Origin of the sequence: Pseudomonas sp. USTB-Z, assembly GCF_019691255.1 — a bacterium.
Classification (GTDB): Bacteria; Pseudomonadota; Gammaproteobacteria; order Pseudomonadales; family Pseudomonadaceae; genus Aquipseudomonas; species Aquipseudomonas alloputida.
The window spans coordinates 226,534-340,557 of the sequence record NZ_JAECZP010000002.1 but is presented as its reverse complement, the minus strand read 5'-3'; the positions used below and the strand labels follow the sequence as shown (position 1 = coordinate 340,557).

The following is a 114,024-nucleotide window of genomic DNA, read 5'->3' as shown; positions in this document are numbered from 1 at the left end:
GCTTGATGCCATAACGGCCGCCGAACGTCGCCATGCGCTCGCGCGCACGACCGGACATTTCCTCGACCAGTTTGTCGGTCCAGGCCACGGGTGCGGCGGCATAGGCGACGAAGCTGGCGCTGGGTTCGTAGGCCTGCAGCAAATGCAGCTGCGCCTTGCAGCGTTGTGCCAGTGCCTGTGCCGATTGCAGGATGTGGTCGTTGAGCTTGTCGATCACCGGGTCGTGCTCGACCAGGTCCACGGCGACCAGTATGCGCGCTGGCAGCTGCGTTTCAGCCTGGGCTACCAGGTGCAGCGGGATCGGGCAGCGGCGTAGCAATTGCCAGTCCAATGGCGTGAGCAGGGCACGGCTCAAGGCGGTTTCGTGCTGGATGTCCTTGATCACCATCCCGACCCGGTGCAGTTGGGCCAGCCGGATCAAGTCCTTGAGCGGGTCTTGGTCGTCCAGTGTCTCGGCGTAGGCGGTAATGCCCAGCTCGCCCAGCGCCTTCACCTGCTCAGCGAGCCAAGCCTTGCGATGCTCGGCGTCCTGCTTGCGGGCGTTTTTGCGTAGCACCTGGTCCAGGGTTGCCAGGCGCGAGGGCAATTGACTGAGCGCCACCAGGTGCAAGGTAGCACCTGTCGCACTGCTCAGCGCTTGAGCACGCGTCAGGGCAGGCGAAGGGTGCAGGTCTGGATGGCAGATCAGCAGCAGTCTTGAGTAAGTATTCATGATGGCCTCCACCGCGGTGGCAGCCTCGATGAAGGCCCACCGGTTCAGGCCAAGCGTGACGCAGTGGGGCTCGATGACCTTGATATTTATCAAGATTGGCTGAATGCGGTGTGCTCATGACCGGGTCGCAGAGCTCGGCATGTTTCTCGCTGCGCATCAACACTGTTCGCTGTTGTACAGCTAATCAGCAGTGATGTCGTCCTGCAGGCATTAAAGCTGCTTCGAGTAATCTCTATGTCATTGTAAATAAAGAAAATATTTATTGGCATGGAATGTGTTGATAGAGCATTGAGAGGCGCCGAAACAGGGTGCCGAGCCTATCGATCAGGAGCTCCCATGCCACGTGAAATTCGTTTGAACGCCTTCGAGATGAACTGTGTCGGCCATCAGTCGCCCGGACTCTGGAGGCACCCCAAGGATCGCGCCTGGCAATACAAGGATCTGGAGTACTGGACGGATCTGGCCAAGTTGCTTGAGCGCGGTAAGTTTGACGGCATCTTCATCGCCGACGTGATCGGCATCTACGACGTGCTGGGCGGCAATGGCGATGCGGCCATCCGCCAGGCGACCCAGGTTCCGGTCAATGATCCGCTGGCGCTGATCACCCCAATGGCGCTGGTTACCGAACACCTCGGTTTTGGCCTCACCGCCTCGCTGACGTTCGAGCACCCGTATCCTTTCGCCCGGCGCCTGTCGACCCTGGATCACCTGACCAAGGGGCGCATCGGCTGGAACATCGTTACCTCGTACCTCGACAGCGGCGCGCGCAACCTCGGGCAGAAGGCGCTGAGCGACCACGATGCGCGCTACGACTACGCCGACGAATACCTTGAAGTGCTCTACAAGCTGTTCGAGGGGAGCTGGGAAGAGGGCGCTGTGCTGCGTGATCGCGAGCGCGGCATTTTCAGCGATCCCAGCAAGGTTCATGAGATCCGCCACCAGGGCAAGCACTTCCAGGTGCCCGGCATCCACCTCTGCGAGCCTTCGCCGCAGCGCACGCCGGTGCTCTATCAGGCGGGGGCGTCGAGCCGTGGCAAGGACTTCGCAGCCGGACACGCCGAGTGCGTGTTCGTCGCCGCACCGTCCAAGGTGATCCTGAAGAAAATCGTGGCCGACATCCGCCGTCGCGCTGCCGAGGCCGGGCGTGATCCACGCAAGGTGCTGATTTTCAACCTGCAGACAGTGATCGTCGACGAGACCGACGCCAAGGCTCAGGCCAAGTGGCAGGAGCTCACGTCATATACCAGCTACGAAGGTGCGCTGGCGCTGATCTCGGGATGGACGGGTATCGACTTCGGCCAGTACCGGCCCGACCAGGTGCTCAAGCATATCCATACCAATGCCATTCAGTCGGCAGTGGAAACCTTTTCCACCGCCGACCCCAATAAGCAATGGACGGTGCAGGAACTGGCCGATTGGGTTGGTATTGGCGGCTTCGGCCCGCTGATCGTCGGCAGTGCGCAGACCGTCGCCGACGAGCTGCAGGCCTGGGTCGAGGAAACAGACGTGGACGGCTTCAACCTGGCTTACGTCCTGGCCCACGAAACCTTCCGCGATGTGGTCGAGCTGTTGGTGCCCGAGTTGCAGAAACGCGGTGTGTACAAGACCGAATATCGTTCCGGAACCCTGCGCGAGAAGCTGTTCGGGGATGGCCCGCGACTGCCCGCCAACCATCCTGGCGCCGGCTATCGCGACCTCAGCCAGCAGCGCGAAAACGTCGGTGTCAACCTGGCCGAGCCGGCCTGAATCGGCAGAGGAGTCATCGCATGAGCATTCATGAACGCTATCTGCCGTTGCCCGACGTAGTGGCCGACAGCGCCCTGACGGCGCTGCAGCGTTGGGCCAGAGAACGGCCGACACAAATCGCCCTGCGTCATCGCCGTCTTGGTGTGTGGAAGGCCTGGCGCTGGATCGATGTGCAGCACGAGGTCGAGCGGGTTGCCAACGGCTTGCGCCAGCAGGGGTTCGGCCCCGGGCAGCGCCTGGCATTGAGTGGCGCCTTCGAGCCGAGCCTGCTGATTCTGGCGTTGGCTGCCCACCCGCTTGGCGGCCAGAGTCTGGTGATTGGCCGCGGCAGCCGTGGCGATGAGCTGCAACGGCAACTGCGCCAGGCGCGTCCGACGTTCGCCTTCGTCCAACGCCGTGAAGACGTGTCGCACTGGTTGGGCAGCGGCCTTGCCGAGCTGTGGCCACTGCGTTTGTTTTCCGCCCAGGCCAATGTCGTGAGCAACGGCTTGTGGCAGGTGCAGCCGCTGTCGACGTTGTTTGTCGGCGAGGCGCCGGTGGCGCAGCGTCAGGGTTGGGCGCAGGGCGCCGAAGATGACGTGCTGTGGGTCGATGAGGGCACCGAATGGCGTGAGGGACTGGGGCATTTGCTGAGCCGTTGGTTGCACCATGGCGAAAGTCTAGCCTTCCCGGAAACGAGCGAGTCTGCTGGTCGCGACCGTCGCGAAATCGCCCCGACCGGGTTGTTGTTGTCCGCTGCGGGGGTCGAGGCGCTGGCGGGCGAAATCGATGCCCGCCTGGCGCCACCAGACAGTTGGCGACGGCGTCTGTGTGACTGGACGCTGGAGAATCCACACCAGGGCTTGCGTCGCTGGCTGAAGCAGCGGGTGCGGCGTCTGCTCGGCTTCCATCGCTTGCGCCGGATCGAGGTGCCAAGTGCGTCTGCCAGCGTGGCGCTACAAGGCCCGGCACGCTTGTCATGGCTGCACGAATATCTGGAGCGCGCGGCATGAGTGCATTGCTGGAGGTGCGCAACGTGTCGCTGTCGTTCAAGGGCGTGAAGGCGATTTCCGACTTGTCCTTCAGCGTCAGGCGCGGCGAGATCTGCGCCCTGATCGGGCCGAATGGCGCCGGCAAGAGCTCGCTGCTGAACATCCTCAATGGCGTCTACCGGGCCGATGCCGGCCAGCTGTTCTTCGCCACCGAGCCGTTGCGCCGGCCGCACCCGCTGCAGGCGGCGCGGCTGGGGATCGGCCGTACCTTCCAGAACAATGCGCTGTTCAAGAAGATGAGTGTGCTGGACAACCTGCTTACCGGTCTGTCGCGTTTCCAGCGCAGTTTCTTTCTCGAACAGGCACTGGGCCTGCCACGTGCCCGGCGCGAGGCCCGGGCTTTCGCCGAGCGCGCCGAGCAGGTGCTGGAGTTCCTCGAGCTGCAGCCCTGGCGCGACGTTGCCGTGGGCAGCCTGGCCTATGGCCTGCAGAAACGCGTGGAGCTGGGGCGTGCGCTGATCGCGCAGCCGACCCTGCTGCTGCTCGACGAGCCGATGGCGGGGATGAACGCCGAAGAGAAACAGGACATGAGCCGCTTCATCGCCGATATCAACCGTGATCTCGGCACCACGGTGATTCTCATCGAACACGACATTCAGGTGGTCATGGGGCTGTCCAGCCACGTGGTGGTACTGGACTACGGGCGCAAGGTCGGCGATGGCACACCGGCCGAAGTGCAGGCCAATCCCGATGTGATCGCCGCCTACCTGGGAGCGCCATACGGATGAACTTCTTCCTGGAAACCTTGATCGGCGGCTTGCTCGCCGGCACCCTGTATTCGCTGGTGGCCATCGGCTTCGTGCTGATCTACAAGGCCAGCGGCGTGTTCAACTTCGCCCAGGGCGCGATGCTGCTGTTTGCTGCGCTGACCTTCGTCAGCCTGCACGAGCAGGGCCTGCCGTTCGCCCTGGCGTTGGCCCTGACCGTACTGGTGATGATCGTCGGCGCGCTGCTGATCGAGCGCCTGGTGCTGCGGCCCCTGGTCAATCGCTCGCAGATCACCCTGTTCATGGCCACCCTTGGCCTGTCGTTCATCATCGAGGGCCTGGCCCAGGGCTTGATGGGCGCCCAGGTACGCGCGCTGGATCTGGGCATCGAGGACGTCCCGCTGTTCGTCGGCGAACTGATGATCAGCCAGTTCGACCTGGTTGCCTCCGGCGTTTCCGCCTTGTTGGTGGCGGTGCTGGCGCTGCTGTTCAACAAGACCCGCATCGGTGTGGCCTTGCGTGCGGTGGCCGACGATACCCGCGCGGCGCTGTCGCTGGGCATCAACCTCAACCGCATCTGGCAGATCGTCTGGGCCGTGGCCGGAATGGTCGGGCTGGTGGCCGGGCTGCTCTGGGGGGCGCGTCAGGGCGTGCAGTTCTCGCTCTCGCTGGTCGTGCTCAAGGCGCTGCCGGTGCTGATCATCGGCGGCTTCACCTCGATTGGCGGAGCCATCGTCGGCGGGCTGATCGTCGGTGCCGCCGAGAACCTCGCCGAAGCCTACATAGGCCCGCTGATCGGCGGAGGCATCACGCCCTGGTTCGCTTATTTCCTTGCCCTGATCTTCCTATACATCCGTCCGGCCGGCCTGTTCGGCGACCGGACCACCGAACGGGTATGACGCAATGACCGCTACCGTTTCACGCTTGGGCGCCGGCTTCGACGAGGCGCCGCTGACCCTGGTGCGCCGTCGCTGGCCAGTGGGCCTGCCGTTGTTGCTGCTGGTGGCCTTCGTCGGCTTGCCCTGGCTGGGCAACGACTACTGGCTCAACGCGATCCTGATTCCCTTCCTGGTGCTGTCGCTGGCCGGGCTGGGGCTGAACTTGCTCACCGGCTACACCGGGCAGACCTCGGTCGGTGCCGCCGGCTTCATGGCGGTGGGCGCCTTCGCCACCTACGGCCTGCTGCTGCGTGTGCCTGGGCTCCCGTTGCCGCTGGCGCTGATCGGCGGCGGGCTGATTGCCGGCCTGGTCGGCTTGCTGTTCGGCATACCCAGTTCGCGGATCAAGGGTTTCTACCTGATGGTCACCACGCTGGCTGCGCAGTTCTTCCTCGAATGGGTGTTCGCCAAGTTTCCCTGGTTCTACAACCATGCCTCGTCCGGCACCATCAGCGCACCGCGCCTGGAGTTGTTCGGTCACAGCCTGGCCTCGCCGGTAGGTCGCTACCTGCTGACCCTGAGCTGCGTGGTGCTGCTGACCTGGGTCGCGGTCAACCTGGTGCGTAGCCAGGTCGGGCGCAACTGGATGGCGATCCGCGACATGGACACCGCCGCCTCGGTGATCGGCATTCCGGTGGAGCGCTACAAACGCCTGGCCTTCGCCGTCAGCTCTTTCTACCTGGGCATCGCCGGGGCGCTCTGGGCCTTCGCCTACCTGGGCACGTCCAGTGCCGGCAGCTTCGATATCAACCGCTCGTTCCAGATCCTCTTCATCATCATCATCGGTGGCATGGGCAGCATCGCCGGCAATTTCATCGGCGCGGCTTTCATCAGCCTCACACCGATTCTGCTCAGCCATGCCGGGCAGTGGCTGTTCGGCGGCAACGTCGATGCCGGGCAATTGCAGAACCTGCAGAAGATCCTCTTCGGCAGCCTGATCATCTGGTTCCTGATCAAGGAGCCGGAAGGCCTGGTACGCCTGCTCGGCGACCTGCGCGAACGCATCAGGGTCTGGCCGCTGCGATTCTGAGCACGACCGCCTCTTTCCATGAACCTTGACCCGACCGCGGGAAAGGAGGTTTTCACCCCAGCACAAGAAGTTCACACCATGCGCAAACCCTTGCATCGTCACCTGCTCGTCAGCCTCTTTGTGCTCGGCGCCCAGGCCCTGTCTCCGGTCGTCACCCAGGCCGCCGACAACCAGCAGTTCATTCCCATGGCCACCTACCGGGTCGGCGCCTATGCCTCCAGCGGGATTCCCTGGTGGGCCGGAGAGATCGACTACTTCCGTTACATCAACGAGGTGGAAGGCGGCATCAACGGCGTCAAGCTGGTCTGGCAGGAGTGCGAGACCGAGTGGAACGTCGACCGTATCGTCGAGTGCTACGAGCGCTACAAAGATGGCAAGGATGGCGCGCCGACGGCGTTCTTCTTCACCCACAGCACTCCGGGCTCCTATGCGCTGATGGAGAAGGGCGCGGCCGACCGCATCCCGCTGATCGATGGTGCCGGCGGGCGCACCGAGTCTACCGACGGCAGCGTGTTCCCCTATGCCTTTCCACTGCTGCTGAACTACTACGGGCAGGCCTCGGTGGGCATCAACTACATCGCCGAGCGCGAGGGCGGCTTCGACAAGCTCAAGGGCAAGAAGATCGTCACCGTCTACCACGACTCGGCGTATGGCCGGGAAACCCAAGCGCCGATGAAGCTGCTGGCGGAAACATACGGCTTCGAGAACATCCAGATCCCGGTGGCCGATCCGGGCAATGAGCAGTCGGCGCAGTGGCGCCAGGTGCGGCAGATCAAGCCAGATTGGGTGTTCCTGCGTACCTGGGGCGTGTCCACTCCGGTTGGCATAAAGACGGCCGCACGCTTCGGCATCCCGGTCGAGCGCATCATCGGCGACGTCTGGGCCGGCTCCGAGGCCGACGTGCTCCCTGCAGGCACGGCGGCCAAGGGCTACCAGGCCCTGGCGCCGTTCCCCGGTGGCGACGGTTTCGAGATTCACCAGCGCCTGCGCCAGCACATCCTCGATGCCGGCAAGAGCGACCTGAAGGATAAGCGCTACTTCGGCAAGGTGTACTACAACATCGGCCTGATCAATGCCGCGATTGCCGTCGAGGCGCTGCGCACCGCCCAGGGCAAGTTTGGCAACCGCCCGCTCAATGGTGAGGAAGCGCGCTGGGGCTTCGAGCACCTGAATATCGACGCCGCGCGCCTCAAGGCCAGTGGCTTCGAAGGGCTGCTGCCACCGCTGCAGCTGTCCTGCTCTGATCACGAGGGCGGTGGTGCGGCCCGCGTTCAGCAGTGGGACGGTGAGAAATGGGTGCTGGTGACCGACTGGATCCAGGCCGACCGCACCACCTTGCGTCCGCTGATCGAGGCCAAGTCCGCCGCCTATGCCCAGGAGAAGGGCATCACCCCGCGTAATTGCGCCAACGAGCAATAAACCCCCATGTCCTGCGCCCGGCCACCGTCGCGTGGGTCGGGCGCCTGAGGAGAAAGACCATGCATGCAACGCTGAAACGCAGTGTCGCCGCCTTTGGCCTGGCGCTCGCGAGCTACGCCGCGATGCCGTCGGCGGCCCAGGCGGCCAATGAACAATTCTTCCCGCTAGCCACCTACCGAGTCGGTGCCTATGCCTCCAGCGGCATTCCGGTGTGGGCCGGGATGATCGACTACCTGCGCTACATCAACGACGTCGAAGGCGGCATCAATGGCGTCAAGCTGGTCTGGCAGGAGTGTGAGACCGAGTGGACGGCGGAGAAGGGCATCGAGTGCTACGAGCGCTTCAAGAACGGCCTCAATGGCGCTCCGGTAGCGGTCTACCAGCCCAATGGTGCGCCGGCTGCCTATGCCCTGGCGGACAAGGCCGAGGCCGACCGGATCCCGCTGATCACCCTCGGCTATGGTCGAACCGAGGCCACCGATGGCCGCGTCTTTCCCTACAACTTCCCGGTGATGCTGACCTTCTACAGCGAGGCTTCTGCATTCATCAACTACGTGGCCGAGCGCGAGGGTGGGCTGGACAAGCTCAAGGGCAAGAAGATCGCCACCGTCTACCACGACTCCGCCTATGGCCGGGAAACCCAGGGGCCGCTGAAGCTGCTGGCGGAGAAGTACGGCTTCGAGAACATCCAGATTCCCGTCGCCGACCCGGGTAACGAGCAGGCCTCGCAGTGGCGCCAGGTGCGCCAGCTCAAGCCGGACTGGGTATTCCTGCGCACCTGGGGCGTGTCCACCCCGGTGGCGATCAAGACTGCGGCGCGCTTCGGCTTTCCGGTCGATCGCATCGTTGGCGACATCTGGGCCAGCTCCAATGAAGACGTGCTGCCGGCCGGCGAGGCGGGCAAGGGATATCTGGCCCTGACGCCCTATCCGGGCGGTGCCGACTTCGACATCCACCAGCGCATCAAGGCACACATCCTCGACAAGGGCAAGAGCGACCTCAAGGATCCGAAGAGCTTCGGCAGCGTCTACTACAACTCCGGCCTGGTGAATGCCGCCATCGCCGTCGAGGCGATCCGCGCCGCGCAGAAGCACTTCGGAGCGCGGCCGCTCAATGGCGAGGAAGGTCGCTGGGGCTTGGAACACCTCGATCTCGACGATGCGCGGCTCAAGGCGATCGGTTTCCTGGGGCTGATGCAGCCGCTGAAGCTGTCGTGCAGCGACCACGAGGGGGGCGGTGCCGTCAAGGTGCAGCAGTGGGATGGCCAGCAGTGGAAGCTGATCACCGATTGGGTGCAGGCCGATCATGTCACCCTGCGCCCCCTGATTGACGCCAAGGCTGCCGAGTACGCGAAAGAGAAAGGCGTGACCCCCCGTGCGTGTGACGCGCCGTGAGCGCTCGCTTTTCACCTGTGGCAGGAGCTTTAGCCGCGACCGGCACGGGCAACGCATTTCAAGGCTTTGGGGCGGCAGGCGCCGCCCGCTGAACGACGACCAGAGGGCAACAATCCATGACCAGTGCGACTCTTCCAGCCGCCGTCAGCAGTGAGCTGCTGGCAGTGGAGGACATCGAAGTGATCTACGACGGCGCAATCCTCGCCGTGGCCGGTGTATCCCTGCGGGTCGGGCAGGGCGATATCGTCGCCTTGCTAGGCGCCAACGGTGCTGGCAAGAGCACCACACTCAAGGCTATTTCCGGCCTGGTGCAGGCCGACCGGGCGCAGGTCAGCCGTGGCCATATCCGCTTCCAGGGGCAGGACACCGCCGGTGTCGCGGCCAACCTGCTGGCACGCCAGGGTATCGTCCATGTGCTGGAAGGACGGCATGTGTTCGCCCACCTGACCATCGAGGAAAACCTGCGCAGTGGCGGCTTCCTGCGTAACCCGACGCGGCGCCAACTGGAGCAGGATCTGGAGCGCATCTATGCCTGGTTCCCGCGCTTGAAGACCAAGCGCAAGACTCAGGCTGGGCTGACTTCCGGCGGTGAGCAGCAGATGCTCGCCATCGGCCGCGCGCTGATGACCAAACCGCGCCTGGTGCTGCTCGACGAACCCTCGATGGGCTTGGCGCCGATCCTCGTCGAGGAGATCTTCGCCATCGTCGCCCAGCTCAATGCGCAGGAGGGCGTGAGCTTTCTGGTGGCCGAGCAGAACATCAACGTTGCCCTGCGCCATGCTAGCCATGCCTACATCCTGGAGAACGGCCGGGTGGTGGGTGAGGGCAGTGCTGCCGAGCTGGCCGCGCGGGAAGATATTCAGCATTTCTACCTGGGCGGCAAGGCTGACTGAGCGGTGGCGAGGGCTGTGGAACGCTGTGGTCATACCGCCTTTTACTGAGTAGGTGATGTTCCATTCAACGCGGCCCAGGCCGCGTTTTTTTGTCCTGACGAAAGCGCTGTGGCGCCGGCAACAGCAGTTGTGCAGATTGCTCCGCAGACGGTGCATCATATTGTTGAGTAGATTGTTCAAGTGATTGAATAACAATGATTTTTTCTGTTGGCATGGTTGTTGGAATAACTGGATTTACAGCGCCTGGAAAGGCGCCTACCTCGTCATTCCAAGGATCACTGCCATGCGCTCTACCGCTTGCTACAGAACAGCTCTTTCTCTGGCCATCCTGCTGGCCGGCCCCGCGTTTGCCGACAGCGATGATGAAGGCTTCATCGACGGCACGCAGATCCATGTGCTCAACCGCAACTTCTTCTTCAGCCAGGACTATCGCAACGGCGACTTCACCCTCAACCCCAACAAGGGTGAGCGGCAGAGCCTGCATCGTGAATGGGGCCACGGCATCATCGCCAATCTGCAATCCGGTTTCACCCGTGGCACTGTCGGCTTCGGCGTGGATGTGCAGGGGCTGGTCGGGCTCAAGCTCGATGGCGGCAATGGGGCAGTCGGCAATGGTGTCGGCGTGCCCGGCATCGTGTCGCGCTCGGGGAGCAACTTCGATGGCGAGCCCAAGGACAGCTACGGCAAGGTTGGTGCCGCGCTCAAGGTGCGCGCCTTCGACACCGAACTGCGCTATGGCGACGTGAGCCCGACCAGCCCGGTGCTGCACGCCAGCGACATTCGCCTGCTGCCGCAGACACTGCGCGGCTTCATCTTCAACAACAACTCGCTGGATGGCCTGAGCCTGCAGGGCGGCAAGCTGGAGTCGAGCAGTGACCGCAACGCCAGCAACCACCGTGGTGATCTCGGCACCGTCTATGCCGGGCGTATCAAGGGCGCCAACGATGTGGTGTACCTGGGTGGCGATTACCAGTTCAACGACCAGCTCACCTTGCGCCTGCACAGCAGCCGCCTCGACGACGTATGGAACCAGTCGTTCTTCAGCGTCGACCATGTGCAGCCGCTGGGTAGCGAGCTGAGCCTGAAGACCGGCCTCAATTATTACCGCACCCGTGACAGCGGCCAGGCGCTGGCCGGCCAGATCGACAACGACTCATGGAGCGTGCATGCCGGTCTGGCTGCCGGCGCTCATGGCTTCAAGCTGTCCTACACACGCATCGATGGCGACACGCCGTTCGACTACGTGTGGAACACCTATGACCTGCAACTGGATGCCGCCTCGCAGGTTTCCGACTTCAACAACCCCAATGAGCGAGCCTGGGAAGCCCGTTACGACTATGACTTCGCCACGCTTGGCGTGCCTGGGCTGAGCCTAACGGCCCGCTACGTGCGCGGTACCGACATCGACGGAACTCGCGCGGGTGGCGCTTACAGCTACTTCAATGGTACCGAGGACGGCCGCCACTGGGAGCGCAACCTGTGGCTGAAGTACGTGCTGCAGAGTGGGCCGGCCAAGGACCTCTCGTTCAACTTGATGCAGGCCACCCACCGCGTCGGTGGCGATCACGTCGCCGAGTCCAACGTCGACGAACTGCGCCTGATCGTCCAGTACCCGCTGGATATCAGCCTCTGAGAACCTGCTCACGATCTCGCGAGATAACGCCATGCAACACCGATGGCGGCCCCGCAAAAACAGGCGAGTCGCGGTCGGAGTCGCGCTCGACTTCACCCGCTGTAAATGAGCAGTCCGACCACGCTGGCGCTCCAGCTTTTTTTTAACGCAGGAGGGCCGACGCGCAGCAGGTCGTGAACAGGTGCTGAGGCAAGTGTCCGCCCGGCAACAGCCAATCCACAGTTTGCCGCCACAGGTGCTTTTCCAATTATCTGGATTGCGCATCAAGTCATTGAATATGAAAGATTTTCCAGGTTGGTACGGGCTGTGCAGTAGCCCTGGAGAATCCATCACGCTTGGAGCAACACATGACTCAGTCACAACCCGCCGATCTGCGCGAGCAGGTCAGCTCGACGCCTCGGCGCCCGGCACAGATCATCCGTAGCGACGCCGAAGCCATCGAGGTGGCGCAGCGCTTGGCCGAGGATTTTGCCCGTGAGGCAGCCTGGCGTGATCGCGAGCGGCGCCTGCCCTGGGAGGAACTGGATCGCTTCTCCGAAAGCGGTCTGTGGGCAATCAGCGTGCCCAAGGCGCACGGCGGCGCCGGGGTATCTTATGTCACCCTCAGCGAGGTGATCGCGACTATCTCCGCCGCCGACTCATCGCTCGGCCAGTTGCCGCAGAACCACTTTGGTGTGCTCAGCAACCTCGGCCTGACCGGCAGCGAGGCGCAGAAGCGCCGCTACTACGCCAAGGTGCTGCAAGGCTACCGTTTCGGTAACGCCTTTTCCGAAGCGCGCAGCCAGTACGTCACCACCTTCCAGACGCAGATCCGCTTCGACGGCGACAGCGCCGTGCTCGATGGCGAGAAGGCCTACTGCACGGGGGCGCTGTTCGCCCACATCGTCCCGGTCGCGGGTGTCGACGAGGAGGGCCGCCCGCACATCGCCTTCGTGCCACGCGATGCAGCTGGCCTGACGGTGATCGACAGTTGGGATGGCTTCGGCCAGCGCATCACAGCCAGCGGCCAGGTGCGTATCGAAGGCGTGCGAGTGCCAGCGAGCGAGGTGATACCGGCCTGGAAGGCCTACGACCAGCCAACCGCTGATGGCCCGATCTCGCAGATTATCCAGGCCGCCGTGGACACCGGCATCGCCCGTGGCGCCTTTGCCGAAACCCTGCGCGTGGCGCGTCAGGCACGCCCGTGGGTCGACAGCGGCTTGCAGCACGGCTGGCAGGATCCACTTGGCCAGGCGCTAATCGGCGAGCTGGCCTGGCGCCTGCAGGCGGCCGAGGCGATCTTGCAGCGCGCTGCCGAGGCGGTCGATCGCGCCGTCGCCGAGCCTGGCGAAGAGCACGTTGCTGAAGCCTCAGTGGTGGTCGGCCAGGCCAAGGTGCTGTCTACCGAGATTTCCCTTGAGGCGTCCAGTCGCCTGCTGGAGCTGGGCGGCACGCGCAGCGTCTCGGCCAGCCAGGGGCTGGACCGCTTCTGGCGCAATGCGCGCACCCACACGCTGCATGACCCGGTGCGCTGGAAGTACCACCTGGTCGGCAATCAACTGCTCAACGGCGTCAAGCCGCAACGTCATTCCTGGAACTGAGGTCACGCCATGTCCAACACCCATTCCCAAGGCCGGGGTGACCTGGCCCACGCCCGTCATGTCGAGGCAGCTCTGCTTGACTACCTGCGCGGGCAGAGTGCTCGCCATGAAGCGCTGGTCATCGCTGCAGTCGGCGAGTTGCGCATCCGTATCGACGCCGCCGACGCGTTGCTGGCACGCGCCGACGCCTCGCAGTCGGCCGCCATCGCTTTTCGTTTGGGCGCCGCCGAGGCCGCGCGCCTGGCCGCGCAGACGCATTTCGAACTGGTGGGCAGTAGTCTGCCGCGTCCGCAGCCGGGCAGCGCCGAACCGGCACTGCCCACTCAACGGCGACTGCTCGGCGACCACTACCTCAACGGCGCCGCCTTGGCAGATCAGCAAAGGGTGCAAGCATGAGTCGAATCCTGACGTTGCTCACCGCCCTGGTGCTGGCATTGGCGGGCGGCCTGACACAAGCCGAGGAGGAGGGCGAGGCCGTGCCGTCGCTGGCCGGCAAGCGCATTGCCGTGAGCATGACTGGCACCAGTCATTACTTCGACATCAAGGCGTTCCAGGCGCAGGTCAATGAGATCAAGCGCCTGGGCGGCACGCCGATCACCCTCGACGCCGGGCGCAACGACCGCAATCTGGTCACACAACTGAACACGGTGGTCACGCAAAAGCCCGATGCGGTGATTCAGACCCTCGGCACCCTGAGCGTGATCGACCCCTGGCTCAAGCGCATCCAGGCCGCAGGCATCCCGCTGTTCACCATTGATGTGCCATCGCAGTACAGCCTCAACAACACCACCTCGGACAACGTCGCGGCCGGCCGCGCGTTGGCCGAACAGCTGGTGCGCGACACCGGCGGCAAGGGCCGCATCCTGGTGTTCAACGGCTTCTACGGGGTGCCGGTCTGTGCGATCCGCTACGACGAGTTGAAGAAGGTACTGGCCGATCATCCGCAATTGCAGATCGTCCAGCCGGAGCTGCGTGACGTGATTCCCAACACCGTGCAGGACGCCCGCAGCCAGATCGCCGCGCTCCTGAACAAGTACCCCAAGGGCGATATCGCCGCCATCTGGTCGGCCTGGGACATCCCTCAGCTCGGCGCCAGCCAGGCGCTGATCGACGCCGGGCGCAGTGAGATCCGCACCTATGGTGTGGACGGCACGCCGGAGGTACTGGAGCTGATCGCCCATGACAACTCGCCCATCGGCGCGGTGGTTGCGCAGCAGCCCGACCTGATCGGCCGCACCGCCGTGCGCAACGTTGCCCGCTATCTGGCCGGCCAGCGTGATCTGCCGAAGGAAACCCATGTCGCCGCGCTATTGACGACCCGCGACAACCTGGCTCAGGTCAAGCACCTGCGAGGTGACCAATGAGTGACAACGACTGCTCCGGCATTTCCCGGCGCTGCCTGCTCGGCGCGTCTTCGGCGATGCTCGCTCTCGGGCTCGCCGCACCATTGACCCGCACCATGGCGGCTGGAGCCGACAGCGGTGCCGAGGCCAGTGCCACAGTGCCTTCGCTGAAGGGCAAGCGCATCGCCATCAGCACCGTGGGCACCAGCATCTACTTCGACAGCCGGGCCTTCAAGGCGCAGGTCGAGGAGGTACAGCGCCTGGGCGGCACGCCGATCACCCTGGATGCCGGGCGCAACGACAAGGCCATGGTGACCCAGTTGCAGAATCTGGTGACGCAGAAGCCCGATGCAGTGATTCACACCCTCGGCACGCTGAGCATCATCGAGCCCTGGTTCAAGCGCATCAGCGCCGCCGGCATCCCGCTGTTCACCATCGAGGTGCCGTCGCAGTACGCGGTCAATACGATTTCCGCAGACAACTGGAGCACGGGTTTGCTGCTGGCCAAGCAGTTGGTGGCCGATCTGCGCGGCAAGGGCAGGGTGCTGCTGTTCAATGGCTTCTATGGCGTGCCGAGCTGCGGCATTCGCTATGACCAGTTGAAGCTGGTGAGCAAGTTCTACCCGCAGATCGAGTTCATCCAGCCGGAGTTGCGCGACGTGATTCCCAACACCGTGCAGGATGCCCGCAGTCAGGTTGCCGCCTTGCTCAACAAGTACCCCAAGGGTGAGCTCGACGCGATCTGGGCGGCCTGGGATCTGCCGCAGCTCGGTGCCAGCCAGGCGCTGATCGAAGCCGGGCGCAATGAAGTGCGCACCTATGGCGTCGACGGTACGCCCGAGGTGCTGGAACTGCTGCGCCAGCCCGGCAGCCCGGTGGCTGCAGTGGTGGCGCAGCAGCCTGCGTTGATTGGCCGGACGGCGGTGCATAACGTCGCCCGCTACCTGGCCGGCGAGCACGATCTGCCGCCCGAAACCTTCGTCGAGACCCTGCTGACCACGGCGGGCAACGTCGATGACGTCAAACGCATCCGAGGCGACGCATGAGTACGCCGGTGCTGGAGTTGCGTGGCATCGTCAAGACCTTCGGTGCCACCCGGGCGCTCGACGGCGCCAGCCTGCGGGTGGCGGCGGGCAGCGTGCACGGTTTGGTGGGCGAGAACGGCGCCGGCAAGTCTACGCTGATCAAGGTGCTGGCCGGCATCCACCGCCCGGACGCCGGCAGCCTGCTGCTCGACGGCCAGCCGCACGGGCATTTCAGCCCGCGCCAGGTGGAGCGCCTGGGCATTGGCTTCATCCACCAGGAACGCTTGTTGCCGGCCCGTTTCACCGTGGGTGAAGCCTTGTTCTTCGGCCATGAACGGCGACTCGGGCCCTTGCTCGATCGCCGCTCTCAGCAGCGCGAGGCCGCGCGTCTGCTGGACGACTACTTCGGCCTGCGACTGCCGGCGAATGCGCTGATCGGTGAACTGAGCAGCGCCGAGCAACAGATGGTGCAGATCGTCCGCGCGCTGCTGATCAAACCGCGTGTGCTGGTGTTCGACGAACCCAGCGTGGCCCTGGTGCAGCGTGAGGTGGAGCGTTTGCTGCGGATCGTCCAGCGCCTGCGTGACGATGGCCTGGCGATCGTCTACATCTCCCATTACCTGCAGGAAATCGAGGCCCTGTGCGACCGCGTGACGGTACTGCGCAACGGTCGCGATGTCGCTGAAGTCTCCCCGCGCAACACGTCGCTGGAGCAGATCACCCGCCTGATGGTCAACCGCGAAGTCGGCGAGCTGTACCCCAAGGTAGCGGTGCCTGCCGGTGCGCTGTTGCTCGACGTGCGCGGGCTGGGGCGGGCACGGGCCTACCAGGGCATCGACCTGCAGGTGCGCCGTGGCGAGATCGTCGGCCTCACCGGGCTGGTGGGCTCGGGCGCCAAGGAGTTGCTACGCAGCCTGTTCGGCCTGGCGCCACCGGACAGCGGCGAGGTGCGCCTGGACGGGCGACCGTTGTCCTTGCGCAGCCCGCGCGAGGCTGTCGCCCAGGGCGTCGCGCTGATGCCCGAGGAGCGCCGTCGGCAAGGCGTGGCGCTCGACCTGAGCGTGCAGGAGAACACCACCCTGGCGGCACTGTCGCGCTTCGTCCGCCTGGGGCTGCTGTCGCCGGCGCGCGAGCGGCATACCACCCTGGAGCTGATCGAGCGCCTGAGGATCAAGGCCCCTGGCGCGCATGCCAAGGTGCGTCAGCTCAGCGGCGGCAATCAGCAGAAGGTGGCGCTGGCCAAGTGGTTCGCGCGGTGTTCCAGCCTGTACCTGCTGGACGAGCCCAGCGTTGGCATCGATGTTGGCGCCAAGGTGGAGATCTATCGGCTGATCGGTGAACTGGTGAAGGAGGGCGCCGGGGTGTTGATCCTCTCGTCCGACCTGCCGGAGTTGATCGGCCTCTGCGACCGCATTCATGTCATGCACCGCGGCGCCATCGCCGCACGTTTCGCCGCTGGCGAGGCGAACAGTGACCGCCTGCTGGCGGTGGCTACCGGCGCGCAACGCGCGCAGAACGAGGAACGACCTTTCTATGCCTATGCCATTGCTATCTGATGCCTTCCACCCGCGATTCGCGCAGTGGCTGCTGCGCCGTGGCGCGCTGCTGGCCTTCGCCGCGATCCTGTTGGCCTTCGCCCTCAGTGCGCCGAACTTCCTCACCCCGAGCAACCTGGTCAATGTGCTGGCCCAGTCGGCGATCCTCGGCAGCCTTGCCTTCGGCCTGACCACGGTGATCATCGGCGGCGGCTCGAACGTGGTGTCCGGTGGGCTTGATCTGTCGCTGGCGGCCAACCTCGGGTTGTCCGCTGCGGTCTATGCCAGCCTGAACAACGCCGGTTTCGGCGATGTTGTCAGCATCGCCGCGACGCTTGGCACTGGCCTGGCCATCGGTACGCTGAATGCGCTGGTGGTGGTCGGTTTCCGTTTGCCGCCACTGCTGGCAACCCTGGCCACGATGAACCTGGTGGCCGGGCTGGAACTGGTGCTGACCGAAAACACCGTGCTGCCCAGCACTTCGCCGTTGCTGGAAGGGCTGGCCTTCGGTAGTTGGCTCGGCGTGCCAGCCCTGGCCTGGGTGCTGCTGGCGGTCGGTGGCGTGCTGATCGTGTTGATGCAGTACACGCCATTCGGCCTGCGTCTGTACGCCATCGGCGAATACCCGGAGGCGGCTAATGCCGCTGGCCTGTCGGTGCGTGGCTACGTGTTCGCCAGCTACCTGATCAGCGGTCTGTGCGGCAGCCTGGCCGCGTTTTGTTCAGCGGCCTGGTTCAGCGGCAGCACCACCGGCTCCGGCGAGATGCTGCTGTCGGTGGTGGCCATCGCTTTTCTTGGGGTGATCTTCTCCCAGCGTCTGCAGCCGAGCATCGGCGGCACGCTGCTGGCAACGATGCTGGTCGGGGTGCTGATCAACGGCTTCCAGCTTCTGAATATTTCCAGCTTCTGGGTCGACGGCGTGCAGGGTGTCCTGATCCTGCTGGTGGTGGCCCTGTCCGGTTTGCGTAACAAGGAGGCCTGAGATGTCCGATTCGTTATCCGCCCCGCAGCCTGCCGGTCTGACCTGGCTCTCTGGCCAGGCGTTGCTGCGCCTGGTCATGCCGACGCTGTTCGCCGCCGTTCTACTGTTCTTCGCGTTGAAGGCACCCGGCTTTCTCACTGTCGGCAACCTGTCCAGCCTGTTATTGAACAATTTTGTGTTGCTGGCCATTGTCGCCATCGGCATGACCTACGCCATCGCCGCGGGTGGCATCGACCTGTCAGTCGGCACTGCGCTGGACTTCTCGGCGCTGACCTTCGTCCTGCTGCTCAATGCCGGCTTCGGGCTCTATGTCGCGATTCCCGGTGGGCTGCTGGCTGGCAGCCTGGCCGGGTTGTTCAATGCCGGGCTGATCGCCGGGCTGCGTATTTCCCCTTTTCTGGCCACCCTTGGCACGCTGTTCATTGGCAGCAGCGTGCAAAAGCTGCTTTCCGATGGCGGACAACCGATCTACCTGGAGGCGCAGGTGCGCAGCGGCTTGGCCAGTGAGCGCTTGCTCGGCGTGCCGCTACCCTTGCTGCTGGTGGCACTGTTGGCGCTTGTGTATGGCGTGGTATTGGCGCGTGGCCGCTTAGGCCGGGAGATCATCGTCCTTGGCAGCCAGCCACTGGTGGCGCGTTATTCGGGCCTGGCGCAGCGACGTATCGCTGCCCTGGTGTTCATCGCCAGTGCCTTTGCCAGCGCGCTGGCGGGCATCCTGCTGCCGGCCACGGTGAACGCCTACGCGCCGATGTCCGGCAATGCCTTCCTGATGAATGCCATCGGTGCGGTCTTCATCGGTGCCACGCTGAGCCTGCACAACCGGGTCAACGTACCCGGTACACTGCTCGGTGTGCTATTTCTCAACGTCACGGCCAACGGTCTGCTGCTGATCGGCTGGAATTTCTTCTGGCAGCAGGTGGCCACCGGCGTTCTGATTCTCTCGGTTCTGCTGTTCAGTTTTGCCAGTCGGCGGCTCGGCGCTGGCTAGTTCTGGCGTTTCGGGCGAAACGCCAGTGCCGTGACGAGGCCTGGGGGTGTGCCCCAGGCCATGCTTTCAGGACTGCTTGGCACCGCCACCGATCTGCCAGACATAGGGCGGTTCGCTGCCATTGACGTGCCAGTCGCCGATGATGCGTTCCTTGTAGATCACCGGGTTGTGCGAGGCGGCAGTACGGGCGTTGCGCCAGTGGCGATCGAGCTGTTTGGTGGTGCTGGTACCGGAGGCGCCGAGGGTGTTGAACAGGTCGCTGGTGGCACGCAGCACCCATTCGATGGCCGCCACCTGGGCCTGGGCCGATTCCAGTTCGGCGGCGATGTTGGCCTTGCGCTCGGCGTTCTCGTCATTGCCGAAACGCGCCAGGTAGGCTTGCTGCGCGGCCTCGCTGGCGCGCAGGGTACCTGCCTCGGCGGCGTAGATCAGGCCGGAGGCCTTGCCGATAACCTGCAATACCTGTGGATCCTCGCTTACCGCTGCGCCATTGCCATGGCTGAACACGCGCGTGCGCTTGCTGGTTTCCTGGCTGAAGTCACGCACGGCGGCGCGGCCGGAACCGACGATGACGGCGAGCAGCACCAGTTGGTAGAAGGCCGTCTGGTATTTGAAGCGGGTGGCGAAGTCGATGATGTTCTCTTCCTCGACCACCGCGTTCTCGAACACCGAGGTGCCGCTGCCGGTGGTGCGCTGGCCAAAACCATCCCAGTCGTCGCTCTGGGTGATCCCGGGTTGGTGGGTACGGATCGCTGCGATCACGTCGCCACCGGTGTCGTCTCGGCGGGCGAACAGGTCGATCCAGTCGGAGAAGAGGCTGCCGGTGCTGTAGTACTTGGTGCCATTGACCACCCACTGATCACCCTGGCGCGACACCCGGGTGCTGACGTCGCCGATCTTCACTGCGCCCACCTCCGTCCAGGCGCAGCCCACCAGATCGCCGTCGACGAAGCGTTTGAACCAGACGTCCTGTGGGGTGCTGGCATGGGCGTTGAGGCGGTCCTCGACAAAAGCAAAATGCCCGCGCAGTGCCTGCGGCACATTGGAGTCGGCTTCGGCCAGTTCGATCAGCAGCTGGAACAACTGTGGCAGGGAAGCGCCGGCACCGCCCTGTTCGACGGGTACACGCACGGCGCCGAAGCCGGCGTCCTTGAGCCACTGGATGGGCTCATGGGGCAGGGTGCGGTTGCGCTCGCGTGCCACGCTGGATTCGGCGATGCGGGTAAAGATGGGGCGGAAGCGGGCGGCAAGGGATTCGTAGTGGGTACCGGTAGACAGGTGGGGCAGTGGGGCTTGGGCGGTCATCGCAGTTCTCCTCGATTGATGCGATTGCTGACGGTGACGCTCTCGCAAACTTCGTGCCTTGCAGTGAATGCCTTTTAAATCAACGGGTTGTGATCATTCTGGTGGGGCGGGCTGTTCGCTCGCCGACAGCTTGCTGAATGACTGTTGGTGGGCGGTCAATTGCGTTTTCCGGGGCAACTGTTGGCCGAGGGTCAGTGGTTCAACAGCTTGTTGGCCAAAAGACAGTTCAGGCTGCTAGCGCTAGCGTTCAACTACTTGAATTTAAAGGTTTATATGGATTGGCACGGTTGCTGCTGAAGCTCCCTCAGGTAATGCCCGCTGGGCAAGGAGGGATGAGCATGAACGCACGTGTTATCAGGGTCGTGGTGGTGTCCGGCAGCCTGCGGGCCCCGTCACGCACCCATGGTCTGCTGCAGGCCCTGGTGGAGCGGCTGCCGGCCGTGTTGCCGAAGCTGGAGGTGCACTGGGTGCGCATCGCCGAACTGTCCGCCAGCCTGGCCGGTTCGCTGGAGCGCGATAGCGCCTCGGCTGACCTGCAACCGCATTTGCAGGCGATCGAGCAAGCCGACCTGCTACTGGTCGGCAGCCCGGTGTATCGCGCGTCCTACACCGGTTTATTCAAGCACCTGTTCGACCTGGTCGATTACCAGTCGCTCAAGGGCGTGCCCGTGGTGCTTGCCGCCACCGGTGGTAGCGAGCGACATGCCTTGATGATCGATCACCAGTTGCGCCCGCTATTCGCTTTCTTCCAGGCCCACACCCTGCCGTACGGCCTGTACGCCAGTGTCGAGTCTTTCGACGATCAGCGCCTGGCTGACCCTGCGCAGTTCGAACGGATCGAGCGGGTACTCGATACCGTCGTCGCCTTCTTTCATATCCCGGTCGCCCGCGCGGCCTGACTTTCCGAGTTACAGGAGACATCGCCATGAGCCAACCGATCAAATTCGCCTACTGGGTTCCTAACGTCAGCGGTGGCCTCGTTGTCAGCAAGATCGAACAACGCACTAGCTGGGACATCGATTACAACCGCAAGCTGGCGCAGATTGCCGAGCGTTCCGGGTTCGAGTACGCGCTTTCGCAGATCCGCTTCACCGCCGGCTATGGCGCTGACAACCAGCACGAGTCGGTAACCATCAGCCACGCGCTGCTGGCCGCCACCGAAAAACTCAAGGTGATCGCCGCGATCCTGCCCGGACCCTGGACGCCGGTATTGGCAGCCAAGCAATTGGCAAGCATCGACCAGTTCACCGCGGGCCGCATCGCCATCAACGTGGTGTCCGGCTGGTTCAAGGGCGAGTTCCGCGCCATCGGCGAGCCATGGCTGGACCATGACGAGCGCTATCGCCGATCCGAGGAGTTCATTCGTGCCCTGAAGGGCATCTGGACCCAGGACAATTTCAGCTTCCACGGCGATTTCTACCGTTTCAACGACTACACCCTCAAGCCCAAGCCGCTGCAGCACCCGCACCCGGAAATCTTCCAGGGCGGGAGCTCGCGGGCCGCGCGCGACATGGCCTCGAGGGTCTCCGACTGGTACTTCACCAATGGCAACAGTGTCGAGGGCATCAAGACCCAGGTCGACGATATCCGCACCAAGGCAGCGGCCAACGGGCATTCGGTGAAGGTCGGGGTAAACGCTTTCATCATCGCCCGCGACACCGAGGAAGAGGCCCGCGCGGTGCTGGCAGAGATCATCGCCAAGGCCGACCCGGAGGCGGTCAACGGCTTTGGCAGTGAAGTCAAGAACGCCGGTGCGGCCAGCCCGGAAGGCGAGGGCAACTGGGCCAAGTCGACCTTCGAAGACCTGGTGCAGTACAACGACGGCTTCAAGACCAACCTGATCGGTACGCCACGGCAGATCGCCGAACGCATCGTCGCGCTCAAGGCGGTCGGCGTCGACCTGATCCTCTCCGGCTTCCTGCACTTCCAGGAAGAGGTCGAGTACTTCGGCAAGCATGTGTTGCCGCTGGTGCGCGAACTGGAGCAGGAGCAGCATGCCTCCCTCGCTGTGGCCTGAGGTGCGCGGCCATGCACGAGGCGCTCGCGAACAACCTGCCGGCCAGCTTGCTGGCCCGCGCACATCAACGTGGGGCGGACGTTGCGTTGCGCCACAAGCGTCTAGGCCTGTGGCAGGCGCGCAGCTGGGCGCAACTGCTGGCCGAGGTGCAGGGGCTGGCCACCGGGCTGCGCGAGGCCGGCTTCGCGGCCGGCGACAGTCTGCTGATCGTCAGCCGGCCGCGCCCTGAGGCGCTGCTGGCAAGCCTGGCGGCGCAGTGGCTGGGCGGCGTCGCGGCACTGCTCGACCCGCTGATGCCCGACGCGGAGCAACTGACGCTGTTGCGTGAACTGCAGGCCGGTTTCGTCTTTGCCGAAGGTCAGGAGGAGGTCGAGCGGGTGCTGGCGAGCGGTCATGTGCCAGCATTGCTGTTCTACGCCGATGGCCGTGGCCTGGCGGATTCCGGGTTGCCGAATTACGCTCGCCTGGCCGCGCAGCTGCCCAATCCTGCCTTGGCGGTGCAGGCGCAGAGCGAGCGCCCAGCGTTCAGCTTTCACCGGCTGGATGCCGATGGCCAACTTCAGCAGCACGGGCTCAGCCATGCCGAGGTGCTGGGCGAGGGGCGTCGGCTGGTCGAACAGGAGCGCCTGACGGCGGCCGAGGAAGCCTTGGCCTCCCGCAACTTCGCCACCAGCGGCCAGGCCCGCTACCTGCTGGCGCCTTGGCTGCTGGCAGGCTTTCGGATGAATTTTCCGGAGAGCCTGGCGACCCGCGACACCGACCGCCGTGAACTCGGCCCGACCCTGGTACTCGGCACCCACGACAGCTACGGCCGCCTGTATGCACTGGCGCAGCAGCGTCTACCGCTGCCGGGCAGCCTGCTGCGGCGCGGGCTGGACTGGGCGCTTGACGCGCGCGGTGGGTTGCTGCGCAACGGCCTTGGCCAGGTGTTGCTGCGTCGGCCGCTGCGCGATGTGCTGGGCCTGAGCCGCACCCGGGTGCCGCTGCTGGTCGGTGAGGCCCTGCCGGGCGAGGTGCAGGCGTTCTTCGCCGCCCTTGGGGTGGCGCCGCGTATCTGGCGGGAGGCGCCCCGCTGGCAGGCCGTGCGCAGCCCTCGTTCATCCCTCGCTGCTCGGTCGCAAAGCCGGGTTCAGCCCGTCTGAGGAGTGTTCATGTCGAATTCCCCGTTGCTGGAACTGGAGGGCATCAGCCTGTCGTTCAAGGGTGTAAAGGCCATCAGCGACATCGGCTTCAGCGTCGCCGAAGGCGAGATCTGTGCGCTGATCGGGCCCAATGGCGCGGGCAAGAGCTCGCTGCTGAACATCATCAATGGCGTCTACCGGGCGCAGCAGGGGCGTATTCGTTTTGCCGGGCAGCAGCGTCGGGTGATGCACCCACATGCAGCGGCACGCGACGGCATCGCTCGCACCTTCCAGAACATCGCGCTGTTCAAGGGCATGAGCGTGCTCGACAACGTGCTCACCGGGCGCAACCTCAAGCGCCGCAGTTCCTGGCTGGAGCAGGCGTTGCGCATCGACCGCGCGCCGGGCGAGGACGATCGCCAACGCGCCGCCGCCGAGCGGGTCATCGAGTTTCTGCGCATCCAGCCGTGGCGTGACGAAATCGTTGGCACCTTGCCCTATGGCCTGCAGAAGCGGGTCGAGCTGGCCCGTGCGCTGGCCGCCGAGCCGCGCCTGCTGCTGCTCGACGAGCCGATGGCCGGGATGAATGCCGAGGAGAAGCGCGAAATGAGCCGCTTCATCGTCGAGATCAACCGTGAGTTCGGCATGACGGTGGTGCTGATCGAGCACGACATCGGCGTGGTCATGGGCATTTCCCACCATGTGGTGGTGCTCGATTACGGCCGCAAGATCGGCGACGGCTCCCCCGAGCAGGTTCGCCGCAACCCCGACGTGATCGCGGCCTATCTGGGTGTCCGCCCGGCGGCAGCTTCGGGGCTGTTCCCACACAGGAGCGCGACATGGCATTCTTTTTCGAAGTGCTGATCGGTGGCCTGCTGGCCGGGGTGATGTACTCCCTGGTGGCCATCGGTTTCGTACTGATCTACAAAGCCAGCGGTGTGTTCAACTTCGCCCAGGGGGCGATGGTACTGTTCGCCGCGCTGACCTTCGTCAGCCTGCTGGAGCGCGGCGTGCCGTTCTGGCTGTCCTTTCTCGTCACCCTGGCGACGATGATCGCCCTGGCGCTGCTGATCGAACGGGCGGTACTGCGGCCATTGGTGGGGCGTTCGCCGATTACCCTGTTCATGGCCACGCTCGGCCTGGCCTACATCATCGAGGGCGCCGCCCAGGCCCTGTGGGGCGCTCAGGTTCACGGCCTGGAGCTGGCCATCAGCGACGCGCCGCTGGAGCTGGGTGGCCTGCTGCTGTCGCAGTTCGACCTGTTCGCCGCCGCAACGGCGGCGGCCCTGGTGGTGCTACTGTCCTTGCTGTTCAACCGCACACGCATCGGCCTGGCGCTGCGTGCGGTGGCTGACGATCCCCGCGCGGCGATGAGCGTCGGTATCCGCCTGCCGAGGGTGTGGGCGGTGGTCTGGGCGGTGGCCGGGTTCGTCGGGCTGGTCGCCGGGCTGCTCTGGGGCGCGCGCCTGGGGGTGCAGTTCTCGCTCTCGCTGGTGGTGCTCAAGGCCCTGCCGGTGCTGATCATCGGCGGCTTCACCTCGATCAGCGGGGCGATCGTCGGCGGCCTGATCATCGGCGCTTCGGAGAAGCTCGCCGAGGTGTACCTCGGGCCGCTCATCGGCGGCGGCATCGAAAACTGGTTTCCCTATGTGCTGGCCCTGCTGTTCCTGCTGGTGCGTCCGGCTGGGCTGTTCGGCGAGCGCGCCATCGAGCGAGTCTGAGGAGCGTCGATCATGCTGTATCGAGAAGCGGGCCAGTTCAGCGTGCGTTACGCCGACGACCGACGATTCTTCCGCCTGCGCCAGGATCGGCTGGGCCTGGCGGCCTTGGTCCTGTTCGCCTTCATCGGCGTGCCACTGCTGGGCAACGATTACTGGTTCAGTGCCATCCTGATCCCATTTCTACTGCTGTCGCTGGCCGGCCTAGGGCTGAACCTGCTGACCGGTTATGCCGGGCAACTGTCCCTGGGTTCGGCGGCGTTCATGGCAGTAGGTGCCTTCGCAGCCTATAATTTCGAGCTGCGCGTGGCGTGGCTGCCGCTGCTGGCCAGCCTGCTGCTCGGCGGCCTGGTGGCGGCGCTGGTGGCCGTGGTGTTCGGCCTGCCAAGCCTGCGCATCAAAGGCTTCTATCTGCTGGTGTCGACACTGGCGGCGCAGTTCTTCGTGCCATGGGCGCTGACCCGCTTCAGTTGGTTCAGCAACGACAGTGCCTCGGGGGTGATCAGCGCGCCGCCGCTGCTGATGGCCGGGTATGACTTTTCGTCGCCGGCCGGGCGCTACATGCTGACCCTGGCGGTGGTCAGCGCGCTGTTCTGGCTGGGCGCCAACCTGGTGCGCAGCGAGCTGGGGCGCAACTGGATGGCGGTGCGCGACATGGACACCGCCGCCGCAGTGATCGGCATCCCCCTGTTGAAGACCAAACTGCTGGCTTTTGCCATCAGCGGCTTCTACCTCGGCGTGGCCGGTTCGCTCTGGGCCTTCACCTACCTGGGCACGGTGGAGCCACACGGCTTCGACCTGAACCGCTCGTTCCAGATCCTGTTCATCATCATTATCGGCGGCCTGGGCAGCATCCTCGGGAACTTCCTCGGCGCCGCCTTCATCGTGCTGTTCCCGGTGCTGCTGTCGAACCTGGCCGGGTTGCTGCCGACCGGGCTGATTGATGCCGGACAGATAGAGAACCTACAGAAGATGGCCTTCGGCACGCTGATCATCATCTTCCTGATCAAGGAACCGGAGGGCCTGGCGCGCCTCTGGCAACGCTTTCGCGAGCGCACTCGGCGTTGGCCGTTGCGCCACTGAGCGAACCTTCGCACCGGGCTTCGCCCGCCTTATGTCACTGCCCACTGATTTGTAAAGGATAACCACGATGTCGACCCGATCCGTCCTCGGCCGCCTGGCGCTGGCCGTGAGCCTGGCGGCCGGTGCACTCAACGTGCACGCGGCCAACGAACAGTATTTCCCCCTGCAGAGCTACCGCGTTGGCCCCTATGCCGCAGGTGGCACCGGTTTCTTCGGTGGTTTTATCGATTACCTCAAGTACGTCAACGCCCAAGGCGGCGTGAATGGTGTCAAGCTGACCTGGAGCGAGTGCGAGACTGAATACGTCGTGGAGAAGGGGGTGGAGTGCTACGAGCGCCTCAAGGGTGGGCTCAACGGCGCACCGGCTGCCGCCACCAATCCGCTGTCGGTGGGTATCGCGTATGCCACCCTGGAACGCTCCACGGCCGACAAGCTGCCGCTGATCACCATCAACCATGGGCGTACCGACTCCACCGATGGCAGCGTGTTCCCTTACGTCTTCCCGCTGCAGCTCAATCCCTATTCCGAGGTATCGGCCATCGTCAACTGGATCGCACAGCAGGCAGGCGGCGAGCAGGGCCTCAAGGGCAAGAAGATCGTCACGCTCTTTCACGGTTCGCCCTATGGCAAGGAAACCAACGAGGTGCTGCAGGCCCTGGCGGACAAGTACGGGTTCGAGTTGACCCTGCTGGAGGTGCCGCACCCCGGCAACGAGCAACAATCGCAGTGGCTGAACATCCGCCGCCTGAAGCCGGACTGGGTCATCCTGCGCGGCTGGGGCGTGATGAACCCGGTGGCGCTGAAGACTGCGCAGAAGGTCGGTTTCCCTGCCGACCGTATCATCGGCAATATCTGGAGCAACTCCGAGGAAGACGCGGCGCCTGCCGGTGCCGCGGCCAAGGGCTTCATCGCCATCACCACGCATCCGTCCGGTACCGACTTCCCGGTGCTGCAGGGCATCGAACAGGCGGTGGTGGACAAGGGCCAAGGCGACCTGGCCGATCCGAAGCGCTTCGGCACCGTGTACTACAACCTCGGCGTGGTCAACGGCATCCTCAACGTCGAGGCATTGCGTCTGGCTCAGGAGAAGTTCGGCAGGCAACCGCTGAGTGGCGAGCAGGTGCGTTGGGGCTTCGAACACCTGAACCTGGACGATACCCGCCTGCAGGCACTCGGTGCCAAGGGGCTGGTGCAGCCGCTGAAACTGTCCTGCTCCGACCATGAAGGCGGTGGTGCGGTGCGCTTCCAGCAGTGGGACGGGCAGAAGTGGAAACTGATCAGCGACTGGGTACAGGCCGACCGCGCGTTTTTGCGGCCGATCATCGAGGCCTCGTCGCATCAATATGCCAAAGAGAAGGGTATCACCCCGCGTGATTGCAGCCAGGAAGGCTGATCGCGCGGGCAGGGCCGGTGGCGTCCCCCCGGCCTGTCTTCAGCCCTGCGCAGTTCGGGCGCCGCCGCGCACCAGGCCCACACCGGCTCAAAGGTTGGGGGCTGCTTCCAGTCTGTTGCGATTGCCGCCATTTGGCGCGGCCATGCGCTTCTGTCCTTCGCAACCCTCCTCGCGCAGTTGGCAAGGGGGGGCAATCGTTCGTGGCGGCCTCTCAGATTGATAGTTGTATCGCCCGCTCAGGGCGCATCTGGGGCTCTGGCCGGCGCCGATTGACCACCAGTTCGCCGATGGCAATCAGTCGGGCGCGGGTGATGTTGCGGCTCAGACCCAGCAGACTGGCCGTGTGCACCTGGTTGCAGTGGCAGAAACGATAGGCACTGCGTAGCAGGGTGTCCTCGACCTTCTCGTGCAGGCTGCCGGCCTGCTCCTCGAACAGGCGCTGAAAGGCGCGCAGCAACTGCTCTTCGGCGCTTTCGGCGGTGCTCACCGGCGACTTGTCCTGGCGCTCGATGCGCAGGTGCGACAGGCGCAGGTCGTCGTCCTGCACCAGGCCATTGCGGCACACCAGCAGGGTGTGGTGGATGACGTTTTCCAGCTCGCGGATGTTGCCGGGCCAGTCGTAGCTCACCAGCTTGCGTTCGGCCTCGGGGGACAGGCGCACTTCGCCGTAACCCAGGCGGTTGCAGTAGGTCTTGATGAAGTGTCGGGTCAGCGGCAGGATGTCGCCCGGGCGTTCTCGCAGCGGGTAGAGTTGCAGGCTGACCACGTTGAGGCGGTAGTACAGGTCTTCGCGGAAGTTGCCGGCAGCGATGGCCTTGTCCAGTTGCACGTTGGTGGCGGCGACCACGCGCACGTCGATGGGGATGCTCTTGCGCGAGCCCAGGCGCACCACTTCACGCTCTTGCAGCACGCGCAACAGCTTGACCTGGATGGCCATGGGCAGGTCGCCGATTTCGTCGAGGAACAGTGTGCCGCCGTTGCCCTCCTCGAACCAGCCGGCCTTGGCCGCCAGGGCGCCGGTGAAGGCGCCTTTCTCGTGGCCGAACAGCTCGGCTTCCACCAGCGACTCCGAAAAGGCGCCACAGTTCACCGCGACGAAGGGGCCGTTGCGCCGTCCGCTGAGGTTGTGTATGTGGCGTGCGACCAGCTCCTTGCCCGTGCCGGTCTCGCCGATGATCAGGACGCTGGCCTCGCTGGGGGCGACCTGTTGCAGGTGGGCGAGCAGCGCCTGCGATCTAGCGTCTTCGAAGACCTGTGCGGTCGCCCGGATCGAGGTGGCCAGTGACGGCGAAGGGGGGAGGGTCAGCAACTGCATGGCGATTCCTATGAGTAGAAAGATGGGGTGGGTCGCGTCTGGCTCAGTGCCCACTCACCCAGCTCGTGGAGTTTGTAGTCCAGCGGGTCGTGCAGGCTCTGGGTACGCAGGTTGCGCCAGTAGCGATCGAGGCGCAGCGAGGCGTGGGTCGCGCGTGCGCCAGTGACCTCGAACAGGCGGTTGCAGATGTCCAGGCCAGTGCGTGCCGCCGCCACCTTGGCCGTGGCGATGGCCAGCGCCAGTTGCGCACGCTCTTCGGCGCCGAGCGCGTGCTCCTTGTGCCAGGCCGCGTCGAGTTGCGTAGCGGCGCGCTCCACCAGCAGGCGCACGCCTTCCAGACCGACCCAGAACTCGCCGTAGTGGCGCAGGATGTAAGGGTCTTCGCTGACATGTCGGGCTTTGGAGCGGAACCACGGGCGGCCTTCCTTCAACGTGTAATGGCGGGCCTCTTCCAGAGCGCCTTCGGTGATACCAAGGAATACGTTGGCGAAATGCAACTGGGCGATCAGCGGGCGCAGGCTGGCGAAGGGGGTGCTCAGCGGGCCGGGGTCGAGAAGCATCTCGTTCTCTTCGACGCGCACGCGCTCAAAAGTAGCGCTGCCGCTGTCGGTCTGGCGCTGGCCCATGTTGTTCCAGTCATCATGCAGTGTGATACCGGTGCGGCCGCTGGGGATGGCAGCGATCAGCAGCTTGCCGCCAGCACTTTCATCGACTGCCGAGGCAATCAGCATTTCCGAGTCGCTGGCGCCTGAGCAGAAACTCTTCTTGCCGGAAAACTCGTACCAACCGTCGAAGCGAGTGAGTACGGTGCGGCTGTCCAGGGGGTTGAGCGCATTGCCCCAGAACCAGTTCTTGCGCGCGGTCTGCTCGAACCAGGGTTGCCACTGATCGCGGCGGGAGAACAGGCGTACGGTAGCCAGCATAAGGTGCTGAAAGCCGAAGACGTGGGCGATGGAACTGTCGACCCGGGCGAATTCGCGCACCACCTCCAGGGTTTCGCTCCAGCTGGCGCCGAGGCCGCCGAACTGGGTGGGTATGCTCAGCGCCAACAAGCCGCTCTGGCGGATAGCGTCGCGCTGGGCCTTGGGTGTGCCGCCGGCCTCGTCGCGCTCGACGGCGGTTTCGGCGAACGCCGTCGCTAGGCGACGTGCAGTCTGCAAGGGGCTGAGCACGGCAGGTCGTAGAGGGGTTGTCACTCGGCATTCCTCGCTGGCGGGTGGGGAGGGCGGATTGGGGGGCGTTTCATAGCGGCTCCTCAGGCAATTTGCTCAGCACATGCGCTTGGCGGTGGAAGAGGGCTGCGGTGCGTTCTGCGGCTAGCGGGATGCGGGCCTGCAGAGGCTGGAAGAAACTGAACAGCGGGTGCAGCTGCAACAGCACTTGGGATTGGCCGGAGGTAGGCAATGACGTTGGCATCAGAAACTTCAACCCTCCAGCACGGTTACCCCGATTCATCGCGGGTCTGATGAAAGTATAAAAGTGGATTTATATCTCTAAAAATAATAAAAAATAATATTTATATTCCCGCATGGAATACTTAGTCATTGCAAATGCAATGGCAGCACAAGGCTGCCAAAGCTTTCGTTCACGAAGACCGCAGGCGTGTTCTTCGCTGTTTCCCACACAACAGCAGCCATGCAACGTTGCTGCCTCCTCAACACCATGCTGTCATGGCAAAAACCCGTCTCGCCCTTGAGTACGCGGGGTTTGGCCGATTGGCATGGAGTCTGCTTCGTTGCCCTGGAATCCACTGAACTCCAGGGGGCGACGTGATCGCTGATAAATATCCACTGATTGCCAACGACCCTTTGGAAACCCCTGCGCGGATCAGCGCAGACTCCCTTGGCTCTGCATCGATTCCTGCTGTCGCGCTGGAATTTCGCGCGGTCACCAAACGCTACGAGGGGAGCCGGTCAGGCTCCAGCAACGCGGTTGAGCAAGTGAACCTCGCGGTGCGGCGTGGCGAAGTGCTTTGCTTGATGGGTACATCCGGCAGCGGCAAGTCGACTTTGCTGCGCCACGTCAACCGGTTGATAGAACCGAGCAGCGGCGAGGTGCTCATCGACGGTGAGGCCCTGAGCGACTTGACGCAGCCTGCGCTGCGCCAACTGCGGTCGCAGCGCATCGGCATGGTGTTCCAGCATTTCGGTTTGCTGCCGCATCGAAGCGTGCTCGACAACGTGGCCTTGCCCCTGGAATTGCGCGGTGAGCCGGAGCGTACACGACGCGCAGCGGCACAACGGCAGTTGCAGGCGGTGGGGCTGAAAGCGTGGGGCGAGTGTTTTCCCCACGAGTTGTCTGGTGGCATGCAGCAACGTGTCGGGCTTGCGCGGGCAACCACCCACCGCTGGGTCATCTGGCTGTTGCCTATGGCCGGCTTTGCGGCGGGGCTGGTTTATCACCTGATCGGCAAGCCGGTGAACGCGGCAATAACCTACTGATCAACGAGATTCACGGCCCGACGAAAACTGTTCCGCTGCGCAGGGTACCTCTGGTGCTTGCGGGTACGGTGACACCCCATTTCTGGAACTCTCGTGCTGTTTCAAGCCATCGATTTTGTCATCTTACGATTCCTCTCCAAGCTCCATTGAGCTGCATAAATCAAAGGTTTCAGGGCGCGTCGGGATTTCTCGCAAAAAGCACTGATGGCACGTTGACTCTCCCCTTAGGGGGAGACTTTAGACTCCCGGCCCTCGATAGATCTGGCCTGAAAACAGCTTTTTTGGCCCGATGACTTTATTCATTCAATGCGGCTTTTGTAGGGAAACAATCAATGAATAATCCGTTGGAACTGGACAGCGTTATCAGCAGTACACAGGAGATTCTTGCGCAGTTGCTGGTGTTGGACAGGGGCGACGTGACAGAGCACAGCAGTATCGTTGACGACCTCAGCGCCGACTCGCTGGACATCGTCGACCTGAGCTTCCAGCTGGGCCGTCAGTACGGTTGCACCTTGCCGAAAACCAGCGTGCTGGATCACGCGGTAGCGGTGTTTGGCGACGCCACCCGGTTTATCGAAAAAGGCCGAATCACGCAGGACGGCGTGGCCTTGCTGGAGCAGAGCCTCAGCGCTTATGCGCCGGGCCAGTTGCACGTGGGCATGCAGCCGGGCGATGTCTTCTCGGCCACCACCGTGCGGAACTGGGCGCAGCAATGCCATAACGTGTTCAACCACCTCCCCGAAACCTGCCCTGAGTGTGGCGCGGCTCATGCCCAACTCAATGAACGCCAACAAGTGGTGTGTGGCGGTTGCAGTGCTCGCCTGACCCCTCTGGACGGTGACTCGATCTCGCGTCTGTTGGTTGAGCAGTACGCGGCCGCCCAGTTGAAGGCTTCGGCGTAGGGGGTGCCTTGATGCAGGCCCGAGAGGTTCTGGTCACCGGCTATGGACTGGTGGCTCCCACGGCACTGGATGCGGCCTCGCTGTTCACGACGATCAGCGAAAACCGTTCCTGCATTGGCCAGCACCCGGCGTTTGTCGAACTGGGGTTTGCGAACCCGGCGGCCGGATTTATCGATGAGCAACAATGGCAGGTCATCGCGGCGGCCTTTCCGGGCGACCTGCAGACCACCTCCCGCCAGGAATGGCTGGCGCATTACGTGGCCCGTCAGGCGCTGGCCCATGCCGGGTTGGCCGACGGCGCATTTGCCCGAGTCGCCAGCGGTATTTTCGTCGGGGCCAACAAACATTGCGTGAGCGGTGATTTGCGGGACGCCAGCCGTTACATGGACGATCAGGGGCGGGTCGATCTCGACCAGTTCCTGGATAACCACACCCTCAGCGGTGGGGCGTTTGCCCGGCGGGTTGATCAGCAAACCCGCCATCTCGCCGAATGGCTGGGTGTCCGTGACCATATCTCCACACATTCCGATGCCTGTGCCGCCGGCACCATGGCCATCGGCAGCGCCTATCGAGCGATCGCCCGTGGCGAGATCGACCTGGCGTTGTGTGGCGCGGTGGAGTTGATGGCCCATGAATTGTCCTACTACAGCTTTGATGGGCTGGGCGCACTCTGCCAGCGCGTGGACTTTTCCCCACAAGAACAGAGCCGGCCGTTCATGCCGGACCGCTGCGGCTTTGTGCTGAGTGAAGGGGCGGCGCTGTTGGTGCTGGAATCCCGCGAGCATGCCGAGCGTCGTCAGGCCTCTTCGCTGGGCCGGGTGCTGGGTTACGCGAATCTGTGCGAGGCAGAGAAAATCACCTCCAGCAGCCGCGACGGCAGCAAGTATGCCGCCTGCATGACGGCCGCCCTGGCCGATGCCGAACTGACCAGTGCGGCTGTGGACCATGTGAATGTTCACGGTACGTCGACACAAGCCAATGACCGTTGCGAGGCCCTGGGCCTGGCGCAGGTCTTCGGCGAAACCCTGGAGCAGATGACGTTCACCGCCAACAAATCTGCCGTAGGGCATTCGTTGGCCGGCAGCGGTGCCATTGAGGCGGTGCTGTCGTTGATGAGCATTCAGTTGGGCGTGGCCTTGCCGACCCTCAATTTTCAGCCGGAAAAATCCGAATTTCCGGCGTTGAAATTCCTTTGTGAACCGTTGCAGCAACCGATCAATGTCGTGCTTTCCAACTCCTTCGGGTTTGGTGGCGTGAACAGTTCGTTGGTGCTGGGCAGGGCATGACATGACCAGATCCAATTCAACCGCTGTTTATATCACTGCTGCGTCGGTACTCAACGCCGCCGGTACTGAGTGTGCGCCTCGTGACAGTCAACCTCAGGCCGCGCAACCGCTGGATTTCGACCCGGCACGTCTGGCCCATTGTGTTGCAGCGCCCGCCTTGCCGGCGGGTGTGTACGACCGCAAACTGTCCCGCAGCCTCGAGCCTCAGGGCGCGCGCCTGCTGTATTGCGCCGGCCGTCTCGCCGAGACCTTGCGTGGGCTGGAACTGCCCGACGAGCGGATCGCATTGACTGCTGCCATTCCGGAAGTGGATGGCCCCAGCTCGTGCTGGGATGCAGTGCAGGCCATTGGTGCACAACCGGCCGATCTGTTGGCGCAATTCTTTGCCCACACACCGCCGCTGCATGCGCTGATGATGCTCAACAGCAGCGTCATGGCCCACGCGGCTGAGGCCTTGCGTTGCAAGGGGCCCATGGGCGGTTTCTGCTCCCAGGGCAATGCGGGGCTGGATGCTTTGATGGAGGCCGCTGCCCATCTGAGCGAAGGCCGTGCCGATGCTGCCGTGGTCGTCAGCAGCAGTCCGAACATCACCCCGGCGTTGTACCTGCGTGACGCTACTCACCCACCTGTAAACCCCGGCCCGTGGGTTTTCGGCGAAGGTGCTGCGGCACTGTTGCTGACGACCAACCCAGGCAGCGGTGCTCAATCTGCGTTGCGTATTGCCGGGTTTGCCCGTGGTTACAGCGCGCAACCCGAGCGTGGACTGGCGGTTGGTCGCGACGTCATCGAGCGTGCTTTGAGCAACGAAAAACTGTGCCTCAGCGATGTCGGGCAAGTCGTCGCCGATGCACAGGATCCGCAGATTGCCGCGTTGTTTAGCCTATCGGGGCACACCCTCGAACACTCCAAGGCATTGCTAGGTGACTTGGGCGCCAGCGCCTTGCTCAGCGAAATTGCTGTGACCTGGGCACTGGATTGCAGCCGTTACACGCTGTTGATTGAACATAGCCGAGGCGGGCATTGGGGCGCGGTGCTGCTGGCCAGAACGTCGTCGGACACAGAGACAATGGAGAGTTACCCATGAGCCCCACACGGATCGTGATCACGGGTATGGGCGCCGTTACCGGCTTCGGTTTCGAGTGGCAGTCCATGTGGCAAAGCATGTTGGCCGGCGAGCATTGCATTCGGCCATGGCAACCGGAAGGCGTCGAGGCGGGTGCGTTCCCCGTGCGTTACGCAGCGCCCGTGGATATGGGCTTGATGCCGGCACACTTGAAAAACCATCCGGCCTGGGGATTGTCGCTGGAAAAACGCACCCGCTTTGGTTGGGTCGCGGCCACCCAAGCCATTGCCGATAGTGGTCTGAGCCCCGAACAGTTGCGTGGCGCGGCGGTATTGTCAGCGTCCGGCGCACCTGCTCATCGTTTGCAGGACATGCTGCTCAGCCTGGCGGATAACCCGGCGCAGGCGCCGTCCTGGGCTCAATTGATGGCGCGACAGGCGCAGGTCGATCCTGACAGTTCACTGTGTCAGAGCAACGACCGCCTTGCGCGGGTGATTGCCGATGGCATCGGCAGTGAAGGCCCGGTGATCAATATCAGCAGCGCCTGCGCGGGAGCGTCCCAGGCCATCGGCAATGCATTCCAGATGATCCGTCGCGGCGAGGTCGAGCTGGCCATTGCAGGGGGCGCCGATTCGGTGCTGAGCCTGGACACCATGACCGCGCTGTATCTGCTCGGCGCCGCCAGCAGCGAACAGCGTTGGGGCACCGAACTGTGTCGGCCGTTCGACCGCCATCGCAGTGGCTTGATTGCGGGTGAAGGCGGTGGTTTTGTCGTGCTCGAAACCCTCGAACGGGCGCTCGCCCGAGGGGCAACGCCGTACGCCGAAGTGCTGGGTTTCGGCAGCAGCCTGGATGCCTACAAAATCACCGCCCCCGACCCGCAGGGCCGTGGCGCGGTGCTGGCGATGCAGGCGGCCCTGACGGATGCCGGGCTGGCGCCGCAACAGGTCGACCTGATCAATGCCCACGGTACCTCGACACCCCTCAACGATGCCGCCGAAACCCTGGCGATCAAGACCCTGTTCGCCGAGCGCGAACATTATCGGCGGTTGCTGGTGACGGCCAACAAATCCCAGTTCGGCCACCTGATTGCGGCCGCCGGAGCACCGGAGTTCATGCTCACGGCCCTGGCCTGCCGGGATGATCGGGTCACGCCGACCCTGAACCTGCAGGATGCCGACGAACAATGCGACCTCGACTACTGCGCCCTTCAAGCGGTCAAGCGCAAGGTCGACGTTGCCCTGAGCAACTCCTTCGGTTTCGGCGGCCTCAACACTTCACTGGCGCTGGGCAAGTACCGGGAGGCGCCGCGATGAAACAGGCGGTCGCGATTGCCGGTGCGGGTTGCGTGTTGCCCAGCGGTTGGGGTGTCGAGCCTTTCTGGGCGGCCGCAACCGAAGGGCGCAGTGCAATTACGGCGCTGAACGCCCGACGGTTCAGCAGCGAACGCGTGGTGGCGTTCGGGCAAATTCAGGATCAGGACCACCAACGCAGCCGACAAGACCTTGCACAAAACCTTCAGCGTTACTGCACGCCGGCAGTGATCTGGGGTGTCAGCGCGGTACGTCAGGCGTTGGAAGAAGCCGGTCTGGCCGATGAGCCGCCGGATGTCCGTTTCGGTTTGTATTGCTGTCAGGGCGGCTACACCCATCCGTCTCTGGAATCCTATGCCGAGTTGTTGCTCGGCTGTCGGCAGGACGGCGTCGCCGACATGGCGGCGTTCGCCAAACGGATCCTGCAAGACCGTGCCCAGGACCCTTTTCTGGTGCTCAAAGGCTTGAGCAACTGCTTGCTGGGTGTCACCAGCCTGGCGCTGAAACTGGTGGGTGAGTGCAACGCCTATATGCAAGGTGTCGCCGGCAACCTGGCAGCCTTGCGTGAGGCTACGGCCGCTTTGCAGGCTGGCCGCATTGACGCGGCAATCGTTGTCGGTGCGGGCAGCGAGCTGGATGCCCTGGCGCTGTCCGGGTTGGTCCAGGCGGGTGTCATCAGTGCCAATGGCTCTAACACGCTGCTGCCGTTTGACCTTCGGGGCACCGGCGGCATTGCCGGGGAGGGCGCGGCAGCATTGGTGCTGCGCCGGCGCGAAGACCTGCCGGCCGGTCCTCAGGCGTGCCTCGCCGACATGACGGCCCATGCCTCCCTCGGTCGCTTGAGCCTGCCCGACAGCCCAACCGATGTGTTGGTGTGCAGCGGCACCGGCGATGCGCACAAAGACCGCGTGTTGTGCCAGACGCTGGCCCTTGCGCGCGCCTCGCACATCACCAGCGGGTTGGCGATCAACGGCATTCTCAGCGCGGCGCCGAGCCTGGTGGATCTGATGCTGGCGCGTTGCGCATTGCAGGCCCAAAGCGTGCCGCCGATTGCCGGTTTGCAGCAACCAGTGGCGAACCTGCCGTTCATTCAGGGCGCGCCCCACGCCGCGAGCCTTGCGCATTGCCTGGTGCTGAATCGCGACGACAACGGATTCAGCGCCGCCTATCAAGTGCTCTACAGCGCAAAGGCCACTCAGGACTGCCGCTGACTACCGCCTCTTTTTTACTTTCAAGGGATATGACTGTCATGGATTATCGCGATTTCGTTCGGCCCAAATTCGTCGGCCTGCTCCAGGCACTGGGCCTTGAGTGTCAATTTGAGCGCGCCCTCGGTAGCCAGTTGTTCTACCGCAACCCCAAGGGCGACATGGTCGCGGTCACCGACTTTCTCGGCGGTTACGGTGCGGCACTGTTCGGCCACAACGACCCACAGTTTGTCGATCAGCTATGTGCGCTGCTGCGCAGCGACGTGCCGTTCAACGCACAAATGTCGATCCGCGGTGCGGCCGGGCAATTGGGGCGAGCGCTCAGCGACGCCTTCAATCGCGAACTGAAGAACACCGAACGTTATGTTTCGACTTTCTCCAACAGTGGCGCGGAGGCGGTGGAAATCGCCGTCAAGCACGCGGAGTTCCGTCGCCAGAAGAGCCTGCAAAAGCAGTTCGACGACATCGATTTCACCCTGGCCAGCCTGACCGCCAGCGAACACGCTTACCGCGAACTGGAGGTGGCCGACCTCGACCTGCCTGCAGGTGTCCTGCCGACCACCCTGAACAGCGTGACCTTGCGTCAGGTGGTTGAAGCCGTTCGCCAACACAACCTGGCGCAGTTGCACATCGAACCGGTATTCGTCGCCCTGCGCGGCAGCTTCCACGGCAAATTGGTCAATACCGTGCAACTGACCTATGGCCGTCAGTACCGCGCGCCGTTTGCCCGTTTTGGGCTGAACGTCGAGTTCATCGACCCACAGCAGCCCCATCAGTTGCAGGCATTGCCGGCCCGGCACACGCACCATTGGTTGAGCCTGCAATGGGACGGCGAACACCTGCACGTGCTGCAATTGCCGTTCAGTGCGATTACCGCCGTGTTGATGGAACCGATTCAGGGCGAAGGCGGTATCAACGAGTTCGCGGCCGATTTCTATCTGGGGCTGCGCAAGCTGTGTAACGAGCAACAATGCCCGCTGGTGGTCGATGAAGTGCAGTCGGGTTTTGGTCGCGCCGGGACGTTTCTTGCCAGCAGCCAGTTCAACCTGCAAGGCGACTACTACTGCCTGTCCAAGGCACTCGGCGGCGGCTTGATGAAAATCGCCGCGACGGTGATCCGCAGCAGCCACTACGAAGGCGAGTTCAGCTATATCCACAGCTCGACCTTCGCCGAGGACGATCCGTCCTGCCATATCGCGCTGTCGGCATTGCGCCGGTTGTTCGCCAATGACGACGCGATGCTCAAAGACATACGCACCAAGGGCGCCTACCTCAAAGCCTCGCTCAATGAACTGAAGATGGCCTATCCGGATGTGATCGCCGATGTGCGCGGGCGTGGCTTGCTGGTGGGTCTGGAATTGCACGACTTGAGTGTCAGCAGTTCGCTGGTACAGGCGTCGGCCCAGTACAACGATGCCTTGGGTTACTTGATTGCCGGTTACCTGTTGCAATTCGAAGCGTTGCGGGTAGCACCTTCGGGCAGCAACTCCAACGTGATTCGCCTGGAGCCGCCAGCCTGTATCACCCTGGGCGAAATCGACGGGCTGATCGCTGCCCTGCAACGGGTCTGCGACATGCTGCGCCGTGGCGATGCGTTGCCGTTGGCGGCGGGTATCTGCGCGGACTCGATGCCCGCCGTGCCAGTCCGTCAGGACGATTTTCGGGTGGCTGAGCCCGTTGAAAACACCGCTGCCAAGGTCGAAGTCGTCGCTCGGGTAGCGTTCATCAACCACCTGATCGATGCCGATATCCTCGGTGACGTCGATCCCTCGCTGGCAGCCCTGAGCCCGGAACAAAAACGCACGTTCATCAATCGCACCAAGCCTGAACGCCGCGCTGTGCCAGTCGGCCCGGTGATCATTCGGTCGCGCCTCGGCATGGCGGTGGAGTTCACGTTATACCCGCTGTGCATGGATTCGGATGCCATGGCCGAGTACATCCGCAGCGGTGACCTGGACAGCATTCGCGAAGAAGTCGGCAGGCGTGTCACCGATGCCCGCGCCGATGGCTGCAGCATCGCCGGCCTCGGGATGTACACCTCGATCGTCACCAACAATTGTCAGGCGCTGAAGATTGCCGACATGGCGCTGACGTCCGGCAACGCCCTGACCATCGGCATGGGGCTCGAAGCCATCGAGCAAGGCTGTGTACAGCAAGGTCTGGCACTGCGCGAGCAAACCGCTGCCGTTGTCGGTGCCGCCGGTAACGTTGCGTCGACCTATGCCTCGGTGCTGTCCGCCACCGTCGATCACCTGATCCTGATTGGCAGCGGTCGTGACGGCTCGGTTCGGCGCCTGGAGAAAACCGCGCAACAGATCTACGCCGACGCGGCCCGTTCGATCCTCAAAGGCACGGCCGAACACGACCGGTTGGCGCAGCGACTGCTGAACCTTGATGGTTTTCGTGGCGTGTTGCACTCACATGGCCAAAAAGCCGACCTCGGTTTGCACATCGCCCGTCTGGTGGATGAGCGCCTTGGCGCGAACGCCTTCATCACGGTCACCAACGATCTCGACGCCATCAAGGGCGCACGGATTGTCCTGTGCGCTGCCAATGCGCCTCAGCCGTTCCTCGGTGCCGAACATTTTGCCGAGCGCAGCGTGATTTGCGATATCGCCGTGCCGCTGAACGTCCATCAAGACCTGCCGAGCCAACGCGAAGACGTGCTCTACATGCACGGCGGCATCGTCCAGACGCCGTTCGACGACGGCCTGGCGCCCAACGTGCGGGCCTATCTGAAAAAAGGTCAGCTGTATGCGTGCATGGCCGAGTCGGTGTTGATGGGCTTGTCTGGCATGAGCCAGCACGGCTCCTACGGCGATATCAGCCGTGAGCAAGTGCAGCAGGTCCGCGCACTGGCCGCGACACACGGCTTCACCCTCGCGCAATTCAAAACTCAAAACTCACTGTAAGGAGCGGTCATGACTCAGAAAATAGCTGTTGTGACCGGCGGCAGTCGCGGCATTGGCAAGGCCATCGTGCTGGCCCTGGCCGGCGCGGGTTATCAGGTTGCCTTCAGTTATGTCCGTGACGAAGCGTCAGCCGCTGCCTTGCAGACGCAGGTCGAAGGGCTCGGCCGGGAGTGCCTGGCCGTGCAGTGTGATGTCAAGGAAGCGCCGAGCATTCAGGCGTTTTTTGAACGGGTCGAGCAACGTTTCGAGCGTATCGACTTGTTGGTCAACAACGCCGGTATTACCCGTGACGGTTTGCTCGCCACGCAATCGTTGAGCGACATCACCGAGGTCATCCAGACCAACCTGGTCGGCACGTTGTTGTGCTGTCAGCAGGTGCTGCCCTGCATGATGCGCCAACGCAGCGGGTGCATCGTCAACCTCAGTTCGGTGGCCGCGCAAAAGCCCGGCAAGGGCCAGAGCAACTACGCCGCCGCCAAAGGCGGTGTAGAAGCATTGACACGCGCACTGGCGGTTGAGTTGGCGCCGCGCAACATCCGGGTCAACGCGGTGGCACCCGGCATCGTCAGCACCGACATGAGCCAAGCCCTGGTCGGCGCCCATGAGCAGGAAATCCAGTCGCGGCTGCTGATCAAACGGTTCGCCCGGCCTGAAGAAATTGCCGACGCGGTGCTGTATCTGGCCGAGCGCGGCCTGTACGTCACGGGCGAAGTTTTGTCCGTCAACGGCGGATTGAAAATGCCATGAGCCAGGTACGCACGATTGTGATTACCGGCGCGGCCAATGGTATTGGCCGCGCCGTCGCGGAAAGTTTTGCAGCCCAGGCCGAGCACCTTTTGATCTTGCTTGATCGGGATCTGGCAACCTTGCAGAGCTGGGTCACCGAGGGCGAATTTGCCGCCCGCATCGAAACCCATCAAGCGAACATCGCCGATCTCGCCAGCCTGCAACTTCTGTTCAAGGGCCTGGCCGACCGGGTCGGCTTTGTCGATGTGCTGGTCAACAGCGCCGGGGTCTGCGACGAGAACGAACCCGAAGACCTCGACAACTGGCACAAGGTCATTTCGATCAACCTCAACGGCACCTTTTACGTCACCTCGTTGTGCCTGCCACTGATGGCGGAGGGTGGGCGGATCGTCAACATGTCGTCGATCCTCGGCCGAGCGGGCAAGGTCCGCAACACCGCTTACTGCGCCTCCAAGCACGGCATCATCGGCATGACCAAAGCCTTGGCGCTGGACCTGGCGCCACGGCGAATCACCGTCAATGCCATCCTGCCCGCCTGGATCGACACACCGATGTTGCAAGGCGAATTGGCGGCTCAAGCGCGCATCGCCGGGATCAGCCACGAGCAAATCCTGCGCAATGCCAAGAAGAAGTTGCCGCTGCGGCGCTTCATTCAGGGCGACGAAGTGGCGGCCATGGTTCGTTATCTGGCGAGCCCGCAGGCGAGTGGTGTCACGGCGCAAAGCCTGATGATCGACGGCGGTGCCGGGTTGGGAATGTAGCCATGGCTCGACTGGGATTGAACCGCGGCCTTTTGGCCGCGCTGGTCAGCCTCGGCCCGCCAGCGGCGATCGCCGAGTGGTTGCCGGAGCATCATGAAGCGGAGATCGGCGTTGCCACGGCCGTGCGTCTGCACGGTGACGACCAGATCACGCAAAAGGCCGTGTACCTCAAGTTCAGTCTGGAGGATGCCTGGGACAGCGGCTACTACAAGGCCAAGGGCCGAGCCCGTTACGACTTCCGTTATGACGGCAACAACCCATACAGCGCGCAAGCCCGGGACGATTACCGGGCCACTGCCGATTGGCGGCACCTTTACTGGGGGCTCTACGTCGGTGACGGCGAGCTGACGGTGGGCTGGCAGCAGGTGGTGTGGGGGCGAGCAGATGAATTACGGGTGCTCGATCAGATCAACCCGCTGGATTATCGCGAGGGTGTGATCGGTCTGTTGGAAGACAGCCGCATCGCCGTGCCGATGATTCGCCTGGTGCAGCCGGTCGCCGAGTGGGAGCTGGAAGCGCTGGTGATCACTGATTTCGTGAAGAACCAGGCGCCGGCCGTCGGCAGCGAGTTCGATGCACCGATCTTTGCCACACCTGATCCGCAGATGTTTGTGGTCGATTCGCGGCCCGGGTATGACGGTCACAGTGGCTTCGGTTACGGCGCCAGTGCCAACGGCCGGGTCGGCACGGTGGATGTCAGCTTCGTTGCCCTCAACGCCCGCCAACAGGACCCGGTTTACGCCGTCGAAGGCCAGACCGAAGAGGGCCTGATTCGCCTCGAACGGCAATTCCCGCGCTATTCCATGGGCGGCGCCGGTGTGGCCATCGATGCCGGCCACAGCATCGTGGTACGCAGTGAAGTCGCCTACTTCGACAATTGGCGCGTCACCAATCCTTACCGCGCTTACGGCAGCGACCAGACGGCGATGACCAAGTCGCTGCTGGGCGTCGATTACCTCTTGCGGGACTGGCTGATCTCGACGCAGTGGCAACATCAGCGGCTGCTCGACTGGCAGCCCGGCATGGTCCAGGACAAACGCGACGACCTGTTCACCGTGTCTGCCGAAGGCTCGCAGTTCCAGGATCGCCTCAAGACCCGTCTGGTTTTCGGCATGTCGCCGCCAGCGCAGGACGACAGTTTCGTTCAGGGGATCTTCACCTACAAACCGGTGGACTGGCTCAAGTTGGGGCTCGAAGTCGATGTGTTCTTCGGCAAGCCCGACCGCCAGTTCGGTGCGTACGCCAACCGCGACCAGGTGCGCTTGTCCGCCGGTTATCTGTTCTGACCACACCGGTGCGGTGTGCGAACCACTCAAACAATGAAAAGGAAATCGCCATGTTGCCCATCTTCAAGACCCTGACTGTAAGCGCACTGCTGCTGAGCGCCGCTGCCGCCATGGCAGCTGAAACACGCACGGCCGACGACATCATTCGCCAGGCCCGGGACCGCGACGACGGCAAGAGCTTCATGTCCCAGGTGTCCCTGATCCTGATCGACAAGCAAGGTAACAGCCGCATCCGCGAGTTCAGCTACCTGCAAAAGGATTACCCGGACAGCGACAAATTCACCATGTATTTCTCCGCGCCGAGTGATGTGCGTGACGTCGCCTTCCACATCGAAAACCCGCGCGAAGCCCTGGGCCTCGAAGACAGCCAATGGATGTATTTGCCGGTCAGCCGACAGACCCGAAGGATTTCCACCACCGACAAACGCGGGGCGTTCATGGGTAGCGACTACTCCTATGCCGACCTCGACAAGATTCGCGCCGAAGACTATCGCCAAACGCTGGTTGGCGAAGAGCAGTTGCAGGGCCGCGATTGCTACGTGATCGAGCGTGAGCCGGCGACGCCTGCCGTGCTGGCCAAGACCGGCTACAACAAGCTCAAGGTCTGGGTTGACAAGAAGAACTCACTGGTGCTGCGCCAGGACTTCTTCGATGTAAAAGGTGTGATGTTCAAGCAGATGCGCACCCTGAAGACTGAAACCATCGACCAGATCGACAGCATTACCTTCAGCGAAACCGAGGACTTCATCGCCGGTACGCGCTCTCAGCTGCGCTTCAACCAGTTGCAGTACAACGTCGCGCTGGACGACCGCCTGTTCACGCAGACCGCGATCAAGCGCGGGCTGAAAGCCGGCGACTTGCCGGAATACGCCGTGTCTGCCCGCTAAGCGCCGCTCCCGATTCATCTGGAACCCTCATTCATGGAAAGATACCTGAACTTCGTCGAGCGCTATGCGCGGGCAATTGTGTTCGTGCTGGTGGCGATCACCGCCTACTTCACCTACACCCTCGGCGCGCTGATGTCGGACACCAATCCGTATCTGCTCAAGGACACTCACCCGGCGCGCAAGACGATCATTGATTTGCAGCGCGAGTTCACCGGCACGTATGACTCGGTCATGGTGGCGCTGAACAACCCCGAGAGTGTCTTCAACACCACGTCGCTGAACGCCCAGTTCGAGCTGTCCCAGGCCATACGCCAGTTGATGCTGGCGAACGATGAGGACCGTGTCGAACTGCAGCGCATCGTCGGCCTCCACAGTGGCGACCCTGATGCCCAGGGTTTGCTGGTGCAGATCCTCGCCGAGGGTTTTTCGCAGAGCGATTACGCTGCCGCCAAAGCGCTGCGCGACCATGGGGTTGCCCGGCACTGGGACAGCCATGACCTGCAGTTTTTGAGCTTTCTTGCCGAGCGGCTCAACCCGATCCAGGAAATGGCCTCGATGGCTGACCTGGAAAACATCAGCCTGAGTGCCGATGGCGAGTTGTGGATCCACAAGACCCTGCATGCCCTGGATATGGACCCGATCAAGGTCGAAGCGCAGATCATGGGCAACGAGCAGATGGTCGGTGGCGTCGTCTCGGCGGACAAGAAAGTCGCCATGGTCGTCGCCGAACTGGGCACCAAACAGGACGACGCTCAGGCCCAGTTGCGTGCCTATCACCAGGTCCGCGAGATCATCGCGAAGTACCAGGCCGCCCACCCGGAGTTCACCGATGAGGTGTTCATCGCCGGCATGCCGATCTTCATTGCGGCCCAGCAGGAAATCATCGATCACGACCTGGCGATGCTGTTCCCGATCGTGTTCCTGTTGGTGACCTCTCTGCTGGTTTTCTTCTTTCGCAAACCACTTGGCGTGGTGCTGCCGCTGTTCAATATCCTGTTCTGCACCATCTGGACCCTTGGCCTGATGGCGCTGCTGCGTGTGCCGATGGACTTGCTCACCAGTGTCTTGCCGGTGTTCCTGTTCACCATCTGTTGTGCCGACGCGATCCACGTCATGGCCGAGTATTACGAACAGCTCAATTCGGGTAAGTCTTTCCGCGAAGCCAACCGGGAAACCCAGCGCCTGATGGTCACGCCCGTAGTTTTGACAACGGTCACGACGATTGCCACGTTCCTGATCTCCACCACCAACAACATTGTCAGCATCCGCAACTTTGGCGTGTTCATGTCCATCGGCCTGACGGCGGCGCTGATCATCTCGTTGCTACTGATTCCGGCGTGGATTTCGATCTGGGGCAAAGATGCCGTCCCGCGCAAAGTGCAACTGAAAGCGTCGCTGATCTCCCACTATCTGGTGGTGTTCTGTGCCTGGCTGATTCGCTGGCGCAAGCCGGTATTGCTGGTGACCCTGCCGTTGTTGGCGATGATGACGGTGTTCACGTTCAAGGTGGATATCGAAGACTCGGGCATTGCCTACTTCAAGAAGGACAGCCCGGTGCGGATATCCGACGCGTTCATCAACCGGGCTGGAGTCGCCGGTACATCGCCGGGCTGGATCGCTTTCGACACCAAGACTCCGCGTGGCGCGCTGACCACTGAAACCGTGCAGTTCCTCGAACGTCTGGACCAGTTCATCAAGGCCCAGCCGAATGTGAGTTACACCTATTCGGTGGCGACCTACATCAAGCGCATGAACCTTGTGCTTAACGACATGAACCCTGCTTTCCTGCGGGTGCCGCAGGCGGTGGAGCAGGTGACGGTGGTCGATGATGACGGCAAACCAGAGACCTTCGATGTCGATGGCAACTCGCTCATCGAACAACACATCATGATGTTCGAGAACGGTGGCGGCACTGACTTGCAGAACGTGCTCAATGCCGATTACTCGAAGGCTGTGACGCTGTTCACCATGACCTCCTCTGTGGCGGGCGATTACCAGGCGATGCTCGATAAACTGGACGCCTGGCTGGCCATCAACAAACCGGCGAACCTGCAGGTCACCCATGCCGGTACGCCGTACATATGGACCGGGGTGTTGCAGGAAATCACCCAGGGTCAGGTGCTGAGCTTCTCGCTGGCGTTGCTGGCCGTGACCTTGATGATGATGTTCTGGCTCAAGTCAGTACGCCTGGGCATCCTCGGCATGCTGACGTTGCTGACCACGTCGGTGACGGTGTACGGCAGCATGTACCTGTTGGATATCGAGTTGAACATCGGTACCACACTGGTGACGTTCCTGGTGGTGGGCGTTGTGGATTACGCCGTTCACCTGCTGTCACGGATCAAGATGCTGGTGCAGAAGGGCATCGAGATCGACGAGGCCATCCTGGCGGCCATGCAGGGCGTCGGGCGCTCGACGGTGGTCAACGTCGTGATCTTCTCGATGGGCTTTGTCGCGCTGCTGTTCTCCGCCTACAAACCCGTCATTGACCTGGGTGTATTGGTGATACTGGCGCTGTCATCCAGCGGCTTCATGACCATTTTGTTGGTCACGCTGATTTCGCCGTGGTTCTTTGCCTCGATTGTGCCGCAGCCAGCCGTGCAAGAGGGCGAGCAGCCGGGGGGTGGGGCTGTGCCAGGCTAAATCGCCGGGGCGCCTGCGTGCTGAAAACGGCACGGGGCGCCATGGCCGTTCAGGGGCGGCGGAGCGGATTCAGCGGGCCTTTTCCAGGTGTTCGAACTGGCATTGCATCTGAGCATCTTTGAGGCTCAGCTCAAACTCAACCAAGCCGTCATGCACTTGCTGCAAGGCCTGGATCTGCCCCATCAATTCCTGCTTTTTGTTATCGATGGCCTGCATGGCCAGATCCCAGGGCAGCTCCTGGCCGCGATGATCCTGCAGAATGGCCTGCATTTCCTTGAGCTTGAAGCCGAGTTGCTGAGCGCATTTGATGAAGGTCAGCAGCTCTACGCTTTGCTGGCTGTAGATGCGGTACTTGCCTTCGCGTTGCGGGGGTGGCAACAGGCCGATTTCTTCGTAATGGCGGATGCTTTTGACGGTGGTGCCCGACAGCTGGGCAGCTTTGCCGATGTACATGAAAATCCCTTTTTATGACGCATCAGAAGCGAAAAGATGTCGCGTGCTCGTGCAGGCGCGCGACATCTTTGCACAAGCGTCAGGGTGTGGGAAGCCAAGTTGGACAAGGTGTCACAGCACGGAGGCCCGGCTGGGCGGCGCAGGGGCACGGCCCGCCCGGGGCCGATCAGCGGCTGGCGACTGCCTGGACTTGTTTGAGCCAGGCCTCGCGCTGCTCCGGCTTAGAGCCCAATACCGGACCGAAGGTCAGGGTTTTCTGGGGTTTTATGCCGCAGAACTCCAGGGTGGTCTTGCGCATTTGGTGCAGGCCCGGCATGCGATACACCCACCGGTAGTACCACGGCGGCGTGTCCATGGTCACCAAAAGGTGAGCCGTGCGGCCCTTGAGCAGCTTATCCGGGAAGGGCGAGCCCTTGCGGTACTTGAAGGCAAAACCGGGCAGAAACACGCGGTCGAAGAACCCCTTGAGCAACGCCGGAATGCCGCCCCACCAGATCGGGTACACCAATGTCAGGTGTTCGGCCCAGATAATGTCGTTCTGTGCGTTGATCAAATCGGGCTCAAGCAACTGGATCTGGTTATAGCCATCGTGCAAGACCGGGTCGAAATCCAGGGTGTCCAGGCGCAGCAGGCGCACCTCATGGCCTGCTTGCGTGGCAGCCTCGACATAACGTTCGGACACAGCGCCGCAAAAGCTGTCGTTCGAAGGGTGGCCGAGGATTACGAGCATGCGTTTGCGCTTCATGACAAACTCCAGGTAATGAAGTGCCAAGGGTAAAGTCTGCCCCTTACGGTAGAGTCAAGCCTTGCCGGTTAGCGGTAGAGACAAACAGTCCAGCAGCGCTCGGCTGGAGCCCGGCAAACCGTTGAATGAGGGGGCGCAGAAACGCAATGTGCGTTGAGCCCGCACTCGCACTTGCAAGCGCCAACCGGCTTGAAGGGCTTTCGCCTCCAGATAGACGGCGAGGGCACTGTTGGCGTTGAGGGCGACATAAGCGTGGCTGAGGGTGTCGTTGAACGTCAGGGGGGCGAGCCCTGTCAAGGCACGATCGACCGGCATCACCAACACTGACGGGTCGCGATCGCGCTGGGGGCATGCCGACCTACAGCCAAAGCGTCTATGGAGCCTTACCGGCGCGAGATGAGCCGGCCGCATAGGTTTCGTTGAGGGTGTGCTTTTAGAGGTCTCGTACCTCATACCGGTCGTGCAGACCGTTTTTATTCGCTCTTCACGGATTGCCGGGAAAGTCATTCAAGGCCAGATTTGAGACCAGAATGGGATAGACCCCAGTTCGGTTTTTCGATGGAGCGGGATCGTAGATGAGATGAGCATTTGGCTTCTGGCAGGTTCAGGAGGTCACCATGGCTCTTTCGGAAATGGCGATGGGCATACTCGAACCGCTGTCTATACAGAGGGTCGAGTGCGTGCGGCTGTTGCTGGATCAGGTGGGCACGGCTCAATGGCATTCATAGCGTGAAAGCGCCCGCCAGGCGTTTGCGCACAAACTTCTACGTTGTCACCGCTCGATCTTGCCGCGTGAACAGTGTTTTCAAAGTTATAGCCGGCACCTGTCAAAACTCGCAGTGTGAATCGTGCTTGCCAGCGAGAAAGCGATGTCAGCCCGGCGCAGCCCATTTGCCAGCGTGGCATGACTGAACATGTCGTGACTCTGATTGGAGAGCACGCTCATGCATGAGCTCCAGTGACCTTGATCACGGGTACACGCAAAGGCATCGGCAAGTTCTTGGTCGAGCATTATGTCGCCGAGGCGACGGCCAATACGATCTTTTCGCATATACGTCGGGACAATGGACGGCTAGATAACCTGATCAACAATGCCGGTATCGCCAGTATGAACCACACGATGTTGACACCGCTGGCAACCGTGGAACAGATTCTCGATACCAACGTGGTCGGCAGCTTTCAATTCGCGGTTATCGCGGTTGCCATAAGCATGACGGCGGCCGCTTTTTTTTAAAGGAGACGTTTTGATACCTATGGATAGACCAATAAGACTGGTGGTATTGGGCGCGTCGGGGCGTATGGGTCAGAGACTGGTGCGAAGCTTGCTTCATGCCCAGGGTGCGTGCCTGCATGCTGCGGTGGTACGGCCTGGTTCCAGCTTGGTTGGCAAGGACTGCGCTGAAGTGGTGGGGAGCGGCCCGACTGGGGTGCATTTCACTGACGATATGTTGCGATCGCTCGACGGGGCTGATGGCGTGCTTGATTTCACCCAGCCCGAAGTCACGTTGCAATGCTTGCAGTACACCTCGGCCCGAGGGTTGGTTCACATTATTGGTACGACTGGTTTCAACCCCGAGCAGGAAGCGGCGATTGCTGGCAGCCAAGGGGCGCGCATTGTCAAGTCTGGCAACATGAGCGTAGGGGTACAGTTGCTCAGTGCCCTCGCTGAAATTGCCGGTCGAGTGCTACCTGCGGAGGATTGGGATGCTGAGGTGCTGGAAATGCATCACCGTCATAAGGTAGATGCACCGTCCGGCACGGCGTTGATGATGGGGGAAGCGGTCGCCAAGGGCCGGCAGGTGGACCTAGGCAGCCAGGCGGTGCGCGTGCGGGATGGGCTGACCGGCCCGCGTGAAGTGGGCACCATTGGTTTCGCCACCCTTCGGGGGGGCTCAGTGGTGGGGGATCACTCACTCATCTTTGCGGGCGAAGGAGAAGTGTTTACCCTCAGCCACCAGGCACTAGATCGGCAGGTATTCACCCGAGGGGCGCTGCGGGCGGCACGCTGGGCTTGGCATCAGCCTGCCGGGGTATATTCCATGCAGGCGGTGCTTGGCTTGGCAGTGAGTTGAGCGTGCGTGCGATGCGGGCTAGTGGTGCTCTAGTCGCATGGATTGGTCCAGCGCTTGCAAGAGTGTCTGGTCGATCTCGTCCAGATCCTTGCAGATGAACCGCACACCCGATGCCTGCATCTGCTGTTTCTGGTACAGGGTTGCGGGTTTGCCGATAAAGCCACAACCGAGCGTTTTGCTCACTTGGTCGACCCGGTTCAGGTCATCGATGAACACCAGCTCGCCGGCACCGGTAGCTGTTTGACGGTGGATTTCAGCCATGCCCGGGCGTGCGTGGCCCATGTCGATGTAAGGCAGGTCGGCATCGAAGTACTCACTTACCGGCGCCAGGTAGCGGTCGAAGATCGCTGCCTTGGTGCTTCCCCCATATGCGGTGATACGAGCGCCTGTTTCTTTGAGCCGGGCGAGCAAGGCAACGGCTCCCGGTGCCAGCTGTACAGGGTGACGTGCGGCGTACTGGGCTTGTTCTGCGAGGAGGGCATCTATGGTTTCCATGGCTGTCCAGGGCAGGTTGCAGGCCAGCGCCATGATGTGCCCCCCGGCCATATGCGGCGAGCCTAGTATCTGGCGTTCTAGATCGGCCGTGCGAAAGAACAGCCGAAAGCACCTGCCGATTGTTGCCCGCCGTCAATGTCGGTAGGCGGTGCCCAGCGTGTTGCCTTGGCGGAACTCATCACTGCCCGGGTCGGTAGGCACAGCCTCCATGATCAGATGGCTCAATGCCCAAAACAGCTTGACGTTGGCGTTGCTTTCAAAACCTTGCAGGTCGTTCTGCTCGGCCCGGGCGGCGGCTTCTTGCAATTTGCGTAGCTGTAAAGTCACACCTTCATGGAACAACAGTGTCCAGCCATGTCGCAGCATCAGATCGCGACCTCACCGTCGATATCTTCGTCCAGATTTACAGCGTGGCCCGCATTGGCGAGCATGGTTTGCGCCAGGTTTTCCGGCAGTGTGGTGAGGTTGCGCCCGCTTCGGATATCAGCCTCCAGCAAACCCAGGAACGCACCGATGGCAGGGTCCTCATGGATGGCTTCTACGCGGCTGACCACGACTTCCCCGGCGCGTACGTCGAATGCGATCTTGCCACCCGTGTCGAGGCCTAAAAGCTGGCGAACGGACTTGGGCACTGTGACCTGCCCCTTCGAGGTCAACGTGGCGATTTCGTGGATGGCAGGCATGAGCGTTCTCCCGGACGTATTGATTGAGTGGTAAGGAATAATCCTTACGTGGTCAGGCTTGGTTTTCTGCTGATCAAGCATAGGCGGGGAGGATGCTCAGTAGCGCCGCAGGATGAGTTACATCCCTTCCAGGGACACGATGCGGAAACGGTCGCTACGCGACGGTGTTTGCAGTTCCTTACCTTGCAGGCGGCTGATTAATGCCCAGAGAGTGACGTCGACTTGAATGATGTGCTGCATTGGTTAATTCCTTCGTTGCTGAATGGAGGCTAGCTTTAGCCTGAAACGACTTATGGAATCTTGATACCCAACGCATTCAGCGATGGCGTATCCATCCGGCCATTCACGGTCAGCCCACTGTCCATCTGAAAGGCCATTAACGCACCACGTGTCGCCTTGCCCATCACACCATCAATGGCGCCTTGGTAATACTGGCGCACCATCAGCGCGGTCTGCACACGGGAGACCAAGTTGCTTTTCTGCTCGTTGGTCGCGCGGCCCTTTGAAGTGCTCGAGCTTGTACCGCTGGTAGTGCCAGACGACTGGTAGAGGCTGTTGCTGCTTGAGGTCGGCGCACTGTAGCTTCGGGTACTGGTAGCGGGTGGGCTGTAGTAGCGAGGTGCGCTATAGCCACCCGATCCGCTGTAGTGAGAGCTGTGCGAACTGTGGGATCGGTGCGAACTGTGCGAGCGATGTGCCGCATAAATGTTGACGGTGTCTGGCGCATTGAGCGTATCGGCAAATACCGGGGGCTGTAACTTGTCGTTGGGTTGCCAATTTGCATCGGCGAGCGACAGATGGCCCGCCTGTGCCAGGGTGGTACCTGCCATTGGCAGCAAGCTGATCCCACTGATCAGGACTTTCCAGCGGTCGAGCAATTTCACTGTGCACTCCTTGCGTAGGCGCTAAAGGCCTCGGTCGATAATTGTTTTATGCCGCGGCTCTGCCAGCGGTTGGTGTGGGATTTGAAGAAGCCGGAGCAATCTTTGACGGCAGCGCATTGCTGGCAGGTTTCGATGAACAGGTTTTTCCAGTCCGAGATGCTCTGGCGGGCGAAATGCGAGAGGTGGGCCGGGATCAGGCACAGGGGCAAGTTGTAGATCGAAACCGGCACTCCGCGGTTGAACAGGAAATTCACCGTCTGGCTCAACGTCTCTTGGTAGTCCAGCGGATCAATCCACAGTTCTTCGTAGTTTTTCCTAGCCAGGCCGGTGCTTTCGATACCCATCAGCGCAACATGCCGCACGAAGGGCAGGTTCCTGAACACGTAGTGGGCGAGCTCTGACAAGCGTGGCGTGGTCAGGCGATTGAGCACCACGCGTATCTCGATGATCTGGTTGGCGCGCGCCAGGTTGTAAAGACCTTGCAGGGTTTCGCTGAACGCTCCTGGAGCCTGCACCACATGGTCATGGTCTTCGGCATTGTCGGCATACAGCGGGATGCCCCAGCTCAACTTAGGGTGGCCGATGGCAGAGAGCGCTGCGATCCAGTTCGGGTCTTGGAACAGACGCCCGTTGCTGAGCACATGAATGGATTTCTGCGGCAAAACGGCTTTGCACTTGGCCAGGATTTCGAGCAGGCCGTCGCGATAAAGCGTGGGTTCTCCGCCGCTGACTCCCAGATTTTCCTCGCCCGGGTCCATCAGGTCGATCAGCCGTAGGTTTTCCTCGATGTGCCAACGATCATCGATATCTTTGGGTGGCTGTGAGCACATCAGACAGAGGCTGTTGCAACGATCAGTCATGAACAGTAGGTTGCTGTCTGAGCCTCGTCGATAGAGCACTCGCACCATCGCGTTGCCTGGGGTGATGGCAATGACATCGCCGGGCTGCACGACGTCCGCATCTTTAGGAGTGTGCAGATGTGGCCGCGTGCTGTCGAAGTCGCCGATCAATGGTTCTGGGATCAGGAATCCACCCACTGGTAATGAGAGCAGATTCGGGCTCCGTAGCCGTTCTTCGTTTGGCAGCCAAAGCAGCAGGTCACCGAACTCAGCGCTTCCGGCACAAACAGCCAGGCCTTGTTCGATGAACTCATCCAGAGTGATGACCTTGAGCAGTTTCGGCTCATTCAGGTGATGGATTTCGAAGTGGGTATCTTTGCGCAGCATCGCCATCAGCCCCTGTAACCCGGAAACCGGACATCGTTGTAAGAGCGCCTGCTTAACCAAGACAGCAGTACCCTCTGCACGTTGTCGTCGCCATCGCAAAGCAGACCGAAAACGTGCTTCAGCAGCCCCATGTTCTTCTTGCAGAAACTGCTGAACACTCTGTGTCCGATAGGGTCAGCTTGGCGGGCATAGTGTTCGATGGGGTCAGCACCACAGTACGGGACAAGTGCGCAGTCGGAGCAGCCCGGCAGCGCCTCTGCTACACCGCTGGCGAGCAACGCATCCATAACGGGCGACGCGAGCAATTCAGACAAAGGTTGCTGCACGGTGCCGAGCCTCAAGCCGTCTTCACCCATTTCCAGCAACATTCGGGCTTCGTCCGAGGGATAGACATAACCGTCATAGTTGTAAACCAGTGCCGCAATGCCTGCGCCAGCAGGTGAGCGAAGGTCAACATAGCCGGAGGAGAAGGGTGTCAGGATATTCTTCAGCAACAGGCTCGTATAACTCTCTGAGAGGTATACGCCCTGTTGGTTGATATGCAGCAAATAGGCCAGTGCCTTTTTGTAGAAGGCCAGGTATCGCTCAATAGGGTAATCAAGTCGATGGGCACTCTTGGTGGCAAACCCATAAGGGCTCAGAGGCCGAAGTGAGATGCTGGAGAAGCCCTGGCTTACATACTCATTGATGATCGCTTCAGGTTGTTCGAGGCTTCTTGAAGTCAGCGTGGTCAGCGCGGAAACTGCATCATGGCCAAGGCGCTCACGGACCCACTGGATGCCTTTCACAGTGCGTTCGTAGGAGTCTCGTGACGGGGTAGGGCGGTTGGCATTGTGCAAGGGCGCCGGCCCATCGAGCGAGGTCGAAAACTGGATGCGATTTTGTTCTGCGAAGTCGAGTATTTCCTCCGTCAGGTGGTGCAGCGTGGTGGTTATGACGAACTGGATATCCCGTTGTTCGACCACGTTCCGGTCAACGACCCATTCGACAATCTGGCGGACGCGCTCGAAGGCTAGAAGCGGCTCGCCACCCTGAAACTCCACAGTTAGGGCGGGAGCGTTCGATTCGAAAAGGCGATCGACCGCCGCCTGTGCATTCGCTTCCGACAGGTCGTGGCCGGCTCCTCCCAGGGGGGCACGCGACACCTGGCAGTACTGGCAGGTGTGGTTGCAACGCAATGTCACTACGAACAAGTGCAGTGCTGGGCCCTGTAAGAGGAAGTCCTTGCGGCTGCGATACTGTGCGGCCATTTCCGGGAACGGGTCGTGGCGGCCTGGTTCGTAGATGAAGTGGCGGGCCAGCAGGTCCTTGTAAAAAGGCGTACCTGTTTGAACGCCGAAGTAACTGAGGGCCCGTAATTGCGCGTCGCTCACGTGCATGTACTCACCGGTATCGGAGGTGATCAGGATGTCAGGGTCACGTCCCGTGTTCATGCGCATGAATCGAAAGGGCAGCAAGTGGTAGTGCTTGGCGTCTGTCGCAATCAGTGTCACTGCGAAACCCCACATCCAGCCAGCGCGGCTTGGGCCAGGATTTCACGCAACCCTACTGTTTCGCGGTTGATATGGTCGCGTAAGGCGAAGTCGTTCAGATGCTGGAGGATCAGCGTTTGAGCCTGCTCCGGGGAAAGCGTTAGCCTTGCTTCAGCGGGGTGGGCCGTGAGGCTTATCTGATTGGTTTCAATACCGACCTGGATCGCGACAGTGTCGGCCAGGGAATAAGCGGCGCGTCGCACCACGCTGAGCGGGTAGGCTGCGCTGTCGAGTTTCAACGTGACTGGCCATGTCATCGGAACCGCTCCTTCAAATCCGCTGGAAACGTGTGGATTTTGCAGGTTGCCGAGGCATTATGCCATCACGATTTTTTACATTTGCACATATCTTATGCAGCGTGATACCGGAGAATCAGTCAAATGTTCACCGGCTGGATGTTCATCGTTTAGCTGAAAGTCAAGGGCCGGTACCGCCACTCGCAGAAGAGTCCGGTCGGAGCTGCATCCATCAGTAGCCCGCCCGACGACGCCTAAAGACTCTCAGGGTCCCCAAAGAACATCTGTATCCGCGACCGCAGCCACCGCTCCGCCGGGTCATTGTCCTGTGCCCCGCGCCAGGCCATGTGCAGTTCGAAACTGCGCACGGGTATCGGCAGATCCTCGGCCCGCAAGCCGCCGGCGGCCGTCAGTGCATCCGCCGTGTAGTCCGGTACCGTCGCCACGATATCGGTGCCTGCCAGCAAGCTCCCCAGCCCGTTGAACTGCGGTACCGCCAGCACCACGTGGCGCTTGCGGCCGATTTCTTCCAGGGCTTCGTCGATGAACCCGGACAAGTCCCCGGCAAACGACACCAGCGCATGGGGCCGGGCGCAGAAGTCATCCAGGGTGATGCTGCCGGGTACGCTGTCGGCGCGCAGCAGTTTCGGCATGCTGCGGCGCAACACCTTGCGCTTGGCGTTGGCCGGCAGTTCGCTGGTGTAGCTGACCCCCACCGAAATCTCGCCCGAGGCCAGCAGGGTTGGCATCAGCAAGTAGTTGACCCGTCGCACCACCAGCACGATACCGGGCGCCTCGGCGCGAATGCGCTTGAGCAGTTGCGGCAGCAAGGCGAACTCGGCGTCGTCCGACAGGCCGATGCGGAACACCGCATTGCTGGTGGCCGGGTCGAATTCGGCGGCGCGGCTGACTGCCGTGGAAATCGAATCCAGTGCCGGTGACAGCAGGGCGAAGATCTCGTGGGCCCGTGCCGACGGCTCCATGCTGCGCCCTGTGCGCACGAACAACGGGTCATCGAACAGGTTGCGCAGGCGCGACAGCGCCGCGCTGATGGCCGGTTGGCCGAGAAACAGTTTTTCTGCGGCACGGGTCACGCTGCGCTCGTGCATCAGCGTTTCGAACACGATCAGCAGGTTGAGGTCTACACGACGCAGGTCGTTTCGATTCATCGGTGCGCTTCGCCTAATGTGGGGCAGAGGTGAATCTTAAGGCCAAAGGCTGTTACCCTGCACGGGTTTAGGGGGACCAATCGCAGGGAAAGTCAGGTGCCCAATCGATGACAAGCATGTCGACTATTAATGCCCACTGATGGTCTAACGGGCAAAGCCCGGATAGAGTCAGTGGTAATTAGAGGTTCACAAAGGCGAGGTATGCGATGTCCCGCATGATCCGTTTCCACAAGTTCGGTGCTGCCGACGTGCTCCGTTGCGAAGAGCAGGCCGAACCGTCACCCGCTGCCGACGAGGTGCAGATCCGCGTCGAAGCGGTTGGCGTCAGCTGGTATGACGTGCTTTGGCGCCAGAATCTGGCACCGTCCCAGGCGCGTCTGCCAGCGGGGATCGGTCACGAAATGGCCGGGGTGGTGACTGCGGTCGGTGAAGGGGTCGATGACATTGCCGTCGGTGATCGGGTCGCCAGCTTCCCGGCCACCAGTGCCAACGACCACCCGGTGTACGGCGATGTCATCGTACTGCCCCGTACAGCCATCACGCGCTACCCGAATGTGCTCACCCCGATCGAGGCCAGCGTGCACTACACCCCGCTGCTGATCGCCTACTTCGCCTACGTCGACCTGGCACGGGCCAAGGCCGGGCAGACAGCACTGGTCACCGATGCCAGCCATTGCGCCGGGCCTGCCTTCGTGCAGCTGGGCAGGGCCCTGGGGCTGAAAGTGTTCGCCGCTACCAAGGAAGCGGCGCAGCGTGACTACCTGCTGGGCTTGGGCGCAGACAAAGTGATCGTCACCGAAGAGCAAGACCTGCTGCTGCAGATTGGCAAGTACACCGATGGCCGTGGTGTGGACATGGTGCTCGACGGCATGGGCGGCCCGCAGATGTCGCTGTTGGGTGATGTGCTGGCGCCGCGTGGCAGCCTGGTGCTGTACGGTCTGCAAGGCGGCAACCAGACGCCGTTCCCGGCCTGCGCGGCATTCCAGAAGAACATTCAGTTCTATGTGCACTGCATCGGTAATTTCACCGGCAAGCCAGAGCTTGGCATCAGCCAGGACCAGGTGGCACTGCAGCGTGCCTTGCGCGATATCAACCAGTTCACCGCCGATCAGCTGCTGACTCCGCAGATCATCAAGGTGTACCCGTTCGAGCAGGTGGTCGAGGCGCATCGCTACATGGACCAATGCCCGTGCGGCGGGCGCGTCGTGCTGGACATGGCGCAACACTGACGGTGGATGACGCAAGCAGAAAACCCGGGCAATGTCCCGGGTTTTTTATGCGCGGGGTAAAGTGTTTCAACACTTAAAGTAGGACTGTTCCTACAATAAACCCAGATATGGACTACATATAAGTCTGTAGCTTTCGGGCTGTCAGAAATATCCCGCCAAATAATCAGTCTTGAACGCTTTTGCCTTGCGAGTCACTGTGAACTGACACGGATGCTGAATGGTTTTTTTACCCTGAACTGTATCTTCAATTCATGCTGCCTCCCTCTCGATAATGGCCCAATGATAGTTTGTGCAAGGAACGTGGGATGAGCATGGCTATGCCTGATATAGAGCAGCATGTGACAGCGACAGGCCATCGCAGGGGTGGTTTCTTCTCGATGGCTTGGCGACAGTGAAGGGTTACGTCATTACTTTCATTTTGTTGTAAGAAATTTCTTCTAGGTAAGTTCGGCGCATGTTCACGTTCAAATGTTGGGTACCGCATGCGCTGGCTGCATGAAGTTGATGAGGTGATTGCGTGACTGCTATTCACGACCAGGCGATGCATTATATCTACCAGCAAGTACTCGAGCGCTTGTTGAACCACATGTCCCAGGCCCAGCGCGCTTCCTTGCAGTTGCTGATACAACGCCTGTTGGTCGCTGCAGGCGGGCCCGAGTACATCGGTACTTTCAGCTTGCAGGTATTGCAAGGGAGCGACCGCCATAGCGGCCGGCTGCTGGCCATGTTGCGTGCCGCGCAACTGAGCATTGCCCTGCGTTCGCCGGTAACCTTCCAGCTGCGGGTATTGGTAGTCAGCCTGCCGGTTGCCGATAGCGCCACGCTGGAAGCTCACGAGCGCAGTTTTAGCGCGTTGTTCATGCAGGATGACCCGCGGGTGCAATTGCAGATGATCGAGGGGCGCGCAGTGGTGCCGTTCAGTCGTCGGCTCTCGGTAATGCCTGAGCGCTGGCTGCTGGCGAGGGACGCGATGTTGATGTTCGGCCACATGATCGATGCCAGGCCTGAAGCCCTGCTGGGCTGCCGCCTGCACCTGGAGCTGGCCGGGGCCGTGGGTCAGGCGCTGCAGGCAGCGGTGCCTCCCGATGCGTTGGTCACCGCCATGCCCGGGCTGCAGCGGCGCCGATACCTGGCGTGGGCCCGGCGTAGCCTGCGCCTGGCCGGCGTGCGTGGCTCGCATGCAGTGCACCAGTGCCTGGCGGCGCTGGCCCAAGGGCTGAGCCGATTGCACGGTGCTGTTGGGGGCGCACCGGGTGGTCAGCACGAGCCGGTTCCAGGCGCCGTACCGGAGCGCGCGCCGGTGCGGCTGATTGCTATTGATGACCTGTTGCCGCACTTGCTTGAAGAGCCGCAGCTTGACGCGATGCTGGGTTGTCACTTCGAGACGGCTGCGGATGCTTTGCCGCTGTCCGAATTCGTTGACTCGCTAGCCACGGCCCAGCTGCATGAACTGCGCGCCCGCAGTCTGGAGCCGCTGGCCGGGCGCCCAGCGCTGAGGCTGGCAGGGCAGGCGGGCGGCAGCAAGCAGCGTGACGCCGCGTCGTTGCTATTGGGCAAAGCCTACGGCATCAATCAGGCCCAACTGGTGTGCCTGCTGTTCAGCCCGTTTGCCAGGCAGGGGAAAAACCTCGAGCGGTTCTTGCAGTGTCGGCACGCCGACATGGTGGTGGCGTTGCCGTACCTGCACAGGGCCTTGCAAGGCAAACCCTGCCCCGATGCAGTCAAAGCCTGGCTGGTGAATACCAGTGGCTTGCCGTTGGGGCAACTGCGGCAAATTTATGATGGGCAGTTGCCGCTGGCGGGATGGCGCCTGCTTAACAACCTGGCCCGCCGCGATGTACACCTGAGGCTGCTGCCGCAGCTGGCGTTGGGGCGGCGGCGTGGTGTTGCGGGGCTGCCTTGATGGGGCGAGCGGCCCCAGGCGAGTTCGCGTATCGCAAGGTGTATCGCTACCTGGAAGCGTTGATCGAACAAGCTGCAGGCGTTGGCACATGCCGGTTGCCGTCATTGCGTGAGCTGTCCCGGCGGCTGCGGGTGTCGTTGGCCACGGTACAAAGTGCCTACAGCCTGCTGGAAGAGGAGGGCCGTGTACACTGCCTGCCGAGGTCGGGCTATTACGTACAGAGCGGTGGCAAAGATCAGGCCGTGGCCGTGGCCCGGCAGCCTCCCTTGCCGACGCAGCCACTGTTGGAGCGCATGCTGCTTGGTCACGAACGGCGTTTAGCCCGTCAGCGTGATCGCAGCGTTGCGTCCTGGGAAGCGCTGGGTAGCGCCCGTTTGCGCAATGCTGTGGCTGAGCGATACACCCGCTGCTCCAACCAGTACTGGCATGCCGATGATGTCCAGCTAGCTCCCGATGTGCTGGCGGTGCTGGAGACGCTGCTTGCGGCGCTGGCCCTGCAAGGTGGTACCGCATTGGTGCATTCGCCTTGTTGCTGGCAAGTGTTGCGCGCCCTGGCGCGTGCCGGCATGCGCGTGCTGGAAACACCACTGGATGCCCGTGGCAACCCCGAGCTGCACGCGTTGGCCAAGCTGCTGGGTAGCGAGCCGGTAAGCCTGCTGGTCATGCCGTCTTGCCTGGGCATGCCACAAGGTCGGCTGGTTTCACCGTATTACCAGCAGCAGCTTGGTCTTTTGCTTGGCCAGCACCCTGTATGGCTGCTGGAAAACGACCTGGACAGCGAGCTCTGTTACGACGGGCCGCCGAGCACACGCCTGCGTGACTGGATCGACCCGCGCTGGCTTCTGGTGATGGGCACGTTCGAGGCCGCAGTGGGGGCAGAGGCGCCGTATGCCTATTTACTGAGCCGTGACACCGTGTTGGCCAAGGCATTCGCTGAACGGGCGTTTCGGCTTGCGCCGCTACGTTTGCAGGCGCTTGCTCACATGCTCGGCAAGGGGGAAATCGAAACGCAGCTGGTACAGCAACGCACAGACTTGCAAAGGCGTACGCAATACCTGGCGCATGTACTGCAGTCGCAATTCGGTCAACGGGTGGTCTTCGACATGCCGCAAGGTGGGCAAATGCTGTGGGTGAGCTTTTGCCAGCCGCTGGCGTGGGACGGTATTGCCGCAGCGTTGGCAGGCTCTGCATTGCACGCACTACCGGGCGAGCAGTTCGGCCTGCCGGGGCATTACCCTCAACACCTTGCGCTGATCTGGCTGGGGGGGCGCCCGGATGAACTGCAACTGGCGGTAAGGCGACTGGCGCAGGCGCTTGAGGTGCGCTGCGGGCGAAACACCCGCTTCTCAAGTTGAAATCAAGACGCTTGCAGGCGCCGCCAAGTGCTGCGAGAGGGCCGACAAGTGAAATGACGGCCTGAAGATCTCAAGGCTCACTCGCAGCACAAAAGCCACCTGCAGGGGGCGTAAATTGAGTACGCCTCAGGGTTGCTCTTGCCCTTGACGCAAACGGGTACTGACCAGCGCCGCACATACCAGCAACGCTGCAATGATCCACAACCCGTTGCGGGTGCTGCCGGTGGTCTGCTCGATCAGGCCCATCACCGACGGCCCGACGAAGCCGCCAAACAGACCGCAAGTGGTGACGAAGGCCAGGCCCGCCGCCAACGCGCTGCCGCTCAGTCGGCTGGAGGGGAAGACGAAGATGATCGACTGCACCACGAACAGCATCAGCGCGGTCAGGGAAAACCCGATCAGGCCGATGAACGAGTTGGCCAGCGATGCCAGCAGCAATCCGGCCGCCATGGTCAGCAGGCCAAAGAACAGCAGGGTGCGGCAGCGGCGCGGCGAGGTGGCCAGGCGTGGGAAGGTCGCTGCACCCATGGCTGCTGCAATCCACGGCACCGCTGTCAACAGGCCGACCTGGAAGGGCGAAAGCGCAGCGTAGGTGCCGATAATGCCCGGCAGGAAGAAAATCACCGTGTAGATGGTGATCTGGTGCACGAAGTAGACCACGATCGCCAGCCAGATCTGCCGGTCGCGGAACATCTGCCCCAGCTTGCTCTGCTGCGGTGCGGCCGCCTGCTCTGCGGCCAGGCGGCGCTCGATGTCCTGGGCGTCGGCAGCCGTCAGCCAAGGTGCCGAGGCTGGACCGTCCGGCAGCTTCTTCCACACCACATAGGCCAGGGCTACGGCGGGCAGGCCTTCGAGCACGAACAGCCATTGCCAGCCATGCCAGCCCAGTACACCGTCCAGCTCCAGCAGGGCACCGCCCAGCGGGCCGCTAAGGATGTTGGCCAGGCACACACCCAGCAGGAAGTACCCCGTGGCACGGGCGCGTTGTTCGCGGTCGAACCAGTAGGTCAGGTACAGCATTACCCCGGGGAACAGGCCAGCTTCGGCGACCCCCAGCAGCAGGCGCATGATGTAGAACGAGGTTTCACCCTGAACGAAGGCCATGCCTGCCGAGAGCAAACCCCAGGTAATCATGATACGGGTGATCCAGAAGCGCGCGCCCACCCGGTGCATGATCAGGTTGCTGGGCACTTCGGCCAAGGCATAGGTGAGGAAGAACAAGCCCGCGCCCAGGCCATAGGCGGCTGCCGAAAGGCCCAGGTCGATGCCCATGCTGGCTTTCGCCAGGGCGATGTTGGTGCGGTCAAGAAAGCTCATCACGTAGACGACGATGAGCAGTGGCATCAATTTGCGTAGCAGCAGGCCGTTCAAGCGCTGCTCATGGGGGGTGGCTGGGGCGCAAGCCGCTGCGCGGGTGAGGGTTGTCATTGTTTTTTTCCCCGTGAAAAGTGCTGGTGGTGTGCCGCGCAGCAGCGGCACACTCAGGTCTGTGGGTCAGGAACGGTTGATGTCGAGCCACACTGCGCCGTTGGGGTACTGATAACGTTCCAGGGTCTCAGCGTGCATCTCGATGCTGTAGCCAGGGCGTTGTGGCGGCATGTAGCGCCCGCGATGGATCACCACCGGGTCGATGAAGTGCTCGTGCAGGTGGTCGACATACTCCAGCACCCGGTTGTGCAGCGAGGCAGACACCGCGATGTAGTCGAAAAGCGCGATGTTCTGCACATACTCGCACAGCCCGACGCCACCGCCGTGCGGGCAGACCGGCACGTCGTACTTGGCGGCCATCAGCAGTACGATCAGGACCTCGTTAAGGCCGCCCAGGCGGGCTGCGTCCAGCTGGCAGAAGTCCAGTGCACCGGCCTGGAACATCTGCTTGAACATCACCCGGTTGTGGCAGTGCTCACCGGTGGCGACACCGATTGGCGCAATGCGCTGGCGAATGGTGGCGTGGCCGAGAATGTCATCGGGGCTGGTCGGTTCTTCGATCCAAAGCGGTTCGAAGGCGGCCAGGCGGCGCATGTTGGCCACCGACTCTTCGACGCCCCACACTTGGTTGGCATCCATCATCAGGGTGCGTTCCCAGCCTATTTCGTCGCGCAGGATGCTGGCGCGGCGGATGTCTTCTTCCAGGTCGGCCCCGATCTTCTGTTTGATGTGGGTCCAGCCGTCTGCCACGGCCTCGCGGGCCAGTTTGCGCATTTTCTCTTCGCTGTAGCCCAGCCAGCCCGGGGCAGTGGTGTACCCGGGGTAGCCTTCACGCAGCATGTGTGCCTCGCGCTGGGCTTTGCCCGGCGCCTGGCGGCGCAGCAGGGCGATGGCCTCTTCGGGGGTGAGCACGTCGGTGACGTAGCTGAAGTCCAGGCAGCGCACCAGCTGCTCTGGCGTCATGTCGGCCAGCAGTTTCCACACGGGCTTGCCCTCGTGCTTGGCCCACAGGTCCCACACCGCGTTGATGATGGCGGCGGTGGCCAGGTGGATCACGCCCTTTTCCGGGCCCAGCCAGCGCAACTGGCTGTCGCTGACGGTAAAGCGATGCCAGAAAGCGCCCATGTCGGCGCTGATTTCTTCGAGCGTAAGGCCGACGATCAAGGGGGCCAGCGACTGCACCGCTGCCGCGCATATCTCGTTGCCACGGCCAATGGTGAATGTCAGGCCGTGGCCTTCGAGGGCTGCAGCGTCGGTGTGCAGCACCACGTAGGCCGCCGAATAGTCGGGGGCACTGTTCATGGCGTCGGAGCCATCCAGCGACAGCGAAGTGGGGAAACGGATATCGCGAACGCTCAGGTGGGTAATGCGTATGCTCATGGTCGACTCTTGTTCTGTTCAGGCACAGGGAGAGCTGACTGTAGGTTGTCGAGCGATACAGGCATAATCGCCAAATCTTAATCAGTGATACCGGATTCGATATGTCTCGCTTGCCACCTGACAAGGCCCAGGCGCCTGCCGGCCTCGGTGCCTTGAAGATTTCCAGCCGTCAGATCACGTTGCTCAATGCCCTGGGCGAATTCGGCAACCTGCGCCGCGCCGCCGCCGCGATGCACACCACGCAACCGGCCGCCAGCCTGTTGCTACAGCAGCTTGAGGAGCGCCTGGGGGTACGTTTGTTCGAGCGCCTGCCCCGGGGGATGCAAGCGACGCTGTATGGCGAGGTGATGATTCGCTATGCGCAAAACGCATTGCATGAGTTCGATCATGCCCAGGCGCAAATCGCCGAACTGGCGCGCGGGGCGTTGGGCCTGGTGCGGGTGGGCAGCGTCATGGGCCCGGTACCGGGCGTGCTGACCAAGGCGGTGCTGGCCTACAAGCGCGACCAGCCCAAGGTGCGTATCTCGCTGGAAGTGGGCACCAGCGACACCTTGCTGCCGGCCTTGCTACGCGGTGATTTCGATATGGTAGTGGGGCGCCTGCCGGATCAGAGCGACAGCCAGGAACTGAATATCGAGCTGTTCGACGGCGGTGAGCAGATGCGCGTAATTGCTCGCGCAGGTCATCCCTTGGCGACAGCCACAGGGCTGCAGCTTGCCGACCTGGTGAGCTTGACGTGGATCTTGCACCCCATCGGCAGCCCGATGCGCCGTCGCGTCGAAAGCGCATTGCAGGCCGGTGGCATGGTGCAGTCGCTGGATATCGTCGAAACCGCTTCGATCCTGGCGACCACTGCCATGCTCGAAGCGTCCGAAATGATTGCGGTGGTGCCCAATGACGTGGCCCAGCATTATGCCCGCTATGGCATGGTCGCCATCCTGCCGGTGGAGTTGCCACTGGCGATGGCCAACCTCGGCGTGCTGACCCTGCGCTCGCGGCCCAACTCGGTTGCCCTTGATACCTTGCTGCGCTACCTGCGGGCACAATAACTTTCACCTGCATGAGGCCCTGCGTCTATGCCGCCGGACATGACCCATTCCAGCTTTTGCAACTGGATCCGCTACAAGCACCTGGTGTTGATCGACACGCTGGCGCGCACGCGCAACATGCACGCCACTGCCACGCGCATGAACCTCAGCCAGCCGGCGCTCAGCAAAATGCTGCGTGACCTTGAGGAGCAGTTCGGCTTTGCCCTGTTCGAGCGCCTGCCTCGCAGCATGCCCCCCACCGAGCTGGGTGAATACGTGGTGCGGTACGCCCAGGGTGCCCTGGCCGAGTCGCAACAGTTCGTCGACCAGGTCAACCGCCTGCGCAACGGCGGGCACGGTTTCATCCGCGTTGGCGGGATCTTTGCCGCGACCGCATTGGTATTGCCGCAGGCCATCGCCGCCATCAAGGCGCGAAGCCCGTTACTGTCGATTGAAGTGGTGGAGCATTCCAGCGATCACCTGCTGACCATGCTCGAGCAGAACAAGCTGGACATCATGATTGGCCGCTTCACCGAGGAACGCTTCGGTCAGCTGTTCGACTTCCAGCCGCTGGAGCCTGAACCCTTCAGCCTGGTGGTGAACAGCGAGCACCCGCTCAACCGGCTCGACAACACACCGCTTGAGGCGCTAGGCGATTGGCCGTGGGTGCTGTACCCGGTGGGTACGCCGATCCGCAACCGCCTGGAGCAGGCGTTCCGAGTGGCCGGAATCGCCACGCCTGCCGACTGCGTGGAGACCATCTCCATGCCCATGTTCCTGCAGTTGCTGCAATCGGCACCGATGATTGCCATGCTGCCGCGCTCGATGGTGGCCGCGCAGTTGGCCAGTGGGCAGTTCAAGGAGCTGCGCAGCCCTTTGCAGGTGGCCGCGCTGGAGTATGGTGTGGTTACCCGCAAGGATGAACCGCTGAGCGCCTCCGCCAGGGCGTTTGTCGAGATTCTGCTGGAGGGCGCGCAGCGACGGCGGCAATCTCCGGCAGATGCTGCGTTCCACCCCTAGCCGATTGAAGATCACGCACCCAAATACCCTTGCGATAACTCCAGGTTATCGCACGATCGGATCATCTCATTGGGAATGCGGCACCAGGCTTCTTACAGTGGCGACAGCCATAACAAGAAGTCAGCCGCTCCGCCCTGAGAGGTCCCATGCAACTGATTGCCAAATCCGGTGACCCCGCGGTCATCCGCCTCAACCCTTTGGACAACGTCGTCATCGCCCGCCAGGCCCTGCTGCCAGGCGTGCGCCTGGATGCCGAGGCGATTACCGTGCGCCAGCCCATCCCTTCAGGCCACAAGCTCGCCACCGAGCCTGTGGCGCAAGGCCAGCCGTTGCGCCGTTACGGGCAGATCATCGGGTTTGCGTCCCAGGCGATCGACGCTGGCGACCATGTGCACGTGCACAACGTGCAGATGGGCGATTTTGCCCGCGACTACGCGTTTGGTGTCGATACCCGCAGCCTGCCAGGCAGCGCCGCGCAGTTCCAGGGCATCGTGCGCGCCGATGGCCGTGTCGCCACCCGCAACTACATCGGCATTCTCACCTCGGTGAACTGTTCGGCGACCGTGGCCCGGGCCGTGGCCGACCATTTCCGCCGTGACATTCACCCCGAGGTGCTGGCCGACTACCCGAATGTCGACGGTGTGGTCGCCCTGACCCACGGTGCCGGCTGCGCAGTGGACCCGAGCGGTGAAGCCTTGGGCCTGCTGCGCCGTACTCTGGCCGGGTACGCCGTCCACCCCAACTTCGCTGCCGTGCTGATCATCGGCCTGGGCTGCGAAACCAACCAGATCGAAACCCTGCTGGAAACCCATGGCCTGCAGGCGAGTGCACAACTGCGCGCCTTTACCATCCAAGGGATCGGGGGCACCTCGAAAACCATCGCTGCGGGTATCGCCCAGGTCAAGGCGCTGTTGGCCGAGGCCAATCGGGTACGGCGTCAGCCGGTCAGTGCCCGCCACCTGGTGGTTGGCCTGCAGTGCGGCGGCTCAGATGGCTATTCGGGGATCACCGCCAACCCGGCACTGGGCAATGCCGTTGACCGCCTGGTGGCCGCCGGTGGTACCGCCATTCTCTCCGAAACCCCGGAAATCTATGGTGCCGAGCACTTGCTCACGCGCCGCGCGGTAAGCCGTGAGGTGGGGGAGAAGCTGGTGGCGCGCATTCGCTGGTGGGAAGACTACTGCCAGCGTATGAACGCCGAATTGAACAACAACCCCTCGGCCGGCAACAAGGCAGGGGGGCTGACCACTATCCTCGAGAAATCCCTGGGCGCAGTGGCCAAGGCAGGTTCCAGCAACCTGGTCGATGTGTATCAGTACGCGCAAGCCGTACGTGCCCAGGGCCTGGTGTTCATGGACACCCCCGGCTACGACCCGGTCTCGGCCACCGGTCAGGTGGCCGGCGGGGCCAACCTGATCGCCTTCACCACCGGCCGCGGCTCGGCCTACGGCTGTGCCCCGGCGCCATCGATCAAGCTGGCAACCAACAACCGGGTGTTCGAGCACCAGCAAGAGGACATGGACGTCAATTGCGGCGGCATCGTCGATGGCTCCACCAGCATCGAAGAGCGCGGCGCATTCATCTTCGAGCAAATGCTGCGCATTGCCTCCGGGGAACGCAGCAAGAGCGAACAGCACGGCTACGGGCAAAACGAGTTCGTCCCGTGGCAGATCGGCGCCGTGACCTGATTGATCGCTCCCGTCCCATTTGCGAGGCAACTGCAATGATTCAAACCACACGGTACAACGTGCAAACGCTTACCACGTTTGTCGAGCAACTGTTCATGAAAGCCGGAGCCGACGTGGAGGTCGCCCAGGTGGTGACCCGGGTGCTGCTCGAAGGCGAACTGCTCGGCCACCGTACCCATGGCCTCAACCTGGTCAGCCGCTACATCGACGGCGTGCTCAGCGGGCAGGTCAAGGCCCGCGCGCAGGCGCTGGAACAGGTCGCCGACAGTGGTGTTTCCAGCCTGTTCGACGGCCACTACGTGTTGGGGCCCTATTGCGTCAGCCGGGCACTGGATTGCGCGGCCGCGGGCGCGACCAAGCAGGGCATCGGTATTGCGGTAGTACGCCGCGCTGCCCATATCGGCTGCCTGGCCGCCTACCTCAAGCCATACACCGACCAAGGGTTGCTGGCCATCGTCTACTCGTCGGATCCGTCGGTGGGGTTGGTCTGTGCTCATGGTGGCATCGACCCGGTGTACACCCCCAACCCGATTGCTGCCGGTATCCCGACCCAGGGTGAGCCGATCCTGCTGGACGTCAGCATGTCCACCGTTACCCTCGGCCTGGTCGGCCAATGCCGCGATGCCGGCCGACGTCTGCCGCACCCGGTGCTGGTGAGCAATGACGGGCAGCTCAGCGATGACCCGGGCGATTTCTTTACCCGCCCGCAAGGCAGCATCCTGCCGCTCGGCGGCCAGGCCTTTGGCCATAAAGGGTTTGCCCTTGCGCTGTTGGTCGAAGCCCTCACCTCGGGGCTGGCCGGCCATGGGCGCAAGGATGCACCGGATCAGTGGGGCGCCTCGGCCACTGCGCTGGTGATTGACCCGCGCATGTTCGGCGGCCTGGAGGCGTTCCTCGACGAAACCAGCTTCCTGGGGGGATTGGTTCTGGCAAGCCGCCCGCTCGACCCCGAACGCCCGGTACGCCTGCCCGGGCAAGCAGGCCTTGCCCTGCGTCGCCAGGCCGTGGAACAGGGCGTGAGCCTTTCGCCGCAGTTGATAGCCGACCTTGAGCGTGTGGCTGGGCAGTTGCAACTGCCGGGACTTTTCCAATGATGCACAGCAAGGGAACACAGATGACTGATCGAACGAACGCCAATCAACCGCTGCCACTGAACCATGATGCCAGCGTTTTTGACAGCGGCAGCTGGGTAGGGCGCGTCTGGTTGCCGGAGCAGGGGCCGGCGGTGGTGCTGGTGAAAGCCGGCGCCGTCTACGACATCAGCACCCACGTGGCGACCGTCTCGGCGCTGCTGGAAGTGGACGATCCGGTGGCCTACCTGCGTGCCTTGCCGCTGGCCGAACCCTTGATTGCGCTGCCGGCATTGCTGGGCAACAGCGATCCCACACGGCGCACCCCGCACCAGCCGTGGCTGCTGGCGCCGATCGACCTGCAAGCGGTGAAGGCTGCTGGTGTGACCTTCGCCACCAGCCTGCTGGAGCGTGTGGTAGAAGAACAAGCCAAGGGCGACCCGGCCAAGGCCGACGCCATCCGTGACACCCTGGCCAGCCGCATTGGCGCCGACCTGTCGCAGATTGTGCCCGGCTCGGCTCAGGCCGAAGCGCTGCGCAAGGTGCTGGTAGAGCAGGGCCTGTGGTCGCAGTACCTGGAGGTGGGTATAGGCCCGGATGCCGAAGTGTTCACCAAGGCCCAACCGCTGTCCGCGGTTGGCCACGGCGCCGACATCGGCATCCACCCCAAGTCCAGCTGGAACAACCCAGAACCGGAAGTGGTGCTGGCCGTGTCGAGCAATGGCAGCATCAAGGGCGCCATGCTCGGCAACGACGTCAACCTGCGTGACTTCGAAGGGCGTAGCGCGTTGCTGCTGTCCAAGGCCAAGGACAACAACGCCTCCACTGCACTGGGCCCGCTGCTGCGGTTGTTTGACGAAAGCTTCGGCCTGGACGATGTGCGTGCTGCCGAGGTGGACCTGCGGGTGGAAGGCGAGGACGGCTTTATCCTCTCCGGGCGCAGTTCCATGCGCCAGATCAGCCGTGACCCGCAAGACCTGGTGCAGCAAACCCTCAACGAAAACCACCAGTACCCTGACGGCCTGGTGCTGTTCCTCGGTACCCTGTTCGCCCCCAAGCAGGACCGCGATCAGCCGGGTAACGGCTTTACCCACAAACCGGGTGACGTGGTGAGCATCAGCAACCCGCAACTGGGTACCCTGTGCAACCGCGTGACCACCAGCGATCTGGCACCGCAGTGGGACTTCGGCCTGCGCGCGTTGATCGACAACCTCGGCCGGCGTGGCCTGCTGGAGGTCGCGGCCACCGCCCGCCCGCTTTGAACGGCTCGCTGCGTCAGGGAGGGGCGCAGCATCATCGAGGGATCGTCAAGGCGCTGACAGCGCGGCAACAATAATAATAAAGGTCATCACATGAACCCAATGAAGAAGTACCAGCGCATTACCGTCGTGTTCCTGCTGCTGATCGGCATCGTCAACTACCTGGACCGTAGTGCGCTGTCGATCGCCAACACCTCCATCCAGAAAGACATGATGATCAGCCCGTCGCAGATGGGCATCCTGTTGTCGGCGTTTTCCATTGCCTATGCCTTTGCCCAGTTGCCAATGGGCATGATCATCGACCGCCTGGGCAGCAAGATCGCCCTCGGCGCTTCGTTGCTGGGCTGGTCGGTTGCCCAGGCGGCGTTTGGCATGGTCAACAGTTTTGCCGGTTTCATGGGCCTGCGGGTGTTGCTGGGGATTGGCGAGGCGCCGATGTTTCCATCGGCGGCCAAAGCATTGTCGGAGTGGTTCGACGCCAACGAGCGCGGCACCCCGACCGGTGTGGTCTGGTCGTCGACCTGTCTTGGCCCCTGCCTGGCGCCGCCGTTGCTGACGCTGTTCATGGTCAACTTTGGCTGGCGCGGCATGTTCATCATTACCGGCGTGATCGGCGTGGTACTGGCGCTGTGCTGGCTGACCTTCTACAAGAGCAAGGCCCGTTTTCTGGCAGAGCTTGCCGCCGAAGGCAAACCGCTGCCGAGTGAGCGCCAGGCTGCGGCCGCCACGGTAACCGCGCCGAAGGCTTCGTACTTTGCCGGCTGGCTTGATCTGTTCAAGCACCGCAGTACCTGGGGCGCGGTGTTGGGTTTCATGGGGGTGATCTACATGCTCTGGCTGCACCTGACCTGGCTGCCGGGCTACTTCGAGCGCGAGCATGGCCTGGACCTGTACAAGACCGCCTGGGTGGTGTCGCTGGCGTATGGCTTCGGTGCGGCGGGTACCATCATTGCCGGGCGCTTCTGTGACTGGCTGGTAAGGCGTGGCATGAGCGTGCTGGGCAGCCGCAAGTTCAGTGTCATCACTGGCCTGGTGCTGGCAGCGCTGTTCACCTTGCCACTGTCGTTCGTCACCGGCCTAACGGGGTGCATCATGCTGCTTTGCCTGGCGCTGTTCAGCATCAATATGGCCAGTGCCACCGCTTGGATGATCGTCAACACCATTGTCGACAGCCAGCGCGTGGCCTCGTTTGGCTCGATCCAGAACTTCGGCGGTTACATCGCAGGCTCGGTGGCACCGATCGTGACGGGCTTCAGCATCCAGTACTCGGGCTCGTTCACCACAGCGTTCATGATCAGCGCGGTGGTGGCGCTGTGCTCGGCGGTGGCGTATTTCCTGCTGCTTCAGGCGCCCATTGGCAGTGCCAGGGTCGAGGCGGGCGGGATGGCTGGCGCAACTGAACAGGCGTGAACGCTACGGGGGCTGCAGTGCAGCCCCTGAACCCTTGGTTGATTGTGACGCGACCCGCGGCGCTTGTCATGGAGGGGTATCTGTATGTATAAACAGTGCCTGTTGCCGCTACCTGACTTCCGCCCGTGATCGCCCATTCCGTCGACGACCCGTTCTACTACCTGCATAACTTCCGCCAGGTCGTGCTGTGGGTCGAACAGCGCTACCAGGACCTGCTCGATGACCAGGAACTGGCCTTCATCCGTGCCTTCAGTCAACTGCAAGCGCCAGCCCAGGCCTTGATGGTGCGCATGGTGATGCGCAAAGGCGAGTTGTTTCGCAGCGATCGGCTCGACTACGCCGAAATCGGCGATACTGCACTGGCGCTGCAGCCGTTGCTGGCCCTCGGCTGGGTACGGGAGCCCGAGCAACTGGACCTTGAACAGCTGTTCGCGTTGCTGCGCAAGGAAGAACTGGCCCGCTGCTTCGCCCGGCAACTGAACCGCCCGCGCGCGGCCAAGCATGAGTTGTTGGCACAGCTGCAACCCCTGGCGCTGGCAGCCCGGTCACTGGTCGAGTGGTTTCCTGCCAGCGAGGTGCGCATCCTCCAGTGGTGCCTGCAACCTCTGTGCGACCGCATGCGCCTGCTGTTCTTCGGCAACCTGTACCAGGACTGGTCAGACTTCGTCCTTGCCGACCTGGGCTTGCTGCGTTACGAGCAGGTGCCGTTCAGCTCCGATTCGCGTGCCTTGCAGCAACGTGACGATGTCGACCTGGCCATGGCGCTGCACCAGTGCGCCGAGCGCCTGGAGCAGGGCGGCGACCCGCTGCCGATCCTTGCCACCCTGCAGGGTCTGCACAGCAGCAACCCCTGGCTGGCCCGGCGCCATGCACGACTGCAATTCGCCGTGGGCCAACAATGCGAACGCCTGGGTGAATGGGACCTGGCCACGACGGTGTATGCGCAATGCAACCATCCCCAGGCGCGCATTCGCCAGGTGAGGGTGCTGGAGCGCACCGAACAGTGGCACCAGGCCCATGCACTGGCGGTGCAACTGGCTGCGGCACCTGCCAACGCGCTGGAGGTGCAGGCGCTGCAGCGCATGCTGCCACGCCTGGCGCGCAAACTCGGCGGCCCGCCACAGCGGCGCCAGCGCACCACGCCGCTGGAACTGATCGAGCTCGAACTGCCCCGCGGGGACGCTGCACTGGGCGTTGAAGAAGCCGTGCGTCAGCACCTGATGCAAGAGGGGGGGCAGGCGCATTACGTGGAAAACACGCTGTTCAACAGCCTGTTTGGCCTGTTGTGCTGGGAGGCCATCTTCGCCCCGGTGCCCGGCGCATTCTTCAACCCGTTCCAGGCCGCGCCACAGGACCTGCACGACAGCGACTTCCAGCAACGGCGCAGTGCACTGTTCGAACGCTGCCTCGGGAGGCTCGACGAGGGTAGCCATCGCCAGGCGATTCTCGACTGCTACGTGGCCAAACAGGGGCTGCAGTCGCCGTTCGTGTTCTGGTCCATGCTCAGCGAGGAACTGCTGGAGCAGGCCTTGGCTTGCCTGCCGGCCGCGGCGCTCAAGCAATGTTTCCTGCGCCTGTTGCAGGACATTCGCAACAACCGTACCGGCATGCCCGACCTGATTCAGTTCTGGCCCGAGCAGGGCCGTTATCGCATGGTCGAGGTCAAGGGGCCCGGTGACCGCCTGCAGGACAATCAGCTGCGCTGGCTGGAGTTCTGCAGGCAGCACGGCCTTCCGGTCGCGGTGTGCCACGTGCGCTGGAGCGAAACGCCTTGAGCTACAGCGTAGCGGTGCGCGCCTTGTGTGAGTTCAGCGCCAAGGTCGGTGACCTGGACCTGCGCTTCACGCCATCGCCCACCGCCCAGGAGGGTATCGAAGGGCATCAGCGGGTGGTGGCGCGGCGGGCTGCTGGCTACGAGTCGGAAATCGCCCTTGAAGGCCGGTTCGAAACCCTCAGGGTGCGGGGCCGCGCCGATGGCTATGACCCTGGCAGCAATCGCCTGGAAGAGATCAAGACGCACCGTGGCGACCTGGCGCGTCAACCGGCCAATCACCGTCAGTTGCACTGGGCACAGGCCAAGGTTTATGGCTGGTTGATGTGCCAGGCACGACAACTGCCCGCCATCGAGGTGGCGCTGGTGTACCTCGACGTGGACAGCGACAGCCAGACGCTGTTCACGGAGCACTGTTCGGCTGCCGAGCTGCAGGCCTTCTTCGAAACCCAGTGCCAGCGCTTTCTGGGCTGGGCCCGATCGCAGCAACGACGCCTGGCCGACCGTGACCAAGGCCTGCTGGCGCTGAGTTTCCCCTACCCACAGTTCCGAAAGGGCCAGCGGCAGTTGGCTGAAACCTTATACAAAGCGGTGAGCACCGGCCGTTGCCTGATGGCCCAGGCCAGCACCGGCATTGGCAAAACCCTTGGTACCTTGTTCCCGCTGCTGAAGGCCATGGTGCCGCAGCAGCTGGACAAGCTGTTTTTTCTCACCGCCAAGACACCAGGCCGGGCACTCGCCCTGGATGCCCTGCGCCAGATCACCGAGGCCACGCCGCAACCTGCCCTGCGCACATTGGAGTTGATCGCCCGCGACAAAGCCTGTGAGTACCCGGACAAGGCCTGTCATGGTGAGTCCTGCCCATTGGCCGCAGGTTTCTACGACCGTTTGCCGGCTGCGCGCGAGGCTGCGGCAGCACTGCCGTTGCTCGACCGCGCCAACCTGCGTGAAGTGGCCTTGGCGCACCAGGTGTGCCCGTACTACCTGGGCCAGGAGATGGCGCGCTGGGCCGACGTGCTGGTCGCCGACTACAACTACTACTTCGATGCGCATGCTTTGCTGTTCGGCCTGACCCAGCTCAACCAGTGGCGAGTGGCAGTACTGGTGGACGAAGCGCATAACCTGGTCGAGCGTGGGCGCGGCATGTACAGCGCCACCCTTGACCAGGGCCAGCTGCTGGCGTTGCGCCAGAGCAAACCGCCTGGGCTGGTCAGTGCGCTGGACCGCCTGAACAGGCAGTGGAACGCCCTGTATAAAGAGCAGCGTGCGCCGTACCAGGCCAGCGAGTCGCTGCCCGAAGGCCTGCTGCGCGCCCTGCAGCAGTGCGTCGGGGTGATTCAGGAACAGATGAACCAGGCCCCCACGCACATCGACCCCCAGGTGTTGCAGTTCTACTATCAGGCCTTGCAGTTCTGCCGGGTTGCCGAGCTGTTCGACGAGCACTTTCTGTTCGACATCAGCCAGCGCCAGGGCCCGCGCAAGCGGCGGCTGGCCACGCTGTGCCTGCGCAATGTCACCCCGGCGCGGCTGCTGGCACCACGCATGCAGGCGGCGCGCAGTGTGACGCTGTTTTCCGCCACGTTGAGCCCACGGCACTTCTACAGCGACCTGCTGGGCATGCCAGCCGATACCGCTTGGCTGGACGTGGCCGCGCCGTTCCGTGCCGAACAGCTGGAGGTGCGCATTGCCAGCCAGGTGTCCACCCGTTACCAGCAGCGCCAAGCCTCCCTGGCGCCGATCGTTGACCTGATTGCCCGGCAGTATGAGCGCATGCCGGGTAACTACCTGGCGTTCTTCAGCAGCTTCGAATACCTGCAACAGGTGGCAGGGCTGTTGGCCGAGCAGCATGGGCAGATTCCGCTGTGGTCACAGGAGCCGGGCATGGACGAGGCGGCCCGCCAGGCATTTCTCGATCGCTTTGTCGCCGATGGCCGAGGTGTGGGCTTTGCCGTATTGGGCGGCGCTTTCGGCGAAGGGGTGGATTTGCCCGGCACGCGGCTGATTGGTGCGTTTGTCGCTACCCTGGGGCTGCCTCAGGTCAACCCGGTCAACGAGCAGTTCAAACAGCGCCTGGGGCGGCAATTTGGCGCGGGTTTCGATTACGCGTACCTCTACCCGGGCGTGCGCAAGGTGATCCAGGCGGCGGGCCGGGTTATTCGGGGTGACCAGGACCGTGGCGTACTGGTGCTGATTGACGAACGCTTCGCCGAGCCCCGGGTGCAGCAGATGTTTCCAGGGTGGTGGGCGGCGGCTATTGTCTAGCGGTCTTTCGCCTTTGGCGATCAGACGCAATCAGGAGGGTGAGCAAACCACCCACCAAGTTCCCCTCATGGCACACCGCCGCAAGGCGGCCCAAGCACGTCAACCGGGCATTCCGTCTGCCCGGGGCCGGAGCAGGATGGGTAGGTAATGGCGCAGGAACAGCAACAGCGCCAGGCTCCAGCACAGTGCCGAAACGCTTACCCCCAGCGATGTGAACAGCGGCAGAATCACCCGGGCCAAGGTCGCCAGTTGCATCAGGGCAAAGGCCCAGGCAATGCTGGTCGGCACCTGCAATGGCCTGCCGGTGTGGCCCAGGCTGACCCGCGCCATCATGGCCAGGATCAGCCCGGTCATGGCGCCAACGGTCAGCGCGTGGGTCACCAGGCTCGGGCTCAGGGCCACCCCGCTATGCCACAACGCCATGCCCAGGCAGGCCAGGGCGAGCCAGGCGTAGGCCAGGTGTAGCGACCACAGCAACGGTACGCGCCACAGGCCACGGTCATGCCACAGCACCAGTCGGGTCGCGTGCAGCGCGAACAAGGCAAAAAACAGCACCGCCAAATTTGCTTGCGGCGTATCGGCCAGGCCGGTGGCAAACGCCAGCGGTACTGCGACGCTGAGCAACAGGCAGGCTCGGTCCAGCCATGGGCGGGCAGGGGCCGCGTCAAGGTGACCCAGGCCACGGCGGGTAAAGAAGGGTATGACCCGGCCGCCGAGTACGGTCATCATCGCCGTCACCAGCCACAGCCCGGCAAATATTCCACGACGCTGCCACAGTTCGTCCTGGTGCAACCAGCCGGCCAAGGTCAGCCACTGGCAGGCGGCAATCAACAGCACCAGTACGACGATCGGGTAGTTGTTGCGCAGGCGCCGTTGCAGGACCGGTCGCGCCAGGCTCAATGCCACCAATGGCAGGAAGCTGCCCTCGACCAGTACCAGCAAGCTACCCGGTAGTGGCATAAACCAGCTTACCCGCCCCAGCAGCCAAAGCAGGAACACACCCTGCAGCGCCCGCCCGCTCAAGCCTGGGATGCCGCTCCAGTTCTGCACGGCGGTCAGCAGAAAACCCGCGATAATGGCGGCGGCGAAGCCGTAAAGCATCTCGTGGCGGTGCCAGGCGAGCATACCCCCGGGCGGTGCAGGGGCCAGTGCCCCAGCCAGTACGCCGGCCCACAACAGCAGGGCGATCAGCGCAAACAAACTGCCACCCAGGAAGAACGGGCGAAAACCCAGGCTCCAGACGGCTTGGCGTGGGCGTGAAGCAGTGGGTTGCAAGAGCATGGGCAGTCCTTGGTTCGTTCAGTAGGCTTCAATTGGGGTAAGATCACGATCCGTGCCAGTTTGCAAAGCCCTTGAATATCAAGGTGATGGCACTTCTCAGGGTCCGAATGACACGCGCGTATTGCGGTCATTCAGACTGGCTTGTATGTCGTTTTGACTTGCTTCAGGGTTTGCCTGGTTCAGTGCCGGCTGACGCTTCGCTACAGGATTCACGTTTTGTCCGACCTCTCGAAAAATCCGCTGCTGCAGTACATGGCCCGTCTGGCCCCATCCAGCCAGCAAACCATGCGCTACATTCTTCAGGACGCCGCCGACCGGCTAGGTTTTGTCGACTGCAACATTGTCGATGTGCCTTGGCATCGGCTCGAGCCGGGCCATGTTATTGCACTGGTGGCTGCCCTGCGTGCCGATGGCTACGCGCCCAACAGCTCGTCGCTGTACGTCAACGCGATTCGCGGGGTGATGAACGAGGCCTGGCGTCAGGGCCTGATCGACCACGAGCAGCTGTTGCGTATTCGCGAGGTCAAGCCCGCCACGGGCAGCCGCCTGCCGCCAGGGCGCAACCTGCGCCGCAGCCTGATCCGCGAGCTGATGGATGTGTGCGCCGCCGACCCGCGGCCACAGGGGGTACGTGATGCGGCGATCATTGCCTTGCTGTACGGCACCGGCATGCGCAAGTCGGAGTCGGTCGACATCGACCTCGACCAGGTCGACTTCGAGGCGCGCAGCCTGCAGGTAGTGGGCAAGGGCAACCACCAGCTGGTCAAGTACGCACCGCCGTGGGCGTTCGAGAAGCTGCAGGCCTGGCTTGAACTGCGCCGCCAGGACCTGCCTGCCGGGGCGGAAGATGACCCGTTCCTGTTCAACCGCATCCGTCGCGGCAACCACATTACCCGGGCGCGCATTACCAAGCATGCGATCTACTACATTGCCCGCCAGCGCGGCGCGCAGGTGGGGGTGAAGATCATGCCGCACGATTTTCGCCGGGCATTCATTACCCGGGTGATCGAAGAGCACGACCTGTCGATTGCGCAGAAGCTGGCGCACCATGCCAATATCCAGACTACGGCCATCTATGACCGGCGTGATGACAACGAGCGTCGGCGTGCCGTGGACCGCTTCGATTACTGAGGCTTGAAATTGTGGGGCTCAAAGCAGCCCCCTTTTCACGTATGCCGGCACCGAAACAGGGCCGACACACGCCCCTGCTTTGTGCGCCATTCCCCCGCATGCCCGATGCCAGAGCGGGCGCAGCACAGGTTTCATCATCGTTCACCTGCGAAGTTGGCCCGCAACCTGCTATATCCAGCCTGCGAATTTGATCGAGTGGTCAGGCCGCGCGCGCTAGCAGCCGCCCGCGCCGGACCCTCTAAACGGCCAGCAGGCCACGGATTTCAGGGGCCGCAGGATGTCGCTCGCGGAGCAGATCGAACAACAGCAAGACGATGCAGGCTGGAGTGCTCACCTGCAGTTGCGCTTTGTCCAGCGTGACGGCGTGACCCGCCTTGGTGCGTGGAAGCATTTCGGACCTCTTTTGGTGCAGCGGCCTTTCTATCCTGAAGGTGCGCCGTGCCATGTCTATGTCCTGCACCCGCCGGGCGGTATCGTCGCCGGCGACCGCCTGGAACTGGACATTCACCTGGAGCCGGGTAGCCACGCGCTGCTGACCATGCCCGGTGCCAGCAAGTTCTACCGCAGCATTGGCCCGACCGCGCGGTTGACCCAACGCTTCCACATGGCCACGGGCAGCACCCTGGAGTGGCTGCCGCAGGACAGCATCTTCTTCTCTGGCGCCCGCGCCAGCCTCGCCAGCCGTTTTACCCTCGAGCCGGGCGCCCGCCTGCTGGCCTGGGAAACCCTGTGCCTGGGCCGTCCGGTCATGCACGAGCGTTTCGACCACGGCGCCCTCGACAGCCTTTTGCACATCGAACTGCCTGACGAGGCTGGCCTGCATGAGCGCCTGCGGCTCGCAGGCGGGCACCTGGGCAAGCTGGGTGGGCATCCGCTACTCGCCACCTTTTGTGCCGCACCTGCCGATCAGGCAGTGCTGGAGCAGGTTCGCCCGCTACTCGATGAACTGGGCAACCCGGCCGGTGCGACCCTGCTCGGGTCGTTGCTGGTGATCCGCGTGCTCGACCATGACAACCAACACCTGCAACGCACCCTGCAACGCCTGTGGCATGTGCTGCGCCCGGCCATCCTCGGCCTGCCAGCCTGCCCGCCGCGTATCTGGGCTACCTGAGAGAGCGCCATGGAGCTTACCCCGAGAGAGAAAGACAAACTGCTGCTGTTCACTGCCGCGCTGCTGGCGGAGCGGCGTCTGGCCCGTGGCCTGAAGCTCAACTACCCGGAGGCCGTGGCGCTGATCAGTGCCGCGGTGCTCGAAGGCGCCCGCGATGGCCGCACAGTCGCCGAGCTGATGAGCCTGGGGCGTGAAGTGCTGACCCGTGAGCAGGTGATGCCCGGTATCGCTGAAATGCTTCACGACGTACAGGTCGAAGCGACCTTCCCGGATGGCACCAAGTTGGTGACCGTGCATGACCCCATCGTCTGAAACCGCCAAGGAGCGTCGCATGATCCCAGGTGAAATCCAGGTCGCCGCGGGCGACATCGAGTTGAACAGTGGCCGAGAAACGGTCAGCGTCAGTGTGGCCAACCATGGCGACCGGCCGGTGCAGGTCGGCTCGCACTACCACTTCTATGAAGTCAACGACGCGCTGGTGTTCGACCGGGCGCCCACCCTGGGCTTTCGCCTGGACATCCCGGCCGGCACTGCCGTGCGCTTCGAGCCGGGTCAGGCGCGTACCGTGCAACTGGTGGCGTACGCCGGCAAGCGTGAGGTCTATGGTTTTCAGGGCAAGGTGATGGGCGCGCTGGAGGGCAGGGCATGAGCCGTATTTCCCGTCAGGCCTATGCCGACATGTTCGGCCCCACGGTTGGCGACCGCGTGCGCCTGGCTGACACTGCGCTGTGGGTGGAGGTCGAGAAAGACTTCACGATTTACGGCGAAGAGGTGAAGTTCGGCGGCGGCAAGGTTATTCGCGATGGCATGGGGCAGGGCCAGATGCTGGCGGCCGAGGCCATGGACCTGGTGTTGACCAATGCGCTGATCATCGACCACTGGGGCATCGTCAAAGCCGACATCGGCATCAAGCATGGACGCATTGCGGTGATCGGCAAGGCGGGCAACCCCGATGTGCAGCCGGGCGTGAACGTGCCGGTCGGGCCAGGGACCGAGGTAATCGCGGCCGAGGGCAAGATCGTCACCGCCGGGGGGGTCGATTCGCATATCCACTTCATTTGCCCGCAGCAGGTGGACGAGGCATTGAACAGCGGTGTCACCACGTTCATCGGCGGTGGAACCGGGCCGGCCACTGGCACCAATGCCACCACCTGCACGCCCGGCCCTTGGTACCTTGCGCGCATGTTGCAGGCCGCCGACAGCTTGCCGATCAACATCGGGTTGCTGGGCAAGGGCAATGCCTCGCGGCCGGACGCGCTGCGCGAGCAGATTGCCGCAGGTGCTGTCGGGCTCAAACTGCATGAAGACTGGGGCTCTACGCCAGCAGCCATCGACTGTTGCCTGGGCGTGGCCGAGGAAATGGATATCCAGGTGGCGATTCACACCGACACCCTCAACGAGTCGGGCTGTATCGAAGACACGTTGGCGGCCATCGGCGACCGCACCATCCACACCTTCCATACCGAAGGTGCCGGTGGCGGCCATGCCCCGGACATCATCCGTGCGGCGGGGCAGGCCAACGTGCTGCCATCCTCGACCAACCCGACCCTGCCGTACACGATCAACACCGTGGACGAGCACCTGGACATGCTCATGGTCTGCCACCACCTGGACCCGAGCATCGCCGAGGACGTGGCCTTCGCCGAGTCGCGCATTCGCCGCGAAACCATCGCTGCCGAGGACATTCTCCACGACATGGGCGCCTTTGCCATGACCTCGTCCGACTCCCAGGCCATGGGTCGGGTTGGCGAGGTGGTGCTGCGCACCTGGCAGGTGGCGCACCAGATGAAGCTGCGTCGCGGGCCGCTGGCACCGGACACCCCGTACAGCGACAACTTTCGGGTCAAGCGCTACATCGCCAAGTACACCATCAACCCGGCACTCACCCATGGCATCGGTCACGAAGTGGGCTCGGTGGAGGTCGGCAAGCTGGCCGACCTGGTGCTGTGGTCGCCAGCGTTCTTTGCGGTCAAGCCGGCTTTGGTGCTCAAGGGCGGGATGATCGTCACCGCGCCCATGGGCGACATCAACGGCTCCATACCCACCCCCCAGCCGGTGCACTATCGGTCGATGTTCGGCGCGCTGGGCGCGGCTCGGCATGCCACACGCATGACATTCCTGCCCCAGGCGGCAATGGACCGCGGGCTGGCCGAGGCGCTGAACCTGCGCAGCCTGATTGGCGTGGTCAACGGCTGCCGGCGGGTACGCAAGCCGGACATGGTCCATAACACCCTGCAGCCGCTGATCGAAGTCGATGCGCAGACCTATCAGGTGCGTGCCGATGGCGAGCTGCTGGTCTGCGAACCGGCCAGCGAACTGCCGCTGGCCCAGCGCTATTTCCTGTTCTGAGGAGCACAAATGATTGTCTTGAGCCGCCGTATCTCCGAACCCGGTACGCGGGTTGTCAGTGGCACTGTCACCCTTGACGTGGACAGCCGTATCAAGAGCCGCCTGCGAGTAACCCTGGACGATGGCCGCGAAGCTGGGCTGATGCTGGAGCGCGGCCACCTGCTGCGCGGAGGTGAACTGCTGGCCGATGCCGAGGGCACCCAACTGATCCGCGTGCTGGCGGCGCCCGAGGCGGTGTCCACCGTGCGCTGTGCCGATCCACACCTGTTGGCCCGCGCCGCCTACCACCTGGGTAACCGCCATGTGCCGCTGCAGATCGAACCCGGGCTGTTGCGCTTCCAGCACGACCATGTGCTGGACGACATGCTGCGGGGGCTGGGCCTGACGGTAGAGGCCGAACAGGCCCCGTTCGAGCCTGAAGCGGGCGCTTACCAAAGTGCACCGCATGGCCACAGCCACAGCCATGCCCATGGCCACGATCACCCGTTCGTACGCCTGCCTGCCCATTCCTGAACTGCCCTGGAGCAACCAATGAAAAAGACTTTCGCCCTGTTTCTGTTGATGCTGGCACTGCCAGCCTTCGCCCATCCGGGCCATGACAGCAACCCGCTGCAGGACGGCCTGCTGCACCCGCTGACCGGGCTCGATCACCTGCTGATGCTGCTGGGTACCGGCGTGCTCGCCGCGTTGACCCGTCGCAACCTGACATTGCCCCTGGCTACCCTGGCGGCCATGTTCGGTGGTGCCGTGTGCGGTCACCTGTTCGGCGATGTGCTGGGCATGGAAACCCTGATTGCCGTGTCGCTGCTGGTGGCTGCCGGGGCGGTGCTGCTGCCGAGCCGCCAGTCGCTGCTGGCCATGGCCATGCCGGTGTTCGCCTTGTTCCATGGTTGGGCACATGGCGTAGAAGCCACGCCGAGCGCGTTCTGGCAATTCAGCGCGGGGTTTGTCGTGGTCAGCGGCTTGCTGCTGGCGGCGGGCTTTGCAGTCGGTTGCCTGCTGCGCCGCCACAGCGGCCTGCAGAAGGCCTTTGGCGGTGGCCTGTTGGCCGGCGCCGCGCTGGTGCTGGCCGGTTGATGAACAGCGACCTGGCGCTGCTGCGCCTACTGCAGTTGGCCAGCCCCGGCTTGCCGGTGGGTGGTTTTACCTATTCGCAAGGCCTGGAGTGGGCGGTCGAGGCCGGCTGGGTTCGGGGCGTGGACAGTTTTGTCGGCTGGCAGCGTGAGCAGGTTCACGACACCCTAGCCTGCCTCGACTGGCCGGTGCTGGCGCGTCTGTACCGCGCCTGCCAGGCTGAGGACGCCGAAGCGTTCGGTCACTGGAGCCGGTTCTTGCTGGCCAACCGCGAAACCGCCGAGCTGCGCCTGGAAGAACAGCAGCGCGGCGCAGCGCTGGCGCGGTTGCTCGACGGCTGGCAACTGGGCCAGGCACCGGCCTGGCGCGCCAGCCTTGAGCTGACCCAGTTGGGCGGTATGGCCTGGCTGGCTGCACACTGGGCCATCCCGCTGCGCCAGCTGGCATTGGGCCATGGCTTTGCCTGGCTGGAGGGCGCGGTCATGGCCGGGGTCAAGCTGGTGCCGTTCGGCCAGCAGGCTGCCCAGACCTTGCTGCGCGACCTTGGCGCCGACTTGCCCGCTGCACTGGACCAGGCACTGGCCCTGGGCGATGACCAGCTTGGCGGCGGCCTGCCGCTGCTGGCCATCGCTTCATCGCGTCACGAAACCCAATACACCCGTTTGTTCCGTTCCTGAGGACTGCCTGCATGCAAAGCTATCAACAACCCCTGCGCGTCGGTGTCGGCGGCCCGGTCGGCTCTGGCAAGACCGCTCTGCTGGAAGCGCTGTGCAAGGCCATGCGCGATCACTACCAGATTGCCGTGGTTACCAACGACATCTATACCAAGGAAGACCAGCGCATCCTCACCGAGGCCGGCGCCCTTGAGCCGGAGCGCATCGTTGGCGTTGAAACTGGCGGCTGCCCGCACACGGCCATTCGTGAAGACGCCTCGATGAACCTGGCGGCGGTCGAAGCGCTGGCGCGCAAGTTCGGTAACCTCGAAGTCATTTTCGTGGAAAGCGGCGGTGACAACCTCAGCGCCACGTTCAGCCCGGAGCTGGCTGACTTGACCATTTACGTGATCGACGTGGCCGAGGGCGAGAAAATCCCGCGCAAGGGCGGCCCAGGCATTACCAAGTCCGACTTCCTGGTGATCAACAAGACCGATCTGGCGCCTTATGTCGGGGCTTCACTGGAAGTGATGGAACGCGACACCCAGCGTATGCGGCCGCAGCGGCCCTGGACCTTCAGCAACCTGAAGAAGGGCGAGGGGTTGCAGGCGGTGATCGACTTTATCGTCGAGCGCGGGATGCTGGGTGCGCGAGCCTGACAGATCGAGGTCCCTGCGGGCTTGTCCCGCGAAGGGACCGGTCCTGGGTAAATGAATTACGCGCGTTTGTTGAACTGCGCCAACGCTGGCAACAGTTGCTTGTCGATGGCCAGGGCGCACTGGCCCCGGTAGCTCAAGGCTTTCCGGGGTTTTTTTCGTCTTCGCGTTTGCTATTTCCCGGCCCCAGAACTGATATTTTTGCCAGTAGCAGCCTGTGCTTGCCGAGTGCAATGCTGACATCCCCTATAACGGAAGCAGGTGGATGGTCATGACTGAACTGGCGAGCGACGAATTCGAAGAGATCAGTTTTATCAGTCCCTCCGGGGACGTGCTCATCCGTGTCTACACCCCTAAGCAATGTACAGACCCGGTAGACTGGGGCGAATTCGAAGAAATTGAACGTCCGGCCATGCTTGTCAGGCCTGGTATGTTTGACATGGAGGTAGTGACACTTACCAACCCTGATGGCCGTTGGAGGCGAAGGATTGGAACGGTCAGACCCACAATGAACGCAGCACCCTCCGCAGCTAGTGAAAGTGCTCCGTTGAGCGATACCAATTCACCCTTCGTGAAGCACAGTCTGCAGACTGACGGTCAGTCAGAAGTACAATACGCCGATGGTTGGGAGATTTTATATCACGACGGGTCAGGTGTCAGGTTCAGTCTGTACGCTGATGGTTTTACAGGTGATCTTTCGGACTATGAATTCGCTCTTCCCTATTGGATTAGGGATGCTGAGGAAAGAATTGTCCACGGGGCTTGTAATTTTGAACAGTTGAGTACGCTTGGCGCGACCTGGGCATTTCGTCCTTTGGTACTGCTCGCCGGGAAAAAGGCGCGAGCCGAGGCAGTTCAACCGCAGGCAGACGTGGAGCAGACGTATCACGATAACAAGGTGCATTTCCGGTCCAAATATGGCCAACCCTTTGGAACGGCTAACGAGATTGTTTATGGCTCCTACGAAATTACGTCGGCGAAGGTTTCCAGTGGCCAAGATCCTGATAACTATATCGACCCACCGTTTACAAGAAGTTTCTCCAGCAATGGAACTATGAGCTTCAAGGTGGGGCGGCACGGTACGGACGCTGTCGCGAACTGGTTCAGTAGCTACATCAGTGATTCCGAGAATACGTTCGGGCATGCTCCAGGTAAGCTCAATTTTGGTTTCAAAGGCACGTTGAAACTGACCGTGACGGGCGGTAGTTTCAGTGGCATGGACCAAACGCTGGTATTCAAGGACGTTTTCATCGCTCAAGGTCATACAGGAACATCAAATAACTGGTGGTTCGGCGCCATTGGTGCCCGCAACCCGGACGATGGTAAGCGTTGGGTTCGAGTGGAGGGTAAGGCGCCGACGCCGTACGGGGAGTTTGATGCCTCGATGTATTTTCAGCGCGGCGGAGAGCCGCTCACGGACGACGAAATATTCGTATACGAGGGATCGCTAAATGCGCTGCCCACCGAGGCGTGGATGACCAGATTGATAGGTACGACTCGCGTGCAAGATATGGTGCTTCCCGGCAGCCATAACGCTGGCATGTATGGCCCACTGCATAATTGCACCGGGGGAGGCTTTGGTGAGGCAGCATCTAGAGCGCAACGCGCCTCCATTGCGGAGCAACTCCGGATGGGTGTTCGTTACCTGGATATCCGGGTCGCTCGCGCTGATGGTCAACTGCTTTGTTACCATCGGACAGGCACCGGCACGGGGCCGGGATGCGACGGCGCGACGCTCGACGAAGTACTCACTTCCGTTGACACGTTCTTGACAGAAAATCGCGGAGAGTTCGTGATCTTGAGCTTCACGCATATACCCGACGCTGACGTTTCAGCCATTCAAACGATGATTAATCGCCATGCGAATCGTCTGCACAAAGTCAGTGCCGAACCGGGTGAGCGCAAACCGGTGAACCAATTTATCCTGGAGGATTTGCGCGGGAAAATGCTGGTGGTCAGTGAAGGGTTGATGGATGCGCCTGACTCAGGGTTTTATAGAAAAACAAAGGGTCCAAATTCTTGGGATGCGTATCAAATTGTGGATGACTACGCTAATTCGAAAGACACAGATGCTGTGATTGAAGATCAGTTGGGTAAGTGGGCAAGGCATGTGCCGGGTGAATATGGCGTCGGCTTCATGCTCAACTGGACTCGCACCCCGCAGAGCGGGGCGGATTCGGTCGAAAAAATGGCGAAAGTCATCAATGAAAAACTGGCACACAATCTTAATAGCTACCCGGCTAACTGGAGTGCCCCGCAGGTGGTATTGCTGGATTTTGTGACGCCGGGGTATGTCAACTCCATTGTCAATCAAAACCTCGCAAATATTTCACGGCGCGACGAAGGCGATGAAGTGGAACCACCCGTTGGGGCGCGAGTCAACGTGAATATGTATCCACTGCCATTATTTGACGGTGACCCGGTCCGCAAAAAACTACCTTTCGGTTCGTTGATTCCACTCTGGAGGGAAACCGCCATCAGCAACGAGGGCGGAAGCGTGCGTTTCGCGGCGCGGCCGTACAATCGTAACAGGTTGATTACCTTTGGCGGGTTGGGGTTGCTGTGCTTCAGGCAATACATCATCTCTAAAGACTTTGAAGGTGATGGCTTTGAGGTGCCGTTGCTGTCGGATGTACCTACTAGTCTACCCAAAGGCGTCCGGGAGATACGATGGATAGGCACCAATGCCAAAATAAGATGGTTGCATCTGCTTCAATACGGCAAAGTGGACGCTGAATAATACAACGTCTATTTTCTGTATTGTCGCGAAACGCGCAGTGTGTTGACTTTCGGCGAGCAACTGGTGGCTCCGTTGATTGTTCTACCACTCAGGTGGGTAAGGGCAGCCCGATTATCCTCCCGGTATATTCGGCTGGCGGCGCGTCAGCGTGCACCTGCATCAAGGTATCCAGCAGCGTTTGACTGGCGAGGGAGAAGAGCGCCGCTCTTGGCCCCCGCCAGTTCAGCGTGAAGCGGCAACTGTTCGCTTGCGGCCAGTACGCCCTCGAACCCGTCCCGGTGCAACATGTGGTAAATATGCACGCGTTTTTGCGGGCAACCATCAGCGTTAATGCCTAACCCTGTGGGCACGCCCGCGAAGAAACCAACGCGGTGGATGGCACCGGCTCTGCCGGTGTTCGCTGGTAAAACCGTTCCCGCAGGTGTGCGTGTTGCCTGCATCATCTGTGACAGCAGTGAGGCTTGTCCGGTTGCCCTTCATAGCGGTCATGGTGCCGCACCCAGTCCATGGTCCCACCTTCATTGCGCCCCAGTGGCGCAATGTCGAGGAAGTTGTAGGTATTGACCAGAATGTCCAGCCCGCGGGCGTAGGTTGAGTAGGTGTGGTACACGCTGCCGTCGCCTTCGCGGAAAAACGCACTCAAGCCGGGCAGCTCGCTTTCATTGCCCTCATACGGCTCATAGTTGTACTGCCGCTGGCCTTCACTGCCGACACTGACGCCAAAGTCCTCGTTGAAGGGGCTGCCATGCGACGAATACCACGGGAACTGCCAGCCCATGCGCTGGCGAAATGCCTGAAATTCGGCATACGGGGCCCGTGACACCGCCACCAGCGACACATCGTGGTGGGCCAGGTGCAGGTTGGCGCCGTCAAAGTGGTCGGCCAGAAAAGAGCAGCCGGGGCAGCCCTCGCTCCAACCCTCGGCGAACATGAAGTGGTAAAGCAACAACTGGCTGCGGTCTGCGAACAGGTCGGCCAGGCTCAACGCGCCGTTCGGGCCGAAGAAGCGGTAATCCTGCTCGACCTTTACCCAAGGCAGGGCGCGACGGGCTGCGGCTAGCGCGTCGCGGTGGTGGGTAAACGCCTTTTCGTGCAGCCACAGTTGCTGGCGAGCTGCCAGCCACTGGCTGCGGGAAACCACCGGGTGCCTGCTTTCGCGGGTGCTCATGGTGCTGTCTCCTCGCTGGGGGATTCACACCTTGGTCGAGTACGACCAGGTCGATTCGACAAGCACCGGTGTCCGGGCGATGAGCGGTACCTGCTTAGCCCGAATGAGCGATATGCCCCTCGGCCAATTCATCGGCGTCGTCATCCTCACCCGGCAGGGCGGTGATCACGCTGAAGTCGCTGACTTCTACCTTGCCGCCGCCATAGCCCAGCAAGTGGAAGGAAAACGCCTTGCGCTCGGTCGGGTTGTCGAAGCTGAACTCCATCTCCAGTGGCGCGTCGGCAGTGACCTTTACCTCATCTGGCAGACCCAGCGGCACGTCCTGTTCCAACTGCTTGGCCTTGAGCCGGATATAAGCCGCACGTTCAGGGTCCAGCGAGCGGACCTTGACCCGCACGCGGGTATGCGAGCCTCCGGGCATTTCCAGATACTGGGCGCCAATGAGGTTGTCGGCCCAGTCATCGTGAATGCGCTTGCGCAACTTGATCGGCGAAGGGCCGCCAAACTGGTAACGCAGGTTGAGTGGGGTTTGCAGCAAGGATTGGTCGAGCACCCCGGCCAATGCGCCGATCTGTTGACCCAGCAAGCTGTCGGCCGGCCCGAGGTAGCGGGCCTGGTCGGCGATAAAGCCCTCACTGGCATAACGCCGGCAGCGCTGTTGGAAGTCACATTCGGTGAACAGGCCCTGGCCATTGTGGTAGCGCAGCATGCCGTTGGTGTAGGAGATCATTTCGCGGCCGCTGTCGTAGTCGCGGTACAACGAGCGACCGCCAAGCGCCACAGGAATGGGCAGTGCGAAGTAGTCGAGCAGCGAGGTGGCCAGGTCGATATGGCCGTAGGTGCCGCGCTTGATGGTTGGCAGCTGGGCTTGCTCCGGCGCCAGGGTAAGGTTGAAGCCCCAGGACGAGGCCAGGCGCACGCCATCGATGCCGTGAGACTCGTCGGAAGTCACCACCACCAGTGTGTCCTTGAGGACGCCCTGGCGCTCGAGATTGTCAAGAAATGCCCCGACTGCGTCATCCAGGTAGGCGACCGCTGCCTGTTTCGGTGTGTTGAAGCGCTCGAGGTACTCGGCCGGCGCCGAATAGGGCTGGTGGGTGCCCACGGTGAGCAACGTCAGCATCCATGGCTTGTCCTGCTTCTGCAGCTGGCCCACATAGCCCAGGGCACCTTCGAAGAAGGCGCGGTCATCCTTGCCCCACGGGAAGTCCAGGTAGTTCTTGTTGCCGAACCACTCCTGGCCATGCACCGAATCGAAACCGATGTGCGGCATGATGCGGTCCTTGGCCATGAAGCGCAGGCCCGCGCCTTGCAGATAGTGGGTGGTGAAGCCGGCCTGGCGCAATTGCGCCGGCAGGCAGGCCTGGTTGCGTTCGTTCTGGGTCAGCAGTTCTACGCCCTTGGGCGTGCCATTGGCCAGCTTGTCGTAATCGCCGCACAGCATCGCATACAGGCCACGGATGGTCTGGTGGGTGTGCAGCACGTAGTCTGGGGTGTTCATGCCGCGCTCGGCCCACTTGCTGAGCTTGGGCATCAAGTCGTCGTTGAAACGGCTGTTCAGCGCCTGGCGGTTAGGCTGCAGGTAGGCGCCCGGGATGCCTTCCAGGGTAATCACCAGCAAGTTGCGGGCGCTTCCAGGGCCGGCAAGCAGCCTTTGCCCATGCAAGTCGGATTGAGTCAGGCCGCTGCTGGCCAGCGGGGTGAAGGTTTGCGTGCGGCCCATCCAGCCTTCGACCTGGCGTTGCAGATTACCGACGCCGGCAGACATCAACTGGTGGGGGAGGTTGTATTGCCGCCACTGGTCGGCATCGGAAGGTACCAGCTGCTGGCTGCTCCAATGCGCGCCGAAAAGCAGTACGGGTATGGCCCAGGCTTTGCGCGGCAGTGGCTGGCTACGCCGTGCACGGCGTAGCCACGCACAGGCCAGCCAGGCCAGCAGGCCGCCACCCAGGGCCCAGGGCAGCCAGGCATGGGCCAGGCCGCCACCGGTCGAATTCTCCATGAATTGCGGGTCGGTCAGGTAGTTAAGGTCGGCGCTGGTGGGCAGTCGGCCCACTGCGCTTACCAGTTCGGCCGAGGCCACCCACAGCGCCGCCCAGGCCAGCAGCACGGGCAGCGCCAGCCACCACGGCCTGCGGTGTAGCAGCACTATCAACAGGCTGCCGAGGGCGAGATCGGACAGGTAACCGAACGGGTTGGACCAACCCAGCATGGCGCGCGTACCCAGTGGGATCACCAGCACCAGGGCCGCCAAAGCGGCAAGCCGGGTGCTTGGGTGGTCGGACAGGTTCTTCACAAAAACTTCCCTTTTGCCATTAAATCGTCATGCATCTGTGATTGATGATATCAGGCCAGGGCAGGGAAGGCGGCCGGTTACAAGGCTTGTAACCAAAGTCGGGCCCGTTCGCACGGGCCCGGCCGATGGCAACTATCAGAAGTAATAAGGGAATTTCAGGCTGAAAGAAAAGTCAGGTGCGTCATCGGTCAGACCAATGGACAGGTTGGGCACGATGGTCAGGTTGTCGGTGGCGGCGAAGGTCAGGCCGATGTTGAAGTTGGCGGCGTTGTAGTCACTGTTGGAGATCGATTGCCAGTCGCCGCCATCAGGTTTGATCTTGCTCTTGCGGGCGAACTGGTCGGATACCGAGAACGACATACTCATCTTTTCGTTAAGGGCAAAGGCGATGCCACCGCCGATCTGCCACGAGTCGCCAAGCTTGACGTCACCCGGCACCTTGCTGTTCACCTGCGGACTGATGTCGCTGAACGAGTCTTGCATGTTGTAGGTGTAGGACAGGCTGCCGAACAGCACGGCCGGGTCGAAGGTCTTGACCAGCGAGATGCCCGGTGTGATCGACCATACACCGTTGCCGGTCGGTAGGCTTTCCGGTACTGCGAGGTTGTTGTTGCCGTCCACCTCGCGCAGTTTGATGCCATAGGGGTCTTTGCCGGTCGGTGCCTTGATTCGCAGGGTGGCCACTGCGTCAGGCCAGGTTTCGTCCTCGTCGAGGAACTTGTAGGCCACCCCGACGTTGATATCGCCGATTTCCGGGTCGCGGGTCACGCTGGCATCGGAAGTGGTTGCCCCGGCTCCCCCCGCACCGCCAGACGAGTAGGTGGACTCGCGGTAAACCACGGGGACGTTGATATCGAACTGCCAGCGCTGCGCCAGGTTGTAGCGCGCGGTCATGTCCAGGGTCCAGTTGTCAGCCTTGATCCGGTCAAGGTTGATGCTGCCGAGGAAGATCGAGTCCAGTGCCAGAAAGCCATTGAGGGTCAGCGCACGGGTATCGTAATGGGTATAGGTAACGCCGGTTTCGAAGCTGAACTTGCCCCCGCCAAAGAATCCGCTGGCTTCGTCATACAGGTTGGAAACGCTTTGCGCCGGCTCGGAATCGGCTGTCAGCGCCTGGCCGTAGGAGCTCCCCGTAGTGCCCGGTGCGCCAGAGGCGACGGTCTGCGCACCTTTCACCCCTTCGGCCGGAGACTTGACCAAGCGTTTGGGTTGCGCGGCAGCAGGGGCCTCCTCGACCTGGCGCACACGTTGCTCCAGCACCATCAGCGCCTGTTGCTGTGCCTCATAGCGGCGTTTGAGTTCAATCAGTTCCTGTTTCAGCGCTTCGACTTGTGGGTCGGCGGCTGCGTAAAGTGCGGTGGCGGGGGCCAAGGTAGTCAAGCACACAAAAGCTCTGAGCGTAAAAGATCGGTACATGGAGTTGCCGTCCCTTCCAACTACTTTTGATGAGACTGAGCGTAGATCAGTATCCGAAGGTGCGAAGACCTTTGAGCTGGTCGAGGCTACCGTTGAGGGAAGCCGCTGTCGGCACGCTCTCGCGCATGACAACGTTCAGGGTGGTGACGTTGTTGACCAGGTTGCCGTTGCCAAGCAGCGTCGAGTTCTGCAGCAGGCCACCTTGGGCCAGGCGTTGCACGCTGCTGCCTTGGTTGTTGCTGGCATTGATGTTGAGCTGCACGCCCACACCGCTTGAGGACACACTGAGCGCGCCGGCGCCATTTTCCCCGACCAGGGTCTGGCCGGCGGCCAGTACCTGGCCTTGCTGTTGTACGGCGGGGGCCTGGTTGGCTTTGGTCACATTGATATCGACGTTGTTGTAAGCGGCGTTGTTGTCACCGGCTGCACGGACCACCTGGGTCACACCTTCGGTGGTGGTCAGGCCGTTGCCGCCCGTTACCACGCCAGTCCCGGCAGCAGACGCGCTGCTCGGCGCCGTACCTGCGCCTTTTCTATCGATCATCGAGACATAGAACTGGGGTTTGATGGTCGATTGCTGAACCTGCAGCGTGGACGTTGCCCCGATCACATCCCCTTTTGCATTTTGCCAGGTGCTGGACATGACAATGCCGAAGCTCACGATTCGTCCGGGCATCACATAGCGGCCCCGGAGGTTGGCCAGCTCCTGGTCCTTCAGTTCGATGGGTTTCAACGCCTCTGCGTGACTGGGCAAGCTGGCTGCCAGGCAGGCGATGGCCAACCACAATGAAGTCTTCATGAAATGCTCCCTGGAGCTTCATGCTCCTTGTCATTAGAACAGTCGTTAGAAGAAGTCGCTTCTGATGAAGCCGAAGTCCAGCAGCTCTGCGTCCTGCACGGGGGTGAAGTTGTTCACCCGGCCCTTGGCGGTCAGTGGCAGGGGCGGGTCGAGCAGGATGTTGTTCTTGTCGTAACCCTGGCCGATCACCGCGAAGATGATGCCGTTCCAGCCCTTGAGGAAATCGTCGACCTTGTATCGCCTGTGGCCCAGCACCGGATCACCGATGTACACCCAACCTTTGTCGACTTTCTGCATGACCACGAAGTGCTTGTAGCCGCGCACATCCATCAGCACCACGACAGGAATGCGTACGCTGTGCAGGGTTTCAGGTGCCACCCGGTAACCGCGGGCACGCATCCCGAGGCTTTCGACGTAGCGCTTCATGTCGAGCATCGAGAAGCCTTGCGTGCGCACAAGGTCCTGGTCGGCGTGGGCCAGCATGCCTTCGATGATCTGATGTTCGTCCACATCCAGCCAGTACGCCTGGCGCAGGATGGTCGCCAGCGCGGCGGCGCCGCAGCTGAAGTCGGTCTTTTGTTGCACCAGGTCGGCGAACTTACGTTCACGCAAGCTCTGGATCGGTTTGAACACCACAGCGCCGCCCGGCAGGACGGACAGCGGCATTTGTGCAGCTTCGCTCACGCTGGCCAGGCACAGCAAAAACGCCAAGGCGAAAATACGCATGATCGGATGCCTTACGGTGTGTTGAAGAAAGGCCCCCCGAAGGGGGCCTCAAGCACAGCGGTCAGAACGAAGTGTTGGAGATGGCCAGCGAGTTGCTTTGCTGGTTGCCCACACCGGCTGCTACGTTCACGCCCAGGTTACCGCTGCCACCGTTCACCGAACCGCTAAGGGTTGCAGTGTTGGTAACTGGGTTGGCCCAGCCGGTCGGGGTCAGCACTTGGAAGGACACAGTATTGCTCAAGTCGTAGGCGCTGCTTTCGCTGTAGCTCTTCGAAACGTCGTTCGAGGATTGTTTTGATTGCTCGCCAGACTTCGAGAACTCAGACGCCGAAGCATTCTCGTACGAAGAGTCGTGAGACTTGGTGTACGAAGACTCTTTGGACTTGTCGTACGACGACTGATGCGCCTTGTCGTAGTTGGAGTCGAATGCTTTCTCGAACGACGAGTCGTATGCACTTTCGTGCGACTTGTCGACCGACACATCCAGCGACGCGCTCAGCGAACCATCGAAGGTGCTGGAGCGGGTGCGCTCGCGACGGCCATCATCGGTGGTAAAGGTACGCGTGGCGTTGGCTGCAGCGTCCAGCGAAGCTGCCAGGCTGGCGCTGCTCGAGGCGCTGTGGCTGCCGCTGGCAGAGCCACTGGCATCCCAGCCGAACGAGCCACTTGCGCTCGAGTTGTGGGAGCCGCTGGCATTGCTGGATTGCGAGCCGCTGGCGTTCCAGCCACTGGAGCCGCTGGAACTGGCGCTTTGCGCACCGGCGACGCTGAAGCTCGAAGACGAGCTGCGGTCGTCGGTCGAGTTGAAGCTGCCTTCCTTCGAGCTTGAACCGCTGGCCGATTTGGTGATGGTAATCGTATCCACCCGATAGGTGCGGTCAGCGCTGTTGTTTACAATCAGGCCTGGGCCGTCCTGATTGGCCGAAGCCGTGGCAGTGGCGTTACCCAGCGGGGCACCGGTGTTGGCGATGGCCATGGTGTTTTTCTGTTGGTTGAGGTCGCCACCGGCAACGTTGATGCCAATGTTGCCCTCAGCCCCGCTGGCCGAGCCGCTCATCACAGCCGAAGACTGGGTCGAATAGTTGTCGACCCGGTTGTTTCTGCTGGTTTGCACAACGTCAGCTGTGGCACTGGCCATGCCGAACACGAAGCTGTTGTCCAGGCTCGAGTCGGAGCCTGCGTTGGCAATGGCAGCGGCGTTATCTTGCTGGTTGCCGTTACCGGCCGCCACGTTTATGCCAACGTTGCCGCTGGAGCCGGTGCCAGAGTCACTCATCTCGGCTTCGTTGATGGTGCCTTCATTGGAGATGCGGTTGCGAGTGCTGGTTTGGGTATCCCAGGCATTGGCCGTTGCATACACAGGGATCTTGGTGGGTGGAGGCGTGTGATGACCATTGTTGTGGTGGCCGTTATGGTGGTCATTACGCCGATCATTTTGCCCAGCTTGTACAGCAACAGCCATGACCGCAGCAATTGCGAAAACCAGAGGCTTGATTGCCATCGAGGGTTTCATGGTGATTCTCCGTACGCTATTAGGTTAAGTGTCGTTCTTAACTGCAGGGTCAATCCGCGACCCGGATGCTCAAGGTGTTGGCCATTCGGTTTCCCACCCCGGCACTCTGGTTCAACTGGATCACCCCTCGGCTACCGGTGAAGGCCTGGTCACTGGTGGTGACCTGGCGATAGCCTGCTGGAATGTCAGTTGCTCCTGAGTTGTTGATCAGCGCCACGTTCTGCTGCATGAGGACGCTGTCGTCGATGCTTTGCGGTTGTGCGCCAATGCTGATGTTCAGTGCGTTGGCTTGCTGGGTGTTGGCACCTGCGCTCTGGTTGACCCCCAGGGCGCCGCTGCCGTTGCTGAAAGCGTTGCCCTGGATGGTTGAGCGGGCGTCCATCGCGGGGTCGGCGGGCGTGTTGAGCCGTTGCCGGATCTGGGTGCTTGCATTGGCTTCGGGGCCGACGGCGATGGCACGCGCATTGACTTGCTGCTGTTTGTCGCCAGCGGCCTGGTTGACAGAGAGGTTGCCCTGATAGCGGCTGCCTGAACTGTCGATATCGGCGTTGTTGATGACGGGAACCAGGGATTGCGCAAAGGCCGGCGCAGTGCAAAGGGCGGCCAGCATCAGCAGTGTGCGCTTCATCTCACTTGCCCCCGCCGGTCAGAATCTGCAGCGGCGCGAGGCCACGCTGCACGCTCGAGTTGACCATGTTCGAGATACCGTTACCCGACCCCGTGCCGCGTCCGCCCGCCAAGTTGGGAAGCTGGTTCTGGTTGCCGAGGTTGCCACCCAGGTTGTTGGTCTGCTGGGTGACCAGGTTGCTGATGCCTGCACCGCTGCTGATGCCGGCGAAGTCGCCATCGCTCAGCTCGTTGGTTTGCTTGAGCACGTGGGCAGAAGGGTTGGCATTGACAGTGGTAGGGCTCGGGTCTGGGATCAGAGGGGGGATGGTCGCGTTGCGCACCTGCACATCGCGCTTGATGATGATGATCCCCTTGTCCGCCTGAGCCGTCAGGCTGAGTGACCCCAGTACACAACCCACCAGTAATAGGTGATAGAGGCGTTTGTCACGTTTCCTCACGACGGCAACTCCTTCTTTGAGCGCTGGCCCTGTTCAGCGATGCGAACGACAGAGCAGAAGGTGTGCCGCTTTTTAGAATCTTTTTTAGATCAGATAGTTAGGGCAAGAGGCTGACAAAATGCGGCGCATGTTGTCTCAGGCTTGAAACAGCTTGCCCTGCGCGTTGCCGGCAAAGTCAGCTGTGGCCTTGATTGGAAGGGTTTTTGCAAGTGTGTTTCACGGGCTTGACACTGCCCCCAGGACAGGGTCAAGCCCCGCAATTTCGGGGGCTTTGCCCCACCGGAGTGTGTCAGTGGTTTAACACTCGGTTGGGCATGATGGCGCATCGCTACCAAGCAGCATAGCAACCGATTGCAAGGCCAGCAATTGGCGTTGCGGCCAATTGCCATCGAGTATTTGGTGCGGCTGTTTGTGCCGCCTCAGCCACGCCTGGCTGTCGTCGAAAAAGCGCTGACGATCGCTGAGATCGGGTTGGCAACGCTGACCATCGGCAATCCAGTCCACCCCTTGCGGGCTGAGCAACAGGTGCAGGTCGTAACGCCGTGCCAGCAGTGCCTCTTCCAGCCAGGTTGGGCAGTCGTCGAACAGTGCCTGGCTCCAGAGCATGTTGCTCAGCAGGTGGGTGTCCAGAATTAGCAGTGGGGGCGCCAGCTCGCGCGCACGGTCCTCCCATGCCAGTTGCCCGCGGGCGATGGCGGGAATATCGGCGTAGCAGGTGTCACGGCATTGCTGGTCGATGAAATGGCGCACGTACTCGCCCACCACCACGCCACCAAAATGTGCCTGGATCACCCCGCTAAGCCAGCTTTTGCCACTGGATTCTGGGCCGCACAGTACCAGCACTTTCATTGCTTGTGGCGCACTCATGGCTGTACCAACGCCGGGTCGCGGCGCCATTCCAGCCAGCCGCGTACAGCAATCAGGGTGAGCACGGCGAAGAAGGCGGCGGTGAAATACAACTGCTGATGCAGGTATTGGCCCACATAGATGATGTCGACCACGACCCACAGGGGCCAGCACTGCAGGCGTTTCTGCGCCATCCACAGTTGCGCCACCAGGCTGAATCCGGTCAGGGTGGCATCCAGCCAGGGCAGGGCGGCATCGGTCCAGTTGGCCATGGCCGCGCCCAGGGCGGCGCTCAGCAGCACCCCGGTGGCCAGGCCGGTGAACAGTGCCGGGCGTTGCAGGCGGGAGACCTGACGGGCGTCTTCAGCGTGGCCGGGGCGCTTCCATTGCCACCAGCCGTACAGTTGCAGGATGGCGTAGGCCACTTGCAGCAACATGCCCGAGTACAGCTTTACCTCGTAGAACAGCCAGCCATAAATCAGCACCATGACCAGGCCGATTGGCCAGCACCAGGCGTTCTGCTTGACCGTGAGCCAGACAGCGGTTACGCCGAGGAGGGCGGCAATGAGTTCAAGGCCGGACATCGGCGATCCTTGGAGGCTACGGGGAAGGGGCGAGATTGTAGCGGGTCGGCCGGTGAAGGTGTAGGGCGCAGCGGTGGGATCCCCGGTTGTAGGAGCGGGTTTACCCGCGAACACCGGCAGCGCCGGTGCCATCCACCGCGTTGCTTCCTTCGCGGGCATGCCCACAAAGGATCGGCGGCGCCTTGATTACCAGCGCCCCGCCGCATCCTGGTCACTCTGCTTCCCCTCCACCCATCCAGTGGTGTGTCAATCAGCTTTGCCGGTGAAGATGACGCGTATCATCACTGACCTTCAGCGGGCTACACGCGCCCTGTGGGAGCGGCCTTGTGTCGCGATTGGGCCGCAAAGCGGCCCCAGGATTTCGGCTTTGATGCGCAGATTGTCGGGGGCCGCTACGCGGCCCATTCGCGACACCAGGCCGCTCCCACTCCAATCGCGCCAGCTTTCAGAAATTGAGCAAGACAGTTGCTTCCACAGGTGCAGCGCAGGCTTGAAGGTCACTCGATACCTGCGGGAGCAGGCATGCCCGCTCCCACAAAGGGCTTGTTCTCAGACCCGGAACTGCCGCAACAACTGCTCCAGCTCTTCGCTCAACCGCCCCAATGCCACCCCAGCATCGCTGGACTGACGCGCCGCATCGGCGGTCTGCTGCGACAACCCGGCAGTATCCAGCACATTGCGGTTGATCTCTTCGACCACATGCGACTGCTGCAAGGTGGCGCTGGCAATGGAGGCATTCAATGCGGTGAGGTTGTTCAGCACCTGGTTGATGGCGTCCAGGCTGGCGCCGGCCTCGCGGGCTTGTTCGACAGTCTGGCGCGATGCCTCGCTGCTGGTGTCTATGGCCTTGACCGCAGCGTCCGACTGACTCTGCAGGTGCTCGATCATGGTATGAATCTCGGCCGTCGATTGTGCTGTACGCTGGGCCAGCAGGCGCACCTCGTCGGCGACCACGGCAAAGCCTCGGCCTTGCTCGCCAGCCCGTGCAGCCTCGATGGCGGCATTCAGCGCCAGCAGGTTGGTCTGTTCGGCAATGGAACGAATCACGTCCAGCACGCCGCCGATGCGCGTGCTGTGGCCGGCCAGGTCGCGGATTACCTGTACGGCCTCATCGATGGTCAGCGACAGGCGGTCGATCTGCGCCAGGCTGCCGTGGATGGCCTGCTGGCCGTGCGTCACCTGTTGTTGTGCCGTCCGCATCTCTCCGGCGGCCTGTTCAGCGGTCTTGGCCACGTCCTGCACGGCGTAGGTCACCTCATTGACTGCAGTGGCCACCTGGTCCATCTGCAACGATTGCTGGGCACTGCGCTGTTGTGCGGCACCCGCATTGTCACCGACGTGCCCGGCGGACTGGGCCAATGCGTGGGCCGCGCCTTGCAGCTGGCCGACGACACCTTGCAGTTTGCCGTTGAAGCGGTTGAAGTGCTCGCCCAGGTGGGTGATCTCGTCGCTGCCATGGGTGTCCAGGCGCCGGGTCAGGTCGCTTTCGCCGCTGGCGATGTTGCCCATCGCCTGCACCGCTTCCTGCAGCGGGCGGGCGATGCTGCGGGCGATCAGCATGACCACCAGCGCCATCAGCAGGGCAATGCCCACGCCAACCAGCGAAGCGTCGCGCAACTGGCGAGCGAATTCGGCCTGCACGTCATCGACGTACACGCCCGAACCGATGATCCAGCCCCACGGCTTGAACAACTGAATATACGAGGTCTTGGCTACCGGCTCACTGGCGCCGGGCTTGGGCCAGCGATAGTTGACCGGGCCGGCGTCCTGCTGGCGGGCAAGGGCGACCATTTCGTTGAACACGGCGAAACCATCGGGGTCGCGGATGGCTGAAAGGTCCTGGCCGTCGAGCTTGGGGTTGGCCGGATGCATGATCATCTTCGGCCCCAGGTCGTTGATCCAGAAATAGTCGTCATGGTCGTAGCGCAGCGCGCGCACTACTTGCAGCGCCTGTTGCTGGGCGGCTTCGCGGCTGAGCGTGCCGGCAGCTTCCAGGCCTTGGTAATAGGCCAGCACACCCGCGGCGGTTTGCACCACATGGCGGGTTTTCTCTGCCTTGGCCTGGTACAGGTCGCCATGGATCTGCCGCAGCATCAGCAGGCCCAGTACCACCAGCATGGCCACCGCCACCACAAGGATCAGCCACAGGCGCTGACTGATTGACATCGATCTCAAAGTGTTCATCCATCAGCTCCCGCATTGTTCTTTTTATTAAGGTGCATCGAAGCATGCTTTGCAGCGAGCCCACACTCGACTAATGGCTAAGTGCTATGTTGGTGATAGTCTGCAACGGGTCGGGTAAAGCAATTGCCAAGGGGCTCTATCAGGATTTCGGCCGCGCAAGATGAAACCTTTAACAGGCATGAACTTTTCCGCTGGCGTTGCGCCCAACAGTCGCTGTAAAACAGCCGGGCCGTGTAAGGCAATTTCAAGCAAATCAAGAACAAGGGGCCTGCGACAAGCAGCGCTCCATCCGGGGGAATGATGGATTTTTGGACTGCCTTCCAGGCAATCATCTTAGGCGTGGTCGAAGGGCTGACGGAGTTTCTGCCGATCTCCAGTACCGGTCACCAGATTATCGTCGCCGACCTGATCGGTTTTGGCGGCGAACGGGCCATGGCTTTCAACATCATCATTCAGCTGGCGGCGATCCTGGCGGTGGTGTGGGAGTTTCGCAGCAAGATTTTCGAAGTGGTCTTCGGCCTGACCCACCAGCCCAAGGCGCGCCGCTTCACGGGCAACCTGCTGCTGGCGTTCATGCCGGCGGTGGTCCTGGGTGTGCTGTTCGCCGACCTTATTCACGAATATCTGTTCAACCCCGTCACCGTGGCGGCGGCACTGGTGGTGGGTGGCGTCATCATGCTCTGGGCCGAGCGCCGTAAGCACCGTGTGGAGGTGGACCATGTGGACGACATGCGCTGGAGCCATGCGCTGAAAATAGGCTTCATCCAGTGCCTGGCGATGATCCCGGGCACGTCGCGCTCCGGTTCGACCATTATCGGTGGCCTGCTGTTCGGCCTGTCGCGCAAGGCAGCGACCGAGTTCTCGTTCTTCCTGGCAATGCCGACCATGGTCGGTGCGGCGGTATATTCGGGCTATAAATACCGTGACTTGTTCCAGCCCGGCGATCTGCCGGTGTTCGCGCTCGGCTTCGTGACCTCGTTCATCTTCGCCATGATTGCCGTACGGGCGTTGCTCAAGTTCATTGCCAACCATAGCTACGCGGCATTTGCCTGGTATCGCATTGTGTTCGGCCTGTTCATTCTGGCGACCTGGCAGTTCGGTTGGGTCGACTGGTCCACGGCACATGGCTGAGGCGCTGCGTGGGCAACGGGCTGAAGGCGTGCGCAATGTGCGCCTGAAGCTGCTGCTGTTGGGCGTGCTTTGCCTGTTGCCCGGCCTGGGGGCGGCGCGCATGGCCTGGAACGATCAGGCCTGGTGGCCGTTGGCGTTGTACCCGGCCATGAGCCTGATCAGCCTGTTGCTGTATTGGCAGGACAAGCAGCAGGCACGTAACCAGGCCTGGCGTACACCCGAGAAAGTGCTGCATGCCAGCGAGTTGCTCGGTGGTTGGCCGGGGGCGCTGTTGGCGCAGCAGCTGTTTCGGCACAAGACCCGCAAGGTGTCGTTCCAGCTGGTGTGCTGGGGGATTGTGCTGCTGCACCAGGTGTTCTGGGCAGACTGGCTGTTTCTTGACGGGCGTTATCTGCCCCTTGGTTGATGTGCAGTTGTGCCGGCCTCTTTGCGGGTAATGCCGCGAAAGGGCCGGTACAGGTAGATCACATGACCAACCCCACCTGCAACCGCTTGGGCAACCGACGCACGACCAGCTGGTGCGACCGCTGCAACACATCACACAGTTCATCACGCCCCATGGGGTAGGGCGGCGCCATGCTGACCCATCGCGCCCGCGCCAGGTACGGCGCCGGCCGTATCCCGGGGCGATCGCAATAACCCAGAAACAGCTCGTCGGCTACCTTGAACGACAACCCGGCACCCGCCAGGTCGAGCACCGCGAACATCTTGTTTTCTGCCACCGAAAACACTCGGATGCCGCCCCATTTGTAGTCTTCCCGCGCCCCCGGCAGGCTCAGGCAAAATGCCGCCACCTGGGCCTCGCTCATCTTCCGTTCAGACATACCGCTCTCCACAAGCCTCGAATGACGCCGCCAGGTGATCGATCCACACTCGGACCGCAGGCAGCAGGCCGCGCCGGTGTGGGTAAACCGCCTGCAGGTAGCCACCCGGCAGCGACCAGTCTGGCAGCAGGCGCACCAGTTCGCCGCGTTCCAGTTCCTCTTCACAGAACATGCTGGGCAGCGCAGTGAACCCCAGCCCGGCACGTACAGCAGCGTTACGTACTACGAAATCATCGATCGCCAAGCGTGGCTCCAGGGCTATTTCCTGCTGCTTGCCATGGGGGCCGAACAGGCGGAAGTGTACCAGCCGGTCCGCTTCGGCTGCGCCCAGCACGGGCAATGATGCCAGCTCGCCCGGTTCGCGAATGTGGTCGGCAAAACCGGGTGCAGCCACCAGTTGCATTTGTGCCTGGCGCAGGCGGCGGGTGACCAGGGCCGGGTCTTCGTCGCCCAGGTCGCGTACGCGCAACGCTACGTCAATGCCTTCGGAAATCAGGTCGACCCGGCGGTTGAGCAATACCATGTCCAGTTGCACCAGCGGGTACTGCTCGAGAAAGCGGCTGATCACATCCGGCAGGAAGGCGTGTGCCAGTGCCACCGGGCAGGAAACCCGCAAACGCCCGCGCGGTTCACTGCTCATGCTGGCCACGGTTTCGTCGGCGGCTTCGGCCTCCAGCAGCATGGCCTGACAATGATGCAAGTAACGTTCACCTACTGCGGTGAGCTTGAGTTGCCGTGTGGTGCGCTGCAACAGGCGTGTGCCCAGGCGTTCTTCAAGCTCGGCGATACGCCGCGACAGGCGCGACTTGGGGATACCCAGCTGGCGCCCGGCGGCGGCGAATCCGCCGGCTTCGACGACGCGCGCAAAGTAGAAGAGGTCGTTGAGGTCTTGCATGGGCATGTCTCACTGTTCCATCTGTGGGACAAACTAACGCATTTTTGCTGACTTATCAGCTATTGATCACTTCGATAGGATTCTCCTAATCGTGATCGCCCACAGATGCGGTCTTCACTCACAGGAGAGTCCCATGAAACTGTTGCACATCGATTCGAGCATCCTGGGCGACAATTCCGCCTCGCGTCAGCTGAGCCGCGAAGTGGTCGAAGCCTGGAAGGCTGCAGACCCAAGCGTTGAGGTGGTTTACCGCGACCTGGCTGCCGATGCCATTGCCCACTTCTCCGCCGCCACCCTGGTCGCTGCAGGCACCCCTGAAGACGTACGCGACGCAGCCCAGGCTTTCGAAGCCAAGCTGAGCGCCGAGACGCTCGAAGAGTTTCTGGCTGCCGATGCCGTGGTGATTGGCGCGCCAATGTACAACTTCACCGTGCCGACCCAGCTAAAAGCCTGGATTGACCGTGTGGCCGTCGCCGGCAAGACCTTCAGCTACACCGAAGCCGGCCCGCAAGGCCTGTGCGGCAACAAGAAAGTGGTGCTGGTTTCCACTGCGGGTGGCCTGCACGCTGGCCAGCCGACTGGCGCCGGGCATGAAGACTTCCTGAAAGTGTTCCTGGGCTTCATTGGTATTACCGACCTGGAAATTGTCCGGGCCCACGGCCTGGCCTACGGCCCGGAGCAGCGCAGCCAGGCGATCGATGCTGCACAGGCGCAGATTGCCAACGAGCTGTTTGCGGCTGCCTGATCAAGGGAGCGGTGGGTTGCAAGCGTGGCCCTGTCGAGGGACAAGGCCACCCCAACCCGTAGAAGCGTTCAGGCTACCGGAATAAGCGGATCAGCGGCTGCCAAGGCTGCTGCACGGTCAGCCGCTGGCGGATAAATCCACACTGAATTGATCTGGCGCTTCAGCGCTTTGGCTTCGGCCTTGTCCTCCGGTGGCGACACCTCACGATCCCATCCTTCGGTATACACCGCACCCCAAGCCCCCAGGTCCAGGCAGGTCACGTACTTGGGCTGGCTGTAAGCCATCGGTGGCACGCCAATCAGCTCGGCCGCGGCATTGTTGCCTGCGTGGCGCCCCAGCGGAATCGCATGCTGGCACGACATCATTGCAGGGTTGCCAAGCGCGTCACAGGTGGCGTAAGCCACGTCTCCCGCGGCATACACGGCATCATTGCCCTTGACCTTCAGGTTGCCATCGACATGCAAGCGGCCGCGGTTGTCGCGCTCGCCGCTGATCTGTTCGGTGAGCGGGTTGGCCTTGAAGCCAACCGTCCAGACCACCGTGCTGGCGTCGATACGCTGGCCGTTGTCCAACTGCACACCGGCAGGGCCTACCGAAACTACTGTGGCACCGCAAACCCACTCCACGCCTAGGGCCTCGCATGCCTGCTCGATGGCTGGGCGGATGCCGTCACCCAGGGCTGCGCCAATCCTGGCGCCGCGGTCGATTACCACTACGCGTAACGCGGCGTCTTCACCCAGTATCGCGCGCAAGCGGGCTGGCAATTCGGTGGCCGTCTCGATGCCGGTAAAACCGCCCCCGGCTACTACCACAGTATTGCGTGCCGGCGTGTTCGGCAGGCTGGCCAGTGACTTCAGGTGGGTTTCCAGGCGTGCGGCGCTGTGGAGCTTGTCGACGTCGAAGGCATGCTCGATGCCGTCCATGTCAGGGCGCTCAAGCTCACTGCCGCAGGCCATGATCAGACGGTCATAGGGCAGGGTGCAGCGAGTGCCGCTGCGGGTGCGATAGCCCACGCGGCGGGCCGCTTCATCGATGTGGTATGCCGTGCCCTGCACGAAACGGACATTGACAGCGTCGAACAGCGCCTGCAGGGGGGCCGCCAGGGTATGCACGTCTGGCTCGTAGAAGCGCGGACGCACATGCAGTTCAGCCTGGGGCGCGAGCAAGGTGACCTCGACGCCCTTGCTGCCGTTGAGGTCAAGCTGGCGGATGGCGCTGAGTGCGCTCCACAGGCCGGCAAAGCCCGCACCAATGATCAGGATCTGCTTCATGGTTGTGCTCCTTTGAAGTTCGGTGGACAAGGTAGACCGTATCGCCGGTCAACGGTGTTACCAGTGCTTGCCGGAGTGCTTCAGAATGTTGGCGGTGTGATCACCCAGATCACCACGGCATCCACTTCACCGGGGTTGCCGTAGCGATGGGGCTCCTGGCTCGAGAAGCTGAAGCTGTCGCCTTCACTCAGCTGGAAATGCCGCTCGCCTACCCACAGCTCAAACGTGCCGCTGAGCAGGTAACCGGCTTCTTCGCCGTCATGGCTGTAGCTTTGCTGGCTGTAAGTACCTGGCGGGAAACGTGAGTGCAGCATCTCCAGCTGGCGGTTGGGCTGGGGAGTGAGCAGTTGATCAACGATGCCATCTTCGTAATGCACGCTCAGGCGGCTGTTGCGCCGCACCACATAGCCTTGGTCTTCGGGCGCGGTGGTGGCTTCGCTGGCGAAGAACCACTGGATGGTCACGCCCAAGCTGCGGGCGATATTGAACAGCGCCGGGATCGACGGGTAGGAGAGGTTGCGCTCCAGCTGGCTGATGTAGCCTGCGGTCAGTTCACTGTGTGCGGCCAGCTCCGCCAAGGTCATGCCGCGGCGCTTGCGCAGGCCGCGGATGCGGGTGCCGAGGAACTGCGGCGCGGCGCCCCCGGGTTCGCTGGCGGGGGGCTGGGAGGGTTGGCTCATGCGCGTCGGTCCATCGCAAAAGCCGCAGTATGTACAGCCTCAGAGTGCCCAGGCAACCGTCAGGCCATCGTGAATCGCTTCTTCGGCCGTGCGCGGCGCCAGGCAGTCGCCAATCCGCCGTACGTCCACCACACCTGCCAGTTCAGTGGCCAGGTGGTCTTGCGGTAGATGCCCCATGCACAGCACCAGGGTGTCGATGCCTTCGAAGATCATCGGATCGCCGCTGGCGGTGTGCTGCAAATACACCGTATTGTCGTCGCTGCCATACAGGCGTGCGTATGGGGTGACAGGGATACCCAGGCGATGCAGCTCGCCGGCCAGTTGGTCACGTACATAAAGTGGCAGGCTCTCGCCGCAATGAGTGCCGTTGACCGCCAACTGGACCTGATGACCTTCGCGCACCAGGCGTTCGGCGATACCGGGGCCGATCCAGTCACAGCGCCAGTCGATCACCAGCACCGAACGCCCCGGTTTCACCTCATTGCGCAGCACTTGCCAGGCGTCCACTACCTGAAGCTCGCCGGTACGCTCGAACGCCGGCCAGTAGGGGGTGGCGCCGGTAGCGGCAATGACCAGATCAGGGCGCTCACGTTCGACCAGCGCGCGGTCGACCCGGGTGTTGCGCACCACTTCTACGCCTGCCAGGGCCATTTCCCGTTGAAGGTTGGTGCTGGCACCCCCGAACTCGCTACGCCGTGGCAGTAGCTGGGCCAGCAGCACCTGCCCACCGAGCTGCGGGCCCGCCTCGTACAGCGTGACCTGGTGCCCGCGCGCGGCGGCCACGGCGGCGGCCTTCATGCCGGCAGGCCCGCCGCCGGCGACCATTATGCGCTTGGGCGAGGAAGTGGGCGTGAGGTGCCCATACTGCAACTCACGCCCGGTTTCCGGGCGCTGGATGCAGGAAATGGGCAAACCACGATGGAAATGGCCGATGCATGCCTGGTTGCAGGCGATGCAGGCGCGCACGTCTTCGACCTGGCCGCGTTCGGTCTTGCCTGGCATCGACGGATCGCAGATCAGCGCCCGGGTCATGCCGCACACATCAGCCTGGCCGCGGGCCAGGATCAGCTCGGCTTCCTGGGGCTGGTTGATGCGCCCGGTGACGAACAGGGGGATAGCCAGCTGTTGCTTGAAGGTGCCAGCCTCGCGGGCCAGGTACGCCGGTTCGATGGCCATTGGTGGCACGATATGGACCGCGCCACCCAGCGAGGCCGAGGTACCGGCGACGATATGCAGGTAGTCGAGTTGGCCCTGCAAGGCCACGGCAGCAGCCAGTGACTCGTCTTCACTCAGGCCCTGGCTGTCGCGCTCGTCAGCGCTGATGCGCAGGCCAATGATGAACTGCTCATCGGTGGCGGCGCGCACCGCGGCCAGCACTTCGCGCAAGAACCTCAGGCGCTGATCCAGGTCACCGTTGTAGCCATCACTGCGTATGTTCACCCGGGGGTTGAGAAACTGCGCGGGCAGGTAGCCATGGCTGGCTACCACCTCGACGCCATCCAGGCCGGCCTGGTGCAGGCGGCGTGCGGCGCCGGCATAGCCCTGGACGATTTCGTCGATCATTGCCTGGTCCAGCGCCCGTGGCATCACCCGGAAGCGCTCATTGGGCACCGCAGAGGCCGAGTAGGCTACCGCCAACAGGCCGTCTGCCGATTCCATGATCTCCCGCCCGGGGTGAAACAGTTGCGACAGCACCACGGTACCGTGCGCGTGGCAGGCCTCGGCAAGCTGGCGGTAGCCGTCGATGCAGGCATCGTCCGTGGCCATTAGCACATGCGAGGTGTAGCGGGCACTGTCGTGCACCCCGGCGACCTGCAGCACGATCAGGCCAACGCCGCCGGCAGCGCGGTCGCGCTGGTAGGCGATCAGTTTGTCGTTGACCAGGTTGTCGGTGGGCAGGCAGGTGTCGTGCCCGCTGGACATGATGCGGTTTTTCAAACGTTTGCCGCGGATCTGCAAGGGCTCGAACAGGTGTGGGAAGGCGGTCTGCATACAGGCGGCTCCGGTACGGTGTTGTTATTTTTCTATCAAAGTGTAGCAATAGTAAAAAATCAACTTGTTTTTTTACTGGTGTCTGTCTAGGTTTTCCTCACTCGCATGGCGAGGGTGTGACCTCAAAACAACAAGAAAACGGGCCCGTCGGGCACCGCCAGGAGGAAACTACGATGCAGCTATATCCACGTGTGACCGGCCTTTGTGCAGCCTTGCTGGCCCTTGGCCTGGGCACTGCGCAAGCTGCGCAGCAGATGGTTGTGGTCGGTTATGGCGGCGCGGGCCAGAAGGCCCAGGATGAGGCGATTTTCAAGCCCTTCATTGCCCAGGACGGCAGCCAGCTGATCCAGAGTGAATACAACGGCGAAATGGCGCGGATCCAGGTCATGGCTGACACCGGCAACGTCGATTGGGATGTGGTGCAGATCGAAGGCCCTGACTTGATGCGCGGCTGCGACGAGGGGATCTACGAGCACCTGGACTGGCAGCGCCTGGGCCATGCCGCCGAACTGATCCCGGCAGCCGCACAGGATTGTGGATCGGCCGCGCTGGTCTGGAGCGTGGCTATTGCCTACGACCGCAGCAAGCTGGCCCAGGCGCCGGCGTCGTGGGCCGACTTCTGGGACGTCGACAAGTACCCTGGCAAGCGCGGCCTGCGCAAGCGTGCGGTGTACAACCTGGAGTTCGCGCTGTTGGCTGACGGGGTCAAGGTCGAAGACGTATACCGGGTATTGTCTACGCCGGCAGGCGTCGAGCGGGCCTTCGCCAAACTCAGCGAACTCAAACCCCATATCCAGTGGTGGGACGCCGGCGCTCAACCCGCGCAATGGCTGGCAGCCGGTGACGTGGTGATGACCTCCACCTACAGCGGAAGAATTGCGGTGGCGGCGCAGCAGGGCAGCCCGTTGGCCGTGGTATGGCCTGGCAGCCTGTACGGTATGGACTACTGGGCGATCATCAAAGGCTCGCGGCATGTCGACCAGGCCAAGCGGCTGATTGCCTATGCCAATCAGCCGGATACCCAGGTGCGGTATGTACAACAGATCCCCTATGGGCCAACCAATACCCAGGCCGCGGCCAGGCTTGACCCGGCGCTGGCCAACTGGGTACCCACTTCGCCACAGAACCTTCAAGGGGCGCTGGCCATGAACGTGGAATTCTGGGTCGATCATGGCGAAGAACTGGAGCAACGCTTCAACGCCTGGGCCAGCAAATAGCGTTCAGTAAAGGGGCAACAAGATGACTTCAACGGAACTAAGCCTGCGTCGGGAGCTGGCTGCCTGCTACCGGCTGATCGCGCACTTTCGCATGAGCGATCTCATCTTCACGCATATCTCCCTGCGCCTGCCTGGGCCGGAGCACCATTTCCTGATCAACCCGTATGGCCTGCTCTTCGAGGAGATCACAGCGTCCAGCCTGGTGAAGATCGACCTGCAGGGGCGGCCGGTGGGGGCTGCCCGTCACCCGGTCAACCCGGCCGGGTTCGTCATTCACAGTGCCATTCACGCTGCCCGCGAGGATGCCCGGTGCGTGCTGCACACCCACACCCGCGCAGGCTGCGCGGTGGCCGCACTGGAATGTGGCCTGCTGCCGGTCAACCAGATGTCCATGGAGTTTTACGGCAATGTGGCTTACCACGCCTACGAGGGCGTCGCGCTGGACATGGATGAACAGCAACGGCTGGTGGCCGACCTGGGCAACAAGCCGGTGATGATGCTGCGCAACCATGGCCTGTTGACCACGGGGCGCAGTGTGGCTGAAGCCTTCTTGCGCATGTACTACCTGGAGAAGGCTTGCGAGATCCAGTTGGCGGCGCAAAGTGCTGGGCAGCTGGTATTGCCGACGACCGAAGTGTGCGTGCGTACCGAACGGCAGTTCAACGCGCCGGGGAGAGGGTTGAAGCAAGGGGAACTGACCGACCCGGATGCGCTGCAATTGGCGTGGGCGGCGTTGTTGCGAATGTTGGAAAAGGTGGCGCCTGGTTATCAGGATTGAACCTGCGCTTGCTGATTTGGCAGTTAGTCGTGCAAACGACAGCGGGCGGACGGAACAGTCACTGTAGTGCAACCATTGCTTTCAACTGTGCTGGTCCCTTCTCAAGGAATACCGTTATGCTGTAACGAAATATGTCTAAAAAGCCTGCAGAAGGAAGTCGCAATGCCACTCAAGGACCTGCTTATCGCCCTGGTGGTGATTGTCGCCTGGGGCGTCAACTTTGTGGTCATCAAGGTTGGCCTCGACGGGCTGCCACCGATGTTGCTGGGGGCATTGCGTTTCTTGCTGGTGGCGTTCCCGGCGATCTTGCTGGTCAGGCGGCCCAAACTGCCGTGGCGCTGGCTGATCGCTTACGGTGCGACCATTTCACTGGGCCAGTTCGCGTTCCTGTTTCAGGCCATGTACAGCGGCATGCCGCCAGGGTTGGCTTCGTTGATCCTGCAGTCGCAAGCCTTCTTCACCCTCGGTTTTGCGGCGTTGTTTCTCGGTGAGCGGCTGCGCCTGGCCAGCGTGCTGGGGCTGCTGGTGGCGGCCGGCGGCCTGGCACTGATCGGCAGCGAAGACGGCGGCCATGTGCCCATGCTGGCGTTGGTGCTGACCCTGTGTGGCGGTGCAATGTGGGGCCTGGGCAACATCATTACCCGGCGGTTCGGCTCGGTCGACCTGGTCGCGTTGGTGATCTGGGGTGGGCTGATCCCACCACTGCCATTCCTGGCACTGTCCTGGTGGCTGGAAGGCCCCGAGCGCATTGGCCATGCCTTGGCCAATATCAGTTGGAGTTCGGTGCTGGCCCTGGCGTATTTGGCCTTTGTGGCCACCATGCTCGGCTACAGCCTGTGGAGCAAGTTGCTGTCGCGTCACCCGGCAGGCAAAGTGGCGCCGTTCTCGCTGCTGGTACCGGTGATTGGCCTGAGTTCGTCGGCGTTGCTACTGGGAGAGCGCCTGACCGCTACGCAGGGCTGGGGCGCATTGTTGGTGATGGCCGGCCTGCTGGTGAATGTATTCGGTGCGCGCATCGGTCAGCGTTTGCGGGCTGCCAACGCGTAAAGCGCTTAAATCCGCCGACCTGCGCTCTGTTAGAATCGGCCTCTTTTTGCCAGGCCAACGGAGCGCATCCATGATCATTTCCACCACCAGCCAGCTCGAAGGCCGCCCGATTGCCGAATACCTGGGCGTGGTCAGTTCCGAATCGGTGCAGGGCATCAACTTCGTGCGCGATTTCTTTACACGGTTTCGCGACTTCTTCGGTGGCCGTTCGCAAACCCTGGAAAGCGCGCTGCGCGAGGCCCGGGAGCAGGCCACTGAAGAACTCAAGGCCCGGGCACGACAGTTGCAAGCCGATGCGGTAGTGGGGGTTGATTTTGAGATCAGCATGCCGTCGGTACAGGGCGGCATGGTCGTGGTATTTGCCACCGGCACGGCAGTACGCCTGAAGTAAAGCCTTTTGCCATTGGTCGGCTGCAGGGTTCTTGTCCGGTCGGTCCGCAAATGACCAGCTAGTCTCACTTTCACAGGCCGCGTTTCCTGGGCAACTTGTCTGGTTGCCGACGCGACCGCCACTGGAGGGAGACAGGGCATGAGCGAATCCTTTTTCGAAGACCTGAACGATGCGTTCCCGATCAACAGCCAGGTGCGTTGCGGCCAGGCGGCATTTCGCCTGGGGTTCGCCCACATGACGCTGGATGATTCCGAACAGCTCCAGCCTGCACATTTGCAGCGCAGCAAAAAAGGCCGCTTCATGCCGCGGGTACCGCTCAAGAAGTAAGCCTGCGCCTGCACACGCCCCGCCCAACGGCGGGGTTTTTATTGCTATTCGTTGATCCGCCTCATGGTATTGCCCGGTAGCGCTCGCCGGATGGCCCGGCCTGTGGTTTTCTGACGCGGCATTCCAGCAACGGAGGATTGAATGCTCATGCGAGTCAGGGAAGAAACCTATTGGCAGTGGGCCGACGCACAGTTGCACAGCCGCTGCCACGACGAAGCACTCAGCGACGGCACCACACTGGACGTGCAGGTGCGCTTGTCGCGCCTGGGGGCGACGCAGCTGTTTCTGGGGTTGTACGCCGGGGATGGGCGGGCGTTGCTGGAAGAGTATTACCCCGCGCTGCCGGGCGAGACCATGACCCGTGCGCTGGTGTGGGGTGTCGACCGCGCCCGGGCGATGGCAACAGGCGCTTTGCCTTTGCCGGAAACCCGTCTGCAGCGGCGCCAGGCATGAAAAAGCCCGGCCAATGCGGGCCGGGCTCTGGTAAGGGTGCGAACCCTCAATTCAGCGGTTCGATCACCTTGACTGCCTGCTGCTCACGGGCAGCGGGCCATTCTTGTTGCAGGGTCTGCAGCACGCGGCCAACGAATTCGGTGTCGGCGGCGGCTTTCTTGCCGACGTAGCCTTGGCCACGGCGGTAGACCTTGAAGCGGGCACGCATGCTGGGCAGGTGCTCTTCAAATTCATCTTCGACGGTGTTCGGTGGCAGGCGGTCGAGGCGCACTTCACCGGTTTGGCTAACCCACAGCAAATGGTCGTCAAGGCTGTCCTTGCGCACGGCGAACAGCTGGGCCAATTGGTCGATAGTCGGATTGTTGTTCAAGTTCATCATAAAGCCCCCATTACCCATTCATAGGTGATTTTCACAGTTGGCGCTATCACGGTGTAGCGCACTACCAAGGCTGCTACAGCAGCATCGCAACAGGGGCTTTCTCACGCTGCCTTTTGGACAGTTTCCCTCTCCACGGACGGCCTGCGTTACCGCGCAGGCCGTCTGGAACACCCTTGCCACCGCTCCCGATCGGGGAGACGGCTTCATCATGCCCAAGCGCGATGAACGGCGTCAACCATTTTGTAGTGAATATTTTTGCTCACTACATTCTGTCGTTTTGTCCGACAATCAACGCGAGCGTTATAAGCCGGAAAGGATGTCGAAGGCGGCTTGCACCCGCGCCTGGTTGGGGTAATTCCGATTGGCCAGCAGCACGACTGCCAGCTGTTCTGCCGGCACGAACGCGGCGTACGCGCCGAAGCCGTTGGTGGCGCCGGTCTTGTTGTACCAGGCTGCCGGTAGCGCGGGCAGGGCCGGCTGCAAGCGAGTGGTGGCCTGCGGTTCGCGGATCAGCCGTGGGCTGTTGCCATCGATCAGTGTGCTCAGCGTGACCGGGTAGGGGTAGCGTTCCCAGCCCAGGCCTTGCGTCATGGCGCCAACCTGGAAATAGCCCTGCTGGGTAATGGCGGTGGCTTTCACCAGGGCCGGTGGCAAGCCCTGCGGCTGCATGTGCAACCGCACATAGCGCAGCAGGTCGCTGGCGCTGGTTTTGATGCCGTAGGCCTCATCGGCGTAGGGGCCGGGCCCTACACGCACCGGCTTGTCGTCGGCGTCATACCCTTGGGCATAAAGCCCCTGGGCGCTGGCCGGAACCTGAAGGTAGGTATTTTTCAGGCCCATCTTCGTCAGCAGGCCCTCACTCATCAGCGTGGAAAACGGTTGATGCTGCGCACGGGCAGCCAGGTCACCGAACAACCCCAGGCTGGGGTTGGAGTAGCAGCGCTGGGTGCCGGGTTTGGCGCGAGGTTGCCAGTGGCGGAAGAAATCGACTACCTGCTGCGGTGTTTGCACGGTGTCGGGGAACTGCAGTGGCAGGCAGTCGGCGCTATAGGCGCCCAGTTCCAGCACCGTCGCGTCGCCGATGGGGACGCCGGCCAGTGCCGGGTGATAGCGCTTGGCCGGGGCCTCGAGGTCAAGCTTGCCCTCGGCGCTGGCAAGCGCGGCCAGGGTGGCCGTGTAGGTCTTGCTCAGCGAACCGATCTCGAACAGCGTATCGCGGCTTACCGGTACGTTGTCGGCCTTGCTGGCCACACCGTAACTGAAGTAATGCGCGTGGTCGCGTGCATAGATGGCCACAGCCATGCCGGTGATGCCTTGTTCCTGCATGAGCGGGCGGATGATCTGGTCGACCTTGGCCTGTAACTGGTCGTCGGCCTGGGCGCTGGCATGGCCCAAGGCAAGGGTAATGGCGGCTGCAAGTGTAGCCAGACGTGGGCGGAGCATGGAGAGTCCTTTTTGTGGAACGTGTCCGTTGAGCGATACCGCTCGGGGTTCCGGCGTTAGCGACGGAGAGCCAAAGACCTTATCGTCTGCCCAGCCACCATGACAAGATGGATACAGTGATGAAGTATTTGCGCATGTTATTTGACAATTTCACCTTGGCCTTGCTCGGTGTGGTACTCATCGCCACCGTGCTGCCTTGCTCGGGCGATGGCGCGGTGTTTTTCGGCTGGCTGACCAACCTGGCCATCGGCCTGTTGTTCTTCCTGCATGGCGCCAAACTGTCCCGTGAAGCCATCATTGCCGGTGCCGGGCACTGGCGCCTGCACCTTCTGGTGTTCTCCTGTACTTTCGTATTGTTCCCACTGCTGGGCCTGGCGTTCAAACCTCTGTTCGTACCGCTGGTGGGTAACGAGCTTTACCTGGGCATCCTGTACCTGTGTGCCTTGCCTGCAACCGTGCAGTCGGCCATCGCCTTTACCTCGCTGGCCCGCGGTAACGTGCCGGCAGCCATCTGCAGCGCAGCGGCCTCTAGCCTGTTGGGTATCTTCCTCACCCCGTTGCTGGTGATGCTGCTGCTGGGGGCCGGTGGTGATACAGGTTCCGGCCTGGATGCGGTGTTGAAGATCACGTTGCAGCTGCTGGTGCCGTTCGTTGCCGGGCAGGTCGCGCGGCGCTGGATCGGCGCCTGGGTCAAGCGCAATGCGCGCTGGCTCAAAGTGGTGGACCAGGGTTCGATCCTGCTGGTGGTGTACACCGCCTTCAGTGAGGCCGTGGTTACCGGGCTGTGGCACACCGTATCGCCGCAGCACCTGGCGGGGTTGTTCGTAGTGTGCGCAATTCTGCTGGCAGTGGTGCTGTTTGGCACCCGCTTGCTTGGCAAGGCGCTGGGCTTCGACCTCGAGGATCGCATCACCATCCTGTTTGCCGGCTCCAAGAAAAGCCTGGCTACGGGTGTGCCCATGGCCCAGGTGTTGTTCGTGGGCAGTGGCATTGGCGCGATGATTCTGCCGCTGATGCTTTTCCACCAGATACAGCTGATGGTGTGTGCTGTGCTGGCGCAGCGTTATGCCAGCCGCGAGCAGGAGGTGGAGGTTTCGGCGTTGTCTTGAGCGCCTTTGCGTTCCCATGAAGATACTGTGTTGGCGGTCAAGCTTTTCTGCGGTGCTCAGCGCTGAAAAGCTTGGTCGTATCAAGGGGTTGATACCCGCGAAGCACGGCGGGCCTGCTGGCCAATTTCTACCCATCGTTCACCGTTGCCGCCGCTACCGTATTCGCGGGTAAACCCGCTCCTACACCTGATCGGGGGGGACACACATTGGTGATTGGGTGCAGGCCGTCGTGTAGGAGCGGGTTCACCCGCGAAAGGGCCGGGCCTGCTGGCCAATTATCACCCGCCGTTCACCGTTGCTGCCGCTACCGTATTCGCGGGTAAACCCGCTCCTACAACTGGAACGCAATGGCAGCGATCAGCGGGCCAGGCCTGAACGACGCTCGCGCAGCGCCTTGTCGACTTCGGCCTCGATCTTGTAGGCCGGCGCCTCCAGGTCGTCGTAGTTACGCGTATAGCGTCGGGCAAACGCCTCCACGCCCAGCTCCTGATACTGCTGCACATGCTTGAGCTCGTGCGCCCACAAGGCCACGTTGTCCTCGGCATCGGCGGCCCGGCGGAAGATGATCGTGTCGATCAGTGTAACGGCGTTCACATCGGGGTTCTGCAATAGCGCATTGGCTGCGCTCATCTGTTGCTCATCCCCCACCCGGAAGCGCGCCGCGTCGAGCACGGCAAAGTCATACCAAGGTTCAAGCTGCGCCCGAATATGCAACGGAATCGGCTGCACACCGCTGGCCGTGGCTTCGTCGCGGGCCTGGCGCAAGGCGTAGGTCAGGCTGGACGAGGCCATGACCTCCACATCCTTGAGGATCTGCCCGGCCTGGCCTGGGTCGATCGGGGCGCAGAAGCAGCCCATCAGGCACACTTGATACTGCCCAGGCGGGCAGGCCTGTTCGGCAAGCGCTGGCAGGGCCCATAGCAAACCCAGCAGGGCACTAATCCGTCTCATGCAGGGCCTGTTCGACAAACTGGCGGCTGGCGCCCAGTACCTGCGCTTGCACACCTTCACTGGCCAGCATGCGCCCGACCAGCAATGCCCCTACGCACTGGCTTATCAGCACCCAGGCCAGCTGCTCATCTTCCAAGGTTGT

General features: G+C 62.4%; 105 protein-coding genes and 3 pseudogenes (2 of these 108 cut by a window edge). 68 read left to right on the top strand and 40 right to left on the bottom strand.

All coding sequences use genetic code 11. The features are described from left to right. Nucleotides 1-805, bottom strand: the 5' portion of a protein-coding gene (locus I8746_RS03530) for a universal stress protein (protein WP_088512282.1). 185 nt of this gene lie to the left of the window's left edge; only the first 805 of its 990 coding nucleotides appear in the window; it begins with the start codon at nt 803-805; the stop codon falls past the left edge of the window. 243 nt (nt 806-1,048) lie between these two features. Between I8746_RS03530 and I8746_RS03525 the strand changes: the two genes are divergently transcribed. From I8746_RS03525 to I8746_RS03450, 16 genes are all read left to right on the top strand, one after another. Then, nucleotides 1,049-2,458, top strand: coding sequence for an LLM class flavin-dependent oxidoreductase (locus I8746_RS03525; RefSeq protein WP_192907466.1), 1,410 nt, complete (start codon nt 1,049-1,051; stop codon nt 2,456-2,458). A 20-nt stretch (nt 2,459-2,478) separates the two neighbouring features. Beyond that, entirely contained in the window at nt 2,479-3,450 is a 972-nt protein-coding gene (locus tag I8746_RS03520) for an AMP-binding protein (protein ID WP_012052711.1), read from the top strand. Further along, nucleotides 3,447-4,217 (top strand): ABC transporter ATP-binding protein, encoded by a 771-nt coding sequence (locus tag I8746_RS03515; protein WP_012052710.1) that lies wholly within the window; start codon nt 3,447-3,449, stop codon nt 4,215-4,217. The genes I8746_RS03520 and I8746_RS03515 overlap by 4 nt, the downstream gene beginning before the upstream one ends. Further along, a complete protein-coding gene (locus tag I8746_RS03510) occupies nt 4,214-5,095 on the top strand; it encodes a branched-chain amino acid ABC transporter permease (RefSeq protein WP_012052709.1) in 882 nt (293 codons plus the stop codon). The genes I8746_RS03515 and I8746_RS03510 overlap by 4 nt, the downstream gene beginning before the upstream one ends. A 4-nt stretch (nt 5,096-5,099) precedes the next feature. After that, entirely contained in the window at nt 5,100-6,164 is a 1,065-nt protein-coding gene (locus tag I8746_RS03505) for a branched-chain amino acid ABC transporter permease (protein ID WP_003253989.1), read from the top strand. A gap of 78 nt (nt 6,165-6,242) precedes the next feature. Continuing rightward, nucleotides 6,243-7,583, top strand: a complete 1,341-nt coding sequence (locus I8746_RS03500; RefSeq protein WP_017147683.1) for an ABC transporter substrate-binding protein — start codon at nt 6,243-6,245, stop codon at nt 7,581-7,583. Nucleotides 7,584-7,642: 59 nt separating this feature from the next. Continuing rightward, nucleotides 7,643-8,977 carry an ABC transporter substrate-binding protein gene (locus I8746_RS03495; RefSeq protein WP_221100157.1) on the top strand — a complete coding sequence of 445 codons (1,335 nt, stop codon included), beginning with the start codon at nt 7,643-7,645 and terminating at the stop codon, nt 8,975-8,977. Nucleotides 8,978-9,093: 116 nt separating this feature from the next. Continuing rightward, nucleotides 9,094-9,870, top strand: coding sequence for an ABC transporter ATP-binding protein (locus tag I8746_RS03490; RefSeq protein ID WP_003253986.1), 777 nt, complete (start codon nt 9,094-9,096; stop codon nt 9,868-9,870). Between the two features lie 283 nt (nt 9,871-10,153). Next, a complete protein-coding gene (locus I8746_RS03485; protein ID WP_012052706.1) occupies nt 10,154-11,503 on the top strand; it encodes an OprD family porin in 1,350 nt (449 codons plus the stop codon). Between the two features lie 347 nt (nt 11,504-11,850). After that, on the top strand, nt 11,851-13,083 hold the full coding sequence (locus tag I8746_RS03480) for an SfnB family sulfur acquisition oxidoreductase (protein ID WP_014756367.1): 1,233 nt from the start codon (nt 11,851-11,853) through the stop codon (nt 13,081-13,083). A gap of 9 nt (nt 13,084-13,092) precedes the next feature. After that, complete coding sequence (locus tag I8746_RS03475) at nt 13,093-13,479, top strand: hypothetical protein (RefSeq protein ID WP_003253982.1); 387 nt, start codon at nt 13,093-13,095, stop codon at nt 13,477-13,479. After that, nucleotides 13,476-14,447 carry a sugar ABC transporter substrate-binding protein gene (locus tag I8746_RS03470; protein WP_014756368.1) on the top strand — a complete coding sequence of 324 codons (972 nt, stop codon included), beginning with the start codon at nt 13,476-13,478 and terminating at the stop codon, nt 14,445-14,447. Before I8746_RS03475 ends, I8746_RS03470 begins: the two co-directional genes overlap by 4 nt. Beyond that, complete coding sequence (locus I8746_RS03465) at nt 14,444-15,472, top strand: sugar ABC transporter substrate-binding protein (RefSeq protein WP_012052704.1); 1,029 nt, start codon at nt 14,444-14,446, stop codon at nt 15,470-15,472. The genes I8746_RS03470 and I8746_RS03465 overlap by 4 nt, the downstream gene beginning before the upstream one ends. Beyond that, the gene (locus tag I8746_RS03460; RefSeq protein ID WP_017147682.1) at nt 15,469-17,007 is read left to right on the top strand and encodes a sugar ABC transporter ATP-binding protein; all 1,539 of its coding nucleotides are present in this window, start codon (nt 15,469-15,471) and stop codon (nt 17,005-17,007) included. The genes I8746_RS03465 and I8746_RS03460 overlap by 4 nt, the downstream gene beginning before the upstream one ends. Next, the gene (locus I8746_RS03455) at nt 16,991-17,968 is read left to right on the top strand and encodes an ABC transporter permease (RefSeq protein WP_003253978.1); all 978 of its coding nucleotides are present in this window, start codon (nt 16,991-16,993) and stop codon (nt 17,966-17,968) included. The genes I8746_RS03460 and I8746_RS03455 overlap by 17 nt, the downstream gene beginning before the upstream one ends. 1 nt (nt 17,969) lies before the next feature. Continuing rightward, the gene (locus tag I8746_RS03450) at nt 17,970-18,956 is read left to right on the top strand and encodes an ABC transporter permease (protein ID WP_047602957.1); all 987 of its coding nucleotides are present in this window, start codon (nt 17,970-17,972) and stop codon (nt 18,954-18,956) included. A 66-nt stretch (nt 18,957-19,022) separates the two neighbouring features. Here the strand turns inward: I8746_RS03450 and I8746_RS03445 are convergent, their stop codons facing one another. Then, the gene (locus I8746_RS03445; RefSeq protein WP_014756372.1) at nt 19,023-20,261 is read right to left on the bottom strand and encodes an acyl-CoA dehydrogenase family protein; all 1,239 of its coding nucleotides are present in this window, start codon (nt 20,259-20,261) and stop codon (nt 19,023-19,025) included. Between the two features lie 338 nt (nt 20,262-20,599). Here I8746_RS03445 and msuE point away from each other — a divergent pair, with 338 nt between their 5' ends. The 7 genes from msuE (at nt 20,600) to I8746_RS03410 (ending at nt 27,593) form a co-directional block, all read left to right on the top strand. Then, the gene (msuE, locus tag I8746_RS03440) at nt 20,600-21,160 is read left to right on the top strand and encodes an FMN reductase (RefSeq protein WP_221100156.1); all 561 of its coding nucleotides are present in this window, start codon (nt 20,600-20,602) and stop codon (nt 21,158-21,160) included. Between the two features lie 26 nt (nt 21,161-21,186). Next, nucleotides 21,187-22,278, top strand: a complete 1,092-nt coding sequence (gene sfnG, locus I8746_RS03435) for a dimethylsulfone monooxygenase SfnG (protein WP_003253974.1) — start codon at nt 21,187-21,189, stop codon at nt 22,276-22,278. Nucleotides 22,279-22,289: 11 nt separating this feature from the next. Next, the gene (locus I8746_RS03430; protein ID WP_221100155.1) at nt 22,290-23,420 is read left to right on the top strand and encodes an AMP-binding protein; all 1,131 of its coding nucleotides are present in this window, start codon (nt 22,290-22,292) and stop codon (nt 23,418-23,420) included. A 9-nt stretch (nt 23,421-23,429) separates the two neighbouring features. Then, nucleotides 23,430-24,263: an ABC transporter ATP-binding protein gene (locus I8746_RS03425; RefSeq protein ID WP_221100154.1), complete on the top strand. Its 834-nt coding sequence runs from the start codon at nt 23,430-23,432 to the stop codon at nt 24,261-24,263. Continuing rightward, nucleotides 24,239-25,120 (top strand): branched-chain amino acid ABC transporter permease, encoded by an 882-nt coding sequence (locus I8746_RS03420; RefSeq protein ID WP_012052698.1) that lies wholly within the window; start codon nt 24,239-24,241, stop codon nt 25,118-25,120. Before I8746_RS03425 ends, I8746_RS03420 begins: the two co-directional genes overlap by 25 nt. Nucleotides 25,121-25,132: 12 nt before the next feature. Beyond that, nucleotides 25,133-26,200, top strand: coding sequence for a branched-chain amino acid ABC transporter permease (locus I8746_RS03415; protein WP_012052697.1), 1,068 nt, complete (start codon nt 25,133-25,135; stop codon nt 26,198-26,200). Between the two features lie 67 nt (nt 26,201-26,267). Next, the gene (locus tag I8746_RS03410) at nt 26,268-27,593 is read left to right on the top strand and encodes an ABC transporter substrate-binding protein (RefSeq protein ID WP_012052696.1); all 1,326 of its coding nucleotides are present in this window, start codon (nt 26,268-26,270) and stop codon (nt 27,591-27,593) included. A gap of 211 nt (nt 27,594-27,804) precedes the next feature. On the opposite strand, the gene I8746_RS03405 is transcribed toward I8746_RS03410, so the two are convergent. Genes I8746_RS03405 through I8746_RS03395 form a run of 3 tightly spaced genes read right to left on the bottom strand, consistent with a single transcriptional unit; the run spans nt 27,805 to nt 30,324 of the window. Then, complete coding sequence (locus I8746_RS03405) at nt 27,805-28,908, bottom strand: sigma-54-dependent Fis family transcriptional regulator (RefSeq protein WP_003253968.1); 1,104 nt, start codon at nt 28,906-28,908, stop codon at nt 27,805-27,807. Between the two features lie 8 nt (nt 28,909-28,916). Further along, nucleotides 28,917-30,104 carry an acyl-CoA dehydrogenase family protein gene (locus I8746_RS03400; protein ID WP_004576530.1) on the bottom strand — a complete coding sequence of 396 codons (1,188 nt, stop codon included), beginning with the start codon at nt 30,102-30,104 and terminating at the stop codon, nt 28,917-28,919. 46 nt (nt 30,105-30,150) lie between these two features. Next, nucleotides 30,151-30,324, bottom strand: coding sequence for a hypothetical protein (locus I8746_RS03395; RefSeq protein ID WP_003253966.1), 174 nt, complete (start codon nt 30,322-30,324; stop codon nt 30,151-30,153). A gap of 410 nt (nt 30,325-30,734) precedes the next feature. Here I8746_RS03395 and I8746_RS03390 point away from each other — a divergent pair. The 12 genes and pseudogenes from I8746_RS03390 to I8746_RS03335 all read left to right on the top strand — a co-directional run. Further along, a pseudogene (locus tag I8746_RS03390) lies at nt 30,735-31,244 on the top strand (ATP-binding cassette domain-containing protein); the annotation flags it as partial. A 437-nt stretch (nt 31,245-31,681) separates the two neighbouring features. After that, a complete protein-coding gene (locus I8746_RS03385; RefSeq protein ID WP_033726736.1) occupies nt 31,682-32,251 on the top strand; it encodes an acyl carrier protein in 570 nt (189 codons plus the stop codon). A gap of 11 nt (nt 32,252-32,262) precedes the next feature. After that, the gene (locus I8746_RS03380; protein WP_221100152.1) at nt 32,263-33,537 is read left to right on the top strand and encodes a beta-ketoacyl-[acyl-carrier-protein] synthase family protein; all 1,275 of its coding nucleotides are present in this window, start codon (nt 32,263-32,265) and stop codon (nt 33,535-33,537) included. 169 nt (nt 33,538-33,706) lie between these two features. Beyond that, complete coding sequence (locus I8746_RS03375) at nt 33,707-34,621, top strand: beta-ketoacyl synthase (protein ID WP_088512540.1); 915 nt, start codon at nt 33,707-33,709, stop codon at nt 34,619-34,621. Then, the gene (locus I8746_RS03370; protein WP_192907458.1) at nt 34,618-35,916 is read left to right on the top strand and encodes a beta-ketoacyl synthase; all 1,299 of its coding nucleotides are present in this window, start codon (nt 34,618-34,620) and stop codon (nt 35,914-35,916) included. Before I8746_RS03375 ends, I8746_RS03370 begins: the two co-directional genes overlap by 4 nt. Beyond that, complete coding sequence (locus I8746_RS03365) at nt 35,913-37,124, top strand: beta-ketoacyl synthase N-terminal-like domain-containing protein (RefSeq protein ID WP_012052688.1); 1,212 nt, start codon at nt 35,913-35,915, stop codon at nt 37,122-37,124. The genes I8746_RS03370 and I8746_RS03365 overlap by 4 nt, the downstream gene beginning before the upstream one ends. Nucleotides 37,125-37,162: 38 nt before the next feature. Beyond that, a complete protein-coding gene (locus I8746_RS03360) occupies nt 37,163-40,033 on the top strand; it encodes an aminotransferase class III-fold pyridoxal phosphate-dependent enzyme (protein ID WP_012052687.1) in 2,871 nt (956 codons plus the stop codon). Nucleotides 40,034-40,042: 9 nt separating this feature from the next. Beyond that, nucleotides 40,043-40,780: a 3-oxoacyl-ACP reductase family protein gene (locus I8746_RS03355; RefSeq protein WP_012052686.1), complete on the top strand. Its 738-nt coding sequence runs from the start codon at nt 40,043-40,045 to the stop codon at nt 40,778-40,780. Further along, nucleotides 40,777-41,541, top strand: coding sequence for an SDR family NAD(P)-dependent oxidoreductase (locus tag I8746_RS03350; protein ID WP_012052685.1), 765 nt, complete (start codon nt 40,777-40,779; stop codon nt 41,539-41,541). Before I8746_RS03355 ends, I8746_RS03350 begins: the two co-directional genes overlap by 4 nt. Nucleotides 41,542-41,543: 2 nt before the next feature. Beyond that, the gene (locus I8746_RS03345; protein ID WP_012052684.1) at nt 41,544-42,827 is read left to right on the top strand and encodes a DUF1302 family protein; all 1,284 of its coding nucleotides are present in this window, start codon (nt 41,544-41,546) and stop codon (nt 42,825-42,827) included. Between the two features lie 50 nt (nt 42,828-42,877). After that, nucleotides 42,878-43,714: an outer membrane lipoprotein-sorting protein gene (locus tag I8746_RS03340; RefSeq protein ID WP_003253956.1), complete on the top strand. Its 837-nt coding sequence runs from the start codon at nt 42,878-42,880 to the stop codon at nt 43,712-43,714. 33 nt (nt 43,715-43,747) lie between these two features. Beyond that, entirely contained in the window at nt 43,748-46,357 is a 2,610-nt protein-coding gene (locus tag I8746_RS03335) for an RND family transporter (protein WP_221100151.1), read from the top strand. Between the two features lie 69 nt (nt 46,358-46,426). Here the strand turns inward: I8746_RS03335 and I8746_RS03330 are convergent, their stop codons facing one another. Further along, nucleotides 46,427-46,810, bottom strand: a complete 384-nt coding sequence (locus tag I8746_RS03330) for a MerR family transcriptional regulator (RefSeq protein ID WP_003253954.1) — start codon at nt 46,808-46,810, stop codon at nt 46,427-46,429. Nucleotides 46,811-46,976: 166 nt separating this feature from the next. Next, entirely contained in the window at nt 46,977-47,555 is a 579-nt protein-coding gene (locus I8746_RS03325) for an NAD(P)H-dependent oxidoreductase (RefSeq protein ID WP_012052682.1), read from the bottom strand. Between the two features lie 958 nt (nt 47,556-48,513). Between I8746_RS03325 and I8746_RS03320 the strand changes: the two genes are divergently transcribed. Together I8746_RS03320 and dapB are read left to right on the top strand one after the other, a co-directional pair. Then, complete coding sequence (locus I8746_RS03320; RefSeq protein WP_221100150.1) at nt 48,514-48,789, top strand: SDR family NAD(P)-dependent oxidoreductase; 276 nt, start codon at nt 48,514-48,516, stop codon at nt 48,787-48,789. A 19-nt stretch (nt 48,790-48,808) separates the two neighbouring features. After that, nucleotides 48,809-49,627, top strand: coding sequence for a 4-hydroxy-tetrahydrodipicolinate reductase (gene dapB, locus I8746_RS03315; protein WP_221100149.1), 819 nt, complete (start codon nt 48,809-48,811; stop codon nt 49,625-49,627). An 18-nt stretch (nt 49,628-49,645) separates the two neighbouring features. Here the strand turns inward: dapB and I8746_RS03310 are convergent, their stop codons facing one another. The 9 genes and pseudogenes from I8746_RS03310 to I8746_RS03275 all read right to left on the bottom strand — a co-directional run bounded on the left by I8746_RS03310 (nt 49,646) and on the right by I8746_RS03275 (nt 55,852). Next, nucleotides 49,646-50,155 carry a hypothetical protein gene (locus I8746_RS03310; RefSeq protein ID WP_221100148.1) on the bottom strand — a complete coding sequence of 170 codons (510 nt, stop codon included), beginning with the start codon at nt 50,153-50,155 and terminating at the stop codon, nt 49,646-49,648. Between the two features lie 102 nt (nt 50,156-50,257). Further along, a pseudogene (locus tag I8746_RS03305) lies at nt 50,258-50,488 on the bottom strand (type II toxin-antitoxin system YhaV family toxin); the annotation flags it as partial. Then, nucleotides 50,488-50,805 carry a type II toxin-antitoxin system PrlF family antitoxin gene (locus I8746_RS03300; protein ID WP_221100147.1) on the bottom strand — a complete coding sequence of 106 codons (318 nt, stop codon included), beginning with the start codon at nt 50,803-50,805 and terminating at the stop codon, nt 50,488-50,490. The pseudogene I8746_RS03305 and the gene I8746_RS03300, both read right to left, overlap by 1 nt. Before the next feature lie 117 nt (nt 50,806-50,922). Then, complete coding sequence (locus I8746_RS27070; protein ID WP_259674051.1) at nt 50,923-51,045, bottom strand: hypothetical protein; 123 nt, start codon at nt 51,043-51,045, stop codon at nt 50,923-50,925. Between the two features lie 50 nt (nt 51,046-51,095). After that, nucleotides 51,096-51,689 (bottom strand): His-Xaa-Ser repeat protein HxsA, encoded by a 594-nt coding sequence (gene hxsA / locus I8746_RS03295; protein WP_221100146.1) that lies wholly within the window; start codon nt 51,687-51,689, stop codon nt 51,096-51,098. After that, on the bottom strand, nt 51,686-52,921 hold the full coding sequence (gene hxsC / locus I8746_RS03290; RefSeq protein ID WP_221100145.1) for a His-Xaa-Ser system radical SAM maturase HxsC: 1,236 nt from the start codon (nt 52,919-52,921) through the stop codon (nt 51,686-51,688). Before hxsC ends, hxsA begins: the two co-directional genes overlap by 4 nt. After that, a complete protein-coding gene (hxsB, locus tag I8746_RS03285) occupies nt 52,921-54,408 on the bottom strand; it encodes a His-Xaa-Ser system radical SAM maturase HxsB (protein ID WP_221100144.1) in 1,488 nt (495 codons plus the stop codon). The genes hxsC and hxsB overlap by 1 nt, the downstream gene beginning before the upstream one ends. After that, a complete protein-coding gene (gene hxsD / locus I8746_RS03280; RefSeq protein ID WP_143495139.1) occupies nt 54,405-54,704 on the bottom strand; it encodes a His-Xaa-Ser system protein HxsD in 300 nt (99 codons plus the stop codon). The genes hxsB and hxsD overlap by 4 nt, the downstream gene beginning before the upstream one ends. Before the next feature lie 233 nt (nt 54,705-54,937). Beyond that, entirely contained in the window at nt 54,938-55,852 is a 915-nt protein-coding gene (locus I8746_RS03275; RefSeq protein WP_014591302.1) for a LysR family transcriptional regulator, read from the bottom strand. A 206-nt stretch (nt 55,853-56,058) separates the two neighbouring features. Between I8746_RS03275 and I8746_RS03270 the strand changes: the two genes are divergently transcribed. The 3 genes from I8746_RS03270 to I8746_RS03260 all read left to right on the top strand — a co-directional run bounded on the left by I8746_RS03270 (nt 56,059) and on the right by I8746_RS03260 (nt 60,339). Continuing rightward, nucleotides 56,059-57,081 carry a zinc-dependent alcohol dehydrogenase family protein gene (locus tag I8746_RS03270; RefSeq protein ID WP_010953736.1) on the top strand — a complete coding sequence of 341 codons (1,023 nt, stop codon included), beginning with the start codon at nt 56,059-56,061 and terminating at the stop codon, nt 57,079-57,081. A gap of 517 nt (nt 57,082-57,598) precedes the next feature. Further along, entirely contained in the window at nt 57,599-58,984 is a 1,386-nt protein-coding gene (locus I8746_RS03265; protein WP_012052584.1) for a hypothetical protein, read from the top strand. Further along, entirely contained in the window at nt 58,984-60,339 is a 1,356-nt protein-coding gene (locus tag I8746_RS03260) for a GntR family transcriptional regulator (RefSeq protein ID WP_003253943.1), read from the top strand. Before I8746_RS03265 ends, I8746_RS03260 begins: the two co-directional genes overlap by 1 nt. A 126-nt stretch (nt 60,340-60,465) precedes the next feature. On the opposite strand, the gene I8746_RS03255 is transcribed toward I8746_RS03260, so the two are convergent. After that, nucleotides 60,466-61,767 (bottom strand): MFS transporter, encoded by a 1,302-nt coding sequence (locus I8746_RS03255; protein ID WP_108078442.1) that lies wholly within the window; start codon nt 61,765-61,767, stop codon nt 60,466-60,468. A 66-nt stretch (nt 61,768-61,833) separates the two neighbouring features. Beyond that, complete coding sequence (locus I8746_RS03250) at nt 61,834-63,147, bottom strand: L-fuconate dehydratase (RefSeq protein ID WP_003253941.1); 1,314 nt, start codon at nt 63,145-63,147, stop codon at nt 61,834-61,836. 101 nt (nt 63,148-63,248) lie between these two features. On the opposite strand from I8746_RS03250, the gene I8746_RS03245 reads away from it, so the two are divergent. The 8 genes from I8746_RS03245 (at nt 63,249) to I8746_RS03210 (ending at nt 74,655) form a co-directional block, all read left to right on the top strand. Beyond that, nucleotides 63,249-64,196, top strand: a complete 948-nt coding sequence (locus I8746_RS03245) for a LysR family transcriptional regulator (protein WP_003253940.1) — start codon at nt 63,249-63,251, stop codon at nt 64,194-64,196. A 27-nt stretch (nt 64,197-64,223) separates the two neighbouring features. After that, complete coding sequence (locus I8746_RS03240; RefSeq protein WP_012052583.1) at nt 64,224-65,195, top strand: LysR family transcriptional regulator; 972 nt, start codon at nt 64,224-64,226, stop codon at nt 65,193-65,195. A gap of 146 nt (nt 65,196-65,341) precedes the next feature. Next, on the top strand, nt 65,342-66,883 hold the full coding sequence (locus I8746_RS03235) for a UxaA family hydrolase (RefSeq protein ID WP_012052582.1): 1,542 nt from the start codon (nt 65,342-65,344) through the stop codon (nt 66,881-66,883). Nucleotides 66,884-66,918: 35 nt separating this feature from the next. Then, nucleotides 66,919-67,977, top strand: coding sequence for an Ldh family oxidoreductase (locus I8746_RS03230; RefSeq protein ID WP_012052581.1), 1,059 nt, complete (start codon nt 66,919-66,921; stop codon nt 67,975-67,977). Nucleotides 67,978-67,997: 20 nt separating this feature from the next. Next, a complete protein-coding gene (locus tag I8746_RS03225) occupies nt 67,998-69,215 on the top strand; it encodes a fumarylacetoacetate hydrolase family protein (protein WP_017147671.1) in 1,218 nt (405 codons plus the stop codon). A gap of 99 nt (nt 69,216-69,314) precedes the next feature. Continuing rightward, a complete protein-coding gene (locus tag I8746_RS03220; RefSeq protein ID WP_049770730.1) occupies nt 69,315-70,622 on the top strand; it encodes an MFS transporter in 1,308 nt (435 codons plus the stop codon). Nucleotides 70,623-70,747: 125 nt separating this feature from the next. Then, complete coding sequence (locus I8746_RS03215) at nt 70,748-72,397, top strand: VRR-NUC domain-containing protein (protein WP_221100143.1); 1,650 nt, start codon at nt 70,748-70,750, stop codon at nt 72,395-72,397. Then, nucleotides 72,394-74,655 carry an ATP-dependent DNA helicase gene (locus I8746_RS03210; protein WP_088512256.1) on the top strand — a complete coding sequence of 754 codons (2,262 nt, stop codon included), beginning with the start codon at nt 72,394-72,396 and terminating at the stop codon, nt 74,653-74,655. The genes I8746_RS03215 and I8746_RS03210 overlap by 4 nt, the downstream gene beginning before the upstream one ends. A gap of 99 nt (nt 74,656-74,754) precedes the next feature. Here the strand turns inward: I8746_RS03210 and I8746_RS03205 are convergent, their stop codons facing one another. After that, nucleotides 74,755-75,936, bottom strand: a complete 1,182-nt coding sequence (locus I8746_RS03205) for an NnrS family protein (RefSeq protein ID WP_192907456.1) — start codon at nt 75,934-75,936, stop codon at nt 74,755-74,757. A gap of 216 nt (nt 75,937-76,152) precedes the next feature. On the opposite strand from I8746_RS03205, the gene xerC reads away from it, so the two are divergent. The 10 genes from xerC (at nt 76,153) to I8746_RS03155 (ending at nt 85,650) form a co-directional block, all read left to right on the top strand. Then, complete coding sequence (gene xerC, locus I8746_RS03200) at nt 76,153-77,067, top strand: tyrosine recombinase XerC (protein ID WP_004576552.1); 915 nt, start codon at nt 76,153-76,155, stop codon at nt 77,065-77,067. 277 nt (nt 77,068-77,344) lie between these two features. Next, entirely contained in the window at nt 77,345-78,178 is an 834-nt protein-coding gene (locus I8746_RS03195; protein WP_192907455.1) for an urease accessory protein UreD, read from the top strand. A gap of 9 nt (nt 78,179-78,187) precedes the next feature. Then, nucleotides 78,188-78,490, top strand: coding sequence for an urease subunit gamma (locus I8746_RS03190; protein ID WP_003253929.1), 303 nt, complete (start codon nt 78,188-78,190; stop codon nt 78,488-78,490). Between the two features lie 19 nt (nt 78,491-78,509). Then, nucleotides 78,510-78,827 (top strand): urease subunit beta, encoded by a 318-nt coding sequence (locus tag I8746_RS03185; RefSeq protein WP_010953752.1) that lies wholly within the window; start codon nt 78,510-78,512, stop codon nt 78,825-78,827. After that, on the top strand, nt 78,824-80,527 hold the full coding sequence (ureC, locus tag I8746_RS03180) for an urease subunit alpha (protein WP_088512255.1): 1,704 nt from the start codon (nt 78,824-78,826) through the stop codon (nt 80,525-80,527). The genes I8746_RS03185 and ureC overlap by 4 nt, the downstream gene beginning before the upstream one ends. Before the next feature lie 9 nt (nt 80,528-80,536). Further along, nucleotides 80,537-81,040, top strand: a complete 504-nt coding sequence (gene ureE, locus I8746_RS03175) for an urease accessory protein UreE (RefSeq protein ID WP_003253926.1) — start codon at nt 80,537-80,539, stop codon at nt 81,038-81,040. 18 nt (nt 81,041-81,058) lie between these two features. Next, nucleotides 81,059-81,604: a HupE/UreJ family protein gene (locus I8746_RS03170; protein ID WP_003253925.1), complete on the top strand. Its 546-nt coding sequence runs from the start codon at nt 81,059-81,061 to the stop codon at nt 81,602-81,604. After that, complete coding sequence (locus I8746_RS03165; protein ID WP_012052572.1) at nt 81,604-82,278, top strand: urease accessory protein UreF; 675 nt, start codon at nt 81,604-81,606, stop codon at nt 82,276-82,278. Before I8746_RS03170 ends, I8746_RS03165 begins: the two co-directional genes overlap by 1 nt. An 11-nt stretch (nt 82,279-82,289) precedes the next feature. Beyond that, nucleotides 82,290-82,913, top strand: coding sequence for an urease accessory protein UreG (gene ureG / locus I8746_RS03160; protein WP_012052571.1), 624 nt, complete (start codon nt 82,290-82,292; stop codon nt 82,911-82,913). A gap of 268 nt (nt 82,914-83,181) precedes the next feature. Beyond that, complete coding sequence (locus I8746_RS03155) at nt 83,182-85,650, top strand: phosphatidylinositol-specific phospholipase C domain-containing protein (protein ID WP_012052570.1); 2,469 nt, start codon at nt 83,182-83,184, stop codon at nt 85,648-85,650. 439 nt (nt 85,651-86,089) lie between these two features. On the opposite strand, the gene I8746_RS03150 is transcribed toward I8746_RS03155, so the two are convergent. From I8746_RS03150 to mcpP, 12 genes and pseudogenes are all read right to left on the bottom strand, one after another. Further along, nucleotides 86,090-86,818 carry a thioredoxin family protein gene (locus tag I8746_RS03150; RefSeq protein ID WP_012052569.1) on the bottom strand — a complete coding sequence of 243 codons (729 nt, stop codon included), beginning with the start codon at nt 86,816-86,818 and terminating at the stop codon, nt 86,090-86,092. Between the two features lie 94 nt (nt 86,819-86,912). Continuing rightward, a complete protein-coding gene (locus I8746_RS03145) occupies nt 86,913-89,114 on the bottom strand; it encodes an LTA synthase family protein (RefSeq protein WP_012052568.1) in 2,202 nt (733 codons plus the stop codon). A gap of 135 nt (nt 89,115-89,249) precedes the next feature. Beyond that, the gene (locus I8746_RS03140; RefSeq protein ID WP_004577464.1) at nt 89,250-90,530 is read right to left on the bottom strand and encodes a hypothetical protein; all 1,281 of its coding nucleotides are present in this window, start codon (nt 90,528-90,530) and stop codon (nt 89,250-89,252) included. Between the two features lie 46 nt (nt 90,531-90,576). Further along, nucleotides 90,577-91,329, bottom strand: a complete 753-nt coding sequence (locus tag I8746_RS03135; protein WP_004577465.1) for a hypothetical protein — start codon at nt 91,327-91,329, stop codon at nt 90,577-90,579. Between the two features lie 45 nt (nt 91,330-91,374). After that, complete coding sequence (locus I8746_RS03130) at nt 91,375-92,055, bottom strand: C39 family peptidase (RefSeq protein ID WP_012052567.1); 681 nt, start codon at nt 92,053-92,055, stop codon at nt 91,375-91,377. A gap of 61 nt (nt 92,056-92,116) precedes the next feature. Next, nucleotides 92,117-93,568: a hypothetical protein gene (locus I8746_RS03125; RefSeq protein ID WP_012052566.1), complete on the bottom strand. Its 1,452-nt coding sequence runs from the start codon at nt 93,566-93,568 to the stop codon at nt 92,117-92,119. 49 nt (nt 93,569-93,617) lie between these two features. Next, nucleotides 93,618-94,196: a hypothetical protein gene (locus I8746_RS03120; protein WP_012052565.1), complete on the bottom strand. Its 579-nt coding sequence runs from the start codon at nt 94,194-94,196 to the stop codon at nt 93,618-93,620. A gap of 1 nt (nt 94,197) precedes the next feature. Next, nucleotides 94,198-94,635, bottom strand: a complete 438-nt coding sequence (locus tag I8746_RS03115) for a hypothetical protein (protein ID WP_003253914.1) — start codon at nt 94,633-94,635, stop codon at nt 94,198-94,200. Between the two features lie 297 nt (nt 94,636-94,932). Continuing rightward, complete coding sequence (locus I8746_RS03110; RefSeq protein WP_012052564.1) at nt 94,933-95,502, bottom strand: AAA family ATPase; 570 nt, start codon at nt 95,500-95,502, stop codon at nt 94,933-94,935. Continuing rightward, entirely contained in the window at nt 95,499-96,065 is a 567-nt protein-coding gene (pnuC, locus tag I8746_RS03105; protein WP_088512249.1) for a nicotinamide riboside transporter PnuC, read from the bottom strand. Before pnuC ends, I8746_RS03110 begins: the two co-directional genes overlap by 4 nt. A gap of 549 nt (nt 96,066-96,614) precedes the next feature. Beyond that, complete coding sequence (locus tag I8746_RS27445; RefSeq protein WP_404940839.1) at nt 96,615-97,349, bottom strand: methyl-accepting chemotaxis protein; 735 nt, start codon at nt 97,347-97,349, stop codon at nt 96,615-96,617. Nucleotides 97,350-97,487: 138 nt separating this feature from the next. Beyond that, nucleotides 97,488-98,159 (bottom strand): annotated as a pseudogene (mcpP, locus tag I8746_RS27440) (methyl-accepting chemotaxis protein McpP); the annotation flags it as partial. 390 nt (nt 98,160-98,549) lie between these two features. On the opposite strand from mcpP, the gene I8746_RS03095 reads away from it, so the two are divergent. Both I8746_RS03095 and I8746_RS03090 read left to right on the top strand, forming a co-directional pair. After that, nucleotides 98,550-99,380: an undecaprenyl-diphosphate phosphatase gene (locus I8746_RS03095; RefSeq protein WP_012052561.1), complete on the top strand. Its 831-nt coding sequence runs from the start codon at nt 98,550-98,552 to the stop codon at nt 99,378-99,380. Further along, nucleotides 99,373-99,786, top strand: a complete 414-nt coding sequence (locus I8746_RS03090) for a DUF1294 domain-containing protein (protein ID WP_003253909.1) — start codon at nt 99,373-99,375, stop codon at nt 99,784-99,786. Before I8746_RS03095 ends, I8746_RS03090 begins: the two co-directional genes overlap by 8 nt. A 58-nt stretch (nt 99,787-99,844) precedes the next feature. Here I8746_RS03090 and I8746_RS03085 read toward each other — a convergent pair whose 3' ends face one another. Together I8746_RS03085 and I8746_RS03080 are read right to left on the bottom strand one after the other, a co-directional pair. Continuing rightward, nucleotides 99,845-100,204: an MmcQ/YjbR family DNA-binding protein gene (locus I8746_RS03085; RefSeq protein WP_012052560.1), complete on the bottom strand. Its 360-nt coding sequence runs from the start codon at nt 100,202-100,204 to the stop codon at nt 99,845-99,847. Next, the gene (locus tag I8746_RS03080) at nt 100,197-101,099 is read right to left on the bottom strand and encodes a LysR substrate-binding domain-containing protein (RefSeq protein ID WP_003253907.1); all 903 of its coding nucleotides are present in this window, start codon (nt 101,097-101,099) and stop codon (nt 100,197-100,199) included. Before I8746_RS03080 ends, I8746_RS03085 begins: the two co-directional genes overlap by 8 nt. A gap of 133 nt (nt 101,100-101,232) precedes the next feature. Here I8746_RS03080 and I8746_RS03075 point away from each other — a divergent pair, with 133 nt between their 5' ends. Beyond that, nucleotides 101,233-101,844, top strand: a complete 612-nt coding sequence (locus I8746_RS03075) for an FMN-dependent NADH-azoreductase (RefSeq protein ID WP_003253906.1) — start codon at nt 101,233-101,235, stop codon at nt 101,842-101,844. Nucleotides 101,845-101,912: 68 nt separating this feature from the next. Here I8746_RS03075 and I8746_RS03070 read toward each other — a convergent pair whose 3' ends face one another. The 3 genes from I8746_RS03070 to I8746_RS03060 form a co-directional block, all read right to left on the bottom strand. Next, nucleotides 101,913-103,115, bottom strand: a complete 1,203-nt coding sequence (locus I8746_RS03070) for an NAD(P)/FAD-dependent oxidoreductase (RefSeq protein ID WP_014756418.1) — start codon at nt 103,113-103,115, stop codon at nt 101,913-101,915. An 80-nt stretch (nt 103,116-103,195) separates the two neighbouring features. Further along, nucleotides 103,196-103,795 (bottom strand): helix-turn-helix domain-containing protein, encoded by a 600-nt coding sequence (locus I8746_RS03065; protein WP_017147667.1) that lies wholly within the window; start codon nt 103,793-103,795, stop codon nt 103,196-103,198. 39 nt (nt 103,796-103,834) lie between these two features. Further along, nucleotides 103,835-105,787, bottom strand: coding sequence for an FAD-dependent oxidoreductase (locus I8746_RS03060; RefSeq protein WP_221100142.1), 1,953 nt, complete (start codon nt 105,785-105,787; stop codon nt 103,835-103,837). A gap of 173 nt (nt 105,788-105,960) precedes the next feature. On the opposite strand from I8746_RS03060, the gene I8746_RS03055 reads away from it, so the two are divergent. The 6 genes from I8746_RS03055 to I8746_RS03030 all read left to right on the top strand — a co-directional run bounded on the left by I8746_RS03055 (nt 105,961) and on the right by I8746_RS03030 (nt 110,000). Further along, entirely contained in the window at nt 105,961-107,004 is a 1,044-nt protein-coding gene (locus I8746_RS03055) for an ABC transporter substrate-binding protein (protein WP_017147666.1), read from the top strand. A gap of 22 nt (nt 107,005-107,026) precedes the next feature. Beyond that, complete coding sequence (locus I8746_RS03050; RefSeq protein WP_014756422.1) at nt 107,027-107,782, top strand: class II aldolase/adducin family protein; 756 nt, start codon at nt 107,027-107,029, stop codon at nt 107,780-107,782. Nucleotides 107,783-107,944: 162 nt separating this feature from the next. Further along, on the top strand, nt 107,945-108,829 hold the full coding sequence (locus I8746_RS03045) for an EamA family transporter (RefSeq protein ID WP_003253899.1): 885 nt from the start codon (nt 107,945-107,947) through the stop codon (nt 108,827-108,829). A gap of 70 nt (nt 108,830-108,899) precedes the next feature. Further along, on the top strand, nt 108,900-109,220 hold the full coding sequence (locus tag I8746_RS03040; protein WP_003253898.1) for a YbjQ family protein: 321 nt from the start codon (nt 108,900-108,902) through the stop codon (nt 109,218-109,220). Between the two features lie 138 nt (nt 109,221-109,358). Continuing rightward, entirely contained in the window at nt 109,359-109,547 is a 189-nt protein-coding gene (locus I8746_RS03035; RefSeq protein WP_003253897.1) for a hypothetical protein, read from the top strand. 141 nt (nt 109,548-109,688) lie between these two features. Then, nucleotides 109,689-110,000 (top strand): hypothetical protein, encoded by a 312-nt coding sequence (locus I8746_RS03030; protein WP_010953779.1) that lies wholly within the window; start codon nt 109,689-109,691, stop codon nt 109,998-110,000. 46 nt (nt 110,001-110,046) lie between these two features. Here the strand turns inward: I8746_RS03030 and I8746_RS03025 are convergent, their stop codons facing one another. Both I8746_RS03025 and ampC read right to left on the bottom strand, forming a co-directional pair. Next, nucleotides 110,047-110,379, bottom strand: a complete 333-nt coding sequence (locus I8746_RS03025; protein ID WP_003253895.1) for a hypothetical protein — start codon at nt 110,377-110,379, stop codon at nt 110,047-110,049. A 300-nt stretch (nt 110,380-110,679) separates the two neighbouring features. Continuing rightward, entirely contained in the window at nt 110,680-111,822 is a 1,143-nt protein-coding gene (gene ampC / locus I8746_RS03020; protein WP_088512238.1) for a class C beta-lactamase, read from the bottom strand. Nucleotides 111,823-111,929: 107 nt separating this feature from the next. Between ampC and I8746_RS03015 the strand changes: the two genes are divergently transcribed. Next, nucleotides 111,930-112,931, top strand: coding sequence for a bile acid:sodium symporter family protein (locus I8746_RS03015; RefSeq protein ID WP_014756426.1), 1,002 nt, complete (start codon nt 111,930-111,932; stop codon nt 112,929-112,931). 357 nt (nt 112,932-113,288) lie between these two features. On the opposite strand, the gene I8746_RS03010 is transcribed toward I8746_RS03015, so the two are convergent. Together I8746_RS03010 and I8746_RS03005 are read right to left on the bottom strand one after the other, a co-directional pair. Continuing rightward, complete coding sequence (locus I8746_RS03010; RefSeq protein ID WP_221100141.1) at nt 113,289-113,882, bottom strand: DUF4157 domain-containing protein; 594 nt, start codon at nt 113,880-113,882, stop codon at nt 113,289-113,291. After that, nucleotides 113,869-114,024 carry the end of a TetR/AcrR family transcriptional regulator gene (locus I8746_RS03005; RefSeq protein WP_070095891.1) on the bottom strand. The gene runs 408 nt beyond the window's last position, so the window shows 156 of its 564 coding nt (coding positions 409-564); its start codon lies off the right edge, out of view; its stop codon occupies nt 113,869-113,871. The genes I8746_RS03010 and I8746_RS03005 overlap by 14 nt, the downstream gene beginning before the upstream one ends.

Bases quoted from the DNA above. Each gene is read 5' to 3' on its own strand.
- ureC (WP_088512255.1), top strand. From the start codon at position 78,824: ATGAGCCGTATTTCCCGTCAGGCCTATGCCGACATGTTCGGCCCCACG.
- I8746_RS03085 (WP_012052560.1), bottom strand. From the start codon at position 100,204: ATGTCTGAACGGAAGATGAGCGAGGCCCAGGTGGCGGCATTTTGCCTG.
- I8746_RS03465 (WP_012052704.1), top strand. From the start codon at position 14,444: ATGAGTGACAACGACTGCTCCGGCATTTCCCGGCGCTGCCTGCTCGGC.
- I8746_RS03045 (WP_003253899.1), top strand. From the start codon at position 107,945: ATGCCACTCAAGGACCTGCTTATCGCCCTGGTGGTGATTGTCGCCTGG.
- I8746_RS27445 (WP_404940839.1), bottom strand. From the start codon at position 97,349: ATGGACCAGGTGGCCACTGCAGTCAATGAGGTGACCTACGCCGTGCAG.
- I8746_RS03345 (WP_012052684.1), top strand. From the start codon at position 41,544: ATGGCTCGACTGGGATTGAACCGCGGCCTTTTGGCCGCGCTGGTCAGC.
- sfnG (WP_003253974.1), top strand. From the start codon at position 21,187: ATGAGCCAACCGATCAAATTCGCCTACTGGGTTCCTAACGTCAGCGGT.
- I8746_RS03480 (WP_014756367.1), top strand. From the start codon at position 11,851: ATGACTCAGTCACAACCCGCCGATCTGCGCGAGCAGGTCAGCTCGACG.
- I8746_RS03240 (WP_012052583.1), top strand. From the start codon at position 64,224: ATGCCGCCGGACATGACCCATTCCAGCTTTTGCAACTGGATCCGCTAC.
- I8746_RS03270 (WP_010953736.1), top strand. From the start codon at position 56,059: ATGTCCCGCATGATCCGTTTCCACAAGTTCGGTGCTGCCGACGTGCTC.
- I8746_RS03340 (WP_003253956.1), top strand. From the start codon at position 42,878: ATGTTGCCCATCTTCAAGACCCTGACTGTAAGCGCACTGCTGCTGAGC.
- I8746_RS03205 (WP_192907456.1), bottom strand. From the start codon at position 75,936: ATGCTCTTGCAACCCACTGCTTCACGCCCACGCCAAGCCGTCTGGAGC.
- I8746_RS03155 (WP_012052570.1), top strand. From the start codon at position 83,182: ATGACTGAACTGGCGAGCGACGAATTCGAAGAGATCAGTTTTATCAGT.
- I8746_RS03335 (WP_221100151.1), top strand. From the start codon at position 43,748: ATGGAAAGATACCTGAACTTCGTCGAGCGCTATGCGCGGGCAATTGTG.
- I8746_RS03430 (WP_221100155.1), top strand. From the start codon at position 22,290: ATGCACGAGGCGCTCGCGAACAACCTGCCGGCCAGCTTGCTGGCCCGC.
- I8746_RS03425 (WP_221100154.1), top strand. From the start codon at position 23,430: ATGTCGAATTCCCCGTTGCTGGAACTGGAGGGCATCAGCCTGTCGTTC.
- I8746_RS03515 (WP_012052710.1), top strand. From the start codon at position 3,447: ATGAGTGCATTGCTGGAGGTGCGCAACGTGTCGCTGTCGTTCAAGGGC.
- I8746_RS03190 (WP_003253929.1), top strand. From the start codon at position 78,188: ATGGAGCTTACCCCGAGAGAGAAAGACAAACTGCTGCTGTTCACTGCC.
- I8746_RS03365 (WP_012052688.1), top strand. From the start codon at position 35,913: ATGAAACAGGCGGTCGCGATTGCCGGTGCGGGTTGCGTGTTGCCCAGC.
- I8746_RS03500 (WP_017147683.1), top strand. From the start codon at position 6,243: ATGCGCAAACCCTTGCATCGTCACCTGCTCGTCAGCCTCTTTGTGCTC.
- I8746_RS03125 (WP_012052566.1), bottom strand. From the start codon at position 93,568: ATGAAACCCTCGATGGCAATCAAGCCTCTGGTTTTCGCAATTGCTGCG.
- hxsD (WP_143495139.1), bottom strand. From the start codon at position 54,704: ATGACATGGCCAGTCACGTTGAAACTCGACAGCGCAGCCTACCCGCTC.
- I8746_RS03120 (WP_012052565.1), bottom strand. From the start codon at position 94,196: ATGAAGCGCACACTGCTGATGCTGGCCGCCCTTTGCACTGCGCCGGCC.
- I8746_RS03135 (WP_004577465.1), bottom strand. From the start codon at position 91,329: ATGAAGACTTCATTGTGGTTGGCCATCGCCTGCCTGGCAGCCAGCTTG.
- I8746_RS03110 (WP_012052564.1), bottom strand. From the start codon at position 95,502: ATGAGTGCGCCACAAGCAATGAAAGTGCTGGTACTGTGCGGCCCAGAA.
- I8746_RS03235 (WP_012052582.1), top strand. From the start codon at position 65,342: ATGCAACTGATTGCCAAATCCGGTGACCCCGCGGTCATCCGCCTCAAC.
- I8746_RS03065 (WP_017147667.1), bottom strand. From the start codon at position 103,795: ATGAGCCAACCCTCCCAGCCCCCCGCCAGCGAACCCGGGGGCGCCGCG.
- I8746_RS03275 (WP_014591302.1), bottom strand. From the start codon at position 55,852: ATGAATCGAAACGACCTGCGTCGTGTAGACCTCAACCTGCTGATCGTG.
- I8746_RS03225 (WP_017147671.1), top strand. From the start codon at position 67,998: ATGACTGATCGAACGAACGCCAATCAACCGCTGCCACTGAACCATGAT.
- msuE (WP_221100156.1), top strand. From the start codon at position 20,600: ATGAACGCACGTGTTATCAGGGTCGTGGTGGTGTCCGGCAGCCTGCGG.
- I8746_RS03415 (WP_012052697.1), top strand. From the start codon at position 25,133: ATGCTGTATCGAGAAGCGGGCCAGTTCAGCGTGCGTTACGCCGACGAC.
- I8746_RS03220 (WP_049770730.1), top strand. From the start codon at position 69,315: ATGAAGAAGTACCAGCGCATTACCGTCGTGTTCCTGCTGCTGATCGGC.
- ampC (WP_088512238.1), bottom strand. From the start codon at position 111,822: ATGCTCCGCCCACGTCTGGCTACACTTGCAGCCGCCATTACCCTTGCC.
- dapB (WP_221100149.1), top strand. From the start codon at position 48,809: ATGGATAGACCAATAAGACTGGTGGTATTGGGCGCGTCGGGGCGTATG.
- I8746_RS03130 (WP_012052567.1), bottom strand. From the start codon at position 92,055: ATGCGTATTTTCGCCTTGGCGTTTTTGCTGTGCCTGGCCAGCGTGAGC.
- I8746_RS03060 (WP_221100142.1), bottom strand. From the start codon at position 105,787: ATGCAGACCGCCTTCCCACACCTGTTCGAGCCCTTGCAGATCCGCGGC.
- I8746_RS03405 (WP_003253968.1), bottom strand. From the start codon at position 28,908: ATGCAGTTGCTGACCCTCCCCCCTTCGCCGTCACTGGCCACCTCGATC.
- I8746_RS03325 (WP_012052682.1), bottom strand. From the start codon at position 47,555: ATGAAGCGCAAACGCATGCTCGTAATCCTCGGCCACCCTTCGAACGAC.
- hxsC (WP_221100145.1), bottom strand. From the start codon at position 52,921: ATGGCGATGCTGCGCAAAGATACCCACTTCGAAATCCATCACCTGAAT.
- ureE (WP_003253926.1), top strand. From the start codon at position 80,537: ATGATTGTCTTGAGCCGCCGTATCTCCGAACCCGGTACGCGGGTTGTC.
- I8746_RS03255 (WP_108078442.1), bottom strand. From the start codon at position 61,767: ATGACAACCCTCACCCGCGCAGCGGCTTGCGCCCCAGCCACCCCCCAT.
- I8746_RS03445 (WP_014756372.1), bottom strand. From the start codon at position 20,261: ATGACCGCCCAAGCCCCACTGCCCCACCTGTCTACCGGTACCCACTAC.
- I8746_RS03420 (WP_012052698.1), top strand. From the start codon at position 24,239: ATGGCATTCTTTTTCGAAGTGCTGATCGGTGGCCTGCTGGCCGGGGTG.
- I8746_RS27070 (WP_259674051.1), bottom strand. From the start codon at position 51,045: ATGCAGCACATCATTCAAGTCGACGTCACTCTCTGGGCATTAATCAGC.
- I8746_RS03490 (WP_003253986.1), top strand. From the start codon at position 9,094: ATGACCAGTGCGACTCTTCCAGCCGCCGTCAGCAGTGAGCTGCTGGCA.
- I8746_RS03025 (WP_003253895.1), bottom strand. From the start codon at position 110,379: ATGATGAACTTGAACAACAATCCGACTATCGACCAATTGGCCCAGCTG.
- I8746_RS03170 (WP_003253925.1), top strand. From the start codon at position 81,059: ATGAAAAAGACTTTCGCCCTGTTTCTGTTGATGCTGGCACTGCCAGCC.
- I8746_RS03165 (WP_012052572.1), top strand. From the start codon at position 81,604: ATGAACAGCGACCTGGCGCTGCTGCGCCTACTGCAGTTGGCCAGCCCC.
- I8746_RS03505 (WP_003253989.1), top strand. From the start codon at position 5,100: ATGACCGCTACCGTTTCACGCTTGGGCGCCGGCTTCGACGAGGCGCCG.
- I8746_RS03035 (WP_003253897.1), top strand. From the start codon at position 109,359: ATGAGCGAATCCTTTTTCGAAGACCTGAACGATGCGTTCCCGATCAAC.
- I8746_RS03310 (WP_221100148.1), bottom strand. From the start codon at position 50,155: ATGGCGCTGGCCTGCAACCTGCCCTGGACAGCCATGGAAACCATAGAT.
- I8746_RS03410 (WP_012052696.1), top strand. From the start codon at position 26,268: ATGTCGACCCGATCCGTCCTCGGCCGCCTGGCGCTGGCCGTGAGCCTG.
- I8746_RS03355 (WP_012052686.1), top strand. From the start codon at position 40,043: ATGACTCAGAAAATAGCTGTTGTGACCGGCGGCAGTCGCGGCATTGGC.
- I8746_RS03525 (WP_192907466.1), top strand. From the start codon at position 1,049: ATGCCACGTGAAATTCGTTTGAACGCCTTCGAGATGAACTGTGTCGGC.
- I8746_RS03330 (WP_003253954.1), bottom strand. From the start codon at position 46,810: ATGTACATCGGCAAAGCTGCCCAGCTGTCGGGCACCACCGTCAAAAGC.
- I8746_RS03495 (WP_221100157.1), top strand. From the start codon at position 7,643: ATGCATGCAACGCTGAAACGCAGTGTCGCCGCCTTTGGCCTGGCGCTC.
- I8746_RS03510 (WP_012052709.1), top strand. From the start codon at position 4,214: ATGAACTTCTTCCTGGAAACCTTGATCGGCGGCTTGCTCGCCGGCACC.
- I8746_RS03485 (WP_012052706.1), top strand. From the start codon at position 10,154: ATGCGCTCTACCGCTTGCTACAGAACAGCTCTTTCTCTGGCCATCCTG.
- I8746_RS03090 (WP_003253909.1), top strand. From the start codon at position 99,373: ATGGCTGAGGCGCTGCGTGGGCAACGGGCTGAAGGCGTGCGCAATGTG.
- I8746_RS03050 (WP_014756422.1), top strand. From the start codon at position 107,027: ATGACTTCAACGGAACTAAGCCTGCGTCGGGAGCTGGCTGCCTGCTAC.
- I8746_RS03245 (WP_003253940.1), top strand. From the start codon at position 63,249: ATGTCTCGCTTGCCACCTGACAAGGCCCAGGCGCCTGCCGGCCTCGGT.
- I8746_RS03450 (WP_047602957.1), top strand. From the start codon at position 17,970: ATGTCCGATTCGTTATCCGCCCCGCAGCCTGCCGGTCTGACCTGGCTC.
- I8746_RS03385 (WP_033726736.1), top strand. From the start codon at position 31,682: ATGAATAATCCGTTGGAACTGGACAGCGTTATCAGCAGTACACAGGAG.
- pnuC (WP_088512249.1), bottom strand. From the start codon at position 96,065: ATGTCCGGCCTTGAACTCATTGCCGCCCTCCTCGGCGTAACCGCTGTC.
- I8746_RS03350 (WP_012052685.1), top strand. From the start codon at position 40,777: ATGAGCCAGGTACGCACGATTGTGATTACCGGCGCGGCCAATGGTATT.
- I8746_RS03260 (WP_003253943.1), top strand. From the start codon at position 58,984: ATGGGGCGAGCGGCCCCAGGCGAGTTCGCGTATCGCAAGGTGTATCGC.
- I8746_RS03195 (WP_192907455.1), top strand. From the start codon at position 77,345: ATGTCGCTCGCGGAGCAGATCGAACAACAGCAAGACGATGCAGGCTGG.
- I8746_RS03010 (WP_221100141.1), bottom strand. From the start codon at position 113,882: ATGAGACGGATTAGTGCCCTGCTGGGTTTGCTATGGGCCCTGCCAGCG.
- I8746_RS03070 (WP_014756418.1), bottom strand. From the start codon at position 103,115: ATGAAGCAGATCCTGATCATTGGTGCGGGCTTTGCCGGCCTGTGGAGC.
- I8746_RS03040 (WP_003253898.1), top strand. From the start codon at position 108,900: ATGATCATTTCCACCACCAGCCAGCTCGAAGGCCGCCCGATTGCCGAA.
- I8746_RS03055 (WP_017147666.1), top strand. From the start codon at position 105,961: ATGCAGCTATATCCACGTGTGACCGGCCTTTGTGCAGCCTTGCTGGCC.
- I8746_RS03030 (WP_010953779.1), top strand. From the start codon at position 109,689: ATGCTCATGCGAGTCAGGGAAGAAACCTATTGGCAGTGGGCCGACGCA.
- I8746_RS03380 (WP_221100152.1), top strand. From the start codon at position 32,263: ATGCAGGCCCGAGAGGTTCTGGTCACCGGCTATGGACTGGTGGCTCCC.
- I8746_RS03080 (WP_003253907.1), bottom strand. From the start codon at position 101,099: ATGCAAGACCTCAACGACCTCTTCTACTTTGCGCGCGTCGTCGAAGCC.
- I8746_RS03520 (WP_012052711.1), top strand. From the start codon at position 2,479: ATGAGCATTCATGAACGCTATCTGCCGTTGCCCGACGTAGTGGCCGAC.
- I8746_RS03470 (WP_014756368.1), top strand. From the start codon at position 13,476: ATGAGTCGAATCCTGACGTTGCTCACCGCCCTGGTGCTGGCATTGGCG.
- I8746_RS03475 (WP_003253982.1), top strand. From the start codon at position 13,093: ATGTCCAACACCCATTCCCAAGGCCGGGGTGACCTGGCCCACGCCCGT.
- I8746_RS03230 (WP_012052581.1), top strand. From the start codon at position 66,919: ATGATTCAAACCACACGGTACAACGTGCAAACGCTTACCACGTTTGTC.
- I8746_RS03140 (WP_004577464.1), bottom strand. From the start codon at position 90,530: ATGTACCGATCTTTTACGCTCAGAGCTTTTGTGTGCTTGACTACCTTG.
- I8746_RS03075 (WP_003253906.1), top strand. From the start codon at position 101,233: ATGAAACTGTTGCACATCGATTCGAGCATCCTGGGCGACAATTCCGCC.
- I8746_RS03455 (WP_003253978.1), top strand. From the start codon at position 16,991: ATGCCATTGCTATCTGATGCCTTCCACCCGCGATTCGCGCAGTGGCTG.
- I8746_RS03360 (WP_012052687.1), top strand. From the start codon at position 37,163: ATGGATTATCGCGATTTCGTTCGGCCCAAATTCGTCGGCCTGCTCCAG.
- I8746_RS03395 (WP_003253966.1), bottom strand. From the start codon at position 30,324: ATGCCAACGTCATTGCCTACCTCCGGCCAATCCCAAGTGCTGTTGCAG.
- I8746_RS03150 (WP_012052569.1), bottom strand. From the start codon at position 86,818: ATGAGCACCCGCGAAAGCAGGCACCCGGTGGTTTCCCGCAGCCAGTGG.
- I8746_RS03460 (WP_017147682.1), top strand. From the start codon at position 15,469: ATGAGTACGCCGGTGCTGGAGTTGCGTGGCATCGTCAAGACCTTCGGT.
- ureG (WP_012052571.1), top strand. From the start codon at position 82,290: ATGCAAAGCTATCAACAACCCCTGCGCGTCGGTGTCGGCGGCCCGGTC.
- I8746_RS03185 (WP_010953752.1), top strand. From the start codon at position 78,510: ATGATCCCAGGTGAAATCCAGGTCGCCGCGGGCGACATCGAGTTGAAC.
- I8746_RS03370 (WP_192907458.1), top strand. From the start codon at position 34,618: ATGAGCCCCACACGGATCGTGATCACGGGTATGGGCGCCGTTACCGGC.
- I8746_RS03250 (WP_003253941.1), bottom strand. From the start codon at position 63,147: ATGAGCATACGCATTACCCACCTGAGCGTTCGCGATATCCGTTTCCCC.
- I8746_RS03095 (WP_012052561.1), top strand. From the start codon at position 98,550: ATGGATTTTTGGACTGCCTTCCAGGCAATCATCTTAGGCGTGGTCGAA.
- I8746_RS03015 (WP_014756426.1), top strand. From the start codon at position 111,930: ATGGATACAGTGATGAAGTATTTGCGCATGTTATTTGACAATTTCACC.
- I8746_RS03300 (WP_221100147.1), bottom strand. From the start codon at position 50,805: ATGCCTGCCATCCACGAAATCGCCACGTTGACCTCGAAGGGGCAGGTC.